Genomic DNA, 88,788 nt, shown 5'->3' on the forward strand with positions numbered 1-88,788 from the left:
AAAGGTCAATGGAAATGGAGGCACAGGCGGCCTCCATTTCCTTTTTTATAACCAATTATATTATAGAATTTATGCAAATGACCGTTGTTCTCTGCTCAATAGATTCTAAAAGGCATTCCTTGCTCCGTCAACCAGCAACAATGCCATCCGTCTGGAAAATAAGCGATTGATGCTTTAAGCAGAAGTTTCTCCTTGCCTCCGCTGCCGTTATCAACAAGACAACACGCATTCATTCCAAAAGTTGCCCCTTCCGACACCCATCCTTCAGTAATTTCGGGTAGTTCTTCTAACGAATACATCTTCACCAGATTGGTCTCTATCTTGTTCGTAAAGCGATAATGTCCTCCATTATAAACCTTCCAATCAGTTTCAAGTTGCACCACATTATCGCGGTCGAACACATCTCCACAAGCGATAGTCAATGTGAATTTTGAATATTCATAATTGACAATGCTGTCTTTGATAAACAGGATTGTTTTCACCCAACTCTCAATTTTCATATTGGTTATGCTGATAATACCAGTCTCTTTGGTATATGCAATACAAGGGGGCATATCATCACTAACAGTTTTGTCTTGATTATAAACCTTAAGAGATTGGTAACCTTCTAATTTTTCCGCATCAACTCCAGTTGCATTGTCCTCCCTGAATGTGTGATTGAATACATCACAATCACTCATAAATGTCATATCAGAGAATTGGGGCTCTTCAAAATAATAAAAATACTTGAACATTTGGTATTGGTTGCCTTGAGAAAGCGGGCCTGCAAATCCACATGGATGGGGAGCCTTGGGGTGGTAGATAGTACGGTAGTAGTCAATGAAATTATGGGTGATAGTCGCTGCATTGTAATAGCCAAACTCAAAGCACTCATTATCACACAATTCCTGACCGCCATTAATATAATTATTGGCAATGGTAGAATCGCACATTATCATCTCTTTGCTACCAAATTTGGCAAACCAATAACACGTCAAGAACATACTGTATGTAATATTGCAAATGCTATAAAGAGAACTATCGTACAAGAACGCCTCCATTCTGCAGAAATAGCAATCACGTATAGTAAGTGAGTGCAACGTACAGTTGTCAAAAAAATGGACGGTATTTTCCTTGTGTTTAGGCGCACCATTTCCTCCCCAGTTAAAATCCTTACAGTCTTCGCAATAGAAATACACACCCTTAATAAAGCCCGATATTTCGGTAGCATCTTGAAACAGATGGGTGCTGTTACCCAATCTTATACATCCTGTTTTTACCTCGTCTCCCGTTTTGATTTTAAGTCCATGGATACAATTTCCAACGATATATAGTCTAACTTCACGATTCTCGTTAATAGGCTCCGTAACATAGAATGTATAACCACTGGGGATAAGAATTGGAATTCCAGAAGAATGGGAAGCAGAAATGCTTTTTCTCAACGCTACGGTGTCATCTACCTTGCCATTACCGACGGCACCAAACATAAGGGGAGTAATATAATCCATAGATATATATATTTTAGTTAGTTTCGCAAAACTAACTAAAAAGGTTGATTCCAACAAGAAAAAAACGGAAAAAATTGTTGGCAATCAAAAAAATAACTATATTTGCATGCAGAACACTTTAAATGATTTCATCTATGAGTAACTTTTTTCTTACATTACGCACTTTTGCCTGCCTGTTCGCCATCACGCTGACATGCAATGCCCTGGCTGACGACAACTCCCCAAGCCAGCAATTCACTGTAGTCATGGAGCAACCCGGAACTCTGGAAGAGGTCTTGGGCGACAAACCTCTTAATATAACCAGCCTGAAGATTGTTGGCAACATATATTCCTCAGACTTGCTATATCTGGCTCCATTCATGTATTCCCAAAAATTTCTTTCCCATTATTTTCCAGGTAACGATGCTCCGGATAAAAAACTTGCATGGCACAAGGACAACAATACCAACACGCTGAATGAAATAGATTTGTCGGAAGCCACTCTCCTTATGAGCAACAATGAAGAGCAAAACCAATATCGGTATTATGAGAAACTCCCTCCTGTAAACAATCCTACGATGCTGGTACACTATGCAACAATTGACGACATAAACTCGCTTCCTCGGAATATATTCGAGAATTGCGAAAACTTGAAAAAAGTGCATTTACCCAACTACATGCACAGCACGGGGTATGGTTCTTTTGCAAATTCAGGTTTAACGGAAATACCCTTGACTGCATCTATTGACACCATAAGTAATTGGTCGTTTAAAGGAACCTATGCCACTCATATTACATTTCCTAATTCTGTCAAATACATAGGAGCAGGTGCTTTTTATCATTCACGTTTAGAGGAAATCCATCTTCCTAACTCTTTAAGTTATTTGGGAAGCTCTGCTTTCAGCTTTTCTATACACCTGAAAAGCATTAACATCCCCGAAAAAATAGACAGTATATATAAAGAAACATTTAGAGGATGCGATTCTCTTTCCACTATATATATTCCCAAAAACATAAAATATATTGGAGATGGAGCATTTAAGATAGATTACGGAAAGAGAGTGAACAGAACCATTCATGTATATGGATGTCCTGATTTAGAAGGTAGCCCTTTTTGTTCTTCGAGCTCGCATACAAATATCTATTTTTATTCTGCCACACCTTGTAAGTTGAAAAATGTGTATCTCAATGAAGAGCTATACATTCCTATCGATGCAAAGGATGCATATCTTAGCAATCCCGAATGGAAAAAACTTGAAAAAAGACTCCATTATTTCGATGCCACTGTAGGTGTGGCAACGCCATCGACACCCGGGAAAGCACACGAATGCGACATATATTCTATCAATGGGCAACGCTTAAAGAACAAACAGAAAGGTATCAACATCATCCGCATGAGCGATGGTAGTGTCAAAAAGGTCATAGTAAGATAAAAGGTCAATGGAAATGGAGGCACAGGCAGCCCCCATTTCCATTTTTATAACCGCCTATACCCAAAAAAAATAAACACAACGACGTGGTGGCAACCGCAACCGCCATGAAAGATGGCAAAAAAATAATTGGGCTATCATGCAACAAATCGGCAAAAAACGAGTTATTATATTATATAATGTAGGACAACCAACAAATGACTCAACAACAGGCTACAGACGGAATGGGCAAAATGGAACTCGCCATCAAGCGGACAACCGACATCCTGTTCGCCATGGTGGGCATGGTGGTTCTCTCGCCCGTAATGCTGGCAGTGGCGCTGTCGATAAGACTACAACAGAATGGCCCCATCTTCTTTCGCCAGGTGCGCATAGGAAAAGGCGGCAAGCCCTTTGTGATATTCAAGTTTCGCACACTAAGCAGCGAAGCCGAGAACGAAGGGCCGCAGCTCATTGCCCAAGGCGACGAGCTGACATCGACAAGACTTGAGCGGTTTCTGCGCGGCCATCATCTCGACGAGCTGCCACAGTTGTGGAATGTGCTCAGAGGCGACATGTCGCTGGTAGGGCCACGCCCCGAGCGCAAATACTACATAGACAAGATTATGAAGCAGGATGCGCGTTACAGCCTCATTTACCTGATGCAGCCTGGACTCACGTCGGAAGCTACGCTCTACAACGGTTACACCGACACGATGGAGAAGATGCTACGCCGGCTGGACATGGACATCAGCTATCTGGAGCACCGCTCGCTCTGGCTCGACACCAAGATTATCATCAAGACAGCCCTGAGCATCGTGACAGGGAGGAAATTCTAAAAGAAATATGAAAAGATACGTTATATTACTCATCGCGCTCATGGCCTTTGCGGCCACCACATCGGCACAGTCGTCAATGACCGACGACCAGGTAATGCAGTTTGTGGTAAAAGAGCACAATGCCGGCACATCGCAGGCACAGATAGTGACCAAGCTGATGCAGCGCGGCGTGAACATCACGCAGATACGCCGCGTGAGAGACAAGTATGAACGCCAGATACAGAATAAAGGTATGGGCGTAGTGGCCGACCAGGCAGTGGAAAAGGCAAACAGCCGCATGCGCACAGCCAACGGCGAAAAGAAGAAGGCTGCCCAGGCCAAGAGCCAGACCAGCACGCTGATACAGCAGGAAAACAATCTGCGCACAGAGATAGAAGACGACGAGCAGACGGCTGAGTTCCAGCGCGAACTGTCGGCCATACTGCCCACAGACACCATTGCCCTCTACCGGCAGCTGATGGCCGAGCGGAAGACGAAGAAAGTGTTCGGCCGCGACATCTTCAACAACAAGAAGCTCACCTTCGAGCCCAATATGAACATCGCCACCCCCGGCGACTACCGTCTGGGGCCGGGCGACGCCGTTATCATAGACATCTATGGTGCCTCGCAGAAGAGCTACCAATACACCGTATCGCCCGACGGCGATGTGACCATCGAAGGTTTCGGCCCCGTACAGGTAAGCGGTCTCACCGTGGCACAAGCCAATGCCCGACTGCGCCAGACACTGGGCAGCCGCTACCAGAGTTCGAAGGTAAGACTGACCGTGGGACAGACCAAGACCATCATGGTCAACGTGATGGGCGAGGTGCGCATGCCGGGCACCTACACCCTGTCGGCCTTCTCCACCGTGTTCAATGCACTCTACATGGCAGGCGGTCCCAACGACATAGGTACGCTGCGCGACATCAAGATATTCCGTGCCAACCGCCTCATCGCCCATGTCGATGTCTATGACTACATACTCAACGGCAAGGCCAGCAACATCCACCTCACCGACAACGACGTCATCGTGGTGGGGCCCTACGACTGTCTGGTCAACATCACCGGCAAGGTGAAGCGCCCCATGTACTATGAGATGAAGAAGAGCGAGAGCGTGGGCACCCTGCTCAAATATGCCGGCTCGTTTACCGGCGACGCCTATACCCGCTCGGTGCGCCTGATACGCAAGACCGGCCGCGAATACTCGGTCTACAACGTGGGCGAGTTTGACATGAACTCTTTCCACATCGCCGATGGCGACTCTATCACCGTCGACTCTATCCTGAACCGCTATGAAAACATGGTCGAGGTCAAGGGAGCCGTATTCCGTCCCGGCAAATACCAGGTGGGCGGCGAGATTACCAGCGTGCGCTCGCTGCTCGAGCATGCCGAGGGAGTGACCGAACAAGCCTTCACCGCCCATGCCGTGATGCACCGCATGCGCGCCGACCGCAGTCTCGAGGTCATCCCCGTTGACATAGACGGCATCATGGAAGGACGCGTAGCCGACATAGCCCTGCAGAAGAACGACATACTCTTTGTGCCCACACGCCAGGAGCTGATGCAGGAACAGACCCTCACCCTGCACGGCGAGGTACACTATCCAGGCATCTACCGCTATGCCGCCAACATGACCATCGAAGACCTGATACTCCAGGCGGGCGGACTCAACGACCAGGCCTCAACGGTCAAGGTAGACGTGGCACGCCGCATACGCGACCCCAAAGCCACCCAGACCGACAGCATCATCGCCCGTACCTACAGTCTGGCACTGCGCGACGGGTTCGTCATCGACGGACAGGCCGGATTCCACCTCATGCCCTACGACGAAATCTATGTACGCCGCAGTCCTGGCTACGCCACTCCACAGAACGTGACCATCGAAGGCGAGGTGATGTTTGCCGGCACCTACACCCTGTCGCACAAGAACGAGCGACTGAGCGACGTGCTGCGCAAGGCGGGCGGAGTGACCGACCTGGCCTATATCAACGGTGCGCGACTGATGCGCCGCACCACCGAATCGGAGCGCATCAAGATGCAGGCCGTGACCCGTCTGCTGGCAGGACAGGGCGCCAACAGCGACTCCATCAATGTGGCGCTGCTGCAGCTCTCAGACACCTATCCCGTGGGTATCGAACTGGCTGAAGCGCTGGCCAACCCCGGAAGCGATGCCGACCTGGTGCTGCGCGAAGGCGACCAGATCATCATCCCCCAATACAACGGAACGGTGAAGATAAGCGGCGACGTGATGTTCCCCAACACCGTGGCCTACGAGAAGGGGCGCCGCTACTCATACTACATCGACCAGGCGGGCGGATTCGGCCAGCGCGCCAAGAAGAGCCGTACCATTATTATATATATGAACGGCACCGTAGGTCGTGTGGCCCACAACGCCAAGGTACGCCCCGGATGCGAAATCGTGGTGCCCAGCAAGCCCAAGCGCAATGCCTCGGCCGTAGGCCAGTGGCTCGGAATAGGCACATCGGTAGCCTCGCTCGCCACCATGATAGCCTCGCTCGCCAATCTGTTGAAGTAAGACAATAACCATTATGAACGAAAGAGATAATCAGATAGACATCATAGTAGTCGCCAAACGAGTAACCAGCAGGAAGAAGCTGTTTCTCAAGGTGTCGCTTGCTACCTTTGCCGTAGCCTGTATCATCATATTCCCCGTGCCACGTTACTATACCAGCAGCGTGGTGCTGGCTCCCGAGATAGGAGACATCATGGGCAAGAACAGCCTGTCGTCGCTGGCCTCGTCATTCGGTTTCAACCTCGGCAACAGTTCTACGGGCGATGCCATATACCCCGACCTGTATCCCGCGCTAATCAACACCAACGACTTTGCCATCAATCTTACACAATGCAAGGTCAAGAGCAAGGACGGTAGCGTCAATACCACTTACTACGACTATCTGCTCAAACATCAGAAGCCATATCTGCTGGCTGTGCCATTCAACTGGTTGAAAAACCTACCCAAAAAGCTGTTCGGCAAGAAGGCCAAAGACTCTACAAAAGACATGAACCTGTTCTGGCTCACAGAGGAGCAGGACGACATATTGGGTGCGATACGTAAGAATGTAACCTGTGGTATAGACCCCAAGACAGGTGTCATCAACATCACCGTGGAAGACCAGGACCCACTGATTGCGGCCACGATAGCAGACAAGGCAATGGCCGAGTTGCAGAATGCCATCACACGCTACCGCACCAACAAGGCAAAGGTTGACTATGAATACTACAAGAAGCTCACCACCGAGGCCAAGCACCAGTATGAGAAGGCACGGCAGATATACGGTAGCTATTCCGATGCCAACATGGACGTGATACTGGAGAGTTACAAGGCCAAGCAGAGCGACTTGGAAAACGACATGCAGCTGAAGTACAACACCTACAGCACGCTGAACACCCAGTTGCAGCAAGCCCAGGCCAAGGTACAGGAGAACACACCGGCATTCACCATCATCAAGGAAGCCTCCGTTCCCCAGCTCCCCGCCGGCCCCAAGCGCATGATATTTGTGGCATTGATGATGATCCTGAGTTGGATTGTCACCACCGTCGTGATATGCAAGGACTTGTTTGTCGGACTGTTTACCAGAAAGTAACCACATCCAATTATGGCTTCTCATATTAAATCCACAATCCATTCCATCTTCAAAAGCAACTTCTTCAAAGACTCGTCATGGGCCGTCTTTGGAAATGGCATTGGCTATGGCCTTATGCTTCTTTCTGGCATCATCATAGCCAGAATGCTTGGAAAGGACTTGTATGGAGAATATGGATTTGTCAAGACAACGATGTTCCAATTCGCGGCTTTTGCCACATTGGGATTAGGATATTCATCGACAAAGTTTGTCGCAGAAAGCAAGGAAAAGCAAAAGGCAGATATAGACAGCATTGTCAAAGCATCGATAGACATCACAACGGTAGCCAGTGCATCAATCGCCCTGCTGCTGATAGTCTTTGCCACTCCCCTATCCACATTTCTCAATGCCCCATCATTGGCCTCGACATTTCAGGCGTTAGGACTGCTCATCATTGTCCGTGCTATCAGCACAACCCAATATGGCATCCTTGCCGGATTCGGCGACTTCAAGCGTATAGCCTATAGCAATACGCTTTCCGGAGTAGTCATGATTGTTGGATGCATCCCTCTTACCTATTATTTGGGAATCACGGGGGCATTGACAACGCTGGTCTGTTCACAGGTGATTGCCGCTGTCTACAACGCCTACTGCATCAACTGTCATGCACACTATTCGTTGTTCAAGACCCGAAGTCGGCATTCATGGACTATTGCCAAGTTCTCCCTTCCTATAGCTTTACAAGAGTTTACATTCGCGCTGAGCAAATGGCTTGGCATATTAATCATCACCAAATACGCTACCTTAGGCGAGGTAGGCATTTATACTGCAAGCGAATTATGGTATGCTGTCATACTGACCGTACCTACATTCCTATCCAATGTAATATTATCCCATCTCAGCGCCTTAGGAGACGACTACAACAAACACAAGAAGAGCGTAAATGTCATGATAGGAGTCAACATCTGCTGCACTATCGTTCCTCTTATCGCTGTCTATATAGCGACTCCATTGATACTGAACATATACGGCCCCTCGTTTACTGGCATGGAACCCGTGCTGAAGATTTCGGTCATGACAACCCTCTTTACATGCTGTTCAAACGTATTGACCTCGGAACTTATAGCACTGGGAAAGACCTGGACCCTCTTTACCATCAGATTTATCCGCGACCTGTCAATGGTCGTCACCGGCTTCATCGTTATAAGAGGGAATGACGGCCAATACGCAGCAAGGGATTATGCCACGATAACATTGACATACACAGCTATATTCTTTATCGTCATTTACATAATAACCCAATATTACATCAATAAGAAAAGCAAGATAACCCAATCATCAAAGAATGCGTAACTGGAATTTCCATATAGCTACTCTGCTGTTTGTCATGTCTATAACATTCAGCCTTCTGTCCCAATCGCCATTTATGCTGGAGACTGGTGCAGACAGGATACTGAAGCTCGTATGGATTTTGCCCTTCTCATTCCTGATGCTGACAACCCCTCAATCATTTTTGAGCAACAGATTGTTTCCCTTCTACGCTTTTATTATTATGATGGTGCTTTATGCCGGCTTTTGCCAAGTGCTGACGGGAAACCAACATTTTACCCCAGACATATACAACATATTCATATCTCTCATTATAACCATGGCGTCATACAACTATTGGCTGCATTACGGCAATTACACCGTAATGCGGAACATCTGCATCATCATGATAGTATGCGGTATTCTGCTCTCAGCCGAGTTGTATCTGAACTTTCTTCAAAGCGCCGACTTGTCCAGCAAGTCATACGCCTACGAAGACAAGAACTCTATAGGCCAGATACTCTTGTGCTGCATATTCCTGCCGTTTATGTTTTACAAGCCCAACAACAAAAACATACAAAGAGCCATCTGGATAAGTAGCATTTTCATCTTTATAGTGATTGTCATGCTGAGGTCGCGCGCCACATTTATAAGCGCCCTTTTCATTATCTATTATCTGTTCGCTCACCTGAGCAGCAAGAAAACCAAAAGATGGATGGTGGCATTGTTTCTTCTTGCATCCATAATCATCCTTGTCAATGCCAATCTGTATGAATTAATCATCAACGGCATCATCCTTGGTGGACGAGATACAACAGACATCAACTCATTAAGTTCAAACCGACTTTTGGCATTTTCAATCGCATTCAAGCTCATTCCACAAAATCTATGGATAGGTTCGGGTAATTATTATGTTGATTGTCTGCCACTAAACATTCTGACTGAGTTCGGTGTCATTGGTCTGACCCTGTTTGCTGTTTTTGTGATACACCTCATCTATCAGGTAAGAAAGCACAAAGACGAAAGCAAATTGGCATTGACCTCTTATATACTTCTAATCGCTTTTCTGCTTAATGGACTCTTTGAAGCCTATCCCCCATTTGGCCCAGGCGTCAAATGCTTCAGCCTATGGATGTTATATGGTTTTCTACTCTCAAGATACAACGAAAAAGGAGAAATAGCCAACAACTCTACAACCAAGTGATTTCATTATGAAGCAATCCAATATCTGTATGATTACCAATATCGGCCCTCATTACCGATATCCGATATTCAACCTCTTAGGAGAAGCGTTGAATACAGACTTCTATATAGGCGACCGCCTGCAGTTTGAAATCAAGACTTTCGATTATCATGCGCTTACGGGATATAAGAAGACGCTGCACAATATCTTTATCAACAAGTTTTATTGGCAAAAAGGCTCTCTCCGCCCATTATTTGGACACTACAAATATTTCATTCTTGATGGTGAGCCTTTCTGCCTTTCGTCCTGGGTCATCATTTTGCTTGCTCGGCTGATGGGAAAAAAGGCCATAGCCTGGACACATGGATGGTATGGCAGAGAGGGGGCAGTGAAGAGAGTTGTCAAGAAGTTATATTATGCCCTTCACTCCAAACTGATGGTATATAATGAATACTCCATCAACCTGATGGAGCAGGAAGGTATAGACCGAAATAAGATGGTGTGTATAGCCAACTCGCTGGACTCTGACAAAGATATGGAAATCAGGCGGCAACTTGGCCCAACAGATATATACTCAAAACATTTCAACAACTCTGACCCCACCATTATATATTGTGGGCGATTACAGAAAATCAAGAAGTTGGATATGCTTATCGATGCTCTTGTCGAGCTAAAGGCAGAAGGCATAAATGCCAACATCATCTTCGTGGGCAAAGATACAGAACAAGTGGATGTAGACCGCTATGCCTTGCAGCGTGGTGTCAGCCAACAGATTTGGATGTATGGTCCCTGTTACGATGACACCGTTTTAGGCCAGTTGTTCTACGATGCAGCCATTTGTGTTTCGCCTGGCCACGTAGGGCTCACAGCCATTCATGCACTCAGTTTTGGCTGCCCTGTCATCACTCATGACAACTTTGCTTACCAAGCCCCTGAATTTGAAGCCATCAAACCAGGCATAACAGGTGATTTCTTTCACCACAACGACACCCATGACCTGGTACGCGTATTAAAGAAATGGCTCGGACAAAATGATTGCCAACGTAACCAGACACGCAGCGCCGCTTTCGATGAAATCGACAGCAAATGGAATATCCATTATCAATTGGATATTATACGGAAAATAACCAACGATTAACAAAACTATGAATTCATCACTAACTGCAAATATCAGAAGCCTGCTTCGTTCTTGCGTTTTAAGCACATTGGGCTGCATAGCCACTCCTGCTCCAGGAATACATATTCTCAATGGCCATCGCATTGAAAAAGAAATAGAACCCGACACCTTCAGACGGTTGCTAACCCAACTGTCTGGACAAGCCAGATTCGTACGTATAGAAGAGGCCGTCAAGATGATTGTCAACAGAGAGCATCCTGATAAGCCAGTTGTCGCCTTTACATTTGATGATGGATTTATGGAATGCTATACACTCTTTGCACCTCTCTTGCAAGAATTTGGCACCAACGCCATGTTCTTCATCAATCCCAACTATGTGGATGGTGACGAGCAATATATACGCAACTTCAATGATAATATTGTCATGACTCCTGGCAAGAATCCCATGCGTTGGCATCATATCAAAGACCTCTCACAGCGAGGGCATATCATCGGAGCCCATACTTTGGACCACTTTATGATTAACAGCGAAGACCGCGATATTCTACATCACCAGATATGCGATTGCAAACATATCATCGAAAATCAGCTGGGTACCGAGTGCGAATACTTTGCGTTTCCCTATGGCAAGCTGTCACAGGCCAACAATCAGGCGATAGATATTGCCTGCAACTGCTACAAGTATGTTTTTTCGCAGTCAGACCACAAGCATTATTTCTCTTTCGAAGGCAGAGTTATCAACCGACGCCACTTCGAACCATTCTGGCCCATCAGCCATGTGCGTTATTTCCTCAGTTGTAATAAAAGATAGAAAGATGAAAGAACTCAAAGACAAACTCAATCATTTGATTTCAAAGATATCCCCCCGATTATTCTTTATCATTGCATATATACATAATCGCCATCGCCTTCCACACTTCAGTCATCCTAAAGACCTGTCTGAGATATGGATAAAATATGTATTAGAGGGTAACTCTTTGAAGTTATACAAATTGGCAGACAAGTTTCTTGTAAGAGAATTCGTAAGAGAGAGAGGACATTCCGACATTCTTCCCAATCTGTTAGGAGTTTGGGATAAACCCATAACGAAGACTGAATTCGACAAATTGCCCGATTCATTTGCTCTGAAGATGAATTATGGAGCAGGAATGAACATCATTTGTCAACACAAAGACACACTTAGTTATCAGACAGTGTCTTCTCTATTGCATAAATGGTTTTATAATCGTAAAGGTTATCCTTGTTCAGAGAATCATTATAATCTGATTACACGTAAGGTCATCTGTGAAGAATATATAGGCGACAGCAACCAAACTTCCCTAACAGACTACAAATTCATATGTATTAACGGGGAACCATTCTGCGTATTAGTCTGCTTTGACAGAATTGATGGAGAAGCTAACTACATGCCTCTTACTTTGGATTGGAAGCCACTGCCCAACTATAACAAGAACGGATGTTCGTATACTATCGCCAGACCAAAGAATCTTGATAGAATGGTTCGTATTGCCTCTGATTTGGCAAAAGGCATTGAACTGGTGCGTATAGATTTGTATGATACCGGAGAGCATATCTATTTTGGAGAGATGACTCTCACTCCTGCCGGTTGCATATTCCATACCTGGTCACAAGAATCGCTTGACGAAATGGGAGATTATTATTGGAAAACCAAAGCCACATTTGTACCACAAGCCAACTTCTAATATGCCCACACTCTTACAAATAAATATTACAGCCAACTGGGGCTCTCATGGCAAAATTGCTGAGGGAATAGGAAAGATAGCATTATCCAATGGATGGCGCAGCATCATCGCCTATGGACGATGGTATAACCCAAGCCAGTCAGAGCTCTATCAGATTGGCAGCATACGCGACGAACAAATACATGGGGTTACCTCACGCATCATGGATAACCATGGCCTGATGTCACGCGGAGCCACTCGACGGCTCATCGACTATATAGAAACTGTCAATCCGGACATTATCCATCTTCACAACATTCATGGTTATTATCTCAATTATCCCATCCTTTTCGATTATTTGGCCAAAACAGGCAAACCCATAGTCTGGACACTGCACGACTGTTGGGCATATACAGGACATTGCGCACATTACATGTTTGCCAGATGCGACAAGTGGAAAACCCTATGCCAACATTGCCCACAGAGGGATACTTATCCCAAAAGCATCCTCTTAGACCGCTCAAAACGAAACTATCTTTTGAAGAAACATTATTTCTGTTCTGTTCCCAACCTTACGCTCATAGCAGTAAGCCAATGGCTGCAAAACGATGTCAAGCAGTCTTTTCTCAAAGACCTGCCCTTGTATCATATCCACAACGGCATTGACACCAATACATTTTACATAGACAGAGATACAGACGGTCTATATACTAAATACAACATTCCCCACGATAAGAGAATTGTTTTGGGTGTAGCCTCAAACTGGTTCCGCAAAGGATTTGAAGACTTCATCCAGCTGAGACACATGCTCGATGACGAATACACCATCGTGTTGGTGGGACTTACGGATAAGATGCTCAAGCAGTTGCCCACTGGTGTCATCGGCATCAAGCGCACTCAGAATGTAGCTGATATGCGTAAGTTGTATTCCATCGCCGATGTATATATGAACCTCACCTGGGAAGACAATTTCCCGACCACCAACTTAGAGGCTTTGGCATGTGGAACGCCAGTAATAACCTACGACACCGGTGGCAGCTCAGAATCCCTGACTAAACAGATTGGTAAGGTCATTGACCAAGGCGACATCTCCGCAGCACTGGATAGTATCCGATTATATAGCCACAATCCTGTTCCCGAAGAACTATGCAGACTACACATCGTAGATAATTTCAATTCCGAACAGAAATTTCATGAATATTTCAATCTCTACTGCAGTTTGTTGTCACATCACAAGTAAGCGAGAAATCACCACCTGCGATATTCAAATATTTTATACAACACCTTCAAGGACACCATAAAGATATTGGTGTAGACTCCATTTTCACGACAAGCCCTTACATCTTCGTTCAATAGCACTATCTTGCTATGAATATTACGGGTGCTTACACCTCCCGTACACATTGTGACGCAATCTACGGGGATATATTTTGCCCGAATATGCCATTTATGAAAAAGACGTACCATCATTTCATAGTCTGCGGCGATTCTATAATCCGTACTGTATCCTCCAGCCTGTTCATACCTCTTTCGCCGAAGATAAAATGATGGATGGGCTGGCATAAAGCCGAAACGCAACCAGACTGGGCTGAACTTACTTGAAGAATAATAGCGTATTATCTTGTCTGGATTAGAACGGCGTATGAAGTGAATATCACCATAGACAGCATCAGTGCTTTCAGAATCAAAAGCATCGCATATCCGTTCAACTACAGTTGACGACGTGTAGTAATCGTCCGAATTGAGAAAGCCGACAACATCACCCGTCGCCATGCTGATACCTTTATTCATGGCATCATAGATACCCTTGTCTGCTTCAGATTTCCACTTCATACGGCCGTCAAAAAGCGGTTCGTAATGTGAGATAATATCGAGAGTCATATCGGTAGAACCTCCATCAACTATAATGTATTCTATATCATTATAGCTTTGCTCCAATACCGATGTTATCGTTTTCTGTATAGTTTTCGCACTGTTGTATGCTACAGTGACAATACTTATTCTCATTGTTTTTATTGTCTCTTCATTTTATTGATAACTCAATAATCTGTTTTTTATTGCTTTTTTTTAGAGTTTACACAATAATTGTTGCCATTATGCGGTTATTCTTATAAAAAGACTATTAAATGGCTATTGATAGACTACTCGATATAGGTACATTTATTATCAGCATACTCTGCGGTTTCCTGTTTATACCGCTTACTCTCAACTTCTGCAAAGCTAAAGGGCTCTATGACATTCCCAACGGCCGCAAGTTGCACCACAACCTCATCCCCCGGCTTGGAGGAATTACCTTCATTCCAAGCATGGTGATAGCCGCCCTCGTGGCTATATCCACCTTGGACAGCGACCCTGCATTGGAGCAGCGCATACCGCTCAACCTGTGGACGATAATCTTCTTCTTCAGCCTGCTCATCATCTATGTCGTGGGCATCATCGACGACCTATTTGGCCTCAGTGCCCGCATTAAGTTTGTCGCCCAGATTGTCGCCGCCGCCTTGATGCCCCTTGCCGGTCTTACCATCAACAATCTGCATGGTTTCTGCGGCATCTACGAGATACCGGCTTTTATCGGCGCCCTGCTTACGGTCTTTGTCATCGTGTTTATCAGCAACGCCATCAATCTGATCGACGGTATCGACGGACTGGCTGCCAGCCTTTCGCTTATTGCGCTGTTAGGACTCCTGTATGGCTATGACCAGCAGGGACTCAACTCCTACTGCATCATCATAGCCGGCATGGCTGGAGTACTCATTCCCTATCTGTACTTCAACCTGTTTGGCAAGGCCGAGAAGAACCGCAAGATATTCATGGGCGACAGCGGCAGCCTTACCCTGGGCTTCCTGCTCAGTTTCCTGGTCATCAAGTTTGTGATGGTCAATGGCCATGCCATGCCCGTCGATGCCCATCGTCTGCTGTTGGCTTATACACTACTTATTATCCCTGTATTCGATGTCGTCAGAGTTATCCTGCACCGCCTGCATCATCATTCTCCCCTATTTTCGGCTGACAAGAGCCACATCCATCACAAATTGATGCGCGCGGGATGCACCATGCACCAGGCTTTATGTGCTATACTGGCACTGGCACTGTTCTACATTCCGCTCAATCTATGGCTATTCCCCCTAATGGGCATCACGGGAGTGGTATTGATAGACATCACACTCTATACGGCGTATAATCTGGCACTCAATTACAGGATAAGCAAAAGGGAATAATATCTGTCGACGCTTATACTCAGGGAGCCTGTCCAAGTCATTATCGCACATGGGGTCATGACAACATTAAAAGCAAAGAGGCGACACACTGTACTTAACGAGTGTGTCGCCTCTTTGCTGTAATAGAGCCACGTATCAGAACTTCTTGAAATGCAGCCTTAGCCTGTCCGTCGCCAGCGTCATGCGCGAGGCAGTGAGCTGCTCGGCATTATACTTCTCTTCCAGTGCATTGATGCCAAAGCGGGAAAGCCAACGGGCTTCGGTTACGGGATGGTCACCGCCATCTTCCGTATCTTGATGCCAGCCATAGTAGTAGGGCTGGGAAAGGGTGAGATAGCCGTCGCTGTGGACAAAACGCATAAAGTAGCAACTGTCGGGATGGTCGGCATCGCGCAGATAGAGCAACTTGCCCTGCACTGCCCAGAACACACGGTCTCTGCTCATATCCTTCACGCCGCCCGTCTGCAACGTATCTACTCGTTCCAGGTGCCAATAGCCGGCGAGGTCGCCATTGTGGTCGCGCTCCAGTTCACACGAGGCAACACCCATAGTCAGGGCCATTGCCATCATTATGGATAGTATATGTCTTCTCATCATCTTCTTTTCTTAGTATTCTTTTCCAGCAGACCGCCCTTGCTCAGGGTAAACTGCACGCCAGCATTGTGGCCCAGTATCGAACCGAAGTCCATGGCGTAGCCACCACGCAGCTGCCAGTTGTGCTTCAGCCGGCAACCAACCTCAACGAGAAAACTCACGTTGTGGCGCTTCTTGAGGTATGGCTGGTCATAGGTGCCCAGTCCGTCTTGCCAGGTGGCGAGCAGACGATAGTCTGTCGTCCGCGTCACATTGCCATCGACGCCCAGGTGGAAAGCCATAAACCGATTGTTGGCTACATGGATGCGCCCGTTGTCATTGTAGATGGGCGAGCGATAGAGCGGATTGCCCATTACCTGACCCCAGTGCTGCCAACCGGGATAGGTGCCGTGGTTGTAGTAGTCGTCGTTGCCGGCGATATGGTCGGGGATGTTCATGGTATGGTCGTGATAGAGAGGGCCGCTCTGATACTTGGTATAGAGATACTCTACCACCACATTATGGAGCCAGCTGCAGTACTTGAGATTGAGTTCGGCACCGAGCATGATGTCCTTGAGGTCATACATATAGAAACGGCGGTCCTTCTTCACCATATACTCGTCGCCCTCGCCATAGCCGTCGTAGTCGAGCATGAACATACCCGAATGGTCTTCAAAGAAGTGGTCGGCGTAAAGCCCCAGCCGCCAGGTATCGGCGTTGTAGTTGATACGCATGAGCCAGCTGCCCAGCTGGTTGCCCTCGACATTGGCATACTCACCCTCGCCCACGTCGCCACCACCAGGGACAAAGGCATTCCAGAACGAGCGCAGTCCCGTCTTGCCCTTGATCAGTTTGATGTCATCGCTCCCTTCGGGCTTGTGGGTAGTACCGCCAAACTGGGCGCCCATCTCCAACCCCAGTTCCAATGACAGGGGATAGAGGTCTTCGTCCTTGCCTATACGCAGATACCCCGCCTTGCTGTGATAGAGCAGATGGTCGGTATAGTCGGTCTTACAATGAGTGAAATCATGCTGCCAGTTGTCATCGGTCATCATGCCATAGGCGATATGACCCTTGAGCTGCAGCCAGCCACCACCGAAGGGCAGCGTCCAATACTCGGGCAGCGCCACTCTCACCTGGGGAACGGGGCGCGCATTGATGCCCAGCGTCTGCGAACCACTGCTGAGCCGGTTGTTCTTGAGTTCCATGCCATACTCTTTGCTGCCCACGGTGAGCACACCATGCAGCCAGCGCACCTCGGCGTAAGCCTGCTGCACGATGGGGTTGGTGCCATAATTGACACCACCCACGAGGTCGAGGCCATAGCCCACACCCCAGCGGCGGGCAGAGTCTGCCTGCAACGGGCGCACCACGCTGGCACGCAGATAGCCATTGCCGCGGTCCAGCGTGCTCAGACCATAACGGTTGGCATTGAGCCATAGCGGAGTCTTGCCCTTGGCATAGCCGCCCTGCATCTCCACCTGCCAGGAGGCATCGCGAGAGAGGTCAAGACGACCTGCCTCGGCGCCGTCCTGCCAGGCATACTGGGCATGGGCAGCCACAGGCAGCATCAGCGCCACTATAAGTCTTAGTATCTTCATCTGTGGATATTTTTTCACCTTATTATATATATAACGCACAGACCCGACATTTATTATAACCAACCCGAAAAAAGCCCATCTCCTCTCCCGCCCTGCGCCAGTCATCCCTGCGCCAGCCGCAGCCCCCTCGGGGATAACGATACGGCATTGTAGGGATTTTCCTCTCTCTCTTTAGGGAAAAACCCTTTGCCGCCTTGCTTTTTCTTTGTTTCTTTGCACCAGATAAAGTAAACAACTAAATCCTTACGATTATGAAAAAGTATATATTCACCCTGATGGCAATGATGACAATGGTCGTTTCAGCCAGCGCAATGAGTTACAGTCAGGCACGCGAGCAGGCTCTGTTCCTGACCGACAAGATGGCTTACGAGCTCAATCTCAATGACGCTCAGTATGAGGCTGCCTACGAGATAAACCTTGACTATCTGATGGGTATCAATACTTATGACGACCTCTACGGAGTCTATTGGACCCGTCGCAATATGGACCTGAGTTACATACTCCTGGACTGGCAGTACCGGGCTTTCTGCGCCGCCCACTACTTCTACCGCCCGCTCAGTTGGGACGGTTACTACTGGCACTTCGGTATCTACGCTCGCTATCCTCACCGTGACTATTACTACTTCGGTTGTCCCCACTTTGTCACCGTATATCGCGGCGGACACAGCTGGCACAACAACGGCAACCGCAGCTGGTATCGCGGACGCAGTTTTGCCGGACACATCAATCGTGACAACGGCAGGAGCTTCGGTATGCGCGACAGATTTGACCGCGGCGAATTCGGCAACGGCACTCGCTCCTTTGGCGGACGCAACAACAATTCATCCAACATAAATCGTGAGAATGCCAACCGCAGCTTTGGCGGACGTGCCAACCAGCAGTCTGCCGGCGCTTCCAGCAGCAACCGCTCGTTTGGCAGCCGTGCCTCGCAGCAGAGCGACCCGATGTACAACCGCAACAGCAGCAGCTCTTCGTTTGGCGGACGAGCCAACCGGCAGTCTTCGGGCGTGAGCGGCAGCAACCGTACATTCGGCAGCCGAGCCGACGGAGGCGTGCGCAGCTCGACCCGCACCACCGTAGAGCGCCGCTCCAGCGACTACAACTCGCCCTCGTTCGGCGGACGCGCCAATAGCCAGCCCAGCCGCACTTTCTCTCCATCCACCTCGCAGCCCTCTCGCTCTTCGGGCAGCAGCTTCGGCGGACGCTCGGGTGGCAGCAGCAACAGCAGCTCATTCGGCGGTGGCAACCGCGGTGGCGGCAGCAGTCGTGCAGGAGGCTCCTTTGGCGGCAGCCACTCTTCAAGCAGCCGTTCTGGCGGAGGTTCATTCGGCGGTGGCCACAGATAATGACATAGCGTTATTAGTAAAATAAGTCTCTCTCTCCCCTGGGGTCAACACGGCACACGATGCCAGCCCCAGCGGGAGAGAGTTTTTTTTGTTGCCCACGCCGACCATCCGCAAGTCCGTGGAGAGGCCCTTCAGGACAATTGCAAGGCATGAAATGGTGATTTCAGTGTCTGCAACGATAATATCCAAGCGTGAAATCACCGTTTCCAACCCTGAAATCATCTTTAACGGCATCACTGGCGAGATGACATCCGACTCGGAAGGGATGGATTTCGCCACCGGAAAGATGACATCCGACTCGGAAGGAATGGATTTCACCACCGGAAAGATGACATCCGAAATGAGCAAGATGATATCCGTCACCAGAGAGATGAAGACAGACGCAGAAGAGACAACGCCAACCTTCGCTGCCGTCACGACCGTCACCGCGAGCCAAACAATAATAATTGCTAAAACTTATTAAGGTTTTATTAAATCAGACGCCATCGCCCTGGCGGCGTTCGTGATTGTGGCGGGATTATTGTATATTTGTAGTCCACTAATCTGTGTTTGATTCATGACCATAACTATAATTGTTCTGATTGTAACTATAGCCATGTTTGTCTGGGGACGCGTACGTGGCGATGTCGTAGCCCTGTCGGCCCTGATGGTACTTACCGCTACCGGAGTTCTTACCACCAGCGAATCTTTAAGCGGTTTTTCTTCTCCCATAGTCATTATGATGGCCGGCCTCTTCGTTGTGGGCGGCGCCATTCTGCAGACGGGTCTTGCCCAGTCGGCAGGCAACAGCATATCGCGCATGGCCAAGGGCAACGAGACGCGCGCCTTCATCTATGTAGTCCTCGCCACCTCGTTCATCGGCGCCTTTGTGAGCAACACCGGCACCGTGGCCATCATGATGCCCATCATCATGAGCATGGCAGCCAGTTCGGGCATACGCTCTTCGCGTCTGCTCATGCCGGTGGCCTTTGCGGGCAGCCTCGGCGGCATGCTCACCCTGATAGGTACGCCTCCCAACCTCGTAATCAGCGAGACCCTCGAAGAGCATGGCTTCGCACCGCTCGGATTCTTCACCTTCCTCCCCATCGGTCTGATAGTGATAGCCTTGGGCATAGCCGTGCTGCTGCCCATGAGTCTGCTGCTCATCAAGAAGAAGGGCAAGCACCACAAGGGAACTGCCGGCAAGACGCTCAACGACCTCGCCGAGCAGTACCAGCTGCACGACAACCTGTACAAGTTGCGTGTGGGCTACAAGAACAATGGGCTCGCAGGCATGTGTGTGCAGCAGCTCGACCTGCAGAACAGGTATGGACTCACCATACTCGAGATACGCAACGAGAAGAAGAAGGCTCTCGGCATGGACATACGCCAGAGTATGGCGTGGGCAGACACCGTCATCGCCCAGGGCGACATACTCTACCTCTATGGCGACAAGGATGCCATGGAGCGGTTTGCCAGCGACTATCACCTGATAAGGATGAAGACCACCCGACTGGACTTCTACGACATCGGCATCTCCGAAATCATCGTTCTGCCCACCTCCAGGCTCACCGGAGTGCGCATACGCGACTCCAGACTGCGCGAAGACTATTCGGTAAACATCCTCAGCATACGCCGCGACGAAAACTATATCAAGGAAGAGCTGAGCGACCACCGTCTGCGCAATGGCGACATACTGCTCGTGCAAGGCCAGTGGGACAAGATCATGCAGATGAACCACGAGAACGAGAACTGGGTGGTGCTGGGACGCCCCGACAAGCAGATGGAGAAGGTGTCGCTCGACTTCAAGGCACCCGTGGCTGCAGCCATCATGCTGCTGATGATACTGGTCATGGTGTTCGACTTCATCCCCGTGAGCCCCGTCATCGCCGTGGTCATGGCTGGACTGCTCATGGTCTTCTCGGGCTGTTTCCGCAGCGTCGACGCCGCCTACAAGACCATCAACTGGGAGAGCATCATCCTGATAGCCGCCATGATGCCCATGTCGATAGCCCTGGAGAAGACGGGCGTGTCGAGTATCGTGTCAGAAAATCTGGTGAGCAGCCTGGGCGCCATCGGGCCTTACGCCCTGCTGGCAGGCATCTACTTCACCACATCGCTCATGACCATGTTTATCAGCAATACCGCCACGGCGGTGCTCATGGCACCCATAGCCATGGCTGCCGCTACCCAGACCGGCGTGAGCCCCTACTCCTTCATGTTTGCCGTGACGCTGGGAGCGAGCATGTGCTTTGCCTCGCCGTTCTCCACACCGCCCAACGCGCTGGTGATGAAGGCGGGCCGCTACACCTTCATGGACTACGTGTGGGTGGGTCTGCCTCTGCAGATTATCATAGGCATCGTGATGACCTTCATACTGCCCCTGCTCTTCCCCTTTGCTTGACGCTGTGCTCATCAGAGCCACAATATTGACCGAGGTCGTATTTTTTAGCCGCGAAAATTTGCTTAATTCGGCGAAAAATACGACCTTTACATATTGTTAATATATAAGAAACAGAAATGATGAGAAACCAGATAGACTGTTTTGTAGCCATTGCTTCGGCTGGCGACGCCGAGGCGACGATAGAGACCCTCTCACGGAGCGTCTCGGTAAGAGACATCACCCTGATGATAGAGCCGCAGACAGCACAGGCATATCCCCAAGCACAAGTAATCGAAACAGAGTCGCTCACGTCGACAGCCACGCTGGCAGAGATAGCTCGCCGTGCCACGGCACCCTACGTGCTGCTCACGCTCAAGGCCCAGCCCATCCTATGGGGCGACCACGCCATAGAGCGCATGGTGGAGACGGCAGCCGACACCGGCGCGGGCATGGTCTATGCCGACAGCCGGATGGCCACCGCCGACGGCAAACTGGTGGCACACCCCGCGATAGACTATCAGAAGGGTGCGCTGCGCGACGACTTCGACTTCGGACCGGCTGTGCTTGTGAGCACGGCGCTGCTCAAGGGCTATATGGCCCAGCAGCCCGCCGCCCCCGACTACCGATGGGCTGCGTGGTACGACCTGCGCCTCTACATCTCGCGCCAAGCCGCCATCACCCACCTCAACGAGTATCTCTACACCCAGCAGCAGACCGACAGCCGCGCCAGCGGTGTGCGCCAGTTTGACTATGTAGACCCGCGCAACCGCGACCGCCAGATAGAGATGGAGGATGCAGCCACCCGGCATCTCGAAGCTGTGGGCGCGATAGTAGACACCCATCGCTACGAGCCTGTAGACCTGGACGAGCAGGACTTCGACGTCGAAGCCTCGGTGGTCATCCCCGTCTACAACCGCTGTCGCACCATTGCCGACGCCGTGGGGTCGGCTCTGGCCCAGCAGACACGGTTTGACTACAACGTCATCGTGGTCGACAACCACTCTACCGACGGCACCACCGAGATACTGGATGACCTGGCGCGCAGCGACCACAGACTGATACACCTCATCCCCGAACGCGACGATCTGGGCATCGGCGGATGCTGGAACGCCGCCGTCAACGACAGCCGCTGCGGCCGCTTCGCCGTGCAGCTGGACAGCGACGACCTCTATGCCTCGCCCTCCACGCTGCAGCGCGTGGTCGACGAGTTCCGCCAGCAGCCTGCCGCCATGGTCATCGGCGCCTACCGCATGTGCGACTTTGCCCTCAACACCCTGCCACCGGGCATCATAGACCACCGGGAATGGACAGACCACAACGGGCCCAACAATGCGCTGCGCATCAATGGGCTCGGGGCGCCTCGCGCCTTCTTCACCCCAGTGGTCAGAGAGATACGCTTCCCCAACACCAGTTATGGCGAGGACTATGCTATGGGTCTGGCCATCAGCCGCCGCTACCGCATAGGCCGCATCTACGACGAGCTCTATCTCTGCCGCCGTTGGGAGGGCAACTCAGACGCCGCCCTCAGCATAGAACGCCAGAATGCCAACAATCTCTATAAAGACCGGCTGCGCACCATCGAGCTCGAAGCCCGCCAGCAGCTGAACAGCCAGCCCGAGGGCAACTGCCGCGAACTCAACCGCTTCATAGACCGCCAGCTGGAGCTCTGGAGCGACGCCTGCCAGCGCTTCCGCGACCTCAACCATGTAGAGCAGCGCAGCCTCTGTAGCGGCGACACGCTGCTGCAGGTGCAGTTCAACCCTGCCCGCATGGTCTCTACCGGTGCGCGCATCGATGCCCGCAGCATAGCCCATCGGCCCTGCTTCCTCTGCGCCGACAACCGTCCGCAGGAGCAGATGGCCAAGCGCCTGGACAACGACTTCACGCTGCTGGTCAACCCATTCCCCATTCTGCCCGTCCACTTTACCATTCCCCTCAACCGCCACAACCCGCAGCGCATACGCACGTGTTATGGCGAGATATTCCGCATGGTAGAGCGTTATCCCGAACTCACCGTATTCTACAACGGTCCCCACTGTGGAGCTTCTGCCCCCGACCACGCTCATCTGCAAGCCGTATGCTCTGGCCTTCTGCCGCTGCAGAACGACTGGGCACGGCTGGCCAACAGCAGAGAGATGGTGTATGAATACGACAACGACAACCATATCTATGCCGTGGGCGGATATGTGGTGCCGCTGCTGGCCATCGTCAGCACCGACGCCACCGCCGACAAGGCTCTCTTTGACCGTATCTACAAGGCTATGCCCCTCCACAAGGAGAGCGGAGAGCCCATGATGAACATCATCTCATGGCAGAAGGACGAGAGCCACGTCACCGTCGTCATCCCTCGCGCCAAGCATCGTCCCGACTGCTACACGGCCGAGGACGACACCCAGTATCTGGTCAGCCCGGGAGCTATAGACATGGCCGGCCTCATCATCACCCCACGCCAGACAGACTTTGACCGTATCGACGCCGACAGAGCGGCTGCCATCCTCCGCGAGTGTGGTGTCGGAGCTGAGCAATTCGGACGCATCACCGCCCGCCTCACTGCCGCCGCCGAGGCAGCTGCCGAGCCCGAAGCCACAGCCGAACCCATGGTGTCGGTAGGCATCGTGAGCGCCAAGCGCATCTGCTTCGACCTCAACCGCCCTTATATGGCCAAGGGCCAGCAGATTGAGGGCCGACAGGAAGTGGAGTTCGCCGAGGGCGGCATCAGTTGGAACGGCAACCTGTATAGCCAACTTACCTTCCATCCACAGCATGAGGATGCGTCGTTTGCCCTCAGCGATGTGACCATCGGCGTCAACTTCCACTGGGAGCGCACCGAGACACAGGTGTTTGCCGGCACGCTGAGACTGGTGGTCGAGGAAGACAAGATATGTGCCATCAACGAGCTGCCCGTGGAACGCTACTTGGAGAGCGTCATATCGAGCGAGATGAGCGCCACATCCAATATCGAACTGCTGAAAGCCCACGCGGTGATATCGCGCTCTTGGCTGCTCGCGCAGATGCACAAGCGACAGCAGATGGACGGCAAGAGCGGTTCGGGCTTCTTCTCCTTCACCAAGACCGATGACGAACTCACCCGCTGGTATGACCGCGAAGACCACACCTTCTTTGACGTGTGTGCCGACGACCACTGCCAGCGCTACCAGGGCATCACCCGCGAGACCAGCGACAAGGCCCGACAGGCTGTGGCTGCCACCGGCGGACAGATACTGCAAAACGACGGCGAGATATGCGATGCCCGCTTCTCCAAGTGTTGTGGCGGCATCACCGAACGCTACCGTTACTGCTGGGAGGATATAGACAAACCTTATCTCATGGCGGTGCGCGACAATGCCGAGGGCGTGGAGACCGACGCTGTAGAGCCCGACCTGACCATAGAGGCCAACGCCGAGGCATGGATAAGGCAGAGTCCAGACGCATTCTGCAACACCACCGACGCCACCATACTCTCTCAAGTGCTCAACGACTATGACCAGGAGACCAAAGACTTCTACCGCTGGCGCGTGAGCTACTCACAACAGGAGCTGAAGACACTCATAGCCAACCGTCTGAAGATGGATATGGGCGACATCGTGACGCTCGAGCCTCTGGAGCGTGGCGCCAGCGGACGCATCTCGCGTCTGCGCATCGTGGGCACCAAGCGCCAGTACATCATCGGCAAGGAACTCGAGATACGCCGTACGCTCAGCGAGAGCCACCTCTACAGTTCGGCCTTTGTGGTTGAACCCCACGGCGACATTGATGGTGTGCCCGAGCGCTTCGACATCCTCGGCGCAGGCTGGGGTCATGGCGTCGGCCTCTGCCAGATAGGCGCCGCCGTCATGAGCGAACAGGGCTACAGTTATGACAAGATACTGCTCCACTACTATCGTGGTGCCGAAATCAAGAAGATATACTAAAACACTGGATATGAACAATAGCAAATCGCCATGGAGCTGGGTGCCTTCGTTGTACTTCGCCGAAGGACTGCCCAATGTGGCCGTGATGGCCATCTCTGTCATCATGTACAAGCAGATGGGGTTGAGCAATGCCGAGATAACCTTCTACACCAGTTGGCTGTATCTCCCGTGGATGCTCAAGCCACTCTGGAGTCCGTTTGTTGACCTGGTAAAGACCAAGCGATGGTGGATAATCACCATGCAGTTGCTGGTGGGCGCAGCCTTTGGCGGCGTGGCATTCACCATCCCTACCGACTTCTGGCTGCAGGGCACCCTGTTCTTCTTCTGGGTGATGGCCTTCACGAGCGCCACCCACGACATCGCCGCCGATGGTTTCTACATGCTCGAACTGACGCCCAACGACCAGGCATTCTATGTGGGCATACGCTCCACGTTCTACCGCCTGGCCACCATCTTCGGCCAGGGTGTGCTGGTGATGGTAGCCGGCAATCTGCAGGTAATCTACCGCAACAGCATCCCCTTCTCGTGGAGTCTGATGTTCTATGGCGTCACCGGCTTGTTTATCGGCCTCTGGCTGTGGCACGGCTATGTGCTGCCCAGGCCCAAGGCGGACAAGGCACACACCGCCAATACGCCGCAGCAGATCATAGGTGAACTGGCGCACACCATCAGGACATTCTTCTGCAAGAAGCAGGTGGTGACAGGCATACTCTTCATGCTCTTCTACCGCATGCCCGAAGGTCTGCTGGCCAAGGTGGCTGCACTCTTCCTGGTAGACAACGAGAGCAATGGCGGCTTGGGACTCTCGCCGCAGGAGTATGGACTGGTGCAGGGCACGGTGGGCGTGATAGGACTCACCCTGGGAGGCATACTCGGCGGATTGTGCGTGAGTCGGGACGGCTTGAAGCGCTGGTTGTGGCCCATGGTACTCGCCATCACGCTGCCCGACCTGGTATATATCTACATGAGCTACGTGCTGCCCAACCTTGCCATCGTCAACGTATGCGTGTTTGTCGAGCAGTTTGGTTATGGATTTGGCTTCACGGCCTACATGATGTACCTCATCTACTACAGCCGTGGCGAGTTCAAGACCAGCCACTACGCGCTGTGCACCACCTTCATGTCGCTGTCGATGATGCTTCCCGGTTTCTTCGCTGGAGCCTTGCAGGAGGCTGTGGGCTACCGCATGTTCTTCATCATCGTGGTGATAAGCTGCGTGGTGACCTATATCGTCACCGCCATGCTCAAGATAGACCCCAACTTCGGCATCAAGGGTTATAACGACGAAGCCGAAGCCACCGACGAGCAAGGCGACTATCAGGAATAGACCCATCACCACCACCAATGGCAAAGGCGCCGACCCTCGCAGGAGAGTCGGCGCCTTTGTTATGGGACGGTTGGTGTCAACGGTCGATATATCTACGGGTGATGTCGCCATACTCATCGATGCGGCGGTCGCGCAGGAAGGGCCACCAGCGACGCACCTGCTCGCTATGACCGAGGTCGAGGTCTACGATGCGGCGCTCTTCACCGTCGGCAGAAGCGCGATAGAGCAGCTCGCCCTGGGGGCCAGCCACGAAGGTAGAGCCCCAGAACTCTATGCCCGGAGTCTGTCCGCTGGGGTCGGGCTCGAAGCCCACGCGGTTGACCGCCACCACAGGCAGTCCGTTGGCCACTGCATGGCCGCGCTGTACGGTGGTCCACGCCTCGCGCTGACGTTGCTGCTCGTCGGCAGAGTCGCTGGCTGCATAGCCTATAGCCGTAGGATAGATGAGCAGCTCGGCACCCTGGAGCGCCATAAGCCGTGCTCCCTCCGGATACCACTGGTCCCAGCACACCATAACCCCCAACCGGCCCACCGAGGTGTCAATGGGGTGGAAGCCCAGGTCGCCGGGGGTGAAATAGAACTTCTCATAATAAGCCGGGTCGTCGGGGATATGCATCTTGCGATAGGTTCCGGCTATCGAGCCGTCGCGCTCTATCACCACGGCGGTGTTGTGATAGAGTCCGGGGGCACGGCGCTCAAAGAGCGAGGTGACGATGACCACGCCGAGTTCGCGGGCCAGCTGGCCGAAATACTCGGTAGACGGGCCGGGGATGGGTTCGGCCAGGTCGAAGTTGTCTACATCCTCTACCTGACAGAAGTAGAGCGAGTTGTGGAGTTCCTGAAGTACCACGAGTTGGGCACCGTCGGCAGCCAGAGCCCTGACGCCCTCGGCCAGACGGCGTTTGTTGTCGGCTATGTCACTGGTGTTGTGCTGTTGCAGCACTCCTACTTTCAGTTCTTTCATATCTATCTGTGTTATATTTCTTCTGGGATGATGGGTGATGACGCTTATCGGCAGAGCACGCCCGCGGGCAGTTGCATGGTGAGGCAGTGGATGGAGCCGTGCTGGCGGATGATGACACGGCTGTCGATGCCGATGAGTTCGTGATCGGGGAAAGCCTGGTGCAGAGCCTCGGCAGCCGCCTGGTCATTGTGGGGCTGGTCGTAGGTGGGGTAAATCACGGCGCCGTTGACGATGAGGAAGTTGGCATAGGTAGCCGGAAGCCGCTCGTCGTCGTATCTGATTTCGTCGACCATAGGCAGGGCGATGAGACGGTAAGGGCGCCCGTCGTCGGTGCGCAGTGCCTGGAGCTCGCGTTCCATGGCGCAGAAGTCGGCATAATGCTCGTCGGCCTGGTCGCTACACTTAATATATAATAAGGTATCGTGGGGAGCCACGCGCACCGTGGTGTCGATGTGGCCGTCGGTGTCGTCGCCCACCAGATTGCCGTGATTGATCCACACCACGCGTCGGGCGCGAAGCCTACGCCGCAGCTCAGCGTCTATCTCCTCGCGGGAGAGGGGCTGGTTGCGGTGAGGAGCCAGCAGACACTGGCTGGTGGTAAACACGGTGCCCCGGCCGTCGCTCTCGATGCTACCGCCCTCGAGCACCATGTCGTCATGGTCTTCACGGCTGCCGTGGAGCAGGCCCTGCTCGCAGAGGTGGCGGGTGATGGCATTGTCGTGCTGCCAGCCGAACTTCTCGCCCCAGCCGTTGAAGCGGAAGTCGAGCAGCACGGGCTCGTCGCCGCCCATGAGGGTGATGGCGCCATGGTCGCGCGCCCAGGTGTCGTCGGTGTCGCAGCAGGCAAAGACCACGCGGGCCATGCGGGCACGACCGAGACGGGCCTCAAGAAGCTCGCGCACATATTCAACCTCGGGCGAGACCACCAGCAGCGCCTCGTGGCGGGTGATGGCGTCGGCAAGTTGGAGATAGGTCTCGGTAATCTCGTCGAGATAGGGAGCCCAGTCGGTACCGGCGTGGGGCCAGGTAAGCTGCACCCCGCTCTGCACTGCCCATTCGGCAGGCAAGTATAGTCTGTCGTCGTTCATCGGTGTACGTAGAATTATGTCTGTCAGGGCAGTCTGCCTGCACCTCGCCCTCGCCGACTTGCCCGTCGGTCATGGCGCGGTGGACGCTACCCTATGCAAAGGTACTGCAAACCATAGACAATACAAAGAAAGCGCGATGGTTTTTTAGGTCGAAATGGCAACCACCGCATCTGGCGACAGCAAAAAAATGTCGGCACAGACACAATTTCCCTGCAAAATGATTGGCAGTTCGATGGTTTATATCTACCTTTGTCTCACCAATATACAAAGAAAGGACAGACATGGACAACGACAACAAGCCGACAAAATTCTGCTATCCATATCCGCATGCGGCAATCACTGCCGACTGCATCGTCTTCGGCTACGACCCCAACAAGACGCTACGCGTGCTGCTCGTCAAGCGGCGCAACGAACCCTACAAGGACTGCTGGGCGTTTCCCGGCGGCTTTATGGAGATAGACGAAGACCTGAAGACCTGCGCCCGGCGCGAGGTGATGGAAGAGACGGGCATGGCGTTGGGCGAGGTGTTCCAATTCCGCAGCTACAGTGCCGTAGACCGCGACCCACGAGAGCGCGTCATCACCGTAGTGCACTTCGCCTTTGAGGCCCTCGCCGAGGTCAAGGGCAGCGACGATGCCGCAGAGGCACAGTGGTTTGACATTGGCAACCTGCCAGAGCTCGCCTTCGACCACAGGACCATCATCCACGAGCTCTTTGAGTTCCTGGAGGATGTGATATACAACGACCTGTTCTTCAAGTATTCGCCCGAAGGCATACCGATGGACGCACTAAGCAAACTGACCACAGACATACTGCAACTGAAGGAACTGGAGCGTCCGCCCATTGACGATGACACGTTGTAGGACAGCCCCGGCACCCCATAGACCCAACAGAAGACAACCATGATTATCGAAGAAATCGTAAAATATAATGAAGAGTTTGTAGCCCGACGCGGTTACGAACAGTATGTTACCAGCAAATACCCCGACAAGAAGCTGGCAATACTCTCGTGTATGGATACACGACTCACCGAACTGCTCCCGGCAGCGCTGGGACTGAAAAACGGTGACGCAAAAATCATCAAGAACGCCGGCGGACTGGTCATCAGCCCCTTCGACTCTGCCATGCGCAGTCTGCTGGTGGCCATCTACGAACTGGGGGTAAAGGAAATCATGGTGGTGGCCCACTCCAACTGCGGCGCCTGCCACATGAACGGTGCCGAGATGAAACGGCTGATGCTGGAGCGCGGCATACACCAGGACGTGATAGACACCATCGCGCTCTGCGGCATAGACCTCGACCACTGGCTTGAGGGCTTTCACGACACCGAGGACTCGGTGAGAAATACCATCAACACCATAAGCCACCACCCGCTGGTGCCGCGCGACGTCAATCTCCATGGATATATCATCGACTCGGTGACGGGCAAGCTCACCGAGGTCAAATGACAGAAAGACAGCCCACAAGATGATAGAACTCAAGAATGTAGACATACACTGCGACGACGGCACAGACATCAGGCAGGCGTCGGCAGTGGTGGCCAACGGACGCTCGCTGCTGGTCTATGGCCGCGATGCCACCACGCGCCACTGTCTGACTGAGGCGCTGCTGGGGCTCAGGCCCGTGGCTGGGGGCTATCTCACCTACGACGGCGAGGTGCTCACTCCGGCTGCCTCGCGCTATATGCGACGACAGATAGGCTACATACCCGCACTGCCGCCACAGCCCCAATACTCGCTGCGACAGATGGCCGACTCGCTGCTGCAGCTCGACATCCATCGCGAATACCGGAAGGACAGCAACCAGCTGATAGACATCTGGATGGCGGCAGGAATAAGCGAGCAGCACATCGACGCGCCCTGCGAGACAATCGCCGCAACAGAGGTGACGACGGGCATGCTCTGCCTGGCCCACTGGCTGCGCAAGCAGGTGGTGATAGCCGAAGAGGTGGCCGACGAGGCGACGGCTGAGCGGCTGAGGGAGATGGCAGCCGAAGACTCGGTCGTCATAGCCACGACAGCCAACAGCGCGTTGGCAGATTATTTTGACAACCATATCAATCTGGAGGAACTACAATGATAGAGACCATACATCTCTCTTTTGGCAACCTGATTATAGGTGCCCTGTTTTTCATCATACCTCTATATGCGCTCTACGCCTTCAAGGTAGAGATATGGGGGCGCACGCTCAAGGCGCTGGCCACAATGGCTGTGGCGCTGACCCTCGGCGCACTGCTCACGGTGCTGGCCGCCCGGGCTGACCACATCGGCGTGACGCTGCTGTGCGCGCTGGTGCTGCTGGCTGCCACCGCCTGGTACATGCGCATCAAGGCACGCATACGACAAGCCAACTACATAGTGCCCATCATGCTGGGGCTGACGCTCACCATACTGCCTCTCTCGCTGATATTCGTCTATCTGGTGCTGGGCATGAACCCGCTGGCACCGCATCTGCTGCTGCCCATAGTGGCCATCACCACGGGAGCGGTGGCTGAGTCGAACGTCAAGGCGATGGGCGCATACTATGACGGACTGCACCACCACGCCCAACTCTACTACTATCTCACCGCCAATGGTGCCACCCATCGTGAAGCCACCAACTATCTGGCCCGACGCTCGATGAAGCGGTCGCTCATACCGCTGTTGCAGCGCATGGGTATCATGGGGATGGGCACCGCGCCGGTGATGATGTGGGCCATGACCATGAGCGGCACAGACATCATGAGCGCGCTCGTGATACAGCTGCTGTTTACGGGACTGCTCATCTCGGCAGCCACAGGCCAGCTGGCGCTCACCCTCGTGCTGGCGCGCAGATACGCTTTTGACGCATACGACAAAATCAACGCCAGAGGATGAAGAGGATTTTCTGCCCACTGATAGCGCTGCTGTTGCTGGCTGGATGCAATCTGTCCAGAGACCACAAGCGACTGACAGGACGGCTGATGGACGACGCGCCACAGCAACAGACCGAGGTCGAAGACACGGGCGCGCTGCTGCCGGCGCCACTCAACGACAGGCCCGAGCAGATACTGCACCGTGCGGGGTACACTGCCTCGTACAATCATGAACTGAGGCTGCCCAACTGGGTGGCTTGGCATCTCACAGCCGACCACACCAACGGCCCCTTCAAGCGCAAGGGACGCGCCTTCACCGAAGATGAAGAGGTGGAAGAGCCGCGTGCCAACACCTATGACTACCAGCGCTCGGGATATGACCGCGGACACATGTGTCCCTCGGCCGACAACCGATGGAGCGAGCAGGCCCAGGCCGACTGTTTCCTGCTGACCAACATCTGCCCACAGCTCCATGCGCTCAACGACGGCGACTGGCGCATACTGGAGGAGCAGTGTCGCGACTGGGCTGATGACTGGGGCGACCTGTACATCGTGTGCGGACCCGTACTGACCAGACAGCGCCACAAGCGGATAGGCAAGAACAAGGTGACGGTGCCCGAAGCCTTCTTCAAGGTCATCGTATGTCTGCGGGGAGAGCCACGCGGCATAGGCTTCATCTATCGCAACGACGCCCGCCGACGGCTCCAGACGCAGTATGTCAACTCGATAGACGAGGTGGAACGCATCACGGGCATAGACTTCTTTGCCTCGCTGCCCGACCAGATAGAGGACAAGGTGGAAAGCCAGGCTCGGCTGGAAGACTGGACCCAACGCGCCAACTGACACCACCGTCTCTGGCAGCAGAAAGGGGGAAAAGAGGACCGGCGAGGGCATAAATGCCGGAAAGGCAAGGGCGAAAGCAATCGCAGAGGAATATGATAAAAATGTCAAGCATGCACATTTTTATCATATTCCTGCTTTTTATATAGCTAAAAAATGATAGATAGGTTCACGCGCATGAAGGTTTTCTTGCTGAAAAGCGACTTTATGAGTAAATTTGTAATCATCAAACAATGAAAGCCGACATCCATGCGATGGCGGAACAAAGACTGACTCCGCGCCGTACTGACTACTGCGGGCGGAGATTAAGGGAAAGAACCAGAGACTGACATTGACAAACACTAAAAAACAACTCAAAAGTATGTACGACCAACTGGATAATCTGAATATCACGATTGACAAGTCTGTCAAGAGCATTACAAGAGCGGCATGTATGTATCTGTCGCTGGCCATCGAATATGGCATATTGCTCACCGAGAACCCAACGGCACGCATCGTAATCTACGACGACCACATCGACTTCGGCGTGAGCATGAACCCCATGATGGATATGATAAACGGCGCCCTGCTGCCCCACTTCTACAAGGAGAACAACCGGGTGGTGTACCGCTTCATCGGCGATGCCAAATGCGAGGTGAATGACCAGATCATCGACTACGTGGGCAACGACTGCATCGAAGCCAATGAAGAAAGCCACGTGTTTCAGCAGATGTACACCAAATACGGCATAAACTAATCGGAACGGAGGACATCTCCAGGAATCCGGAAACCACTTACACACAGATTATTACCATCACTGCCGGCTCGTATCATAAGAAACGCGAGCTCGTATCAAATGTCACGAGGGCTCGTATCTTACGACACGAGCCCTCGTGATTATTGTTACGAACCAGCCAACACGGCAAGCAGACCGGCAGAAGCAGCTGACAACGGCACTGCAGGCCATCAGGGCGACCGGCAGAGCGGCATGGCGCCGCCGCGGTCAGAGCATCAGCACCCGCATCTCGGCATTGGTCATCTTCATGATCTGGCTCATGGGGCGCTGATGATACACGCTCTGTATGGCCTTGTTGATGATACCGTGACCCACAGCCACCACCACCTGGTCGGGATAAGTGACCCGCACCCAGGTGAGGAAGTTGCGGGCACGGGCGAGCAACCGCTCAGCCGACTCGACATTGGCGGGCCACTCGCGGTCGGCAAGCGAGGGGATGTACTCGCCGGTGAAGTCGCCCCAGTCGCGCTCGCGCAGCAGCGGGGTCTCCACCATAGGCACCTGGCGCCCCTGGGCGAGGATGCGGCAGGTCTGGATGGAGCGGTAGAGGTCGCTGGAGACGAAGGCGTCGATGTGGATGTCGCTGAGCTTGTCGCGCAGCGCCTCAGCCTGGCTGATGCCGGTGGCATTGAGTTCGCCCTGGGTCTGCCCCTGCATGATTTGGCGGGCATTGTCGACGGTTTCGCCGTGGCGTACAAGATATAATGTTGTCATAGTCATAATATAATTTGTGGTCAAAATAATTGCATGACCCAATGATTGTTTGTACTTTTGCAGCAGAAAATGATAATTGCTACAAATTAATGAAAAATCTGCTAAGTTCGCAGTTCCGCGCGCTCGTCGCCATCATCGTGGGTCTGCTGCTCATCACGTTTCACGAAGAGACGGTAAGATGGATAACCATACTGATAGGCGTGATGTTCTTCCTGTCTGGCGTGTTCTCGGTGACAACCTACTACGCCTACCGCAAACCCGAAAAGGGCATGATTATGTATGACACCGACGGCAACCGACTCAACCTCTACCGCCCCGTATTCCCCGTCGTAGGGTTGGGCAGCATGGCGCTGGGAGTGATACTGGCGCTGATGCCCACCACATTCATTACAAGCATCACCTATATCTTCGCCCTCATCCTGATTATGGCTGCAGCCAACCAGTTTATCGGTCTGGCCCACATACGGCAAATTGTGCGCATAGGGCTGTTCTACTGGGTGGTGCCCTCGGTGGTGATGCTCATAGGTCTGACCGCACTGATACGGCCCGAATGGATAGCCTCGGCTCCGCTCATCATCATAGGTTGGGCGATGGTGGTCTACGGCGTGAGCGAGTCGGTCAACACGCTCAAGGCCCACGCCGCCCGGCGCGCCTACAAACAGATGATGGACCGCTGAAACTCCGACAGCGCCGACGCGCCAGCCGATAACGCTGAGTGACACGCCGACGCTGTCGTAAGCAAGCGTCATCGCAGCGGTGCAGGAGATATCAGCGCTCTACGATACCCTGGATATAGTCGCAGATGATGCCGATGCCCTTGGCGTTCTCTCCACCCTGTGGGATGATGATGTCGGCAAAGCGCTTGGTAGGCTCGATAAACTGCTCGTGCATGGGCTTGAGCACCGAGAGATAGCGGTCGACAACCATGGACACGGTACGGCCGCGGTCGATGGTGTCGCGCTGGATGTTGCGGATGAGTCGCTCGTCGGGGTCGGCATCGACAAATATCTTGAGGTCCATCATGTCGCGCAACTTCTTGTTGATGAGCGTCATGATACCCTCGATGATGATTACCTTCTTGGGCTCGACATGGATGGTCTCTGGCAGACGGTTGCAGATGATGTAGGAGTAGGTGGGCTGCTCTACGGCACGGCCATGGCGCAGCTCGTTGACATGGCTGATGAGCAGCTTCCAGTCGAAAGCATCGGGGTGGTCAAAGTTGATGGCATGGCGCTCTTCATCGCTCATGCCTTTGTTTTCATTATAATACGAATCGAGCGGCACCACAGCCACATAATGGGGCGGCAGAGCCTCAACGATTTTCTTCACTACAGTGGTCTTGCCCGAGCCTGTTCCGCCGGCAATACCGATAATGGTTACTTCGCTATTCATTATTGTTTGTTTTACAAGGGGTAAGACCATCGCCAGCCCAAAGGTCGCGGCAACGCCCCACCCCATCATTTTCTTATTCTGTATCAGCACGGGCCGCTGCGACGTCATCGCCAAACAGCTCGTCGAACATGCGGCTGTAATACTCGGTCTTCAGCTCCACCTTCATGGGATAGGCCCTACTGCTGCTGGGCTGCCGGTAGAGCATCAGTTCGCGCCCGGCATAGCTGAAGGGCACCGACTGGCCCATGGCGGGCTGGGCGGTGATGTGGAAGTGGGAGGAAAAAACCTGAGTGGCAAGCTGCCCTGCCGTGAGCACAGCCCGACACTGGGGCAGAGCGTCGAGGAGCGCATCGAGGTCGGCTGGCTCTACGATGTCAAGGTCCTTGTCGGAAGCAGTGCCCTTGGTGCGTCTCACCCGGACAGCCGTATCGTAGATGGCCACACCGAGGGAGGACAGGAAGGTCTGCAACTCGGTCAGGCGGAAGGTGTGCCTGGCCTCATCGACAAAGTGCATCTTGTCGCCAAAGAAATGGAGACCGAAAATGCGCCACATATCGTTGGTGTAATTGGGATAATACCAATCCATACACCAACGACGGGGCGCAGGGGGGAATGTGCCAAGCATCAGCAAGCGTGCATTGGCAGGGAGAAAAGGTTGAAAAGGATGTGTCTCGACATCCATAATTTACTTCTGCTTGGAGAGATACACCACAACGGGCAAGTGGTCTGAATAGCCGTCAAGCCATACGCCTCCAGCGGTGGTTCGCTTGGGAGCGCCCTTATACTTGCCCGTGCTCTGGAAGAGATAGTCGCGGCGGAAGATTTGGGCCTTGCGGTACTTGAGCATGCCGGCGTCTGGGTCGTTGGCATCCTTGGGCATGAGCAGATTGGGGGTCATGATAATCTGGTCGAAGAGATTCCACGAGCCACCATAGAAGAGGGTGCCTTTACCCTGCTTGTGGATATTGATCCATGGGCTGTACATCTCGCCAGGTCCCACCTTGTCCTTGTCGGCTCGGGCACCCAGACCGTCGACCATACTCTTGTCGGAGGGGTCGTCGTTCATATCGCCCATGATAAAGAACTTGTAGGCGGGATTCTCGCGGAGCAGCGAGTCCTTGATGACGCGCATCTGGCGGGCTCCGAGCTCACGATAGTAAGAGGTAGAGAAGCGGCTGGGCAAGTGGGCCACGATAACCACCACCGGCTCGTCGGCAAGTTCGCCCTTGACGGTGAGGAAACCACGGGTAATGAATTTCTTGTCCTTCTCCTGTTCGGTCACATAGGGATGGAGCTTCACATCATTGACCTTGAAGAGTGCGGGATTGTAGAGCAGCGCACAGTCTACACCTCGCTTGTCGGGGCCCTCGATGTGGCAGAACTGCATATTACGCGCCTTGAGCGGCTCCTGGGCACAGAGGTCTGTAAGCACACGGGCATTCTCGACCTCGCTCACTCCGATAATGGCGCAACCCACATTGGGGAGCATGTCGGTACCCATATCGGCAAGCGCCTTGGACATATTCTTCAGTTTATGCGAATATTTCAAGCCGTCCCAACGGTAACTTCCATTGGGAAGAAATTCAAAATCGCGTTTGCCTTCATCATGGATGGTGTCAAAGAGGTTCTCCTGATTGTAGAAGCCAACTCCGTAAACCAACAGCTTCTTCTGAGCTGAACTCATGAGGCAAATCATACATGCCATCACGGCCAAAAACAAGTATCTTTTCATCATTTTTTAGTTATTTTCTGCAAATATCGGAATTATTATTGACATAATGCCCATTTTCATAGATATTTATTTGAAAAAACTTTTCCATTACAAATATATTTAGTTACTTTGCAAACATATAACACATAATTATAAATATATTCAACTATGCAAAGAAAGCTTAAATTGGCAGTGATTGCCCTGTGCTATGCTCCGTTGGCCTTCGCCCAAACGCCCTCAGGCGAGAAGCAGACCACCAAGCCCATAGACGAATCGGCATTCACATTTACAGAGGCACAGTTGGGAGACGATGATGATATGACACAGAATATCAGCATCCTCAACTCCAACTCCAACCTCTATGCCAGCGGCGTGGGATATCTGTTCTCACCCGTAAGATTCCGTTACCGTGCGTTAAACCAGAGCTACAATGAGATTTACATCAATGGGGCTCCTGTCAACGACATGGAATCGGGACAGTTCCGTTACTCTCAGATTGGCGGTCTCAACCAGCAGACCAAGAATGTAGATTTTGCTCTTCCCTTTGAGGACTGCCAGTTTGGCATGCCTTCGATGGCCGGCAGCAACAACTACGACTTCCGTTCGGGCAACATGGCAGCAGGCCATAGAGCAACCGTATCGGCAGCTAACCGCAACTACAACTTCCGCGGAATGTACAATTACAACTCAGGCTTCAACAAGAACGGTTGGGCTGTATCTGCAAGCCTCACCTATCGTTGGGCCAAGCGCGGATATGTAGAGGGTACATTCTACAATGCCCTGTCTTACTTCTTCGGCGTCCAAAAGCTCTTAGGCGACAACCACTCTCTGTCGTTTGCCACATGGGGTAACCCCACTGAACGTGGCGCACAGGGTTGTGCTACTGATGAGGTATACTGGCTCACTGACAACCGCTACTATAACTCCTATTGGGGTTATCAGAACGGCCATGTGCGCAACTCACGCGTGGTGACAGAATACTCTCCCTCGGCAGTACTCACCTGGGACTGGGACATCAACAAGGACATGAAGCTCACCACTACCGTATTTGGACGCTACGGTATGTACAAGAGTACCCGACTGAACTACAACAATGCTGACAACCCCCATCCTGACTACTGGAAGAATCTGCCCAGCTCATACTTCTATGTATGGGGCGACGACCCTCTGTACAGCGCTTATCGCACAGAGTCGGCTGCCAACAACTGGAAGCAGGCTTATGACAGCTGGCAGAACCCTATCAACCAGCAAATCAACTGGAACCAGCTCTACTATGCCAACAGCCAGGTATCAAAGAACGGCGCCGACGCCCTCTACTTCATCCAGGCCAAGAACATAGACAACGCCACACTCACACTGGCTTCTACTCTGGCTGCCAAGCAGAGCAAGAACGCTTCGTGGAACGTGGGACTGGTACTCTCGACCAACAACGGTCACCACTACCAGACCATGGAAGACCTGCTGGGTGCCAAGTCATACCATAACATCAACACCTATGCTGTGGGCAAGTATGCTCCCGGCTCTGACGAGACTCAGTATGACCTCAACAGCGCAGGTCCCAACAACCTGGGCCGTCTGGTGTACAATGGCGACATCTTCGGTTACAACTACAACATCTTCGTACACAAGGCCAACGTCTGGGCCAACTACCAGAAGTCTGTAGGCCGTCTGCACATGATGGTAGCAGGCCGCCTGGGTGGTGTCATGATGCGCCGCGAAGGCCACATGCGCAATGGTCTCTTTGCCAACAACTCTTACGGCAAGGGAGAATATGCACGCTTCGGCGAAGGTGGTGTCAAGGGTAGCCTGACCTACAATGCCGGAAACGGACACACATTCCTCGTAGGTATGGGTTATCAGTGGAACGCCCCCAAGGCCAACGCTGCATTCGCTTCACCTGAGATGAACAACGACTTCGTGCTCAACCTCAAGGACGAGCATGTGCTGACAAGCGAAATCGGCTACCAGTTCAACAACAGCTGGTTGCACGCCAACATCAACGCCTACTACAACCGTATGGACCACGTCAGCGAGTGGCAGAACTTCTACTTCGACGATATCAACTCATTCTCTTACGTGTCTATGACCGGTATCAAGAAAGAATTCTATGGCGTCGAGGCTGGACTGAAGTTCAAGCTCTCTTCGGCTTTCGACATCAACATGCTCGGAACCGTAAGCGAGGCCAAGAACATCAACAACGCACAGGCTCGCTACCTCATCTCTACCGAGGGTGCATACAGCGAGACCGAGACCGTATATAATAAAGATATGCACGAGGCCAGCACTCCTCTCACCGCTCTCAGCCTCGGTCTGAGCTACCACCAGAAAGGTTGGTTTATCGACCTCAACGGTAACTACTATGACCGCATCTACCTCTCTTACTCTCCCTGCTACCGCTACGAGTCTTCGCTCAAGAAGCGTCAGAACATCTATGGTGACGTGTATGACAACGAAGGCAATCTGCGCAAGTCGGCCATCAGCCAGGAAGAAGGCAAGGGTGGTTTCATGCTCGATGGTAGCGTGGGCCGTCTCATCCGTCTGAAGAAGGGTCAGATTTCAATCAACTTCTCTATAACCAACATCCTGAACAACCGCGATATCGTTACCGGTGGTTTCGAGCAGAGCCGAAGCGACTACTCTAACGAGAAGGTAAGAGCTTACCGTTTCTCCAAGAACCCCAAGAAGTTCTATGCCTTTGGTCCTAACGGATTGCTGAACATCGCATACAAATTCTAAAACTCACCAGCGATATGAAATATATGAACAAGATATTGGCCGCCTGCTTCTGCGCCCTGCTCGCTTCGTGTATGGGCAGCGACTATGCAGACCCCAACATGACAGAAAACCCCTTCGGCAACAGCCAGATTGCCGAAACCAATGTGATGAATATCGGTGACTTGAAGGAAAGCAAAGACTTCAAGTTCATCATCGCCAATGGTGCTTACAAGAAGGTGGAGAAGAGCATCCAGATTAAGGGCCGCGTGACCGGAAACGATGCTCAGAGCAACCTCTACAACACCATCTCTATCGAAGACGCCACTGGAGCCATCGAGGTTTCCGTAGGCCAGGGTGGAACCAGCGGTTTCATGCCCGTAGGTCAGGAAGTGCTCGTAGAGCTCAAGGGTCTCTACATCGGCGGTTACCGCAAGAAGGCTCAGATTGGCACTGTATATACCAGCGCCAACGGTACTCTCGGCATCGGCCGCATGAACCGTCAGGAGTGGGCCCAGCACTACAAGATTATCGGCACCGCCGACCCCTCTCAGGTGGTTCCCACCGAGTTTGATGTGACCAAGATTGCCGACGCAAGCTACATCAACGCCAACGCCAGCCGACTGATGACCATCAGTGGCGTGGAGTTCTCAGCCGCCGACGGCAAGGCTGTCTATGCTCCCGATGACGGCAGCGTGACTCTGACCAGCAACTGCGCCAACCGCGCGCTCAAGGGTTTAGATGAAAAGAAGATTGTAGTGCGTACCAGCACTTATGCCAAGTTTGCCAAGGCCGTTCTGCCCACTGGCAAGGTTAAGATTACCGGTATCTTCTCTCGCTTCAACGACACCTGGCAGATCCAGATACGTTCGCTCGACGATGTTGTGGCCGACGATCCATTTGCAGGCATCGACGGCACTGGTCTGGGCACAGCCGAGTCACCTATCGACGTGACACGCGCCCTGAGCCTCATCGCCAAGAGCGCCTACGAAGCCACCAAGGAGTACTATGTGACAGGCATCATCTCAAAAATCAAGGAGGTCGATACCGGCAACTATGGCAATGCCACATATTATATATCTGTTGATGGCAAGGACGCCAACAACCTCACCGTCTTCCGTGGTTACAACATCGGTGGAGAGAAATTCACCGCCGAGGACCAGATCAAGGTAGGCCAGAAGGTTGTCGTTGCCGGTACGCTCACCCTCTACGGCACCGAGCCAGAGATGAACGCTGGCAACAAGATTATATCCATAAAGTAACACATCATTAAGAAATAAAAGAAACAAAGATATGAAAAAACTTATTTATTCAATGCTTGCCTTGGCCACTATCGCCTTTGGCTTCTGTAGCTGCGAAGACGTTCCTATGCCTTACGGCTATCCACAGGGATCTACCGACCCCACCAATCCTGACCTCCCCGCAGAGGGTGAGGGTACACTCGAGTCTCCCTACAATGTGGCTGCTGCCAACGCAGTAATCGCCGGCGGCGACTTCGACCCCGAGAAGCAGTTCTACATCAAGGGTATCGTTACCTCTATCGATGAGACCGACGGTTTCCCCAACTCTTTTGGCAATGTCACCTACAACATCTCTGACAAGGCCGACGCTTCCAACAAGCTCTTGGTTTACCGTGGCATGGGCTTCGGTGGCGCCAAGGTTAATTCTACCGACGACCTCAATGTAGGCGACGAAGTTGTAGTTATGGGTAAGCTCATCAACTACAGCGGCAAGTACGAGGTGACACAGGGCAGCAAGATTGTAGTACGCAATGGCCAGTCATCTGTCACCACCGGCACTCCCGAAGGTGAGGGTACCCTGCAGAGCCCCTACAACGTGGCTGCAGCCCTCAAGCTGGTCAGCGCTCTGCCTGCCGACGTTCCCACAGAGAACGCCCTCTATGTAAAGGGTAAGATTTCCAAGATCAACAGCGTAGAGACTGCCACATTCGGCAACGCCAACTACTATATCTCTGACGACGGCACCGAGAACGGACAGATTCTTATCTTCCAGAGCCTCTATCTGGGCAATGTGAAGTTTACTTCTGCCGACCAGATCAAGGTGGGCGACGAGGTTATCATCTATGGTAAGTTTGTCAACTTCAAGGGCAATACCCCCGAGACCGTGGGCAAGGGTACTTCTTACATCTACTCTCTCAACGGCAAGACCCAAGGCGGCGGCGAAACCGGTGGCACCACTACTGGCGAAGCCAAGGGCGACGGTACCAAGAACAACCCCTACAACGCTCTGGGCGCTAAGGCATTTGCCGGCAAGCTGGAGTCTGGCCAGACTTCTACCGAAGAGGTTTACATCAAGGGCAAGATCTCAAGCATCAAGTACAACTTCTCTGCAGAGTTCGGTACAGCCACCTTCAATATCTCTGACGATGGCAAGGCTGCCAACGAGTTTATCATCTACAGCACCCTCTACCTCAACAACGAGAAGTACACTACCGGCGACCTGCTGAGCGTAGGCGACGATGTAGTCATCCTGGGTAAGGTGACCAACTACAACGGTACTCTCGAGACTGCCTCAAGAGCCAGCTACATCTACTCATGGACCAAGAATGGCGGAAGCACCGGCGGTGAAGGCGGTGGCGGCGAAGCTACTGGCAGCGACGTGACCATCAAGGCTGGCGACATCTCCAGCACCAATGCTGCCGACGTGACCGAGGTGACCGTCAACGGCATCGGCTTCTCCTTCAGCAAGGGCTCAGGCGCCAACGCTCCTAAGTACTATACAGCTGGTGGCGGTACCATCCGTATGTATCCCAGCAACTCTGTTACCATCAACGCCGGCAGCAAGAAGATTGCCAAGATCGTGGTAGAGTGCGACGCTTACAACGGTGTCAACTACACCGCAGAGGGCAAGGCCACCTGTTCTCCTGGCAAGGCTACTCTCAACAACCTCACCTACACCTTCAGCGAAATCAATGCAGCCAAGGTGACCATCACCGACGCTGCCGAGGGTACAGGTCAGCCCAAGCAGCTGCGCATCAAGTCTATGCAAATCACATTTGCCAAGTAAGGACACAGCATCCTGAATCATACTATATCCCGTATCATCCTCAGCGATGATACGGGATATTTTGTTTACACCTTATTATATATATAGGGGCCATGCCGAATCAGTGGAGACCACCGGTGCCTCTGCCAGAGCCGTCCTGCACCAGGAGCCCACGCCCATAGCGCCCGCTGCGACAGTCTGCGCCACCCTCTTCGACGCCCGCGCACCCATAGCCACGCCAATTATCACCCTCGGAGACAAAAAATATTTCGAAACATTTGGCAGTTAAGCGAAAAAGCAGTAATTTTGCACTCCGTAACGTATTCGGACAATTTATAAACAAATAACAATAAACGAAATGAAACAAGGTATTCACCCAGAAAACTATCGCCCCGTCGTATTCAAGGATATGTCCAACGGCGATATGTTCCTTACAAAGTCTACATGCAAGACTAATGATACAGTAGAGTTTGAAGGCGAGACTTATCCAGTGGTAAAGATTGAAATCTCAAGCACCTCTCACCCCTTCTACACAGGTAAGAGCAAGCTTGTTGACACCGCAGGTCGCGTTGACCGCTTCATGAACCGCTACGGTAAGCTGAAGAAGTAATATATCTTTCGAATATATTCATTCCATGCTAAAGTGCGTTCTAACGTAGTTGCATATGCGTTAGACAGCACTTTTTTTCATGCCATTTCTATCTATTAGCTTTATAACAATGAACAAATTCCTTTCCTTTCTTTCTGCGGCTGTCATCATGCTGACGCTTGTCGCATGTGGCGGAGATGACGGACCATCTGACCCAGGTCAGGGACAGAACAAGGTGGTCAACACCAACCGCAACATCCCCACATCGATGACCCCCAAAGAGATTACCCGCCTGGAGTTTCCCAAGCTGGCAAGCGAAAACAGCATCGTTCTCGTCCATCACACATCGGGTGCGCAGGACGTGAGCTACTCTTGCGAGTGGGACTACAAGAAGAAGTCCAACCGCTGGTCGTGTTGCGCCATGACCAACAAGACCATCAAGGGCGGCGCAGGTCGCGTGGGAGATTTCGAGGAAGACCCCAACCTGCCCACAGCCATGCGCTTCAGCGACACCAATGCGATGTACACCCGCTCGGGCTACACCCGTGGCCATCTGATTGCCTCTGCCGACATCCAATACTCGCGCGAAGCCAACCACACTACATTCTACTACAGCAACATCCAGCCCCAGCACTACGACTTCAATGCCGGACAGAATTATGAGGGCATTTGGGTGCGTATGGAGAGCTGGGTGCGCAAGAAGGCCGAATCGCTCAAGGACGGTGACACCCTCTTCGTGTGCAAAGGCGGAACCATCGACAAGGAAAGCCAGATTATGGAGCGCGTCAAGGGCCAACTCATCGTGCCCAAGTACTTCTACATGGCGCTGCTCATGAAGACGGGCTCCGAATACAAGGCTATTGCGCTCTGGGTAGAGCACCAGAAGAAGGTGGACACATCGGCCGTCAAGGACCATGCCATCACCGTCAAGGAACTCCAGAACCTTACCGGCATCGACTTCTTCTGCAATCTGCCCGATGATATCGAAAACCGCGTAGAGGGCAAGATTAGCCCCATCAGCTGGGGACTCTGACACTCCCCTGCCCCGACGGACAGACATAACCATAAGCGCTCCTTCGCCCAGGCACCATGCCGACGAAGGAGCGCTTGCCGTTTTCATCCCCGCCATCATTCGCGCCCGGTCGGCCTACGAGCCATTCTGCATGGCGACCGCAAACGACCTCGTTGCGGGGTTTGATTTCATCAGTTCATGGCTTGACAGGATTATTGCGCACCGCGATTTCACCATTTCACGGTTTGCATCCACTTTCAGCACCACCATCCCAGTGTTTTCCTCTGCCGCCGGCTGATAGTCCACAGCCCCGACTGCTATCAGCATAACGGCTGTTGCTCTGCCCGTGACAGCAGTCACTGTCGGTATGGCGGCTGCGTTTCTGCCCGCAGTCCCTAACAACAGACAGGGCGGCTATCCCTCATCATCGGGATGGCCGCCCTGGTCGTCGTGGTCTGCAGTGGTCTATCTGTGTCCGTTCTTTATCGTGATGTTGCGCTCCACGGGAGCGGTCTTGCCATCAGCCTTCTTGCCGCCAAAGGTCTTTCCGGCGGCCACTGCGGTGGTCTCGCCCTTGACGCGCTGGGGCAGACGCTTGGTCAAGTTGAAGTCGTCTTCCTCTTCGATGTTCACGCCCACGCTCGTACCCTTAAACTGTGTGGTGCTCAGCTTGTCCAGATTGTTGTAGGCGATGAGCATATTGACAGGGTCTTGGCCCGACTGGCTGGGGTCGTAGGAGATTTCAATGCCGCCATATCCGTTGACACACCAAGAGAAATTGGTGCGCGTCTCGCCCTCGTCCTCATTGTAGCGATACTCCGTGCCGCGGCCCTTGACGTCTGACGAGGCACTGAGCTCAAAGTGCCATATCACCTGATAGTCGGTATACACGGTCTGCCCGGCCTGGTTCTTGAAGTACATGCGCAGCGGGCCCTCCCATTCGCCGTTGAGATAGCGCGCCATGGTGGTGCGCGAGTTGTTTATGTCGGCATTTACCGCATTGATAAACGAGCGGTAGTCATAGTCCGAAGCGTAGGGATAATAGTGGTCAAACCAGTCGGCAGTAGTACGGTCGTCGGTACCGAAGTCACCATAACGGTTGAAATACTCAGTCAAAGCTCTGTCGAGGTCGAAATAGTAGTCATAGTCGTCGCTCTCACCACACGACACCATCGTCGCCGACATCATCACCAGCACCACGGCTGTCATCAAGGTTGCTAACTTTTTCATAATCGTATCTTTTTAGTTGTTATTGCTTATTGTTATGCTGCAAAATTAGCATTATATCCTGACAACGCCAATGGAAAATGAATATTCTTTGGTGGGTTTATCCCTACTCTTGATGGGGAAAACCCTAAATAATCTAAAAATCTCTGCTTTACGTTTCCTCCATCTCGTGAGAAATAAGTAACTTTGTCGCCATATAACTGATATTTATAGTAAACAAGATGAAAACCGTTTTCGATTTTGCTGTCAAAGACAGAAAAGGCAAGGAGGTATCGCTGCGCGAGTATGCCAACGAGGTGCTCCTCATAGTAAACACCGCTACCAAGTGTGGCTTTACTCCTCAGTATGAGGAACTCGAAGCCCTCTATCAGAAATATCACACCCAGGGCTTTGAAATCCTCGATTTCCCCTGCAACCAGTTTGGCCAGCAGGCCCCCGGTACCGATGAGTCTATCCACAATTTCTGCAAACTCACCTACGGCACCGACTTCCCCCGTTTCAAGAAGGTCAAGGTCAACGGCGACGATGCCGACCCTCTCTTCCGTTTTCTGCAGGAGCAGCGCGGTTTTGCCGGCTGGGACGAGAGCCATCCCCTCACCCCAGTCCTCGACAAGATGCTCAGCGAGGCAGACCCTGACTACAAGCAGAAGAGCGATATCAAGTGGAACTTCACCAAGTTCCTCATCAACAAGCGCGGTATGGTGGTAGCCCGCTTCGAGCCCACCGAAAGCCTCGACAACATCAGCAAGGAAATAGAAAAACTCTTAGCCCAATAACAACGTGGAACATACCAAATGTCTCATCATCGGCAGCGGCCCCGCTGGCTATACAGCCGCCATCTACGCCGGCCGCGCCAATCTGCAGCCCATCGAGTATTGCGGTCTGCAGACGGGTGGTCAGCTCACCCAGACCACCATCGTCGAAAACTTCCCCGGCTATCCTGAGGGCGTCGATGCCAACCAGATGATGATGGAACTGCGCGAGCAGGCCGAGCGATTCGGTGCCGACATCCGCGACGGCGTGGTGACGGCAGCCGACCTGTCCAAGCGTCCCTACATCGTGACCATCGACGACGGCACTCAGATAGAGGCCGACACCATCATCATAGCCACCGGCGCCAGCGCCAAATACCTAGGTCTGCCCGATGAGCAGAAGTACAACGGCATGGGCGTATCGGCTTGCGCCACCTGCGACGGCTTCTTCTACCGCAAGAAGGTGGTGGCTGTAGTGGGCGGCGGCGACACCGCCTGCGAAGAGGCATCCTATCTGGCCAATCTCTGCACCAAGGTCTATATGATAGTGCGCAAGCCCTACCTCCGCGCTTCTGACATCATGCGCCGCCGCGTCGAGGAAAATCCAAAGATAGAAATCCTCTACGAGCACAACACCGAAGGACTCTATGGCGACAACGGCGTAGAGGGTGCCCACCTGGTGGCACGACGTGGCGAAGCCGATGAGCGTCACTACGATCTCCCCATCGACGGCTTCTTCCTCGCCATCGGCCACAAGCCCAACACCGACGAGTTCCGCGGACAGATAGACATGGACGAGCAGGGATACATCAAGACCCTCGGTGCCTCGCCATGCACCAATGTCGAAGGCGTCTTTGCCGCCGGCGACTGTGCCGACCCCACCTACCGTCAGGCCATCGTAGCCGCCGGCAGCGGATGCAAGGCCGCGCTCGAGGCCGAGCGCTATCTCAACCGATAGGGTTGGCTGAGACTGGTTACAGATACTGTATCTGACATTCCATCTGCAATATCTACACAATTCACCACATGCTTCTTGATTGAAGCAAGTGGTGAATTGTGTGTTATATAGGTGATTATTTATAGCCAAAAGCACAAATTATTCACTCAAAAGTGAATTAAATAAGAAATTATACTTACCTTTGCAGCAACAAGAACCCATACGACTATGACGACAATTTCATTAAAAACCATAGAGCAGAATGATAACGTAGGCATGTTCTCTATCTGTTTCGACGGAAGTGAAGAAAGCGAGTTCGAAAAGTTCCTGATTGAATTTAAGGATAATGCCACATATAACAAGGATTTTAATGTTATCCTTATGGCTTTATCCAAGATCATTGACAAAGGTGCCCTTGAACGTTTTTTCCGTAATGAAGGCAGAATGAACTACAATGTCAAAGCCTTGGCTATCGACTCACGCAGACTGCGACTCTACTGTCTACGCATATCTGACCAAATTCTCATACTTGGCAACGGCGGCATCAAGAATACACGCACATATCAAGAGGATGAGAAACTAAGCGGTTATGTGATGGACTTGCAGACATTTGACAGGGTGCTTGTCAAAGCACAAAAGTCAGGCAAAGTTACCATTGAGAAAAATATGATAACCGATATTCAAAGTGCTACTTTTGAAATATAACATACAGCTTATGATACAGAATGAATTGTTCAGACAGTGCCTCACCGCTATACCAGCTGAGCAGAAAGCAGAATTTGACCTTTCCTTTGGAATAGCAGAGCGCATCAGCGAAGTTCTAAAAAGCAAGAACCTCACTCAGAAGGATTTTGCCCACTTGCTGCACAAGCGAGATTCTGAAGTATCCAAATGGTTGACGGGCAGACACAACTTCACCATGCAAACCATAGCGAAGATAGAGACTGCACTGGGCTGCAAACTGATTTCCATCGTACGATGAAACCAAATACGCTCGAGGCCGAGCGCTATCTCAACCGATAGGGTTGGCTGAGACGTACACCTTATTATAATATATATAGCTGTTTCCCCCGACTCTGGCTCAGCGGTCAGTGTCGGGGGAATTTGCGTGATGGGAAACAAATAGCGGGGGGCAAATATCAAAAATCACACACATGAGAAGGCGATTATTGTTAATTTTGTAGGCGTAAAGAAATCTAACAATCACCACTCGCGGCCATGTTGCGGCGAGAATCATAACTATCTACGACATGAGAACTATTACTAAAAGTCTGCTCTGTGTGCTCTGCACACTCCTGAGCGTCACAGCCAATGCCGGGGACTATCGCGTTACCGACTTCGGAGCCAAAGCCGACGGCATCACGCTCAACACCAACATCATCCAGCATGCCATCGACCACGTGAGCAGCCACGGAGGCGGCAACCTGGTGTTTACGCCGGGCCGTTACCTTACGGGCACCATCTATCTGAAGTCTGATGTCACGCTGATGCTTGAAAACGGCGCCGAACTGCTGGGCTCTACCAATCCCTGGGACTATGACAAGAGTCCCGTGGTCAACTGGCAGTCGCTCATCTTTGCCTTCGGACAGAAGAACATCGCCATCCGTGGCAAGGGAACCATCAACGGACAGGGCGCACAGACCGCCTACAACCAGGTGGATATCATCAACCGCGGACTCTACGACGATGCGCTGCGCAACGGCCGCCCCTATGAGGGCAACCGCCCGCAGAACATCTATTTCCGTGAGTGCGACAACGTGGTGGTCGAGGGCATCACCCTGCGCGACCCCGCCAGCTGGAACCAGACCTACGACCAGTGCCGCAATCTGCTGGTCGAGGGCATCACCGTAGACAGCAAGTCGTACTGGAACAACGACGGCATAGACGTCGTAGACTGCGACGGAGTGGTGATACGCCACTGCACCATCGACGCTGCCGACGACGTGTTCTGCTTCAAGTCCCACTCTGCCGACCACATCTGCCAGAACGTGGTGGTCGAAGACTGTGTGGGCCGCTCCAGTGCCAACGGTCTGAAGTTTGGCACCGTATCACGCGGAGGTTTCCGCAACTTCAAAGTCAAGAATCTTACCATCTATAACACGTATCGCTCTGCCATCACCTTCGCTACTGTCGATGGAGGTATCATCGACAATATCGAGGTCGATGGCGTGCGGTCCATCAACACCGGCAACGTAATCTTCCTGCGTACCGGCGAGCGATGGAACAAGGGCAAGCGCCCATCCATGAGCAACATTACCATCCGCAATGTCTATGCTGAGATACCCTCTTTCAAGCCCGACGCTGGCTACAGCTATGAAGGACCGGTAGAGGATATGCCGCGCAACATCTCGCCGGCCAGTATAGTGGGCATCCCCACCTGCAAAATCAAGAACGTGACGCTGCAGAACATCGAGATAGTCACCCCCGGCGGCGGCAACCCGCTCTTCGCCTACCGCGGCACCACGGCCAAAGACCTCGACAGCATCCCCGAGATGATTAAGTCTTACCCCGAGTTCTCCCAGTTCAAGGAGCTGCCCGCATGGGGCTTCTATCTGCGCCATGCCGAGAATGTCACCTTCGACAACATCATCTTCCGAGCCCTCAAGCACGACTACCGTCCGGCTATCGTTGCCGACGACGTCAAGGGGCTGACTCTGAAAGACATGCAGTACATAGAGCCCGACAGCAAGGGCAAGGTACAGGAAGTGCTATACCACTCTACACGCAACAAGTAACACCTAAACCATAACTATTATGAACAAGATAAAGACTCTGCTCTGCGCCACCCTGCTGGCCCTGACTTCCATCTCGGCCATGGCCAAAGACTATCAGGCTGTAGCCTTCGGCGTGAAGAGCGACGGAGTGACCAACAACACCCGATCCATACAGCATGCCATAGACTATATCTCTGCCCAAGGCGGCGGACGCCTCGTCTTCTATGTAGGCCGCTACCTCACCGGAAGCATCGAGCTCAAATCGGGCGTCACCCTCGTGATACACGAAGGAGCCGTGCTCATGGCCTCTCCCTCGGTCTACGACCATAAGGGCAGCCCCCGCCGCGCACTCATCCATGCCCAGGGACAGCACGACATAGCCATCACCGGCAAGGGCATCATCGACGGCAACAGCCGCGCGCTCATCGCCGACATTGCCGAGCAGACCGCTCGCGGATACGCCGACGCCAATGCCGAGGTGCCTGCCCTCATCGCCCTCGACCGCTGCAAAGGCGTGCAGACAAGCGGCGTCCCCCTGCAGAACTATGCCTGCCCGCCACTGCAGTTTGACCACTGCCACAATGTCCAGGTCACAGCCGTGACCCTGGGTCTCTCCGACGCCGCCATGCCTCTCTATGAGGCCAAGGAGTGTGGAAAGATGACTGTCAAAGACTGTCTTACACAGCCCCGTTATTAACCTACTACCCAACAGCATAAAACTATGAGCAAGATAAGACATTTGATACTGGCAGCGCTGATGACCATCGCCGCCGCCAACGTCGCCGCCAAAGACTACCAGATGACCCTCTTCGGCATCAAGAGCGACGGAACCACCATGAACACCCGCTCCATCCAGAAGGCGATAGACTATATCGCACAGCAGGGCGGTGGCAGACTCGTATTCACCGTAGGCCGCTACCTCACAGGCAGCATCCACATGCGGTCCAACGTCACCCTGCACCTCAGTGAAGGCGCCATACTCGTGGGGTCGACCAATCCCTACGACTACGACATGGAGCTCAACTCTTGGTACGGACTCATCCTCGCCAACAAGCAAGACAACATAGCCATCACCGGCAAGGGAGTAATCGAGGGACAGGGCCGCGCGCTCGCCAACAACTTCCTGGCACAGGCGTGCAACGGCATCATCAACGACCCGCTCAAGCTGGGCCGCGTGGCCAACCGCCCAAAGCTCATCTATTTCCGTGAGTGCAACCATGTCACCGTCAAGAACATTACGCTGCAGAATCCGGCCTTCTGGACCCAGACCTACGACCAGTGCACCAACCTCGTCATCGATGGCATCACCGTGCACAGCCGCGCCTATTGGAACAACGACGGTATGGACATCGTAGACTGCAACGGAGCGCTAATCCAGAACTGCTACGTCGACGCCACCGACGACGCCATCTGCCTCAAGTCGCACGATGCCAAGAGCCTCTGCCAGAACATCACCGTGCGCAACAACAAGGCTTGCTCGAGCGCCAGCGGCATCAAGTTTGGCACCGCATCGGTAGGCGGCTTCAAGAACATACGCATCGTCAACAACACCATCTTCGACACCTTCCGCTCGGCCATCACCATACAAGCGGTGGACGGCGGACACGTGGAGAACATCATCGTAGACAGTCTGCGCTCCATCAACACCGGCAACCCCATCTATCTCGTTGTGGGCCAGCGGCGTGGCGATGCCCATGAACTCATCGAGGTCAACGACGACACCAACAAGCCCGGCCGCAGCCGTATGGACAATGTGCATATCTCCAACGTATATGCCGAGGTGCCCGGCACCAAGCCCGATGCCGGATACGAGTATGAGGGTCCTACCGAGGACAACCCACGCAACATCTCGCCCTCGGCCATCGTAGGACTTGAGAACAACCACATCACCAATGTGAGCATCGAGAATGTGGAGATAGTCTACCCCGGCGGAGGCGACCCCAACTACGCCCGCGTGGGAACCGACGAACTCGACAAGGTGCCCGAGATGCCTCGCGCCTATCCTGAGTTCTCCCAGCACAAGGAGCTGCCCGCCTGGGGCTTCTACGTGCGCCACGCCGACGGAGTGACCTTCCGCAACGTGCGCCTTACCGCCCGCAAGGCCGACTACCGCCCAGCCATCGTCCTCGACGACGTAAACCGCGGCTCATTCACCAAAATCAAGGTGGCCGAGCCAAAAGCCGGAAAGAAACAGCAGATATTCGCCCACAACTCCAAGCAGATTAAGAAGTAACTTAAGACCATAGCTATCACAGTCAGCCATCCGCCCGGCAACGGGAGAATGGCTGACTTTTGTTTTCGCACCACTGCCCTGCCCCATCGCGGTCGCGGCGGCAAGCCCTGCCACCTTCCGACACCACTGACAGACCGACACAAGCAATACTGCCAGACCACCGCGCAACCCACAGCAATACGAGAGGACATCGCCACACCCGCAAAAGCTATTGACAGCCACCATATTCACCACCATGGCTGCTTCGTACCTTATGTTACGTAGGCTCGTATCGTATGTCACGTGGGCCCGTGACTTCCGACACGTACTCACGTGACATACGATACGAGCCGCCAAAGGCCATCAGCACATCGGTGCATCTGACCGAGACGGAGACGGTGCTGGCTGCGACCGAGGCTGCGGCAAAGAAGAGGGCTGGACTCCATGTGAGAAGTCCAGCCCTGGTTATGGTAAGGCCGTTGCCTGTGGCAGTAAGGCTGGTCTATGCTTGCAGCCCGGTCGTGGGGTGAGGTTGGGCGTCGCCCTTGCGGCTCACCGCCCACATGCCGGCAAAGGTGAGGAGGCCGTTGAGCATCAGCAGCTCGTAGCCGAAGTGATAACCGCAGAGGGCGGTGGTGGCGGTGTCTATGCCAAAGCAGATGAGGGGCGAGGCGACGGCAATATAGGGCACACAGCGGTCGCGCACCGTGCGGCGGGTGAGCAGCGCAAAGCCAAACATGCCGAGCAGCGGACCATAGGTATATGAACACATGACGTAGATAGCGTCGAGCAGACTGGTGTTGTTGAACACGCGGAAGAGCAGGATGAAGAGGGCGAAGACCACAGCCATACCCACGTGAACACGATGGCGCAGGCGCTCGTCGTTGGCCCGCCCGCGTATGTCTACACAGAACGAGGTGGTAAGCGAGGTGAGGGCCGAGTCGGCACTGGAGAACGACGCCGCCACGATGCCGATGGTGAAGAACACGACCACCGCCATGCCCAGCTCTCCCGAGGCGGCAAAGGCAGGAAGCAGCTGGTCGCCCGAGGCATCGACGCCCGTGCGCTGGGCAAGCATCATGAGCAGCACGCCCAGGGAGAGAAACAGCGCATTGGCGGGCAGAAACGCCACGCCATAGCTGCACATGTCCTTCTGCGCCTCGCGCAGCGTCTTGCAGGTCAGGTTCTTCTGCATCATGTCCTGATCGAGTCCGGTCATCACCACCACGATGAACACACCGCTGAAGAACTGCTTCCAGAAGTTCTGCCGCGACACCCAGTCGTCGAAGACAAACACGCGGCTGTGGCCGCTGTCCATCACAGCGCCCATCGCCTGGCCGAGGCTCATGTCGAGGGCATCGGTGACATGGACGATGATGAGTATCAGGGCGGCAAACATGCAGAGGGTCTGGAACGTATCGGTCCACACCAGTGTCTTCACTCCGCCACGGCGCGTGTAGAGCCATATCGGCACCACCAGCAGCGGCACGGTGATGTAGAAGGGTATGCCCATGCTGTCGAAGACAAACTCCTGGAGGATGATGCACACCACATAGAAACGGGCGGCGGCGCCGGTCATCTTGGACAGCAGGAAGAACGAAGCCCCGGAGAGGTAGGAGCAGCGCCCCAGCCTCAGACTGAGGTAGGTGTAGATGGTGGTGAGGTCGTAGCGGTAGTAGATGGGCAACAGCACAAAAGCCACGACAATGTAGCCCAGGATAAAGCCCATGCAGGTCTGCAGATAGGTCATGTCGCTGGCGCCCACCATGCCGGGTACTGAGACAAAGGTAACGCCGGAGATGGAGGCGCCCACCATGCCAAACGCCACCATGTACCAGGGCGAACGGCGGTTGGCGCGAAAGAATGTGTCATTGCTCGAGCCGCGCGTGGTGAGCCGGCTGAAGGCCAGCAGCAGCCCGAAATAGATCAAGACCGAAAAGAGTATAATCATAATGTGTCAAGCGTTGAATGAGGTGGGCGTCTGGCTGTCTATCTCGCGCAGCAGAGCCACGGCATCGCCCACGGTGGCTATCTGCGCCACGTGCATGAGCCGTCGGCCCTTGACCTCCTTGAGCTCGCAGCGCCGCGGGTTGGCAGCCATGTAGTTGATGGCTTTGCCAAAGGCAGTGCTCTTGTAGTAGACGCTGTCTGGGTTGCCCACAAACTGAAGCGTCATGCGGCCCTGACGCAGGATAATCTTCTCGAAGCCAAGCCGCTTGCCCAGCCGGCGCAACGCCACGACCTGCAAGAGCTCCTCGCCCTCGTGGGGGATGGGTCCGAAGCGGTCGATGAGCCTCTGGCGATAAGCGTCGAGCTCGCGGTCGTCGGTAATGTTGTCGAGCTCGCGGTAGAGCAGCATCCTCTCGCTCGAGCCGGGCACATAGGTGTCGGGGAAGTACATCTCGAGGTCGCTCTCCACGGCACAGTCGTCGACAAACTCGCCGCTGATGTCGCGGCCGGCAGCCATCTCGTCGGCATAGATGTCCTGGAACTCATCGTTCTTGAGTTCGGTGACCGCCTGGGAAAGTATCTTCTGATACATTTCATACCCAAGGTCCTCCATGAAACCGCTCTGCTCGGCACCCAGCAGATTGCCGGCGCCGCGGATATCCAGGTCTTGCATGGCGAGGTTGAAACCACTGCCCAGTTCAGAGAAATTCTCAAGCGCTTCAAGCCGGCGGCGCGCGTCGGGCTTGAGCAGCGATTTGGGGGGAGCCAGCAGATAGCAGAAGGCCTTGCGGTTGCTTCGGCCTACCCTTCCGCGCATCTGGTGCAGGTCTGAGAGACCAAAGCGGTGGGCATCGTTGATGATGATGGTATTGGCATTGGATATATCGATGCCGTTCTCGACGATGGTGGTAGAGAGCAGCACGTCGTAGTCGTAGTTGATAAATCCCATGATGACCTGCTCGAGCTCGTCGGGCGGCATCTGGCCGTGGCCGATAGCCACACGGCAGTCGGGCACATACTTGTGGATGAGGTTGGCTATCTCGGGTAGATTGGAGATGCGGTCGTTGACGAAGAACACCTGTCCGTTGCGGCTCATCTCAAAGTTGATGGCTTCGGCGATGACCTCGTGGCCATAGGTGTCGACCTCGGTATGCACGGGATAACGGTTGGGCGGCGGTGTGCGCATCACGCTCATGTCGCGGGCACCCATGAGCGAGAACTGCAGGGTACGGGGAATGGGGGTGGCCGACATGGTGAGCGTATCGACATTGGTCTTCATGGTGCGCAGCTTCTCCTTGGTCGAGACGCCAAACTTCTGCTCCTCGTCGATGATGAGCAGACCCAGGTCTTTCCACTTGACGGTCTTGCTGATGAGCTTGTGGGTGCCCACGAGGATGTCTATCTTGCCGTCGGCCAGGTCTTTCAGCACCTGGGTGGTCTGGCGCGCCGTGCGGGCACGGCTGAGATAGTCTACGCGCACGGGGAAGTTCTTCAGACGGTTGCGGAAGGTCTGGTAGTGCTGGAAGGCGAGCACGGTGGTAGGTACCATCACCGCCACTTGCTTAGAGTCGCACGCGGCCTTAAAGGCAGCGCGCACGGCGACCTCGGTCTTGCCGAAGCCCACATCTCCGCAGACGAGGCGGTCCATGGGGCGGGCACGCTCCATATCGGCCTTCACCTCCTGGGTGGCTCGCAGCTGGTCGGGGGTATCTTCGTAGAGGAAGCTGGCCTCGAGCTCGTGCTGCATGAAGGAGTCGGCGCTGAAGGGGAAGCCCTTCTCGTGACGGCGACGGGCATAGAGCTTGATGAGGTCACGGGCAATATCCTTGATGCGCTTCTTGGTGCGCTCCTTGAGACGGTCCCAGGCGCCGGTGCCCAACGTGGAGAGGCGGGGTGGCTCTCCGGTGTCCTGGCGGCGGTACTTGCTGATTTTATAGAGCGAGTGGATGGAGACATCGACCTTGTCGTTGTGCTGGTAGATGATGCGTATCACCTCCTGATAACTGTCGCCCACGGGCACGCGCACCAGGCCGCCAAACTTGCCGATGCCGAGGTCGACATGGACAATGAAGTCGCCAGGCTCGAGCTCGTAGAGCTCCTTCATGGTAAGCGCCATCTTGCCGGAACGGGCGCGGTCGCTGCGGAGGCTGTACTTGTGGAAACGGTCGAATATCTGGTGGTCGGTGAAGCAGCAGATGCGCAGCGCATTGTCGGCAAAACCGCTATGGAGGGCCTTGTCGACGCCCTCGAAGTCGATGCCGGTACGCTGGGCGTCAAGGTGGGAGCGCTCGCGGTCGCTGCCCATCTCGGCGAAGATTTCGCGCAGACGCTGTTGCTGCTTGGCGCTGTCGGCAAGGATAAAGAGGCGGTAGCCCTGGAGCAGATAGTCTTCGAGCGACTGGCGCAGGAGGTCGAAATTCTTATGGAAGAGGGGTTGCGGGGTGATGTTCATGGCGATGGTAGCCGTGGCGCCAGACTGGGCATCGGCATGGGCGCCCACATTCATGCCAAACCACACGTGGCGGAGGCGTGCCTGAAGGGTGTCGTACTGCGACGGCGGACAGAGAGCCCACTCGCGCCGCATCTCGCGCTCTATCTGCTGGCGCTCCATCTCGGTGGCGCCCTCAAGCCGCTCGGTGAGAGCCTGGGAGGAGAAACCCTCGCTATAAACGCGCGCCACCACGCTGCCCACGTAGTCGAAGTCGGGGGCAACGAGCAGCGTATCGTCGGGCACGAACTGCAGGAAGGACACGCGCTCGGTGGCAGTCTGGGCAAGTTCGGGCAGGATGTCTATCTCGGACTTGCGGTCCTTGGACAACTGGTCCTCGACCTCAAAGGTACGGATGGTATCAATCTCGTCGCCGAAGAAGTCGACGCGGTAGGGATACTCGCTCGAGTAGGAATAGATGTCGATGATGCTGCCGCGCTGGGCGTACTGACCTGGCTCATAGACATAGTCGACCATCTCGAACCCCAGGTCGCGCAGGCGATGGGCGACATCGGTGATGTCGATGGTCTGACCCGTGGTGAGATGGATGCGGTGGTCGTCGATGTTCTGCTGCGACGCCACCATCTCGGCCAGAGCCTCTGGGTGGGTGACCACATAGAGCACGTCGCCACTGCTGCGCGAGCTGAGACGGCCGAGCACCTCGGTGCGCAATATCTCGTTGGCGGCATCGCGCTGGCCGTGGCGCACGGAGCGCCGATAGCTCGAGGGGAAAAAGAGCACGCGCTCCTGGCCCATAATCTGAGTAAGGTCGTGGTAGAAATAGCCCGCCTCGTCGGCATCGGGGAGGATAAAGACCACGGGGACGGCCACTCTGTCGGCCACCGAGGCAAAGAGCAAAGGCGTGGCCGACGCCTGTGCACCTTGTATATAGATATGGCGGGTGGCAGGTTCGGCCAAAACCTTAACGAGCGCACCCGCTTGCGGGCACGCTCCGTAGAGTCTGCTTAAATCTTCTATCGTCATAGGCGTGAAATCGCTTCACTCAAAGAGAGGGATGGCTCAGGCTTTGGGTAAGGCGGCATAATGGCGGAACCAGCCGTCCCAACGGAGACGCATCACACCAAAGAAAGCCTCACCGAAGATGCCGCCGCTCATCTTGCTGACACCCTCGCGACGGTTGACAAAGATGACGGGCACCTCTTTGATTTTGAACCCTATCTTGTAAGCGGTAAACTTCATCTCAATCTGGAAGCCGTAGCCCTTGAAGCGTATCTCGTCGAGGGGGATGGTGGCAAGCACACGGCGGCGATAGCACTTGAAGCCGGCGGTGGTGTCGTGGACCTTGAAGCCGGTGACCATGCGCACGTACTTGGACGCGAAATAGCTCATCAGCACGCGCCCGATGGGCCAGTTGACGACATTGACACCGCTCACATAGCGCGAACCGATAGCTACATCGTAGCCCTCGTCATGACAGGCAGAGTAGAGGCGTGGCAGGTCGGCAGGGTCGTGACTGAAGTCGGCATCCATCTCGAAGATGTAGTCGTAATTGTGCTCAAGCGACCACTTGAAACCGGTGATATAGGCGGTGCCGAGTCCGAGTTTGCCGCTGCGCTCGATGAGAAACAGGCGGTCGCCAAACTCGTCGGCCATAAGGCGCTTGACTATCTGGGCAGTACCATCGGGGCTGCCGTCGTCGATGACCAAGATGTGAAAACACTTGTCCAAGGAGAAAACCGCACGAACGATTTTCTCCATATTTTCCTTCTCGTTGTATGTAGGAATAATTACAATACTATCGCTGGTATTCATACCTCTCCATTTTTCTTACAAAGATAGTGCAAGTCGAAGACAATGCAAAGAAAAACACGAAGTTTTTTTCGTTTTGCATGGTTAAGACGCCGCCTATCTTATCCAAAGTAGTGCAAGTCGAAGACAATGCAAAGAAAAACACGAAGTTTTTTTCGTTTTGCATGGTTAAGACGCCGCCTATCTTGACTAAAGATGGTACAAAGGGAACAAAACTGAAAAGAAAGCACATTGACATTGCAGCTGTGGCCTCTGTCGCTGCGATAAACGAGGGCGTGAGAAAACTACGGATAGTGGGTGCCACTCTCCCGCTCACGGAAACAAACCTGGAGGAGATGACATCTGCGGTGATTTCAAGGTTTGAAACGAGGAATGCAAACTCGGAAATGAATATGGCAAACCATGATTTCTGCATTTCAAGCCGCAGACCCGACTCAGAGTGGCTCGCAGCGGGGTTGCAGATGGCGAGCGGGCGGATGGGCGTCGTGGAGAAACTGACGGCGCAGGCGGAGAAGCAGAAAAAAGAACAGGGAATAAGCGGTAAGATACCGACTTATCCCCTGTAGATATTATTAAGTTAGATTTAGTATATCTTGCTCTCTTGCTGCGTTATGCCAGAGCTATCCATTCGTAGATGAATGAGCATACACCGAAGAGCAGCACACCTGTGGTACAAACGGCGAGGGCGAGCTTGGTGCTCGTGGCGCTCTGGAATGTAGGCAGAGGATGCTCGTTGGGCTTGATGTACATAGCCTTGACGATGAGCAGATAGTAGTAGAGAGATATCACGGTGTTGACCAGCGCGATGAATACCACGATGTAGGCCAGCGCTCCGGTGGTGGTGGCCAAGTCGGCGCCCTTGACAGCTGCCATGAAGACGAAGAACTTGGAGAACATACCAGCGAAGGGAGGAATACCACCCAGGGAGAACAGGGCGAGGGTCATGAGGAAGGCCAGACGCGGATTGGTCTGATAGAGTCCGTTGTAGCTTTCCATATCTACCACGCCGTTGTTGTGCTCCTCGATAGACGAGATGATGGTGAACACAGCCATATTGGCTACCACGTAGATGAGCACGTAGAAGCTGAGGGCGTAGACCGATGTGGCCTGGTTGCCCACGATGGCGAGCACGATGTAACCTGCCTGAGAGATAGAGCTGAACGCCATGAAGCGCTTCAGGTCGCTCTGATGGATGGCGAAAAGGTTGGCCACGGTGATAGACAGCACGATGACAATGAAGAGCATGTACTGCCAGTACTCGACCATGGGACCGAAGACCTTCATCAGCACGGTGCAGAGCGTGAAGGCTGCGGCTCCCTTAGAGATAACCGACAGATAGCCGGTAACGGTGGTGGGAGCGCCCTGGTAAGAGTCGGCTGTCCAGAAGTGGAAGGGCACGAGAGAAATCTTGAAGCCCAGACCGCTGACGAAGAACACCAGACCCACGATGACCATAGGAGTGGCAGAGAGTCGCATCACTACGTCGTCGAAGTAGAGTGTGCCTACAGCGCCATAGAGCAGGCTGATACCATAGAGCATCACGCCGCTCGAGAAGGTGGCGGTGAGGATGAACTTGGCACCTGCCTCGGCTGAGTTGTGGCGGTACTTGTCGAACGCCACCAAGCAGGCCATGGGCACCGAAGCCAGCTCAAGACCCAGGAAGAACAGCAGGAAGTGGTTGGCACTTACCATCATGTTCATACCCAAGAGGGTGGCGAGGGTGAGCATGTAGAACTCGCCCTCCTTGAAGAAGGTATCGGGGCGGCGCATCCACTCGCGGCTCTGGATGAGCACGATGAGTGTGCCGAAGGCGAGGATGCTCTTGATGATACCGATAGAGGGTGTGGTATAATACATGCCGCCAAAGGTAACGGCAGACTCTACGGGAGCGAGATTGAGCAGGGTGTGGGCAAGCATGAGCACACACACCAGCGGACCAAACCATGCACGGGGAGCCTTGAAGTCGGCGCCAGCCTGTACATCGGCTACACGCGGGGCAGTAAAGAAGTCTGCAATGAAGACGATTACCAGAACAGCCATAAGGCTTACTTCGGGCATCATATGTAAAAACTGACTATAATCAATATTCATTTCTTTTAGATACTTAATCGTTAGACATTACAGTTTACTGGGCTATCGCAACAAAGTTGCCGATATGCTGGATGATAGGGCCTACTGCATCGTAGATAATCTCCTGTGCCCAGAAAGGCGCAGTACCGAGACCGGCTACGCAGAAGATAAGTCCACCCACAGCCAAGCGCTCGTCCCAAGTAGCATCGGTGAGCTTGAGGAACTCGGGGTTGGGTATCTTCTGGAATAGAATCTTGCCCACAACGCGCAGGATGTACACGGCTGTCACTACGATAGAGGTACAAGCCACGATGGTACATACACGGTGGAAGGTATCGGCGTTCTGGAACGAACCTACGAAGATGGTCATCTCGGCCACGAAGCCAGAGAAACCGGGGAGACCCAGGTTGGCCAAACCTGCCACTACATAGGAAACGGCGAGGAAAGGCACTACCTTCATCAGTCCGCCGAGATAGCGCACGTCGCGAGTGCCGGCACGGTGGTAAATCATACCGATGACAGCAAAGAAGAGGGCTGTCATCAGACCGTGGGACAACATCTGGATAACGGCACCGGTGATGGCGGTCTGGGTTACCATGCAGAGGGCGAAGAGCACCATACCACAGTGGGATACCGAGCTATAGGCATTGATGTACTTGAGGTCGGTCTGCACACAGGCTGAGAGCGCTCCATATACCACAGAGATGGTGGTGAGGATGAGGAACACAGGTGCCCAGGTGTCGAGAGCGGAAGGCATGAGATACATCGCAATGCGGAAGCAGCCGTAGCCACCGAGCTTCATCAGCACACCGGCGTGGAGCATAGACACGGCGGTAGGGGCGCTGGCATGACCGTCGGGCGACCATGTGTGGAATGGGAAGAGGGCTCCCAGCACGCCGAAACCGATGAAAAGCAAGGGGAAGAAGATGTTCTGCACATTCTCGGGGATATTGGCCATAGCCGCAATCTCATTGATGTTCATCGTGGTGGCTCCACTGAAGAAGTAGATGGCCAGGATGCCGATGATGAGCAGCGCCGAACCACCCATAAGCATCAGGGTGAGCTTCATGGCGGCATACTCCTTGGCGCCTGTACCCCATACTCCGATAAGCAGATACATAGGGATGAGGGCTACCTCGTAGAACATGAACATGGTGAACATATCTACAGAGATGAAGAAGCCGAACACACCGGTGCTGAGCAGGGTGAACCAGAGGAAGTATTCCTTGTGGTTGGACATGGCCTGCCAAGAGGCAAAGGTTCCGGTGAAGACAATGATGGCCGACAGCAGGAGCATCACGACCGAGATGCCATCGACGCCTACGCTGTAGGCGATATGGAGCGAGGGGAACCATGCCACGCTGTAGGTGAACAGCATGGGATCGGTGTTACCGGCATGGCGCATCTGTATAAAAGTAACGGTAAGCCAGATGGCCAGGACCAACAGGGCGCTGGCACCTGCTACCATTACGCCACGTACCTGAGCCAGGTTCTTGGAAAACCAGAGCCCGAGGAGCATCAGGACGGGGATAACTACGAATAATGTTAATATACTCATAATGATAATGCTCTAAAGACAAAGAAGGATTAATGATATAGCTACACTTCCCGTGATAAACCATACGGCATACTGGCGCACGTCGCCACTCTGCCATGGACGGATAGACTCACCGGCTTCCTGTGTACCCCATGCCATGAAGTTCATGGTGCCGTCGATGACGCGGCGGTCAAACCATGCGATGGGCTTAGAGAAGAGTCCGAAGACTATCTTGTGGGTGAAGAACTGCCATGCGTCGTCGATGTAGAAACGGTTGAGGGCAGCCTTGTGCAGCACAGGCATACGCTTGGCCAGAGTGTCGGCCAGCGGAGTCTTCTTGGGAGCGTACATATAGGTGGCAAGGGCAATGCCGATGATAGCCACCACAATGCTGGTAGTAGCCACCTGAGCGTTGATGTGGATATCGTAGCTCTGGCCGGTAGCCGAAACAAAGTGGCCGAAAGGAATGAGACCGGCTACACACGAGATGATGGCAAGGAACACCAGCGGACCCCACATTACGAAGGGCACCTCTTGTGGCTTGCGACGGTGTTCGGGGTCAAGTTCGTAGTAGCTCTGGCCCCAGAATATCACGTAGTAGAGACGGAACATGTAGAAAGCGGTCATACCGGCAACCAGTGTCATGAAGTAGCCCATGAAGGGAGAGAACTGGAAGCAGGCGGTGATGATTTCATCTTTAGAGAAGAAACCTGCAAAGGGAGGGATACCGGCGATGGCAAGACATCCGATGAGAAAGCAGACATTGGTAATGGGCATATACTTGTGCAGACCTCCCATATACTCCTTGAAGTTGCTGCCGATAATCACGATGATGGCACCGGAGCAGAGGAAGAGCAGGGCCTTGAACATGGCGTGGGTAAAGAGGTGGAACATACCGGCCATATAACCCAGACCACCCTCGTGGTTGTCGATGGCGGTACATACGCCAAGGGCTACCAGCATATAGGCTATCTGAGAGATGGTCGAGAAGGCCAGACCACGCTTGATGTCGCGCTGACAGCAGGCTACGGCTGCGGCATAGAATGCGGTGAAGGCAGCGATGTAGGCCACATAGTGCAGGGCTTCAGGCGCGTAGGTCACCCAGATGGGGAACAGGCTGGCCACCTGGTATACACCAGCCACAACCATGGTGGCGGCGTGGATGAGCGCTGACACGGGTGTGGGGCCTTCCATAGCGTCGGGCAACCAGATGTGGAGCGGGAACATTGCACTCTTACCGGCACCACCGATAAACATCAGGAACAGGGCGGTAGGCAGGACAAATGCTGCACCATGCAACTTCAGCACCAGGTCATGGTCGTTAGCCAGGTCGTAGTTGAACGTGCCTACATAGAAGCTGTAGATGAGAATACCGATGAGGAAGAAGAGGTCGGCGAAGCGAGTTACGATAAACGCCTTCTTGCTGGCGTGGACAGCGGCATGCTTGGGGTAATAGAAACCGATAAGCAGATAAGAGCACACGCCCACCAGCTCCCAGAAGAGATACATCTGGAAGAGGTTGGTGGCAACCACCAGACCCAGCATGGACATCGTAAACAGGCTCAGGTAAGCGTAGAAACGCTGGAAGCCCTTCTCATAGCCTTCAACCTCATAGTTCTCGTCGCGCTCGGCCATGTAACCAAACGAATAGATATGAACCATAAAGCTGACAGTAGTGATGACGATGAGCATCATCACGCTGATAGGCGTAAGGCGGAAACCGATGTTGAAGGTAAGCAGCTCGCTAAACTTCAACCAGCTATAATTGAACACGGTAACGGTGTCGTAGGCGCCAGTGAGGGCATTTCTTCCGTCAACGAAGAAATACTTGTAGGCGGTATATACCGACATGGCGAATACGCAGCCCAGCACGATGGTGCCGATGACACCCGCTACCTGCTTCTTCATCTTCATGCCCGCAAGTCCTAACACGAGGAAACTCAGCAACGGCAGAAGAAGTATCAAAAATGCATAACTGTACATAGTGTCTTAGAATTTCATGTTTTCAATACTGTTCACCTGGTCACTGTGATAGTTACGGTAAACATTAATAATAATAGCCAGCGCAACAGCAGTCTCGGCAGCACTCACACCGATAGAGAAGAGTGTGAAGAAGAAGCCTTCCATCTCACCGGGGAAAAGGATGCGGTTCATCACGGCAAAGTTCAAGTCGACAGAGTTGAGTATCAGCTCGACCGAGATGAGCATGGCCACGAGGTTGCGGCGTGTGACAAATCCGAATACACCTATAAAGAACAGCAATGCACTAAGTGTAAGGAAAAACTCTACGGGAATATTCATTTCTGGTCCTCCTTTCTTGCAATCATGATGCCTCCGATGATACAAGCCAGCAAGAATACTGATATCAACTCGAAGGGTAATACATACTGATATTTCTCTGAACCCACAAGGGCTGTACCTATCTCCTGCATGGTTACCTCCTTGTCGGCCAAGCTGGCTGCCATGTCGATAAACTTATGCTTGAGGATTACGCCCACTACTGTGGCGAGGCCCAGCAGTGAGATGAGCAGTCCGCCCATCAGGCGTGAGCCCTTGAAGTGTTCGGTCTTGCCCTGGAGGGCGCGCTTGTTGACCAGCTGGATGGCAAAGACATACATCACGGTGATACCTCCGGCGTAGACAGCTATCTGGGCAGCACCCAGGTAGGTATAGTCGAGCAGGAAGTAAAGACCGGCGATGCCGAAGAGCACAAACAGCAGGAAGGTGGCTGCACGCATGATGCTGCGGGTCAGCACACACATTAAGGCTGAGCCAAGAATGACTACGGCCAGAATACAAAACATTACAATATTTGCCATAATCGGTTTACTTGGTTTTGGTGTTAAACTTACCTATTTCCAGGGGAGCGCCGCCATCAATGAGGTTGGGCAGCGAACCACCTTTGTATACTTCCTTGTCCAGATGATAGACGAGCTTGTCACGGTCGAAGACAGCATTTTCGAAATCGTTGACAAACTTGATGGCTCCGAAGTTACATGCATTGACGCAGAGCTCGCAGAACATGCAGTCGCCCAGGTCGTACTGGTAATCTACCAGCTGGCGCTTCTTCTTGCCTGTCTCGGGGTCCTCCACCATCTCGGTAACAATCTTGATGGTGTCATTGGGGCATGACTTCTCACAGAGTGTACATCCCACACACTTGTAGCTCTCATCCTCGTTGCGCTCGAAAACCAGGCGTCCGCGGAATCGGGGCGAAATGTGGAGTGTAGTCTTGCGGTTCTCGGGATACTGCTCGGTGCTCTTGGGTGTGAAGTACTCCTTCATGGTAGTCTTCATACCTGTGGCAAGCGTCTTCACGCCATCGGCAATACCTTTGAAATATGAATTGTTAGACATACTTTGTTATTAATCTATTGTTGAATTACGGTTTGATATTTCGCAGATTATCCGTGGAAGCCCAGCGCTACGCATACGGTCATCAGCACAAGGATAATCAGAGACAAAGGCATGAGATACTTCCACTCGAGGGTAAGTATCTGGTCGATACGCAGACGGGGGAAAGTCCAGCGTACCCACATCAGAATCCATACCACGGCGAAGGTCTTGCCGAAGAACCAGATAAATCCGGGGATGAGGTTCATCAGATTGTCGAAGCCCTCGATACCGATATTGAGAGGCGCCCAGCCACCGAGGAATACGGTAGAGGCGATGCCCGAGATAACGAAGAGGTTGAGGTACTCTGCCAGATAGTAGAAGCCGAAGCCCATACCCGAATACTCGGTGTGGTAACCGGCTGTCAGCTCGCTCTCAGCCTCGGCCAGGTCGAACGGGCCACGATTGGCCTCGGCGTTACCGGCTACGAGGAATACGAGGAAAGCCAGGATGGCAGGCACGTGGCCCTTGATGATGAGCCAGCTCCAAGGACCAACCTGAGCCTCAACGATGCCGCTCACCTGCATGGTGCCTGTGAGGACTACGGCAGAGATCAGGCAGAGGCCGAGCGACATCTCATAGGAAATCATCTGCACGGCGCCACGCATGGCCGACACTACCGAATACTTGTTGTTGGAACCCCATCCGGCGAGGAACACGCCGAGTACGCCTATCGAGCTGATGGCGGTGATGAGGAACAGGCCCACGTTGAAGTCGAGGATATGCGCACCCATGTTCCATGGCAGGAATGAGAAGGTGCCCACCGAGGCGATAATCACAAGGAAAGGAGCGATGTAGTAGAGCATCTTGTCGGCTCTGTCGACAACGAAGATTTCCTTGATAAGCATCTTGAGCACGTCGGCGAAGACCTGGAAGATACCCCAAGGACCTACTCGCATCGGGCCCAGACGGCACTGGAAGTAGGCACACACCTTGCGCTCCATGAAGATGAGGGCGATGGCTATCAGCGCATAGGCGGTAAGGATGCCTACACCCACGAGCACGCACTCTATCAGTATCGACCAGAAGTCGCCCAGCCCGAGGGTCTGGCGCAGAAGACTGTCGATGGCGGTTGTTAATATACTAAAATCAAACATCATTATGTTCTCTTTTTACTTATACATTATTATATTATTATCTGTCGAGGTCGGGGATTACGAAGTCGATGGCAGCACCGGTGGTGATGAGGTCGGCTATCTTCTGACCACGGAGCATAGGGTCGAGGGCGCCGGTAAGCGACAGACCCATCGGGCGCATCTTCATACGGTAAGGCATCTTGTCGCCACGTGAGTCGAGATAGACGCCAAACTCGCCGCTGGCTCCTTCTACAGAGAAATACCACTGTCCCTCGGGAACCTTGATGATGGGCTTCTGCTTGATGTAGTATTCGCCCTCAGGGATATGGTCTATGAGCTGCTCGATGATGTCGAGGCTCTGATAGAGCTCCTTGATGTGACAGTAGTAGCGGTCCATAGAGTCGCCGCCGGTCATGGTTATCTCCTTCCACTCCACCTTGTCGTAGAGGGCATAGGGATGACGCTTACGGGTATCGTTGGCCCAGCCTGCGGCACGTCCGGCAGGACCGGTCACGGCATAGTTGATACAGTCGTCCTTGCCCATGGGGCCAACACCTTCGAGACGGTTGTGGGTAATCACGTTGTCGCCGAAGACGTCGAGATATTCCTGTATCATCGGGCGCAGATAGGCGCAGAGCTTCTTGACATTGTCCACGAAGTTGGGGTCAATGTCGGCCTGCAGTCCGCCGATGCGATAATAGTTCTGTATGAGTCGGCCGCCGGTAGTTTCCTCCATCACGTTGAGCACGTGCTCACGGTCGCGCATACAGTAGAGGAAAGCGGTGAGGGCACCGAGGTCCTGTGCGGTACAGCCCAGGTAGAGCAAGTGGGAGTCGATACGCTGCAGCTCGTCCATGATGGTACGGATATACTGTATGCGCTCGCTGAGCTCTATGCCCATAGCCTCTTCGATGACGCCCACGAGAGCGTGGCGGTGCATCATGGCCGAGAGGTAGTTGAGACGGTCGGTCAGGGCGAGGGTCTGTGGGTAGGTCATATTCTCCCACATCTTCTCGATACCGCGGTGGATATATCCCAGGTGGGGATAGATGCGCTTCACGGTTTCGCCGTCCACTACGGTCTGCAGGCGCAGCACGCCGTGGGTGGATGGGTGGTTGGGGCCTACATTGATTACATATTCATCTTCGTCGAAGAGTCTCTTCTCGGTGGCTACCAGATGACCGTTCTTGTCGAGCGAGTATTCTACGGTGTAGTCGCTCTCAGGCTCGTCGGTACAGGGGAACTGGTTGGCCTCGGGGCTCATGTCGAAGTCCTTGCGCAGGGGATGACCCTTGAAGTCGGTGCGCAGGAAGAGGCGACGCATGTCGGGGTGGCCGAGGAACTTGATGCCCACGAAGTCGTAGACCTCACGCTCGAGCAGGTCGGCCACCTTCCACAGATTGATTACCGTGGGGATAACGTCGCTGCCATCCACCTTCTTGGCGATGGTTCTCACCGAGCAACGCTCGGCAGTGTCTGTATTTTCGAGAATGTAGATACATCCGAGTCCTTCCTCACCGAAGTCTTCACCGATGATGGTAACAAGGTAGTCGAAGTGTTTCTCGTTCTTCAATTTCGCCATCTCCTCGGCGAAATTGTCAAAACTCAGTTCTATGTTATTCAGCTTCATATTCTTATACCTTATTATATATTAGTCATCAAGTCCCTTCTGTGGGTCGAAGCCTTCGGGCACTTGGGTCACGATGATAGGCTTCTTGTTGCCCAACTTGTTGGCATCAGAGAGGTTCTCGTTGCTCAGACCGCGCAGACCACCCTGACTCATGGAGAGATTCTTCTCATCAGCAGTCATCTTGTGGTTGGCGCCGCCAAAGAATTTCTCGACCTTCACCTTGCGCTGCAGCTGCATCATGCCATAGAGGATAGCCTCGGGGCGTGGAGGGCAGCCGGGGATGAACACATCCACAGGCACCAGCTCGCTGATACCGCGCACCACGTTGTAGCTCTTCTTGAAGGGGCCGCCGCTAATGGTGCATCCGCCTACAGCCACTACATACTTGGGCTCGGCCATCTCGTCATACAGACGCTTGAACACTGGTGCCATCTTGTTGGTGATTGTACCGGCACACATGATAAGGTCGGCCTGGCGTGGAGAGTTACGGGTCACCTCGAAGCCGAAGCGAGAGAAGTCGTAACGGGCACAGCCTACGGCCATAAACTCAATACCACAGCACGATGTTCCGAAGGTAAGCGACCACAGCGAGTTGCTGCGACCCCAGTTGATGGCGGCGTCGAGTGAGCTCACCACCACATTGGCACCGCCCTCATTGAGCTCGGCGGCAATCTTCTCCAGCGTGTCGTTGTCCTTAAACTCGTCGTAAGGAATGCTCTTGATAGAGGCTCTGTTCTTTACTTCCATTCCAATGCTCCTTTCCGCCAGGCGTAAGCCAGGCCAAATACCAATACCAACAGGAAGAAACTGATGCTCACGAGGGCCAGACTTCCATACTGCTTAACGACTACAGCCCAGGGATAGAGCAACATAGTCTCGATGTCGAACATCAGGAAAAGGATGGCGAAGAGGTAGTAACCGATGTGCGAGGGCAACCATGAGCTGCCGCGCGTGGGGATACCACACTCAAAGGGCTCACCTTTTACCGGATTGTACGAACGGGGACCGATGAGCTTGGCAATGACATAAGCAGCCACCACCAAGGTTACAGCCGTTAGCATAACGGTAATCAACAAAGTGAAATTCATAAAAATTATAACGTTATTAATAAATATTTTATGCGCAGAAGGCGTTTTGTCACCTTCAAGTTGCAAAGTTACTACTTTTTTTGGTAACATTAGTCATTATTAACTGAAAAAACACCTATTTATATATACGCACGCCCGCAGGCGCGAGCAAAGTGGCATTTTTGGTGACAACCTGACTCACAAGCGACACCATCTACCCGTGCACCGACGGCCGGCGGCAACTTGGAGAGACTACCTCCTCGGGCATCGCCACCGTCACCGCGCACCGCTCCCCGTCGCCACGGTTGCCCGACATAATCTTTGCAAGTTCATCGGTCACCGCAGCCAGCCTCTTGGGCGGCTCGTAACATAAGGTACGTGAGCTCGTGACGCAAGATACGTGACCTCGTGACTTATGTCACGTGGGCTCGTGTCTTATGTTACGAGCCGACAACCGTCATCAGGATATCGCCAAACCTGCTGACAACAAGTGTATTGTGCACCTCTCTGCTATCTCCGTCGACTACGAGCCAGACAGAGCCCTTCCGGCCGCCTCCATGGCTGCCTGGGCGGAGGCTGTAGTGAGAGGCTGGCGAGGCGACCTCATGGGTGACGGTCTGCACCTGGCTCCGCCCCTCGCCCCTGCCCCACTCCATGCTTGCGACGGTTTACGGCGCCGCCGGCAAGACAGGCTCAGGGACAAAAAAAAGACTTCCATCACTGCCCAGAGGCAGGAATGAAAGTCTTGATGTTGTGTTTGTATCAATACAAATGACGTTTCACTTTCTCAAGGTAACGCTGTGTACTCGCCACGGTGTAGTTCTGACCGCCGTTCCAAGCTCGGATGGCCTGTTCTACATTGTTCTGCGGGTTGTAAAACGACTGGATGAGCAGGAACATAGCTCGCGACTTGCTGATGCTGAATCTGTCGGCCAGGGTGTAGCGCTTGTTCGAACCTCTCATGCGCAGTATGCGGTTACAGTCTTTTACCAGTACGGGGGTTATCTGCATAGCTCCACAGGAGTTGCCCTTCACCGCCCTTGCGTTTCCTTCGCTTTCTACCTGGATTATCGCATCCATCACGGGATTCCAATCCATGGTCTTTTTAGTTTCCAGTGACCCACTTGCTATCGCCAGCAGTGGAAATGTCACACCAATAGTCAATAATACAAATAATCTTCTTGTTAATAAACTCATAAATTATTGTTTTTGACATCTGAGCCACATCCTGAAAAAAGCTCGCGACAACGGTATTGATAAGAAGAAAAACCACCGTGTCTGGATGCCAGTGAATACTGGGAGTAACCGTGTCTGAAAACCTTAAACCGACAAGCGTTACTCCGATTATCGCGTGCAAAGGTACGAAGAAAATCTGAACCGTGCAAGAAAAACGGCGAATAATTGTAAAGGATATAGTAGCCGAGGTAATCGAGAAGCCTTTGTATCACAATCTTTTACGTTTCCAAATTGTTGTAAATTCTTACTTTTGCCATCGCCGTAACGAGGGTCATCGCCGCGGCTGCGACAGGCGTTGCGAGGGGCTTGGCGGAGCTCGTCGCGACGCCTCCGAAAACGAAAAAAGGCATCCCGGAGAGGGATGCCTTGTGGGGCTGGGGTGCGACGGTTTTACTCTTTGCCCACGAGCGGAGCGGCCTGGGTGTAGACACGTGCGCCGAGCTCCTTGTCGAGCATGTAGAGACCATATCCGTTGTCCTTAATCATGCGGATATTGTCGATGATGGTGCTGGCGTTCTCTTCTTCCTCCACCTGCTCGTCGATAAACCACTTGAGCATGCTCTGGGTGGCGAAGTCGAGCTCCTGGGTGGCCAGTGCGTAGAGGTTGTTGATGAGCGAGGTGACCTTCTGCTCATGGGCCAGTGTACTCTCAAATACGTCGAGCATCGACTCCCATGTGGTGGGCACAGCCTCGATGGGCTTGAGGGTTACCACTCCGTCGCGTGAAACGACATAATTGAAGAATATCTTGGCGTGGTCCTGCTCTTCACGGAACTGGACCTCAAACCACTTGGCCATACCGGGCTGGCCCTGGGCGTGGCAATAAGCTGCCATAGACAGATAGAGATAAGCCGACCAGAGTTCGGCATTGATTTGGGCGTTGATAGCCTCTTCTACTTTCTTGTTCAACATGTTATTCAGTTTTATGTTTACCTGCTGCAAATTTACGAAAAAATGTAAACACTGCATAGTTTTTTAACTTATTTATATTTAGCGACTCCACATCTGCGGGCGCCATCACTGTCCTGACAGCCACTTCTCCGCCGCCGACAACCTTTTCCCCACCGCCGACAACCATTTCCACGCCGCCGACAGCCATTTCCCCGCCGCAGCCACCCATTCACCCGCCGCCTACAGCCATCAAAAAAAGCCCATCGGGCGATACCTGCGTATCAGCTCCCGATGGGCTTCATATCTTTGGAATGGGTTTTAGAACTTAGCCATTTTGATGGCGTCGATGGCACACTCGCTTCCCTTGTTGCCATACTTGCCCCCACATCTATCCTTGGCTTGCTGCAAGTCGTTGGTGGTAAGCAGTCCGTAGATGACGGGGATGTTCTGGTTGGAGTTGAGCCGTGCTATGCCGTAGGTGACGCCCTGGCAGATGTAGTCGAAATGGGGCGTCTCGCCACGGATGACACTTCCGAGGATGATAACGGCATCAAATCCGTCATTCTTGGTCATCTGCTGTGCTCCGTAAATCAGCTCAAAGCTGCCGGGCACGGTCTTGACGTGGATGTTCTCGGGCAGAGTGCCATACTTCTCCAAGGTGGTCACCGCGCCATTGAGCAGCGCATCGGTTATCTCCTTGTTCCATTCAGCCACTACTATGCCGAAGCACATGTTGCTGGCGTCGGGCACATTGGCTATATCCTCGTCGGAGAGGTGGTGGAGTGCTGTAGCCATGATTACTTCTCCTCCAGACGTTGGATGTATTTGTCTATCTCCTGGCTCTGAACAAGAGCAGAGGTGACATAGTTGGCCTTGATATCCTTGTATATCTCGAGCGCCTCATCATTCTTGTTCTGGCTCTCCAGCAACTGCGCTGCTGAGAGCAGGAACAGGGGCGACAGACTGTTGTTTACGCCGTTGTGGCCCTTGCTGTCGGCCATCTTGGCAGCCTTCTTCAGGTCTGATACGGCCTCGTCTATCTTGTTGAGGTTGGCATATACCTGGCCGCGGGCAGCTACTGCTGCGGGGCTTACCAGTGCGTCGGAAGCTGTAGAGTACTTGTCGAGATACTCGGCTGCCTTCTCCCACTTCTCGGTGTGAGCATAGCTCAGACCGGCATAGAGGTTGGCGAGATTGGCTGCATCGGTGCCGCTGTAGTCAGAAGCAATCTTCACGAAACCTACACAGTTGGCGCCGTCGCCATTAAGAGCCTTGTCAAACATGCCCTGGTCAAAATACTGCTGACAAAGACCCAGAGCGGTAGAAGCCTTGTCCTCGCGGGGAGCGCTTACATAATTCTTGTAACAGAAGAAACCTACGATGAGGAGTACTACTGCAGCGGCAGCAATAACGATGGGCTTTTTGTATTTGGTGATAAAAGCCTCAGAAACGGTAAGCACGTCGTTAGCGGGTGCTTGTTCTTTTTTGTTTGTCATTTTATTTATTATTTTTGTTTTTATTCCCAATGTTGCAATCATGCTGACGGCCACGAAAGCCGCGTGCATATTCAAGGCAAAATTAATCAAATAATCTCACATATTGAAATATATTTCTCTATTTTTTTGCTTTTGCGTGATAATTGGCGTAACTTTGCATCACTCACGGGGATAACACACTCCCAGAGAGCAAGGATAAAGCCGCTATGATTCTGAAAAGACTGTCCATACTCAACTACAAGAACATAAGGGAGGCAACGATAGAGTTGTCGCCCAAAATCAACTGTCTTATAGGGCAGAACGGCGTGGGAAAGACCAACTTTCTCGACGCTGTCTATTACCTGTCGTTCTGTCGGAGCGCCTTCACGCCCATCGACTCGCAGGTAATCATGCACGACCAGGACTTCTTTGTGCTCGATGGCGACTACAGGAGCGACAGCGGTGAGGATTTCAACATCTACTGCGGCATGAAGCGTGGGGTGAAGAAGCATTTCAAGCGCGACAAGAAAGACTACAAGCGTCTGGCCCAACATATCGGGCTCATCCCGCTGGTCTTTGTCTCGCCCGCCGACAGCGTGCTCATTGCCGGGGGCAGCGAGGAGCGCCGGAGGCTGATGGATATGGTGATATGCCAGTACGATGTGGCTTACGCCGATGCCCTGATGCGCTGCAACAAGGCCCTGCAACAGCGCAATGCCCTACTCAAGATGGAGGCTGAGCCCGACCCTGCCCTGCTCGATATTTGGGAGGAGGAGATGGCTTCACAGGGAGAGATTATCTATCGCCGGCGCGACGAGTTCATCAGCCAGCTCATTCCCGTGTTCCAGCACATCTACGAGACCATATCCGAGAACAAGGAGAAAGTGAGCCTGCGCTACATCTCTCATTGCCAGCGCGGACGGCTCATCGACGTGATACGCCGCGACAGGGCCAAAGACCGCGCCGTGGGCTACTCGCTCCATGGCGTACACCGCGACGACATCGAGATGATGCTCGGCGACTATCAGATGAAGCGCGAGGGAAGCCAGGGGCAGAACAAGACGTTCGTACTGGCGCTGAAGCTGGCACAGTTTGAGTTTCTCAAGCGCACAGTGACGGCCACGGTGCCGCTGCTCTTGCTCGATGACATATTCGACAAGCTCGACGCACGCCGCGTGGAGCAGATTGTGAAGTTGGTATCGGCCGACAACTTCGGGCAGATATTCATCACCGACACCAACCGTGACCACCTGGACCGTATACTCCAGCACAGCGCGATGGACTATAAGTTGTTTGAGGTGGAAGATGGAGAAATCACCCAACGCAAGGAGGACGACAATCATGTTTAAGCGCAATGTAAAATCAATCGGTGATGTTATCAATCACCTGCTACGCGACCAGGGGCTGGAGACGCCCTTGCTGCAGCGGAGAGTTATCGACGCCTGGGAGACGGTGACCGGCACCACCGTGGGCAGATATACCGGCGAGAAGTTCATCAAGAACCAGACGTTGTTTGTAAAAATAACAAATCCCGCCCTCAGGCAGGATTTGTCTATGATGCGTTCCAAGTTGGTACAGCGTCTCAATGCCGAAGTAGGCGCCATGGTCATCGCCGATGTGCGCATCTACTGAGGCTTTTATTCCTTATTTATCTTTCCTGTCTTCATTCACAAACTTTTCGACCATACCCTGGGTCATCACCACGGCCTTGAAGCTATTGGTGTCGAAGACCACAACGTAGCCCTCGCCGTCGGCGTGGGGCTTGAAGGTCACGTAGGTCGACCCCAGACCGAAGAGGTCGTGGCCGTAGAGCATGAAGCTGACGATGTCGGTAGCCGTAATCATCCCGCTGTCGGGAGCATGCCTGTGCGAGATAGAGTTGGAGTCATTGCCGATGGGTATCTCTATATAGAAGTTGTGCAGCCGCCTGAACGAGGTCACCTGGAGCCTGCCGTCCAGGTCGATGACATAATCATTGCCAAACGGCTGCACATCGGTATGGGTCGTGCCCTGGATGATGTACATCCTGAGCCGGCCGTTGTCCATGGGTATCACGTCGAAATTGAGCGTACCGTCGGCGGAGCTATAGTTTAAGATGCTGTCGCCACACGTCTCCACCACCGTCTTGATGGCCTGTGTCCGCAAGACCATCGCCTGCATCTCACTGTTGTCGAGGGCACGCTTCTTGGTCGTGGTTATCGAGAACATCGACTGCGGGTCGAGCACATAATCAAGCAGCAGCTCGCCTTTCTTGTCCACATAGATGTAGTGCATGATGCCGTTGTCGTCGACGGTGACGCCTCCCATGCCGATTTTCTTCACATCCACCTTGTGCTTGGTCAGTTCGTCGGCGCTGTGCCAAGCCAGATACTCATAGAGATACAGCCTGCGGGCTTCGTCGACCACCGAGTCTGCCATCTGCTGCAGACGGCGCAGCTCGAGCGAGTCTATGGGCGTAATGGCAAGCGAGGTCATGACGCCCGTCGCCATCATCAGCATGAGGATAATGCGTTTCATATCTATTGTCTGTAGGTTATATCACTTCGTCTACGGCGATATCGGTAGACTCACACGGCACATGCTCCACGCGTTGGAAGTCGAAACACATACCTATCTTATAACAGTGAGGGAGATTGACCAGGAAGCGGTCGTAGTAACCCTTGCCGCGCCCAAGCCGCTGGCCGCTGTCGTCGAAGGCCATGCCGGGAATGACAGCCAGGTCGATGCTTTCATAGTCGGTAAAGCGCTCGCCCACGGGTTCGAGTATGTCGAAGGCGCCACGACGCAGACTGTCGGCGCCATGATAGACGCGCAGCTCCATCTCGCCTTCGCCGGTCACCACAGGCAGCACCACGGTCTTGCCCTCGCCGTAGAGCGTGTCTATGAGCCCATGTGTGTCCACCTCATCGGGCAACGAGCAATAGAGCATCACGGTCTGTGCCTCTGCCATCCGCTTATGGGCCGACAGACGCCCCACAACGGCAAGCGACAGTTCGCCCAACTCCTGCTGGGTGAACTGTCGCTTGCGTTGGCGGATAAGTTGTCTTAGTTCCTTCTTAGACATATCGCCTGGGTGATTATGTTATTTTCTGTGCTTGGCCACCGCCTTCTTCACGGCGACCTTCCTCACTGCCTTTTTCTTGACTGCCGGCTTCTTGGGAAACGCCTTGCCCTGGGCAAAAACATTGAGAGCAGCCCTGATGTTGTCATCGTCCTGGTTGAGGTATTCGTTCCAAGCCTCCTCGTCGAGCATATTATAGATGATGCGACTGTTGATATACTGGTCGAGCAGCTTGTGCGACTTGCGTATCATCAGGTTGCGTCGCTGCAGACCGTTGCGGTCGGCATAGGAGGCAAATCGCTCCACGAGGTTCTGCGTCTTCAGATAGTCGTAAAGCGACTGCATGTTGCGATACCCGTTCAGTTTGGCACGGTTATCATCCGTATAGTCGTAGGCAAACTGCAGTATCAGTCCGCTCATGGCAGCCCGCTTGTAATATGACGTCATACCCAGGGTGTCTTCGGGGATGAAGATGTCGGGGGTGATGCCGCCACCGCCATAGACCACGCGTCCGATATGGGTGTGATAAGCCGGACCGGTGTGCTTGATGGAGTCTTGCGAGAAGTATTCGCCGTGCTGATAGCGGTCTACCAGGTCTTGGGCGTAGAACGACTCGTCGCCCATGGTATAGGGCTTCTGGATGCAGCGGCCCGAAGGAGTGTAGTAGCGGGCGGTGGTAAGACGGATGATGCTGCCGTCGGGGAACTCCATCTGCTTCTGCACAAGGCCCTTGCCAAACGAGCGGCGGCCGATGATGGTACCGCGGTCATTGTCCTGGATGGCGCCGGCAAAGATTTCAGACGAAGAGGCCGAGCCCTCATTGATAAGCACCACAAGCGGTATATCCTTGTAGCTGCCGCGACCATCGGAGAGGAACTCCTGTCTGGGCTGCTTGCGGCCCTGGGTATATACTATCAGACGGTTCTTGGGCAAGAACTCGTTGGCCATCTGCACAGCCGTCTCGAGATAGCCGCCGGTGTTGTCGCGCAGGTCTATCACGAGATTGGTGAACCCGCTCTGCGAGAGCTTGGCCAGCGAGATGAGCAGCTCGGCATAGGTGGTCTCAGAGAATTTCTTCACGCGGATGTAGCCGGTCTTGTCGTCGAGCATATAGGTGGCGGCGATGCTCTTCTGGGGGATGTCGCCACGCGTGATGGTAAAGGTATGGACCATCTTGGAGCCATAGCGCACCACGCCTATCTTGACCTTGGTGTCCTTGGGGCCCTTGAGCCTGTGCATGGCCTCTTCCTGGGTCACTATCTTACCCACAAACGGCTTGCCATCCACGCTCACAATCTTGTCGCCTGCCAGAACGCCGGCCTTTTCGGCGGGACCGTTCTTGATGACGCCCTGGATGTGAATAGTGTCCTGTCGGATGACAAACTCGACACCGATACCCGAGAACGAACCCTTCAGGTCGTCGGTGGCAGTCTGTGCCTGCTTGGAATTGATATACACAGAGTGAGGGTCGAGCTCGGAGAGAATCTGAGGGATAGCCACATCCACCAGCGAGTCGATGTTGACCTCGTCTACATACTGGTCGCTGATGATATGCAGCAGATTGCTCAGGCGGTTGCTGCCGCTGTTGATGATATTCAGTCGGTTGCCCGAGAAATGATTGGCATAGAATGTTCCGATGATGATGCCGATGATGATGCACAGGGCCATCAGCAGCGGAGTGAATCTGTTAGACTTTTTCTGATTCATTGTCGTTTGCATTAAGATAAACCACTTCGATATTTGCACGCTTCAGAAGGTTGATACCATCCTCAAGACGATACTTCTCACCATAGACCACGCGCTTGATGCCTGCCTGGATGATGAGCTTGGCACACTCTATACAGGGCGAGGCAGTGACATAGAGCGTAGAGCCGTCGCTGTTGTTGCTGCTACGTGCCAACTTGGTGATGGCGTTGGCTTCGGCGTGCAGCACATAGGGCTTGGTGAGATTGTTCTCGTCTTCACACACATTTTCAAACCCACTCGGTGTGCCGTTATAGCCGTCGCTGATAATCATCTTGTCCTTGACCACCAGCGCCCCTACCTGCCTGCGACGGCAGTAGGAGTTCTCGGCCCATATATGTGCCATGCGCAGATAACGCAGGTCAAGGCGGTATCGCTTCTCTTCTTCTGTCATGTCAGTATGTTGTTATTGGGTGTCGCTTTTTATTCCGTTGCGCTCGAGCAGTGCATCGATGGTGGGCTCCTGACCGCGGAAGCGCTTGTAGAGCGTCATGGGATGCTCGGTACCGCCACGCGAGAGGATATTGTCTCTGAAGCTCTGGGCGGTGGCACGGTCGAAGATGCCGTGCTTCTTGAAGACGCTGAAGGCGTCGGCGTCGAGCACCTCAGCCCATTTGTAGCTGTAGTAGCCGGCAGCATATCCGCCCGCCATAATGTGGGAGAACTGCACCGTCATGCATGTGTCCTTGAGCTGCGGAGTGACCATTGCCTTGGCCCAAGCCTTGTGTTCGTAGTCGATGATGTCTTCATCGAAGACGCCGCGCTGGGTGTAGTAGGCCATATCCAGCAGACCGAAACTCACCTGACGCAGACAGCTGTAGCCCACCATGAAGTTGCGGCTGTCCACGATGCGGCGGATAAGCTCGTCGGGCAGAGGCTCGCCGGTCTGATAATGGTAGGCAAAGGTACTGAGGAATTCCTTCTCTACGGCATAGTTTTCCATAAACTGGGAGGGCAGTTCGACGAAGTCCCACCACACGTTGGTACCCGAGAGGCTCTGGAAGCGGGTGTTGGCAAACATGCCGTGGAGCGAGTGACCAAATTCGTGCAGGAAGGTCTCCACCTCGCTCAGCGTGAGCAGTGCCGGCTTCTCGGCCGTGGGCTTGGTAAAGTTCATGACCAGTGACACATGCGGGCGCACATTGTTGCCCTTGCGGTCTATCCACTGTCCCTGAAACTCTGTCATCCATGCTCCGTTCTGCTTGCCTTTGCGCGGATGGAAGTCTGCATAGAGCACAGCGAGATACTTCCCGTCGTTGTCGTACACCTCATAGGCTTTGACATCGGGATGATACACGGGGATATCCGCGTTTTCCTTGAAGGTGATGCCGTAGAGACGGGTAGCCAGTCCGAAGACGCCGCCGATGACGTTCTCCAGCTTGAAGTAGGGGCGCAGCATTTCGGCATCGAGATTATAGCGCTCCATCTTGAGCTTGTGGGCGTAGTAGGAGATGTCCCAGGGCTCCAGCTTGAAGTCGTCGCCCTCGTGGCGGCGCGCCATCTGCTCTATCTCTTCCATCTCGTTGACGGCGGTGGGCTTGTAAGCCTCGATGAGGTCGTCGAGCAGACGATAGACGTTGGCGGTATTGGTCGCCATGCGCTGCACCAGTACATAGTCGGCATAAGTGTCATATCCCAGCAGCTGTGCCACCTCGCGGCGCAGATTGACCAGCCGTTTGCATATCTCCAGATTGTTCTGCTCGTTGTCGTGGGTACATACGGTCATGTGGGCCATATACATCTCACGACGCAGGTCGCGCCTGTCGGCATAGGTCATGAAGGGCGAATAGCTGGGGAAGTCGAGCGTGAACACCCAACCCTCCTTGTCCTTCTCGGCAGCAGCCTGGGCGGCAGCCTCACGCTGTGTGTCGGGCAGTCCGCTCAACTCTGCTTCATCGGTGATGTGCAACTGATATGCCTTGTTCTCCTTCAGCAGGTTCTGAGAGAACTGCAGCGAGAGCATGCTGGCTTCTTCGGTCAGCCGGCGCAGCTTCTCCTTGTCCTCGTCACTGAGCAGGGCACCGCTGCGCACAAATCCGTCGTAAGAGGTTTGCAGCAGCATACTCTCCTCGGGCGTGAGCTCACGATGGTGCTCATAGACATACTTGATGCGCTCAAAGAGACGACGGTTGAGCGACACGTCGTTGGCGTGCTTGGTGAGTATGGGGTTGAGCTTCTGGGCCAGGGCGTCCATCTCATCACTGGTCTCGGCACTGAGCATGCACGAGAACACGCTCGACACGCGGTCGAGCAAATCATAATAGTGCTCGCCCTTGCTCAGGTCTACTCGGGTGAGAGTATTCTCAAAGGTGGGTTCTTCGGGGTCGTTGATGAGCTTGTCGATAGCCTCATCATCACGACGTATACCCTCCATGAACGCCTCTTCATAGTGTTCGGTCTTTATTCTATCAAAAGGAACAGTGTCGTGAGGGGTGTTATAAGGCAGGAAAAAGGGATTTTCCTGAGTTTTGTCTATATTTGCTGTAATGTCCATACTATTCGTAGTTGATTTCGATGCAGTGACGGCGCTCCTGTCTGCCATGAGACTGTCCGAGAACCGAGGTGTCGCCTATTTTATGCAAAAATAGTAAAAAACTAACATATTCAAGCCATTATATCCATTTTTTTAACTAATGTTTTACTTCCATTGGCGACGGCCGCTGTCATTCATGCCTTGAGCGGGCTTTGAGCCGCCACTCCCCTCGCCCATTTCGCGACACAGGAACTTGCCTACGGCGCCACCCAGACCCGCTCCAGACCGCTGCCCACCAAGCCATTTCCCACAGAGATGGCATTGGCGATGATTTCAGGGTTTGATTTCTGTATTTCGAACTGCGATTTATGTGTGGCAAACCATGATTTCAGTATTTCCCACTTCGCCGTCAACTTATTTGCGGTCACGGGCGGTTTGTCGCCATTCCCAGTCATGACGGGGCTGCGGGCGAAGCGCCCCCCGGCGATAGAAACGACAGAAGGGGATGACACCTTGGGGCGCGGGAAAACCGCTGAACCTTACGGAGTCATCCCCTTCGGGAATATGGGGGCTATCGCTTTACTTCCTGTCCATCACGCGCCATACGTAGGCGATGTAGGCGAAGACAAACGGCACAAGGAGCGACACGTAGAACATCGTGCGGAGCGTGAACTCACTGCTGCAACTGTTGGCAATAGTGAGCGAGCACTGCAGGTCGGCATTGGAGGGATAGTAGGCGGTATCAGCATAGCCTGCCACCAACAGCAGAGAGAGCACGACCAGCACCACGCCCACACCGGCGGGCCAGATGCCACGGATATAGGTTTTGCTGACGATGGTGCGCACCACGCCGTAGAGCAACAGCGCCACGCCCGCGAGGGTGAGCACGACGAGCAGCGGCATGGCAAGGTAGTTGTGCAGATACTTCATCGGCTCCAGCGACACCACGCCCGTGGCGGCGTCGACGGCATATCCGTCCTTGAGCAGCAGTCTCACAAAGAAGGCCAAGAACAGCACGAGGAAGGGCACCGTGCATCCGATGAGGCGCACGCTGCCACGCGAGCGGATGTCCTCGTCGTCCACATTATTTATAATATAGAGCGTGCCCAGCATGCGCGCCAGAAACATCACGGCGAGACCAAACACGAGGTTCCACACGTCGAGCAGCGCGTCGAGTCCAGCGGAGGCGTTGGCCCAGCGGCTGATGACGGGCGAGCCGACATCGGTCAGCGACGCCTTCTCTACCAGGAAGTTTGAGCCGTCGAAGAATGTAGCCACAGCGCCACCGAGCAGCAGCGGACCCACGATGCCGTTGAGTATGAGGAACCATCGGTAGGTGCGGGTGCCAAGCAGATTGCCCTTCTTGAGCTGGAACTCATAGCTCACTGCCTGCAGCACAAACGAGAAGAGGATAATCATCCACAGCCAGTAGGCTCCGCCAAAGCTGGTGCTGTAGAAGAGAGGGAACGAGGCAAAGAAGGCTCCGCCAAAAGTGACGAGCGTGGTAAAGGTGATTTCCCATTTGCGTCCGGTAGAGTCGAGCACCTTGCGCTGTCCCTCTTCAGTACGGCCAAGGCTATAAACCATTGAGTTGGCGCCCTGCACAAAGAGCAGGAACACAAGCAGCGCCCCAAGCAGCGAGACGATAAACCACCAGTATTGTTGTAGGAATTCGTAAGTCATAATCATATTATGATGTATAGGGTTTCACAAGTTGTTATTTGTTGGCATTATAGTTTCTGATGACACGGCACATGATGCTTACCTCGGCTATGAGCAGCACGGTGAAGAGTATCAGGAAGAGGAAGAAGGTCAGGGCCACGCTGCCCGACTGCAGGTCGGAGACGGCTGCCACCGTGGGCATCATGTCCTGGATGGCCCAAGGCTGTCGGCCCAACTCGGCGACTATCCATCCTGCCTCGCTGGCGATATAGGTAAGGGGCAGCATCGCCAGGGCAGCCAGATACAGCCAGCGATGGGTGGCGGTGATGTCCTTGCGCCAGGCGATATGGCCGATGACGAGGAAGAAGAGCATGAGGAGCGACCCCACGCCCACCATGATGCGGAAGGCGTAGAAGTTGACGGGGATATAGGGCACCAGTTCGGCTCGGTCCTTGATATATCCATAACCGAAATATGGCATGTCCTGCTTCAGCTGGGCAGCCAGACTGTCCAGTCGGGCGTCGGTGGCGTCGGCAGCCTTCAGCCTGCGGTAGGTGGCAAGGGAGGTGATGGCTCTACGGCCACGCTCCATCTTCTCTTCGGCAGAGAGTTCACGCTTGCCGTCGCGGGTATAGCCGTTGAGGATGTCGTTGACGCCGGGCACGTAGCCGTCTATCGAGTGGGTGGCAAGCAGGGAGAGTCCGTTGGGGATGGCTATGCGCAGCGGAGCCTCGCCGCCCTGGGCATAGTCGGGCTGCTCCAAAGGGTTGACAGCGGCTATGGCGGTGAGCGACACGCCCTCGCCTCCGTCGTAGAGTGCCTCCATGGCTGCCAGCTTCATGGGCTGGGTCTCTGCCACCTTCACTGCCGAGAAGTCGCCTGTGGTCATGGTGAGCACAGCGGCCACGATGCCCACGATGCTGGCGATGCGGATACTCTGGCGTGCCATCTCCTGCTCACGGCGGCGCAAGAGATACCAACAGCTTACGGCGCACACGAATACGGCGCCCACCACCCAGGTAGAGGTGACGGTGTGGAAGAACTTGTCGACGGCAAAGGGCGACAGGGCTACATCGACGAAGCTCGTCATCTCGTTGCGCACGGTGTCGGGATTGAACTCGCAGCCCACGGGGTACTGCATCCACGCATTGGCCACAAGTATCCACCATGCCGAGATGGTGGCACCCAGGCCAGTGAGCCATGTAGAGGCGAGGTGGAAGCCACGCGACACCTTCTCCCAGCCGAAATACATGACGGCGACGAAGGTGCTCTCCATGAAGAACGCCACGATGCCCTCGACGGCAAGCGGGGCGCCGAAGATGTCGCCCACAAACCAGGAGTAGTTGCTCCAGTTGGTGCCGAACTCAAACTCGAGGATGATGCCCGTAGCCACGCCCATGGCGAAGTTGACGCCAAACAGGCGCTGCCAGAACACGGCAGTTTCTTTCCAGAATAGTTTACCTGTGCGATAATAGCACGTTTCCATAATGCCCATGATGAGGGCCAGACCCAGCGTGAGCGGCACAAAGAGCCAATGGTAGATGGCTGTAAGTGCAAACTGCGCACGCGACCAGTCGATGAGGGTTGGGTCGATTGTCAACAGGTGTGTCATTGTTTATAATTTTAAGATGATTGATGATTGTCTTAAGTTTTCTAAGGGGCGTCGCCGCCATCGGGTCAGCGCCCCACCAGCTGGCCAGCCACATAGGCCGCCTTGTCGCCGTCGTGCGCCTTCTGCTCCAGCACATCGGGGAAGAAGAAGAGTTTCAGCACAAAGAAGATGACAAATAGCTTGATGAGGATGACTGCCCACAGCACCCGGCCGAGGGTCATGGTGCGGAAACCGTCGGCATAGAGCCGGTACACCTTATATAATATATTGTTTCTGTTCATTGTCGGAAAGTGTCTGGAGTGGGTTGCTGATGGGCTGGGGCTGCCAGGTCGGCCACAAATCCTCCCCGGAAGAGCTGCAGACGCCCCTGGTTCTGCAGCCGATGCAATGCGCGCGACACCTCGAGACGGCTGCAACCCAGCTCTTGGGCCAGGCGTACCATCTTGACGACCACACGCTTGGCGCCTACGGGGTAGCGGCTGTGGCTATGGACAAAGTCGACGACGCGGCTGTCGATGCTTTCGCCGTGGCTGCGCCAACAGCGGGCGTGTCGCTTCTGGATAAGCGCAGAGAGAAGATTGAAGTAGTTGATACGGAAGATGGGAAAACGGTCTATCAACTTATAGATTTCGTCTTTGCCGATGCCGATGACGCTGCAGGGCGTCAGGGCGCGGTAGAGGCTGGCATAATGGGGGCTCACGCCAAACAGCGCTTCGGGCTCGAACAAGAGCGGAGCCGCAGCGGTCTCTGCCACCGCATAGGACCCGTTGTCGGCAGAGGTGACGACCTCTACCCTACCGTCGATGAGAAAGAAGAGACGGTCGCAGGTGGTCTGGGCACGCGCTATGGTGTCGCCCTCGGCATACTTGTGGAAACCCAGACGGGTATGGGTCACCAGCGCACCGAGGTCGGCCTTGCTCAGTCCCTGGAAGAGGGCAAACTGGAGCAGCTTGTCGTATATATGCAGCGTGTCCATAGGGGTTACGGTGTCAGAGGGGGGGGCGCTATCAGCGGGCGGGGTCGGCCATCTTGTCGCGCAGTGCCGGAGAGCACCACACGGCATGGCGGCCCTCGCTGTCGGTATAGATGAAGTAGGCCATCATGTCCTTATGTCGGGCAAGCACCTCCTGGGCGCGCTCGAGTCCCATCACCATGAAGGCGGTGGCATAGGCGTCGGCACGGGCACAACTGTTGGTGAGCACCGTGGCAGAGAGAATGCTGTGCTGGACAGGGTAGCCGGTGGCAGGGTCAATGGTATGGGCATACTTGCGGCCGTTCTTGTAGTAGAAGTTACGGTAGTTGCCGCTGGTGGCCATCGCCTTGTCGGCAACGTCGATGATGGTCTGCAGTTCCTGGTTGATATTGAGACTGTCGTCGGTGGGCTTGGTGACGCCGATACGCCAGGCGGTCTGCTTGTCGTTGACGCCGTGGGCAACGATTTCTCCGCCTATCTCTATCATATAGTTGGTCACGCCCTGGTCACGCAGATAGCGCGCCACCACATCGCAGCCGTAGCCCTTGGCTATGGCGCTGCAGTCGAGCATGGTGCGGGCGTCCTGCTTCACTACATGGCGTCCGCTGAGTTTCACCTTCTCATATCCCACGATAGCCAGCAGACTGTCTATCACTGCCTTGGTGGGCGGGGTGCCCTGCTTGAAGCCGAAGCCCCAGGTATTGACCAGCGGCGCCACGGTGATGTCGAAGGCGCCGTGGGTGTCGGCAGAGACCTCCTGCGCCATCGTAAACACATCGGTGAAGAGGTCGTTGACCTCGACGGTCTCGTTGCGGTTTACGCGAGAGATGATGGAGGTCTCGTTAAACGGAGAGAGCGAGTTGTCTACCTGCTGCAGCTGGTCGAGTATCCCGGCTTGCAGGTCGCGGTCGTACTGGTACACGATGCTGTAGGTGGTGCCGAATATCATGCCCTTGTTGTGCTGGTAGGGCATCGCCCGGTTCTGGCGCACGATGATGACCGTCGCCACAATCAGAAAGAGCAGAAACACACCCTGCCCTATCAGTTTCTTCTTGCTTGTTCGCTCCATATAGATGATGGTGTCAGAGTTCGATGATTACATTGAAGGTGCCGCCGATACGGTCGTCGTAACGACCATAACCAGGGATATACCAGGCCTTGCCGATAGCGGGGTCTTTGGCTGTGAGTTTGCGCTTGTAGCGCAGGCTCCATCCCAGACGCAACGGGCCCCAGATGCGGGCATCGACGCCAGCGACCAGTTCGAGCCAGTGGCAGTTGGCACTGTTGTCCTTATAGCTGTACTCCACATCGTCGCCCCACACGGGGTCCTTGACAGCGGTGCCGTCGACATCATACTTGAAGGAGGTATAGCCATAGCGGCCACCCACATACACACGGTTCACGTCGTGCTTGTTGCGCAGCACGTTGAAATCTACACCCACACGGCCGTAGGGAGCCGAGGTCTTGTAGCGCAGTCCACTGTCTACATCGTCGGCATCGGCATGGCCCACACCCAGCTCGACAACGGGGAAATAGCGGTCGCGCAGATTGAGACGGGCGGCAGCCTCGTACTGGCCATAGTCGCCCAGACCCGACTGGATGACGCCCACGAGGTCGAACGACACTGCCACTCCGCGGAAGAGGGGTATGGTGTCGCGGTCGGTAAGGGTCTTGCCCTTGTGGTTCTGCGCCTGCAGCGCCAGGGGCATCAGCAGAAGCATGAGGCTAACTGCCAAGACTCTTGAAATAGATGAGCAAATGCGGTTTCTGAGCATCGTAGCTTACTTTATTCTGGTTAATCACAACAGAGTCAATGCGGTGATGGGTGCATTTGACCTGCTGCAGCGTATGAAACATGGTGGCTGGACAGTCTACCGACTCGAAGTGGGGTTCGTTGGTCTTGGTGATGGTCACAGTGTCTATGGTACGCACACCGCCATCGGGACGGATGTCGAAGTAGTACTCGTCGCTCTCGTGGCTGTAGCTCAGCGGGATGCTGAAGCTGTCCACGCGCAGCGCCTTGTTGAGCAGCACGGTGTCGGCTCCCGATGTGCGCTTGACCGATATGGTCAGCGTGTCGTCGAGCGTCGTCACGTCGCCAGCCAGCCTATACTTGGTATAGACGGTATTGTTGAGCGGACAGTCTATCGACGAGCACGAGGCAATCACCGCCACCACAGCCACAAGCAGTAGCGCTATTTTCCGCATCGTATCTCCTCCTCTATCTGGTAATCATTGCGGTTGGGGTTGCTACGGCTTACCAGGTCGCCGATGAAACCGGCAAGGAAGAGCTGGGTACCGATAAGCATCGAGGTGAGGAAGATATAGAACCAGGCAGAGTCGGTGACCAGATGGCCATAGTTGCCCTGACTCAGTTCGACCAGCTTGCTGATGCCCAGGATGGCGAGGGCGATGAAGCTGATGAAGAATACCAGCGAGCCCAGAAATCCGAAGACGTGCATAGGCTTCTTGCCGAAGTTGGAAAGGAACCACAGGGTGAGCAGGTCCAGATAGCCGTTGAAGAAACGGTTAAGGCCAAACTTGGATTTGCCATACTTGCGGGCCTGGTGGTGTACCACCTTCTCGCCAATCTTGTCAAAGCCGGCATTCTTGGCCAGGTAGGGAATATAGCGGTGCATCTCGCCATAGACCTCGATATTCTTGACCACCTCCAGGCGGTAAGCCTTGAGACCGCAGTTGAAGTCGTGCAGGTTCTTCACACCGCTAATCTTGCGGGCGGTGGCATTGAAGAGCTTGGTGGGAATGGTCTTGGACAGGGGGTCATATCGCTTCTGCTTGTAGCCCGACACGAGGTCGTAGCCGTCCTCCATAATCATCTTGTAGAGTCCGGGTATCTCGTCGGGAGAATCCTGCAGGTCGGCATCCATAGTGATGACCACGTCGCCCTTAACCTCCTTGAATCCGCAGTAGAGCGCGGGACTCTTGCCATAATTGCGGCGGAACTTGATGCCACGCACGTGCTCCGACTCCTTGCTCAGACGCTCGATGACGTCCCATGAGTGGTCGGTAGAACCATCGTTGACAAATATTACTTCGTAGCTGAAGCCGTTGGCTTCCATCACACGCTTAATCCAGGCAAAGAGCTCGGGCAGCGATTCTTCCTCGTTGTAGAGGGGGATTACTACTGATATATCCATATCTTGTTTACGTTTTATATATACATTATTTATTATAGGGGGCATAACTTCGGCGCATGATGGCTGCCACGGGCAGCGACATGATGGCGCAGAACGTGATGTTCTGGGTGAAGAAGGTGAACACCAACTGCACATCGCTTGTGGCACGCAGCGTGTTGACGGCCTCCTGAAGCTCTCGCACCGACAGGTTCTGCTGTCGGTAGATGGCCTCTATCGTCTGGAGAGCGCCCACCAGCATGCCGACGAAGGCACCGTTGTCGAAGAAACGGAAGTAGACCAGCTGGAAAGCCGCGAAGAGCAGGCTGGCGTAGAGGAAGGTATACCACAGATAGGCATAGCCACGACGGAACGAGATGACTCCGTCGAGGGCGCGGTCACGGAAGACCTTGAGGCGTGCGCCGGCCACAAAGGGAGTGGCTATGGCAAGCATCGTGCCCCACACGGACTGGGGGTCGAAGATGATGGCCATAAAACTGGCTGCCCACAGCACTGCCATGAACACGCCATCGATACGCGCAAAGGCCTTGACCTGTTTGAAAGCGTCGCTAAGTGTCATATTATCTGCAAAAGTACTGTTTTTTAGAGAGAAAATCCATAAAACTGCGATTTTTTCGCATTTCCATGGTCTTTTTTTTGGTTCTTCCGCCTTTTAGAATGATGGAAGATAATTAGCTGGTTATCGACAAAGGCCTTAAGGGATATATGGCATGACTTAGTCAAGACCTATAAAACTTCTGGTTGACAACAACTTGTAGAACAGAACACGCTCATAGCTTATAAGCGACATATGATGGTGGCGGAAAAGGATTGGTTTCTTGGGATAAAATCGAAGAGTTTCTGAAGAAGAATCAAAGGCAATTGTATAGACAGAAAAACATACTTCGTAGCTACCCGCCTGGCATGGGGCGACTGCCATTCGCATACTTATAGTGAACTTCACCAGATGTTAAAAACGATAAATCTTGTTAAACGAAGGGCGTATTACTTCGTATGTTTATACCTTTGTGTACTGTTCCTTAATTCCGCAACACTATAATTTAACTTTATTTATAAGTTCCTGAGCAACAAAAAGTTGCCCAGGATTTTGCCATGTCAGAATTTTCACTTATCTTAGTGTTGCAAAAAGAAAACAAGCAAAAC

At 53.7% G+C, this 88,788-nt stretch carries 84 protein-coding genes; 39 read left to right on the forward strand and 45 right to left on the reverse strand.

Annotation, left to right across the window (positions count from 1 at the left end; translation table 11 throughout):
* Positions 1 to 95: 95 nt before the first annotated feature.
* Positions 96 to 1,487, reverse strand: a complete 1,392-nt coding sequence (locus tag CIK92_RS07045) for a hypothetical protein (protein ID WP_094388612.1) — start codon at positions 1,485 to 1,487, stop codon at positions 96 to 98.
* Between the two features lie 134 nt (positions 1,488 to 1,621).
* Here CIK92_RS07045 and CIK92_RS14050 point away from each other — a divergent pair, with 134 nt between their 5' ends.
* The 10 genes from CIK92_RS14050 to CIK92_RS07095 all read left to right on the forward strand — a co-directional run bounded on the left by CIK92_RS14050 (position 1,622) and on the right by CIK92_RS07095 (position 13,807).
* The gene (locus tag CIK92_RS14050; protein ID WP_158214752.1) at positions 1,622 to 2,899 is read left to right on the forward strand and encodes a leucine-rich repeat domain-containing protein; all 1,278 of its coding nucleotides are present in this window, start codon (positions 1,622 to 1,624) and stop codon (positions 2,897 to 2,899) included.
* A 194-nt stretch (positions 2,900 to 3,093) separates the two neighbouring features.
* The gene (locus CIK92_RS07055) at positions 3,094 to 3,714 is read left to right on the forward strand and encodes a sugar transferase (protein ID WP_094388614.1); all 621 of its coding nucleotides are present in this window, start codon (positions 3,094 to 3,096) and stop codon (positions 3,712 to 3,714) included.
* Between the two features lie 7 nt (positions 3,715 to 3,721).
* Complete coding sequence (locus tag CIK92_RS07060) at positions 3,722 to 6,229, forward strand: SLBB domain-containing protein (protein WP_094388615.1); 2,508 nt, start codon at positions 3,722 to 3,724, stop codon at positions 6,227 to 6,229.
* Between the two features lie 13 nt (positions 6,230 to 6,242).
* The gene (locus CIK92_RS07065) at positions 6,243 to 7,298 is read left to right on the forward strand and encodes a GNVR domain-containing protein (RefSeq protein ID WP_094388616.1); all 1,056 of its coding nucleotides are present in this window, start codon (positions 6,243 to 6,245) and stop codon (positions 7,296 to 7,298) included.
* A 12-nt stretch (positions 7,299 to 7,310) separates the two neighbouring features.
* Positions 7,311 to 8,630 (forward strand): oligosaccharide flippase family protein, encoded by a 1,320-nt coding sequence (locus CIK92_RS07070; protein ID WP_094388617.1) that lies wholly within the window; start codon positions 7,311 to 7,313, stop codon positions 8,628 to 8,630.
* Positions 8,623 to 9,789 carry an O-antigen ligase gene (locus CIK92_RS07075; protein WP_144289366.1) on the forward strand — a complete coding sequence of 389 codons (1,167 nt, stop codon included), beginning with the start codon at positions 8,623 to 8,625 and terminating at the stop codon, positions 9,787 to 9,789. Before CIK92_RS07070 ends, CIK92_RS07075 begins: the two co-directional genes overlap by 8 nt.
* A 7-nt stretch (positions 9,790 to 9,796) precedes the next feature.
* On the forward strand, positions 9,797 to 10,906 hold the full coding sequence (locus CIK92_RS07080) for a glycosyltransferase family 4 protein (RefSeq protein WP_094388619.1): 1,110 nt from the start codon (positions 9,797 to 9,799) through the stop codon (positions 10,904 to 10,906).
* A 7-nt stretch (positions 10,907 to 10,913) separates the two neighbouring features.
* Complete coding sequence (locus tag CIK92_RS07085; RefSeq protein WP_094388663.1) at positions 10,914 to 11,696, forward strand: polysaccharide deacetylase family protein; 783 nt, start codon at positions 10,914 to 10,916, stop codon at positions 11,694 to 11,696.
* 4 nt (positions 11,697 to 11,700) lie between these two features.
* A complete protein-coding gene (locus tag CIK92_RS07090; protein ID WP_158214753.1) occupies positions 11,701 to 12,588 on the forward strand; it encodes an ATP-grasp fold amidoligase family protein in 888 nt (295 codons plus the stop codon).
* Position 12,589: 1 nt separating this feature from the next.
* On the forward strand, positions 12,590 to 13,807 hold the full coding sequence (locus CIK92_RS07095) for a glycosyltransferase (protein WP_094388621.1): 1,218 nt from the start codon (positions 12,590 to 12,592) through the stop codon (positions 13,805 to 13,807).
* Between the two features lie 8 nt (positions 13,808 to 13,815).
* Here CIK92_RS07095 and CIK92_RS07100 read toward each other — a convergent pair whose 3' ends face one another.
* Positions 13,816 to 14,574 (reverse strand): glycosyltransferase family 2 protein, encoded by a 759-nt coding sequence (locus CIK92_RS07100; RefSeq protein WP_094388622.1) that lies wholly within the window; start codon positions 14,572 to 14,574, stop codon positions 13,816 to 13,818.
* 119 nt (positions 14,575 to 14,693) lie between these two features.
* On the opposite strand from CIK92_RS07100, the gene CIK92_RS07105 reads away from it, so the two are divergent.
* Positions 14,694 to 15,785, forward strand: a complete 1,092-nt coding sequence (locus CIK92_RS07105) for a glycosyltransferase family 4 protein (RefSeq protein ID WP_094388623.1) — start codon at positions 14,694 to 14,696, stop codon at positions 15,783 to 15,785.
* Between the two features lie 135 nt (positions 15,786 to 15,920).
* Here CIK92_RS07105 and CIK92_RS07110 read toward each other — a convergent pair whose 3' ends face one another.
* Both CIK92_RS07110 and CIK92_RS07115 read right to left on the reverse strand, forming a co-directional pair.
* Entirely contained in the window at positions 15,921 to 16,382 is a 462-nt protein-coding gene (locus CIK92_RS07110) for a lipocalin-like domain-containing protein (protein WP_094388624.1), read from the reverse strand.
* The gene (locus CIK92_RS07115) at positions 16,379 to 17,959 is read right to left on the reverse strand and encodes a capsule assembly Wzi family protein (protein ID WP_094388625.1); all 1,581 of its coding nucleotides are present in this window, start codon (positions 17,957 to 17,959) and stop codon (positions 16,379 to 16,381) included. Before CIK92_RS07115 ends, CIK92_RS07110 begins: the two co-directional genes overlap by 4 nt.
* A 251-nt stretch (positions 17,960 to 18,210) precedes the next feature.
* On the opposite strand from CIK92_RS07115, the gene CIK92_RS07120 reads away from it, so the two are divergent.
* Entirely contained in the window at positions 18,211 to 19,305 is a 1,095-nt protein-coding gene (locus CIK92_RS07120; RefSeq protein WP_022310885.1) for a hypothetical protein, read from the forward strand.
* On the opposite strand, the gene CIK92_RS13400 is transcribed toward CIK92_RS07120, so the two are convergent.
* The gene (locus CIK92_RS13400) at positions 19,282 to 19,722 is read right to left on the reverse strand and encodes a hypothetical protein (RefSeq protein ID WP_144289368.1); all 441 of its coding nucleotides are present in this window, start codon (positions 19,720 to 19,722) and stop codon (positions 19,282 to 19,284) included. The genes CIK92_RS07120 and CIK92_RS13400 overlap by 24 nt on opposite strands.
* A gap of 139 nt (positions 19,723 to 19,861) precedes the next feature.
* Between CIK92_RS13400 and CIK92_RS07130 the strand changes: the two genes are divergently transcribed.
* The 3 genes from CIK92_RS07130 (at position 19,862) to CIK92_RS07140 (ending at position 26,905) form a co-directional block, all read left to right on the forward strand.
* On the forward strand, positions 19,862 to 21,688 hold the full coding sequence (locus tag CIK92_RS07130; protein ID WP_094388627.1) for an SLC13 family permease: 1,827 nt from the start codon (positions 19,862 to 19,864) through the stop codon (positions 21,686 to 21,688).
* 119 nt (positions 21,689 to 21,807) lie between these two features.
* Complete coding sequence (locus CIK92_RS07135; RefSeq protein ID WP_094388664.1) at positions 21,808 to 25,578, forward strand: DUF4922 domain-containing protein; 3,771 nt, start codon at positions 21,808 to 21,810, stop codon at positions 25,576 to 25,578.
* A 10-nt stretch (positions 25,579 to 25,588) separates the two neighbouring features.
* Positions 25,589 to 26,905, forward strand: a complete 1,317-nt coding sequence (locus CIK92_RS07140) for an MFS transporter (protein ID WP_094388628.1) — start codon at positions 25,589 to 25,591, stop codon at positions 26,903 to 26,905.
* Positions 26,906 to 26,981: 76 nt separating this feature from the next.
* Here the strand turns inward: CIK92_RS07140 and CIK92_RS07145 are convergent, their stop codons facing one another.
* Positions 26,982 to 27,869, reverse strand: coding sequence for a carbon-nitrogen hydrolase (locus CIK92_RS07145; RefSeq protein WP_094388629.1), 888 nt, complete (start codon positions 27,867 to 27,869; stop codon positions 26,982 to 26,984).
* A gap of 44 nt (positions 27,870 to 27,913) precedes the next feature.
* The gene (locus CIK92_RS07150) at positions 27,914 to 28,957 is read right to left on the reverse strand and encodes an agmatine deiminase family protein (protein ID WP_094388630.1); all 1,044 of its coding nucleotides are present in this window, start codon (positions 28,955 to 28,957) and stop codon (positions 27,914 to 27,916) included.
* 281 nt (positions 28,958 to 29,238) lie between these two features.
* Between CIK92_RS07150 and CIK92_RS07155 the strand changes: the two genes are divergently transcribed.
* The 6 genes from CIK92_RS07155 to CIK92_RS07180 all read left to right on the forward strand — a co-directional run bounded on the left by CIK92_RS07155 (position 29,239) and on the right by CIK92_RS07180 (position 33,366).
* A complete protein-coding gene (locus CIK92_RS07155; protein ID WP_094388631.1) occupies positions 29,239 to 29,820 on the forward strand; it encodes an NUDIX hydrolase in 582 nt (193 codons plus the stop codon).
* A gap of 42 nt (positions 29,821 to 29,862) precedes the next feature.
* Positions 29,863 to 30,405 (forward strand): carbonic anhydrase, encoded by a 543-nt coding sequence (locus CIK92_RS07160; protein ID WP_094388665.1) that lies wholly within the window; start codon positions 29,863 to 29,865, stop codon positions 30,403 to 30,405.
* A 19-nt stretch (positions 30,406 to 30,424) separates the two neighbouring features.
* A complete protein-coding gene (locus CIK92_RS07165; RefSeq protein ID WP_022309900.1) occupies positions 30,425 to 31,036 on the forward strand; it encodes an ABC transporter ATP-binding protein in 612 nt (203 codons plus the stop codon).
* Positions 31,033 to 31,812 carry an ABC transporter permease gene (locus tag CIK92_RS07170; protein WP_094388632.1) on the forward strand — a complete coding sequence of 260 codons (780 nt, stop codon included), beginning with the start codon at positions 31,033 to 31,035 and terminating at the stop codon, positions 31,810 to 31,812. The genes CIK92_RS07165 and CIK92_RS07170 overlap by 4 nt, the downstream gene beginning before the upstream one ends.
* On the forward strand, positions 31,809 to 32,633 hold the full coding sequence (locus CIK92_RS07175) for a DNA/RNA non-specific endonuclease (RefSeq protein WP_094388633.1): 825 nt from the start codon (positions 31,809 to 31,811) through the stop codon (positions 32,631 to 32,633). Before CIK92_RS07170 ends, CIK92_RS07175 begins: the two co-directional genes overlap by 4 nt.
* Before the next feature lie 358 nt (positions 32,634 to 32,991).
* A complete protein-coding gene (locus CIK92_RS07180) occupies positions 32,992 to 33,366 on the forward strand; it encodes a hypothetical protein (RefSeq protein ID WP_022309903.1) in 375 nt (124 codons plus the stop codon).
* Between the two features lie 246 nt (positions 33,367 to 33,612).
* On the opposite strand, the gene CIK92_RS07185 is transcribed toward CIK92_RS07180, so the two are convergent.
* Positions 33,613 to 34,119 carry a histidine phosphatase family protein gene (locus CIK92_RS07185; RefSeq protein WP_094388634.1) on the reverse strand — a complete coding sequence of 169 codons (507 nt, stop codon included), beginning with the start codon at positions 34,117 to 34,119 and terminating at the stop codon, positions 33,613 to 33,615.
* An 89-nt stretch (positions 34,120 to 34,208) separates the two neighbouring features.
* Between CIK92_RS07185 and CIK92_RS07190 the strand changes: the two genes are divergently transcribed.
* Positions 34,209 to 34,796, forward strand: coding sequence for a DUF308 domain-containing protein (locus CIK92_RS07190; RefSeq protein WP_094387372.1), 588 nt, complete (start codon positions 34,209 to 34,211; stop codon positions 34,794 to 34,796).
* 91 nt (positions 34,797 to 34,887) lie between these two features.
* Here CIK92_RS07190 and udk read toward each other — a convergent pair whose 3' ends face one another.
* The 3 genes from udk to CIK92_RS07205 all read right to left on the reverse strand — a co-directional run bounded on the left by udk (position 34,888) and on the right by CIK92_RS07205 (position 37,243).
* On the reverse strand, positions 34,888 to 35,511 hold the full coding sequence (gene udk / locus CIK92_RS07195; protein WP_022309906.1) for a uridine kinase: 624 nt from the start codon (positions 35,509 to 35,511) through the stop codon (positions 34,888 to 34,890).
* A 73-nt stretch (positions 35,512 to 35,584) separates the two neighbouring features.
* Positions 35,585 to 36,193, reverse strand: a complete 609-nt coding sequence (locus tag CIK92_RS07200) for a uracil-DNA glycosylase family protein (RefSeq protein WP_094388635.1) — start codon at positions 36,191 to 36,193, stop codon at positions 35,585 to 35,587.
* 3 nt (positions 36,194 to 36,196) lie between these two features.
* Complete coding sequence (locus CIK92_RS07205; RefSeq protein ID WP_022309908.1) at positions 36,197 to 37,243, reverse strand: endonuclease/exonuclease/phosphatase family protein; 1,047 nt, start codon at positions 37,241 to 37,243, stop codon at positions 36,197 to 36,199.
* A gap of 147 nt (positions 37,244 to 37,390) precedes the next feature.
* Here CIK92_RS07205 and CIK92_RS07210 point away from each other — a divergent pair, with 147 nt between their 5' ends.
* From CIK92_RS07210 to CIK92_RS07230, 6 genes are all read left to right on the forward strand, one after another.
* A complete protein-coding gene (locus tag CIK92_RS07210) occupies positions 37,391 to 39,958 on the forward strand; it encodes a TonB-dependent receptor (protein ID WP_094387375.1) in 2,568 nt (855 codons plus the stop codon).
* A gap of 23 nt (positions 39,959 to 39,981) precedes the next feature.
* Positions 39,982 to 41,196: a DUF5689 domain-containing protein gene (locus tag CIK92_RS07215; RefSeq protein WP_254046019.1), complete on the forward strand. Its 1,215-nt coding sequence runs from the start codon at positions 39,982 to 39,984 to the stop codon at positions 41,194 to 41,196.
* A 31-nt stretch (positions 41,197 to 41,227) separates the two neighbouring features.
* Complete coding sequence (locus CIK92_RS07220; RefSeq protein ID WP_144289369.1) at positions 41,228 to 42,961, forward strand: hypothetical protein; 1,734 nt, start codon at positions 41,228 to 41,230, stop codon at positions 42,959 to 42,961.
* Between the two features lie 46 nt (positions 42,962 to 43,007).
* Complete coding sequence (locus CIK92_RS13405; protein ID WP_144007745.1) at positions 43,008 to 43,229, forward strand: hypothetical protein; 222 nt, start codon at positions 43,008 to 43,010, stop codon at positions 43,227 to 43,229.
* Positions 43,230 to 43,298: 69 nt separating this feature from the next.
* Positions 43,299 to 43,550 carry a type B 50S ribosomal protein L31 gene (locus tag CIK92_RS07225; protein ID WP_022309912.1) on the forward strand — a complete coding sequence of 84 codons (252 nt, stop codon included), beginning with the start codon at positions 43,299 to 43,301 and terminating at the stop codon, positions 43,548 to 43,550.
* A gap of 109 nt (positions 43,551 to 43,659) precedes the next feature.
* The gene (locus CIK92_RS07230; protein ID WP_158214754.1) at positions 43,660 to 44,562 is read left to right on the forward strand and encodes a DNA/RNA non-specific endonuclease; all 903 of its coding nucleotides are present in this window, start codon (positions 43,660 to 43,662) and stop codon (positions 44,560 to 44,562) included.
* Positions 44,563 to 44,676: 114 nt separating this feature from the next.
* Here the strand turns inward: CIK92_RS07230 and CIK92_RS07235 are convergent, their stop codons facing one another.
* On the reverse strand, positions 44,677 to 44,868 hold the full coding sequence (locus CIK92_RS07235) for a hypothetical protein (protein WP_094388639.1): 192 nt from the start codon (positions 44,866 to 44,868) through the stop codon (positions 44,677 to 44,679).
* A gap of 138 nt (positions 44,869 to 45,006) precedes the next feature.
* Positions 45,007 to 45,771, reverse strand: coding sequence for a hypothetical protein (locus CIK92_RS07240; RefSeq protein ID WP_144289370.1), 765 nt, complete (start codon positions 45,769 to 45,771; stop codon positions 45,007 to 45,009).
* Between the two features lie 218 nt (positions 45,772 to 45,989).
* On the opposite strand from CIK92_RS07240, the gene CIK92_RS07245 reads away from it, so the two are divergent.
* The 7 genes from CIK92_RS07245 to CIK92_RS07275 all read left to right on the forward strand — a co-directional run bounded on the left by CIK92_RS07245 (position 45,990) and on the right by CIK92_RS07275 (position 52,404).
* Positions 45,990 to 46,544 carry a glutathione peroxidase gene (locus tag CIK92_RS07245; RefSeq protein ID WP_094387381.1) on the forward strand — a complete coding sequence of 185 codons (555 nt, stop codon included), beginning with the start codon at positions 45,990 to 45,992 and terminating at the stop codon, positions 46,542 to 46,544.
* Between the two features lie 4 nt (positions 46,545 to 46,548).
* A complete protein-coding gene (trxB, locus tag CIK92_RS07250; RefSeq protein ID WP_094387382.1) occupies positions 46,549 to 47,478 on the forward strand; it encodes a thioredoxin-disulfide reductase in 930 nt (309 codons plus the stop codon).
* A gap of 207 nt (positions 47,479 to 47,685) precedes the next feature.
* Positions 47,686 to 48,162: a hypothetical protein gene (locus tag CIK92_RS07255; RefSeq protein ID WP_094388641.1), complete on the forward strand. Its 477-nt coding sequence runs from the start codon at positions 47,686 to 47,688 to the stop codon at positions 48,160 to 48,162.
* A 10-nt stretch (positions 48,163 to 48,172) separates the two neighbouring features.
* Positions 48,173 to 48,439, forward strand: coding sequence for a helix-turn-helix transcriptional regulator (locus CIK92_RS07260; RefSeq protein ID WP_094387383.1), 267 nt, complete (start codon positions 48,173 to 48,175; stop codon positions 48,437 to 48,439).
* A 268-nt stretch (positions 48,440 to 48,707) separates the two neighbouring features.
* The gene (locus tag CIK92_RS07265) at positions 48,708 to 50,192 is read left to right on the forward strand and encodes a glycoside hydrolase family 28 protein (protein ID WP_094388642.1); all 1,485 of its coding nucleotides are present in this window, start codon (positions 48,708 to 48,710) and stop codon (positions 50,190 to 50,192) included.
* 19 nt (positions 50,193 to 50,211) lie between these two features.
* Complete coding sequence (locus CIK92_RS07270) at positions 50,212 to 50,868, forward strand: glycosyl hydrolase family 28 protein (RefSeq protein WP_094388643.1); 657 nt, start codon at positions 50,212 to 50,214, stop codon at positions 50,866 to 50,868.
* Positions 50,869 to 50,892: 24 nt separating this feature from the next.
* Positions 50,893 to 52,404, forward strand: coding sequence for a glycoside hydrolase family 28 protein (locus tag CIK92_RS07275; protein WP_094388644.1), 1,512 nt, complete (start codon positions 50,893 to 50,895; stop codon positions 52,402 to 52,404).
* A 481-nt stretch (positions 52,405 to 52,885) separates the two neighbouring features.
* On the opposite strand, the gene CIK92_RS07280 is transcribed toward CIK92_RS07275, so the two are convergent.
* The 3 genes from CIK92_RS07280 to CIK92_RS07290 are packed head-to-tail and all read right to left on the reverse strand — an operon-like array spanning position 52,886 to position 58,594.
* Complete coding sequence (locus CIK92_RS07280; RefSeq protein ID WP_094388645.1) at positions 52,886 to 54,334, reverse strand: sodium:solute symporter; 1,449 nt, start codon at positions 54,332 to 54,334, stop codon at positions 52,886 to 52,888.
* Positions 54,335 to 54,340: 6 nt separating this feature from the next.
* Positions 54,341 to 57,805, reverse strand: coding sequence for a transcription-repair coupling factor (gene mfd / locus CIK92_RS07285; protein WP_094388646.1), 3,465 nt, complete (start codon positions 57,803 to 57,805; stop codon positions 54,341 to 54,343).
* A 36-nt stretch (positions 57,806 to 57,841) separates the two neighbouring features.
* A complete protein-coding gene (locus tag CIK92_RS07290; protein ID WP_094388647.1) occupies positions 57,842 to 58,594 on the reverse strand; it encodes a polyprenol monophosphomannose synthase in 753 nt (250 codons plus the stop codon).
* A 26-nt stretch (positions 58,595 to 58,620) separates the two neighbouring features.
* On the opposite strand from CIK92_RS07290, the gene CIK92_RS07295 reads away from it, so the two are divergent.
* The gene (locus CIK92_RS07295) at positions 58,621 to 59,157 is read left to right on the forward strand and encodes a hypothetical protein (RefSeq protein WP_144289371.1); all 537 of its coding nucleotides are present in this window, start codon (positions 58,621 to 58,623) and stop codon (positions 59,155 to 59,157) included.
* 43 nt (positions 59,158 to 59,200) lie between these two features.
* Here the strand turns inward: CIK92_RS07295 and CIK92_RS07300 are convergent, their stop codons facing one another.
* Genes CIK92_RS07300 through CIK92_RS07345 form a run of 10 tightly spaced genes read right to left on the reverse strand, consistent with a single transcriptional unit; the run spans position 59,201 to position 69,385 of the window.
* On the reverse strand, positions 59,201 to 60,682 hold the full coding sequence (locus tag CIK92_RS07300; protein ID WP_094387391.1) for an NADH-quinone oxidoreductase subunit N: 1,482 nt from the start codon (positions 60,680 to 60,682) through the stop codon (positions 59,201 to 59,203).
* A gap of 34 nt (positions 60,683 to 60,716) precedes the next feature.
* Positions 60,717 to 62,219, reverse strand: coding sequence for a NuoM family protein (locus CIK92_RS07305; RefSeq protein ID WP_094388649.1), 1,503 nt, complete (start codon positions 62,217 to 62,219; stop codon positions 60,717 to 60,719).
* A gap of 12 nt (positions 62,220 to 62,231) precedes the next feature.
* On the reverse strand, positions 62,232 to 64,181 hold the full coding sequence (gene nuoL / locus CIK92_RS07310; RefSeq protein ID WP_094388650.1) for an NADH-quinone oxidoreductase subunit L: 1,950 nt from the start codon (positions 64,179 to 64,181) through the stop codon (positions 62,232 to 62,234).
* Positions 64,182 to 64,187: 6 nt separating this feature from the next.
* Complete coding sequence (gene nuoK, locus CIK92_RS07315; protein WP_022309929.1) at positions 64,188 to 64,499, reverse strand: NADH-quinone oxidoreductase subunit NuoK; 312 nt, start codon at positions 64,497 to 64,499, stop codon at positions 64,188 to 64,190.
* A complete protein-coding gene (locus CIK92_RS07320; protein WP_022309930.1) occupies positions 64,496 to 65,017 on the reverse strand; it encodes an NADH-quinone oxidoreductase subunit J in 522 nt (173 codons plus the stop codon). The genes nuoK and CIK92_RS07320 overlap by 4 nt, the downstream gene beginning before the upstream one ends.
* Positions 65,018 to 65,024: 7 nt before the next feature.
* Positions 65,025 to 65,555: an NADH-quinone oxidoreductase subunit I gene (locus tag CIK92_RS07325; RefSeq protein ID WP_094387392.1), complete on the reverse strand. Its 531-nt coding sequence runs from the start codon at positions 65,553 to 65,555 to the stop codon at positions 65,025 to 65,027.
* A 47-nt stretch (positions 65,556 to 65,602) separates the two neighbouring features.
* Entirely contained in the window at positions 65,603 to 66,688 is a 1,086-nt protein-coding gene (gene nuoH, locus CIK92_RS07330) for an NADH-quinone oxidoreductase subunit NuoH (RefSeq protein WP_094388666.1), read from the reverse strand.
* A 37-nt stretch (positions 66,689 to 66,725) separates the two neighbouring features.
* Positions 66,726 to 68,297, reverse strand: coding sequence for an NADH-quinone oxidoreductase subunit C (locus CIK92_RS07335; RefSeq protein WP_022309933.1), 1,572 nt, complete (start codon positions 68,295 to 68,297; stop codon positions 66,726 to 66,728).
* Between the two features lie 21 nt (positions 68,298 to 68,318).
* Entirely contained in the window at positions 68,319 to 69,044 is a 726-nt protein-coding gene (locus CIK92_RS07340) for an NADH-quinone oxidoreductase subunit B (protein ID WP_094387393.1), read from the reverse strand.
* Positions 69,035 to 69,385, reverse strand: a complete 351-nt coding sequence (locus CIK92_RS07345; RefSeq protein WP_022309935.1) for an NADH-quinone oxidoreductase subunit A — start codon at positions 69,383 to 69,385, stop codon at positions 69,035 to 69,037. The genes CIK92_RS07340 and CIK92_RS07345 overlap by 10 nt, the downstream gene beginning before the upstream one ends.
* A gap of 416 nt (positions 69,386 to 69,801) precedes the next feature.
* Here CIK92_RS07345 and CIK92_RS07350 point away from each other — a divergent pair, with 416 nt between their 5' ends.
* Positions 69,802 to 70,104, forward strand: coding sequence for a hypothetical protein (locus CIK92_RS07350; RefSeq protein WP_094388651.1), 303 nt, complete (start codon positions 69,802 to 69,804; stop codon positions 70,102 to 70,104).
* Between the two features lie 22 nt (positions 70,105 to 70,126).
* On the opposite strand, the gene CIK92_RS07355 is transcribed toward CIK92_RS07350, so the two are convergent.
* The 5 genes from CIK92_RS07355 to CIK92_RS07375 form a co-directional block, all read right to left on the reverse strand.
* Complete coding sequence (locus CIK92_RS07355) at positions 70,127 to 70,462, reverse strand: transglycosylase SLT domain-containing protein (protein ID WP_254046020.1); 336 nt, start codon at positions 70,460 to 70,462, stop codon at positions 70,127 to 70,129.
* A gap of 528 nt (positions 70,463 to 70,990) precedes the next feature.
* Positions 70,991 to 71,512 (reverse strand): ferritin, encoded by a 522-nt coding sequence (locus CIK92_RS07360; RefSeq protein WP_094388652.1) that lies wholly within the window; start codon positions 71,510 to 71,512, stop codon positions 70,991 to 70,993.
* A gap of 1 nt (position 71,513) precedes the next feature.
* A complete protein-coding gene (locus CIK92_RS07365; RefSeq protein ID WP_144007747.1) occupies positions 71,514 to 71,699 on the reverse strand; it encodes a hypothetical protein in 186 nt (61 codons plus the stop codon).
* 110 nt (positions 71,700 to 71,809) lie between these two features.
* A complete protein-coding gene (ribH, locus tag CIK92_RS07370; RefSeq protein ID WP_022309938.1) occupies positions 71,810 to 72,286 on the reverse strand; it encodes a 6,7-dimethyl-8-ribityllumazine synthase in 477 nt (158 codons plus the stop codon).
* 2 nt (positions 72,287 to 72,288) lie between these two features.
* Positions 72,289 to 72,987 (reverse strand): tetratricopeptide repeat protein, encoded by a 699-nt coding sequence (locus tag CIK92_RS07375; protein ID WP_094388654.1) that lies wholly within the window; start codon positions 72,985 to 72,987, stop codon positions 72,289 to 72,291.
* 206 nt (positions 72,988 to 73,193) lie between these two features.
* On the opposite strand from CIK92_RS07375, the gene CIK92_RS07380 reads away from it, so the two are divergent.
* Positions 73,194 to 74,315, forward strand: coding sequence for a DNA replication/repair protein RecF (locus tag CIK92_RS07380; protein WP_094387398.1), 1,122 nt, complete (start codon positions 73,194 to 73,196; stop codon positions 74,313 to 74,315).
* On the forward strand, positions 74,308 to 74,598 hold the full coding sequence (locus CIK92_RS07385; protein WP_094388655.1) for a DciA family protein: 291 nt from the start codon (positions 74,308 to 74,310) through the stop codon (positions 74,596 to 74,598). Before CIK92_RS07380 ends, CIK92_RS07385 begins: the two co-directional genes overlap by 8 nt.
* Positions 74,599 to 74,610: 12 nt before the next feature.
* Here the strand turns inward: CIK92_RS07385 and CIK92_RS07390 are convergent, their stop codons facing one another.
* From CIK92_RS07390 to CIK92_RS07460, 14 genes are all read right to left on the reverse strand, one after another.
* Entirely contained in the window at positions 74,611 to 75,483 is an 873-nt protein-coding gene (locus CIK92_RS07390; RefSeq protein WP_144289372.1) for a hypothetical protein, read from the reverse strand.
* 16 nt (positions 75,484 to 75,499) lie between these two features.
* Positions 75,500 to 76,030 carry a 5-formyltetrahydrofolate cyclo-ligase gene (locus tag CIK92_RS07395; RefSeq protein WP_094388657.1) on the reverse strand — a complete coding sequence of 177 codons (531 nt, stop codon included), beginning with the start codon at positions 76,028 to 76,030 and terminating at the stop codon, positions 75,500 to 75,502.
* An 18-nt stretch (positions 76,031 to 76,048) separates the two neighbouring features.
* Complete coding sequence (locus CIK92_RS07400; protein WP_094387402.1) at positions 76,049 to 77,734, reverse strand: S41 family peptidase; 1,686 nt, start codon at positions 77,732 to 77,734, stop codon at positions 76,049 to 76,051.
* Positions 77,715 to 78,164, reverse strand: a complete 450-nt coding sequence (locus tag CIK92_RS07405) for a dCMP deaminase family protein (RefSeq protein WP_022309945.1) — start codon at positions 78,162 to 78,164, stop codon at positions 77,715 to 77,717. Before CIK92_RS07405 ends, CIK92_RS07400 begins: the two co-directional genes overlap by 20 nt.
* A 12-nt stretch (positions 78,165 to 78,176) precedes the next feature.
* Positions 78,177 to 80,264: a M3 family metallopeptidase gene (locus CIK92_RS07410; protein WP_094388658.1), complete on the reverse strand. Its 2,088-nt coding sequence runs from the start codon at positions 80,262 to 80,264 to the stop codon at positions 78,177 to 78,179.
* Between the two features lie 558 nt (positions 80,265 to 80,822).
* Positions 80,823 to 81,926: a cytochrome d ubiquinol oxidase subunit II gene (locus CIK92_RS07420; RefSeq protein WP_094388667.1), complete on the reverse strand. Its 1,104-nt coding sequence runs from the start codon at positions 81,924 to 81,926 to the stop codon at positions 80,823 to 80,825.
* Positions 81,927 to 81,960: 34 nt separating this feature from the next.
* The gene (locus CIK92_RS07425; RefSeq protein ID WP_094388660.1) at positions 81,961 to 83,517 is read right to left on the reverse strand and encodes a cytochrome ubiquinol oxidase subunit I; all 1,557 of its coding nucleotides are present in this window, start codon (positions 83,515 to 83,517) and stop codon (positions 81,961 to 81,963) included.
* A gap of 65 nt (positions 83,518 to 83,582) precedes the next feature.
* Positions 83,583 to 83,798, reverse strand: a complete 216-nt coding sequence (locus CIK92_RS07430; RefSeq protein WP_022309949.1) for a DUF4492 domain-containing protein — start codon at positions 83,796 to 83,798, stop codon at positions 83,583 to 83,585.
* Positions 83,795 to 84,493 (reverse strand): Crp/Fnr family transcriptional regulator, encoded by a 699-nt coding sequence (locus CIK92_RS07435; protein WP_158214755.1) that lies wholly within the window; start codon positions 84,491 to 84,493, stop codon positions 83,795 to 83,797. The genes CIK92_RS07430 and CIK92_RS07435 overlap by 4 nt, the downstream gene beginning before the upstream one ends.
* Positions 84,494 to 84,524: 31 nt before the next feature.
* A complete protein-coding gene (locus CIK92_RS07440) occupies positions 84,525 to 85,559 on the reverse strand; it encodes an FAD:protein FMN transferase (RefSeq protein WP_094388662.1) in 1,035 nt (344 codons plus the stop codon).
* Between the two features lie 13 nt (positions 85,560 to 85,572).
* Positions 85,573 to 86,226, reverse strand: coding sequence for a DUF6048 family protein (locus tag CIK92_RS07445; RefSeq protein WP_371327124.1), 654 nt, complete (start codon positions 86,224 to 86,226; stop codon positions 85,573 to 85,575).
* On the reverse strand, positions 86,216 to 86,698 hold the full coding sequence (locus CIK92_RS07450) for a DUF6452 family protein (RefSeq protein WP_094387408.1): 483 nt from the start codon (positions 86,696 to 86,698) through the stop codon (positions 86,216 to 86,218). The genes CIK92_RS07445 and CIK92_RS07450 overlap by 11 nt, the downstream gene beginning before the upstream one ends.
* Complete coding sequence (locus CIK92_RS07455) at positions 86,686 to 87,648, reverse strand: glycosyltransferase family 2 protein (protein WP_022309954.1); 963 nt, start codon at positions 87,646 to 87,648, stop codon at positions 86,686 to 86,688. Before CIK92_RS07455 ends, CIK92_RS07450 begins: the two co-directional genes overlap by 13 nt.
* A gap of 25 nt (positions 87,649 to 87,673) precedes the next feature.
* On the reverse strand, positions 87,674 to 88,204 hold the full coding sequence (locus tag CIK92_RS07460; RefSeq protein ID WP_022309955.1) for a DUF4199 domain-containing protein: 531 nt from the start codon (positions 88,202 to 88,204) through the stop codon (positions 87,674 to 87,676).
* Positions 88,205 to 88,788 lie beyond the last annotated feature (584 nt).

The organism is Prevotella sp. P4-67 (genome assembly GCF_002251325.1).
In the GTDB taxonomy this organism is placed as follows: Bacteria; Bacteroidota; Bacteroidia; order Bacteroidales; family Bacteroidaceae; genus Prevotella.

Excerpts from the sequence above, each read along its gene's own strand:
- CIK92_RS07045 (WP_094388612.1), bottom strand. The coding sequence starts at position 1,487 with ATGGATTATATTACTCCCCTTATGTTTGGTGCCGTCGGTAATGGCAAG.
- CIK92_RS14050 (WP_158214752.1), top strand. The coding sequence starts at position 1,622 with ATGAGTAACTTTTTTCTTACATTACGCACTTTTGCCTGCCTGTTCGCC.
- CIK92_RS07055 (WP_094388614.1), top strand. The coding sequence starts at position 3,094 with ATGACTCAACAACAGGCTACAGACGGAATGGGCAAAATGGAACTCGCC.
- CIK92_RS07060 (WP_094388615.1), top strand. The coding sequence starts at position 3,722 with ATGAAAAGATACGTTATATTACTCATCGCGCTCATGGCCTTTGCGGCC.
- CIK92_RS07065 (WP_094388616.1), top strand. The coding sequence starts at position 6,243 with ATGAACGAAAGAGATAATCAGATAGACATCATAGTAGTCGCCAAACGA.
- CIK92_RS07070 (WP_094388617.1), top strand. The coding sequence starts at position 7,311 with ATGGCTTCTCATATTAAATCCACAATCCATTCCATCTTCAAAAGCAAC.
- CIK92_RS07075 (WP_144289366.1), top strand. The coding sequence starts at position 8,623 with ATGCGTAACTGGAATTTCCATATAGCTACTCTGCTGTTTGTCATGTCT.
- CIK92_RS07080 (WP_094388619.1), top strand. The coding sequence starts at position 9,797 with ATGAAGCAATCCAATATCTGTATGATTACCAATATCGGCCCTCATTAC.
- CIK92_RS07085 (WP_094388663.1), top strand. The coding sequence starts at position 10,914 with ATGAATTCATCACTAACTGCAAATATCAGAAGCCTGCTTCGTTCTTGC.
- CIK92_RS07090 (WP_158214753.1), top strand. The coding sequence starts at position 11,701 with ATGAAAGAACTCAAAGACAAACTCAATCATTTGATTTCAAAGATATCC.
- CIK92_RS07095 (WP_094388621.1), top strand. The coding sequence starts at position 12,590 with ATGCCCACACTCTTACAAATAAATATTACAGCCAACTGGGGCTCTCAT.
- CIK92_RS07100 (WP_094388622.1), bottom strand. The coding sequence starts at position 14,574 with ATGAGAATAAGTATTGTCACTGTAGCATACAACAGTGCGAAAACTATA.
- CIK92_RS07105 (WP_094388623.1), top strand. The coding sequence starts at position 14,694 with ATGGCTATTGATAGACTACTCGATATAGGTACATTTATTATCAGCATA.
- CIK92_RS07110 (WP_094388624.1), bottom strand. The coding sequence starts at position 16,382 with ATGATGAGAAGACATATACTATCCATAATGATGGCAATGGCCCTGACT.
- CIK92_RS07115 (WP_094388625.1), bottom strand. The coding sequence starts at position 17,959 with ATGAAGATACTAAGACTTATAGTGGCGCTGATGCTGCCTGTGGCTGCC.
- CIK92_RS07120 (WP_022310885.1), top strand. The coding sequence starts at position 18,211 with ATGAAAAAGTATATATTCACCCTGATGGCAATGATGACAATGGTCGTT.
- CIK92_RS07130 (WP_094388627.1), top strand. The coding sequence starts at position 19,862 with ATGACCATAACTATAATTGTTCTGATTGTAACTATAGCCATGTTTGTC.
- CIK92_RS07135 (WP_094388664.1), top strand. The coding sequence starts at position 21,808 with ATGAGAAACCAGATAGACTGTTTTGTAGCCATTGCTTCGGCTGGCGAC.
- CIK92_RS07140 (WP_094388628.1), top strand. The coding sequence starts at position 25,589 with ATGAACAATAGCAAATCGCCATGGAGCTGGGTGCCTTCGTTGTACTTC.
- CIK92_RS07145 (WP_094388629.1), bottom strand. The coding sequence starts at position 27,869 with ATGAAAGAACTGAAAGTAGGAGTGCTGCAACAGCACAACACCAGTGAC.
- CIK92_RS07150 (WP_094388630.1), bottom strand. The coding sequence starts at position 28,957 with ATGAACGACGACAGACTATACTTGCCTGCCGAATGGGCAGTGCAGAGC.
- CIK92_RS07155 (WP_094388631.1), top strand. The coding sequence starts at position 29,239 with ATGGACAACGACAACAAGCCGACAAAATTCTGCTATCCATATCCGCAT.
- CIK92_RS07165 (WP_022309900.1), top strand. The coding sequence starts at position 30,425 with ATGATAGAACTCAAGAATGTAGACATACACTGCGACGACGGCACAGAC.
- CIK92_RS07170 (WP_094388632.1), top strand. The coding sequence starts at position 31,033 with ATGATAGAGACCATACATCTCTCTTTTGGCAACCTGATTATAGGTGCC.
- CIK92_RS07175 (WP_094388633.1), top strand. The coding sequence starts at position 31,809 with ATGAAGAGGATTTTCTGCCCACTGATAGCGCTGCTGTTGCTGGCTGGA.
- CIK92_RS07180 (WP_022309903.1), top strand. The coding sequence starts at position 32,992 with ATGTACGACCAACTGGATAATCTGAATATCACGATTGACAAGTCTGTC.
- CIK92_RS07185 (WP_094388634.1), bottom strand. The coding sequence starts at position 34,119 with ATGACAACATTATATCTTGTACGCCACGGCGAAACCGTCGACAATGCC.
- CIK92_RS07190 (WP_094387372.1), top strand. The coding sequence starts at position 34,209 with ATGAAAAATCTGCTAAGTTCGCAGTTCCGCGCGCTCGTCGCCATCATC.
- udk (WP_022309906.1), bottom strand. The coding sequence starts at position 35,511 with ATGAATAGCGAAGTAACCATTATCGGTATTGCCGGCGGAACAGGCTCG.
- CIK92_RS07200 (WP_094388635.1), bottom strand. The coding sequence starts at position 36,193 with ATGGATGTCGAGACACATCCTTTTCAACCTTTTCTCCCTGCCAATGCA.
- CIK92_RS07205 (WP_022309908.1), bottom strand. The coding sequence starts at position 37,243 with ATGAAAAGATACTTGTTTTTGGCCGTGATGGCATGTATGATTTGCCTC.
- CIK92_RS07210 (WP_094387375.1), top strand. The coding sequence starts at position 37,391 with ATGCAAAGAAAGCTTAAATTGGCAGTGATTGCCCTGTGCTATGCTCCG.
- CIK92_RS07215 (WP_254046019.1), top strand. The coding sequence starts at position 39,982 with ATGAACAAGATATTGGCCGCCTGCTTCTGCGCCCTGCTCGCTTCGTGT.
- CIK92_RS07220 (WP_144289369.1), top strand. The coding sequence starts at position 41,228 with ATGAAAAAACTTATTTATTCAATGCTTGCCTTGGCCACTATCGCCTTT.
- CIK92_RS13405 (WP_144007745.1), top strand. The coding sequence starts at position 43,008 with ATGATACGGGATATTTTGTTTACACCTTATTATATATATAGGGGCCAT.
- CIK92_RS07225 (WP_022309912.1), top strand. The coding sequence starts at position 43,299 with ATGAAACAAGGTATTCACCCAGAAAACTATCGCCCCGTCGTATTCAAG.
- CIK92_RS07230 (WP_158214754.1), top strand. The coding sequence starts at position 43,660 with ATGAACAAATTCCTTTCCTTTCTTTCTGCGGCTGTCATCATGCTGACG.
- CIK92_RS07235 (WP_094388639.1), bottom strand. The coding sequence starts at position 44,868 with ATGCTGATAGCAGTCGGGGCTGTGGACTATCAGCCGGCGGCAGAGGAA.
- CIK92_RS07240 (WP_144289370.1), bottom strand. The coding sequence starts at position 45,771 with ATGAAAAAGTTAGCAACCTTGATGACAGCCGTGGTGCTGGTGATGATG.
- CIK92_RS07245 (WP_094387381.1), top strand. The coding sequence starts at position 45,990 with ATGAAAACCGTTTTCGATTTTGCTGTCAAAGACAGAAAAGGCAAGGAG.
- CIK92_RS07255 (WP_094388641.1), top strand. The coding sequence starts at position 47,686 with ATGACGACAATTTCATTAAAAACCATAGAGCAGAATGATAACGTAGGC.
- CIK92_RS07260 (WP_094387383.1), top strand. The coding sequence starts at position 48,173 with ATGATACAGAATGAATTGTTCAGACAGTGCCTCACCGCTATACCAGCT.
- CIK92_RS07265 (WP_094388642.1), top strand. The coding sequence starts at position 48,708 with ATGAGAACTATTACTAAAAGTCTGCTCTGTGTGCTCTGCACACTCCTG.
- CIK92_RS07270 (WP_094388643.1), top strand. The coding sequence starts at position 50,212 with ATGAACAAGATAAAGACTCTGCTCTGCGCCACCCTGCTGGCCCTGACT.
- CIK92_RS07275 (WP_094388644.1), top strand. The coding sequence starts at position 50,893 with ATGAGCAAGATAAGACATTTGATACTGGCAGCGCTGATGACCATCGCC.
- CIK92_RS07280 (WP_094388645.1), bottom strand. The coding sequence starts at position 54,334 with ATGATTATACTCTTTTCGGTCTTGATCTATTTCGGGCTGCTGCTGGCC.
- mfd (WP_094388646.1), bottom strand. The coding sequence starts at position 57,805 with ATGACGATAGAAGATTTAAGCAGACTCTACGGAGCGTGCCCGCAAGCG.
- CIK92_RS07290 (WP_094388647.1), bottom strand. The coding sequence starts at position 58,594 with ATGAATACCAGCGATAGTATTGTAATTATTCCTACATACAACGAGAAG.
- CIK92_RS07300 (WP_094387391.1), bottom strand. The coding sequence starts at position 60,682 with ATGAATATTGATTATAGTCAGTTTTTACATATGATGCCCGAAGTAAGC.
- CIK92_RS07305 (WP_094388649.1), bottom strand. The coding sequence starts at position 62,219 with ATGAGTATATTAACATTATTCGTAGTTATCCCCGTCCTGATGCTCCTC.
- nuoL (WP_094388650.1), bottom strand. The coding sequence starts at position 64,181 with ATGTACAGTTATGCATTTTTGATACTTCTTCTGCCGTTGCTGAGTTTC.
- nuoK (WP_022309929.1), bottom strand. The coding sequence starts at position 64,499 with ATGAATATTCCCGTAGAGTTTTTCCTTACACTTAGTGCATTGCTGTTC.
- CIK92_RS07320 (WP_022309930.1), bottom strand. The coding sequence starts at position 65,017 with ATGGCAAATATTGTAATGTTTTGTATTCTGGCCGTAGTCATTCTTGGC.
- CIK92_RS07325 (WP_094387392.1), bottom strand. The coding sequence starts at position 65,555 with ATGTCTAACAATTCATATTTCAAAGGTATTGCCGATGGCGTGAAGACG.
- nuoH (WP_094388666.1), bottom strand. The coding sequence starts at position 66,688 with ATGTTTGATTTTAGTATATTAACAACCGCCATCGACAGTCTTCTGCGC.
- CIK92_RS07335 (WP_022309933.1), bottom strand. The coding sequence starts at position 68,297 with ATGAAGCTGAATAACATAGAACTGAGTTTTGACAATTTCGCCGAGGAG.
- CIK92_RS07340 (WP_094387393.1), bottom strand. The coding sequence starts at position 69,044 with ATGGAAGTAAAGAACAGAGCCTCTATCAAGAGCATTCCTTACGACGAG.
- CIK92_RS07345 (WP_022309935.1), bottom strand. The coding sequence starts at position 69,385 with ATGAATTTCACTTTGTTGATTACCGTTATGCTAACGGCTGTAACCTTG.
- CIK92_RS07350 (WP_094388651.1), top strand. The coding sequence starts at position 69,802 with ATGTTACGAGCCGACAACCGTCATCAGGATATCGCCAAACCTGCTGAC.
- CIK92_RS07355 (WP_254046020.1), bottom strand. The coding sequence starts at position 70,462 with ATGGATTGGAATCCCGTGATGGATGCGATAATCCAGGTAGAAAGCGAA.
- CIK92_RS07360 (WP_094388652.1), bottom strand. The coding sequence starts at position 71,512 with ATGTTGAACAAGAAAGTAGAAGAGGCTATCAACGCCCAAATCAATGCC.
- CIK92_RS07365 (WP_144007747.1), bottom strand. The coding sequence starts at position 71,699 with ATGGCTGTCGGCGGCGTGGAAATGGTTGTCGGCGGTGGGGAAAAGGTT.
- ribH (WP_022309938.1), bottom strand. The coding sequence starts at position 72,286 with ATGGCTACAGCACTCCACCACCTCTCCGACGAGGATATAGCCAATGTG.
- CIK92_RS07375 (WP_094388654.1), bottom strand. The coding sequence starts at position 72,987 with ATGACAAACAAAAAAGAACAAGCACCCGCTAACGACGTGCTTACCGTT.
- CIK92_RS07380 (WP_094387398.1), top strand. The coding sequence starts at position 73,194 with ATGATTCTGAAAAGACTGTCCATACTCAACTACAAGAACATAAGGGAG.
- CIK92_RS07385 (WP_094388655.1), top strand. The coding sequence starts at position 74,308 with ATGTTTAAGCGCAATGTAAAATCAATCGGTGATGTTATCAATCACCTG.
- CIK92_RS07390 (WP_144289372.1), bottom strand. The coding sequence starts at position 75,483 with ATGAAACGCATTATCCTCATGCTGATGATGGCGACGGGCGTCATGACC.
- CIK92_RS07395 (WP_094388657.1), bottom strand. The coding sequence starts at position 76,030 with ATGTCTAAGAAGGAACTAAGACAACTTATCCGCCAACGCAAGCGACAG.
- CIK92_RS07400 (WP_094387402.1), bottom strand. The coding sequence starts at position 77,734 with ATGAATCAGAAAAAGTCTAACAGATTCACTCCGCTGCTGATGGCCCTG.
- CIK92_RS07405 (WP_022309945.1), bottom strand. The coding sequence starts at position 78,164 with ATGACAGAAGAAGAGAAGCGATACCGCCTTGACCTGCGTTATCTGCGC.
- CIK92_RS07410 (WP_094388658.1), bottom strand. The coding sequence starts at position 80,264 with ATGGACATTACAGCAAATATAGACAAAACTCAGGAAAATCCCTTTTTC.
- CIK92_RS07420 (WP_094388667.1), bottom strand. The coding sequence starts at position 81,926 with ATGACTTACGAATTCCTACAACAATACTGGTGGTTTATCGTCTCGCTG.
- CIK92_RS07425 (WP_094388660.1), bottom strand. The coding sequence starts at position 83,517 with ATGACACACCTGTTGACAATCGACCCAACCCTCATCGACTGGTCGCGT.
- CIK92_RS07430 (WP_022309949.1), bottom strand. The coding sequence starts at position 83,798 with ATGAACAGAAACAATATATTATATAAGGTGTACCGGCTCTATGCCGAC.
- CIK92_RS07435 (WP_158214755.1), bottom strand. The coding sequence starts at position 84,493 with ATGGACACGCTGCATATATACGACAAGCTGCTCCAGTTTGCCCTCTTC.
- CIK92_RS07440 (WP_094388662.1), bottom strand. The coding sequence starts at position 85,559 with ATGGAGCGAACAAGCAAGAAGAAACTGATAGGGCAGGGTGTGTTTCTG.
- CIK92_RS07450 (WP_094387408.1), bottom strand. The coding sequence starts at position 86,698 with ATGCGGAAAATAGCGCTACTGCTTGTGGCTGTGGTGGCGGTGATTGCC.
- CIK92_RS07455 (WP_022309954.1), bottom strand. The coding sequence starts at position 87,648 with ATGGATATATCAGTAGTAATCCCCCTCTACAACGAGGAAGAATCGCTG.
- CIK92_RS07460 (WP_022309955.1), bottom strand. The coding sequence starts at position 88,204 with ATGACACTTAGCGACGCTTTCAAACAGGTCAAGGCCTTTGCGCGTATC.